Here is a 115,343-nt window from a genome sequence, read left to right as displayed (position 1 = left end):
TCAAGGGTTCCGAAAAGTAGATTTTGAGACGTTCCATATAGAGGGGTTAGACGAGAGAATGGAAGCCATTCAATCCCGTATTCAACCAAAATTCCAAGAGATAGGAGAAGAACTTGTTAACTTCCTTTCTGCAAACCTAGGGAATGAAGTATATTTACATATTGCAAAACATGCAAGGAGAACTGTTAACCCACCAAAAGATACCTGGTTGGCAATTGCCGATAATAAACGCGGTTATAAGAAACACCCTCATTTTCAATTGGGTCTATTTGATGACCACTTATTTATTTGGCTTGCTTTTATATATGAATTACCAAATAAGAAAGAAATGGCAGAAAAATTATTAGATAACTACGATGAATTAAAAGGGCTTCCTGAAGACTTTATGATCTCACTTGATCATACTCAAAAAGAAGCTATTTCCCTTGCTGAGTTGGAACGTAAGCATCTGGAGCGCTTCCGTGACGTTAAGAAAGGTGAATTTTTAATTGGAAGACATCTTTCAAAAGAAGATGAACGAGTTCAAAATGGAGATAAAATTATCGATATTGCGAAGGAAACATACACCGCATTAATACCGTACTACCAAAAAGCACTTACTGTAAGATAGTAAAATGTAATGAATTCTCGTTTTGTGTCTGATTTCCTTTATCAGCCAATGAATCAGAAGAAGCATAGCCAGTTAGCTATGCTTCTTCTCAAATCCATTTTCGGTTAATGTCTTCTGCTTCTTGTATCATAGAATGAAATAATTGCTCCACCGTCGGGATATCATGAATCCGAATGGATGATTGTCCAGCCCACCCAAACCCATTCTCTGTATTCCCTTCATGAATAAACTTTCTATTTGCGTGACCACTTATGTAATCCTTTAATGATTCATAACCCATACCCTTCTTTTCAATCTCTAAAATAGTCTCAGTCCATTGATTTCTTAAAGCTCTTGCCGGAGCACCAATAGAGCGTTTGATAATAACTGTACTATTCTCATCAGCAGCTAATATTGCCTGTTTATAATTCTCATGTGCATCGATACAGTCTTTTGTTGCTATAAATCGAGTTCCCATTTCTATTCCTTCTGCCCCTAGGGAAAGTGCTGCCATTAACCCTCTACCATCCACAATTCCACCAGAGGCAATCACTGGGATAGCTACACTATCAACAACTTCTGGAGTTAAAACAAACGTACCGGTGTCATTCCTCCCTAAATGTCCGCCACCTTCTTGCCCTACAACCATAACTGCATCCGCACCTAATTCTTCCGCTTTTTCCGCTTGTCTTTTTGCAGCTACTAATACCATCGTTTTTATTCCGTGTCCTTGAACCATATCTAAAACACCCTTAGGATTACCTCCAGTAATAGAAACTACTGGTACCTTTTCTTCTACCGCAACTTCTACCATATGTTCAAATTCTCTTCCATGCTGCCCTATTGCATAATTCACACCAAATGGTTTTGAAGTAAGCTCTCTAACACGTCTTATCTCTCTTCTTAACGATTCCGGATCTTTTAAACTCATTGCTGTAATTTGGCCCAATCCCCCAGCATTAGATACCGCTGCTGCAAGGTCTGAATAAGCTAAATAAGCTAAACCACCTTGAATGATGGGATACTCGATTCCAAAAAGTTCTGTTACTCTTGTTTTTAGATTCATTATTCCTCCTCCTCAAAATGTTTTTTTATATTATGTTTATGCTTATACTATAAAAATAAGATAGCATTTAAAGCAGTAATTTGCTATAATTTTTTCATTATTTTTAAAGTAGAGGTGTATTTCATTGTACAAACAGAGCGAGACCCCTTTGTTTACAGGACTGTTAAAGCATATAGAGAAAAACCCCGTCCAGTTTCACATTCCTGGTCATAAAAAAGGAGCAGCGGTAGAATCTTCTTTCCAATCCTTTTTAGGTGATAATTTATTTCAAATAGATTTAATTAATATTGAGCCTCTGGATGATTTACATCATCCTAATGGAATTATTAAAGAAGCACAAGAGCTTGCAGCAGAAGCATTTCATGCAGATTTTACTTATTTTTCTGTGCAAGGAACTAGTGGTGCTATTATGACGATGATCCTAAGTGTATGTCATCCTGGAGATAAAATAATTGTGCCAAGAAACGTTCATAAATCAATTACATCAGCTATCATTTTTTCAGGTGCAGTCCCTATATTTATTCAGCCGGAAATTGATACGGCACTTGGAATTTCACACGGAATTACACCGTCTTCGGTTGAGCATGCCTTATATTCACACCCAGATGCTAAAGGCGTTTTAGTTATTAATCCCACTTATTTTGGAATTGCCACTAATTTAGAAAAAATAGTTTCAATCGCTCATAGCTATGATGTCCCAGTGTTAGTTGATGAAGCACATGGTGTACATATTCATTTTCACGAGCAACTCCCATTATCTGCTATGCAAGCTGGAGCTGATATTGCGGCAACGAGCGTACATAAATTAGGTGGTTCCTTAACACAAAGCTCCATATTAAATCTAAAAGGAAATCGAATACCTCATGAAAGAGTTCAAACAATAATGTCTATGCTAACTACTACCTCAACTTCCTATTTATTACTGGCTTCGTTAGACACGGCAAGGAAACAACTTGCGATAAATGGATATGAGATGATTGACAAAGCCATAAAAATGGCTAATTTTACTAGAAAGGAAATAAATAATCTGGAATATATTTATTGCGCGGGTAAAGAGATTCTCGGGACGGAAGCAACTTATCATTATGATCCAACGAAATTAATCATTTCTGTAAAAGATATCGGCTTAACAGGTTATGATGTGGAAGTTTGGCTACGAGAACAGTATAATATTGAAGTAGAATTGTCAGACTTATATAATATATTGTGTATTATTACACCCGGAGACACAATGGATGATGTAACCCTGTTAGTAGAAGCATTAAAAACGCTGGAAAAAGAAAAGGCTATGATAGTTCAAAAAAGAAAAATTATAGTTACTGTCCCAGAAATCCCTTTATTAGCAATTCCTCCCCGTGATGCATTCTATTCTGATACAGAAATTATCTCTTTTGAAGAAGCAGCTGGCCGAATAAGTGCAGAATCTATCATGATTTATCCACCTGGTATTCCTATATTCATTCCTGGTGAAATTATTACAAAGGATAACATTGCATTTATTCAGAGAAACAAATTGGCTGGTTTACCGGTGCAAGGTTTAGAGGATGAAACATTAAACACCATTCGGGTTATTAAAGCAAGAAAACCAATCTATTAAGAAAAACAAAGCGGTGTTTTCCGAATGTCTAGAAATCGATGCATTTTAAAAAGCTGCACATTTTGTGCAGCTTTTTTATGAATATTAACTGGCAGTAAGATCTAACGAGATTAATTTGAGAGCTTCTAACAATGGTATATGGAGGTAGAAGAAATCCTTATTAATAGAAGTTTTACTTTATTTATCATTTGCAATTAGGACATGTACTATAAAGCGTTGTTACTTTCTCTTCTTCATAAGCTTCAATCACTTTTTCACAATCTTGACATACAATTGTACCCACTTAGTCCATCTCCCTTTATAATTAATTATTTTGATAACTTAAACACATTATAATATGTCACAATATGAAAATCAAGCCTTAATTAGTATAACACTTTAAGTTTTATATTTTAATTAGTGTACATAATTGATTTTTAGTGTATATATTGGTTGGTAAATATGCTGTGTTTAGCTTGAAAGGGCCTACAATAATGAGCCTGATTCATTATTTGGTTTTAAATCAAAGAGAACTCTAAAGGAATAAAACTAAACATCAACAAATTGAATGTTTGACTTTCCTTCCGTTCCCCTTTTACAATTGATTAGTTCATGAAATCTGCTAATTTCATACGGATGTTAATTTATTATAAAACTGCCTGTTTTTAATTAGCCAACGAGCATTACAGCCCTTTATCCATACATAAATCCAGATTTATAACTTAGTAGACTTTGTAGTCTATATATATGAATGATTTTTAATGGAACGGGTAAAGTATTTATTGAGGCAAGAAAGGAGTTCATCTATGAAGAACAAAGTAACAAAAGTATTCTATATCTCAGTTATAATCGTATTACTATTTATTATCTGGGGAATTATTCCCGATGAAACATTACCAAATGGGAATTTAAATGATGTTACGACTGTTATTCAAGGTTTCATTGTTGATCATTTTGGTTGGTTTTATTTAATTTCTGCAACGGGATTTTTGGTTTTCGCCATTTACCTAATTTTCTCTAAGTATGGAAAGATTAAACTAGGTAGACCAAATGATAAGCCTGAATTTTCCTATTTAACATGGTTTGCTATGTTATTCAGTGCTGGAATGGGAATTGGTCTTGTATTTTGGGGGCCAGCTGAGCCTTTGTCGCACTTTTACAATCCGCCATATGGTGAAGCAGAAACTGCAGATGCAGCAAAAACGGCCATGAAATACAGTTACCTCCATTGGGGATTGCATCCATGGGCAATTTATTCAACCGTCGCCTTAGCTCTCGCTTACTTTAAATTCCGTAAAGGGTCTCCTGGATTAGTGAGTAGCGTTCTGATTCCTTTATTTGGCGAGAGAGCTAAAGGTGGAATCGGTACAGTAATCGATACAATTGTTGTATTTGCAACTGTTTTTGGAGTTGCCACCTCTTTAGGTTTTGGAGCTATTCAGATCAGTGGTGGTTTATCATATGTTTTTGGAATCGAACAATCCATCTTCATAGAATTAATTATTATCGCAGTCGTTACAGTACTATTTATCGGCTCCGCACTATCTGGGATAGGAAGAGGTATAAAATACTTAAGTAATATTAATCTAATTTTAGCTCTTTTACTCATGTTATTTGTTTTGTTTGTAGGACCAACTGGTTTCATTATAAACTTCTTTACTACAACTTTAGGAAGCTATATTCAGGATCTTCCGAGTATGAGTTTACGAATGGCTCCTTTTAATGAAGCAAGTACAGTATGGATTAACGACTGGACTATATTCTATTGGGCTTGGTGGATTGCATGGGCACCTTTTGTAGGTACCTTCATCGCCCGAGTATCCCGAGGACGCACAGTAAGAGAATTTGTCTCAGGTGTACTGTTGGTACCCACAATTATAGGAGCACTATGGTTTACAGTATTTGGGGGTACAGCCATCAACTTTGATTTCTTTCAAGGAATGAATATAATGGGAGAAGTCAATAGTGTTGGAGAAGAAGTAGCTTTATTTGCGGTATTAGAACAATTACCTTTAGGCACTTTAGTATCTGTTGTAGCTATTTTGCTCATAAGTATTTTCTTTATTACTTCGGCTGACTCGGCAACATTAGTGCTTGGAATGCAGACTACTGGAGGAGGATTAGATCCAACTAATCGTGTTAAATTCACATGGGGGATTATACAATCTGCAACGGCGGCAGTCTTGTTATGGCAGGGCGGACTCGGAGCATTGCAAACAGCATCCATTATAGCCGCTTTTCCGTTTACCATCATTATGATACTGATCGTGATTTCTTTGGTAAAAGCCTTTAAACAAGAGTCTTTAATCATGGAAAAAGATAAAATGAAAGAAAAAAGAAGGTAACCCTAAGGGTTCCTTCTTTTTTAATAATTATAAAATATGGATTGGAGTACCTAGAGCAACTTCTGCTGCTTCCATTGTAATTTCTCCAAGTGTTGGGTGAGCATGGATTGTTAAAGCAAGATCTTCAGCTGTCATTCCTGCTTCAACTGCCAATCCAATCTCAGAAATCATATCACTTGCATTAGGACCAGCAATTTGTCCACCTAATAGTAGACCATCTTCTTTACGTGTCACTAATTTAACAAATCCATCTGTATCATCTAATGACAATGCACGACCATTAGCTGCGAACGGGAACTTACCGATTTTAACATCGTAACCTTGTTCTTTCGCTTCAGCTTCTGTAAGTCCCACTGTAGCAAGTTCAGGTTCAACGAACGCTACTGCTGGAATTCCGATATAATCAACTTCAGATTTTTCTCCACTGATTGCTTCTGCTGCAATTTTACCTTCATAAGAAGCTTTATGTGCTAATGGAGCACCTGGAACGATATCACCGATAGCATAGATGTTTGGAACATTTGTACGGCATTGTTTATCAACTTTAATTAAGCCTCTGTCAGTCATTTCAATACCAACTTGTTCTAAACCAAGTTCACTTGTATTTGGACGACGACCAACTGTTACTAATACATAATCCGCTTCAATTGTTTCTTCTTTACCCTTCACTTCATATGTTACTTTCACACCGTCTTTAGTTTCTTCTACACCTTTAGCCATAGCTTCGGTAATAATATTTGCGCCCTTCTTCTTCACGCGTTTCTTAAACAATTGAGTCATTTGTTTTTCGAATCCGCCTAATACATCTTTAGCACCTTCTAGGAAAGTAACTTCCGTACCAAAGTTAGCATAAGCAGTACCTAGTTCACTTCCAACATATCCAGCACCAATAACAACTAACTTCTTAGGTACTTCTTTTAAGTTCAATGCGCCTGTTGAATCTAAAACGCGATCGGAAAACTTAAATGTTGGAATTTCAATTGGTGTGGAACCTGTTGCAATAATACAATCTTTAAATTTGTAAGTTTGAGAAGACTTCTCATCCATTACTTTAGCAGTGTTTTGGTCAACGAAATAAGCTTCACCACGAACGATGTCTACCTTATTTCCTTTCAATAGACCTTCCACACCAGATGTAAGCTTGTTCACTACTTGTCCTTTCCATTCTTGAACTTTCGTAAAGTCTACTTTAACATCTTTAGTTGTTAAGCCAATATTTTCATAGCCATGAGCAGCTTCTACTCGATGACCGGCTTCGATAAGTGCTTTAGAAGGAATACATCCAACATTTAAGCAAACTCCACCTACGGCATTTTTTTCTACAATAGTAACTTTTTGTCCTAATTGTGCAGCGCGAATTGCAGCTACATACCCGCCAGGTCCGGCTCCAACAACTAGAGTGTCAACTTCGATTGGAAAATCTCCAACTACCATTACCTACGCCTCCATCATAATTAATTGTGGATCATTCAATAAACGCTTGATTTGGTTCAATGCATTCTGAGCTGTAGCACCATCAATTAAGCGGTGGTCAAAACTTAATGAAACCGCTAAGACTGGAGCAATTACAATCTCTCCATCGCGAACGATAGGTTTTTCAGCAATACGACCAATACCTAAAATGGCTGCTTCTGGATGGTTAATAACTGGAGTAAACCATTGTCCACCAGCTGAACCAATGTTTGAAATCGTGCATGATGCACCTTTCATCTCATCAGGTGCTAGTTTACCATTTCTTGCCTTATCTGCCAATTCATTGATTTCTGCGCTTATTGCAAAGATAGACTTACGGTCAGCATTTTTAACAACTGGTACTAACAAGCCTTTATCTGTATCTGCTGCGATACCAATGTTGTAATAATGTTTTTGTACAATTTCGTTAGTTTTATCATCGATAGAAGCATTCAAGATTGGATATTGTTTCAATGCAGAAACTAGTGCTTTTACTACATATGGCAAGTAAGTTAACTTAATACCTTGATCCAATCCAACTTGTTTGAATTTCTTGCGATGTGCAACTAACGCTGTAACATCTACATCATCCATTAATGTAACATGTGGAGCTGTATGCTTCGAGTTAACCATTGCGTTTGCAATCGCCTTACGAATTGGTGACATTTTCTCGCGAGTTTCAGGGTAATTTCCTTCCGGTACAGAAGTTTTAGCAGCTTCTTTTGTTTCTTCTTTTGCTGGTTCTTCTGCTTTTGCTTCTGCAGCAGCTTGTCCACCATTTAAGAAGCTATCAATATCTTCTTTTGTGATGCGGCCATTATTACCAGAACCTGAAACTTGTTGAATATTAACACCTTGTTCACGTGCATATTTTCTTACAGATGGCATTGCAATTACGCGTTTACCATCCTCTACTGCTTCTTCTTTTTCAGCAGAAGCTTGTTCTGCTTGGTCTGCAGTTTCTTCTTTAGGAGCTTCAGCTGGAGCTTCTTCTTCTCCACCTTCAGACTCGTAGCCTTCTGCATCCAATGAAATGAAGACATTACCTACTGTTGCAACTTCTCCTTCAGCTACGTGAATCTTTTTAACCGTTCCATCTACTGGAGAAGGAATCTCTACAACTGCTTTATCATTCTGAACTTCACAAAGCACGTCATCTTCTTTTACTTCATCGCCTTCATTAAAAAACCATTTGACGATTTCGCCTTCTGCAATACCTTCACCAATATCTGGGAATTTAAATTCAAATGCCATGAATCATATACCTCCTAGTTTTTAGAAATTCAATACAGTGTTTACTTTTTCAACGATGTCTTTATGGCTTGGTAACCAAACTTCCTCTGCATCAGAGAACGCATAAACTGTATCAGGAGCAGTTACACGCAACACTGGTGCTTCTAGATGTAAAATTGCTCTTTCTTGAATTTCTGTAACAACATTGGCAGCAATACCTGCTTGTTTTTGTGCTTCTTGAACAACAACAGCACGATTTGTTTTCTTAACAGATTCCAAGATTGTTTCTATATCGATTGGTGAAACTGTACGTAAATCAATAACTTCTGCTGAAATACCATCTTTTTCAAGTTCTTCAGCCGCTTTTAAGCAAGAGTGAACCATTGCACCATAAGAGACTAGAGTAACGTCTTTTCCTTCACGTTTCACATCTGCTTTACCAATTTCAATAGTGTATTCTTCTTCCGGAACCTCTTCACGGAATGAACGGTATAGTTTCATATGCTCTAGGAAAATAACTGGGTCGTTGTCACGAATAGCAGAAATTAATAACCCTTTTGCTTCATAAGGTGTAGAAGGAATAATTACTTTAAGACCTGGTTGCTGTGCCATTAATCCCTCTAAAGAATCTGCGTGAAGTTCTGGTGTATGAACCCCACCGCCGAATGGAGCACGAACCGTAATCGGCATTGTCCATCTTCCACCAGAGCGGTAACGCATACGCGCCATTTGACCACTAATAGAATCGATTACTTCATATACAAAGCCAAAGAATTGAATTTCTGGTACTGGACGGAATCCTTGTGTTGCTAACCCAATAGCAAGACCACCAATTCCAGATTCTGCTAGTGGTGTATCAAATACGCGATCCTCACCAAATTCTGCTTGGAGTCCTTCAGTAGCACGGAAAACTCCACCGTTTTTACCAACATCTTCACCGAATACAAGCACATTTTCATCATTCTTTAGTTCTGTGCGCATTGCATCAGTGATAGCTTGAATCATTGTCATTTGTGCCATGTTTTATTTCGACTCCTTTGCTTTGTACTCTTCCATTTGCTCTACTAAGTTAGATGGAAGCTCTTCATACATATTTCCAATTAAATCTGTAACTTTTTGTTTTGGATATTTTTCAGCATCTTTAATTGCTTGTTTAATATCTTCTTTTGCTTCTTCAATTACTTTGTTTTCTTCTTCTTCAGACCATAATTTTTTACCTTCTAAGAATTTACGGAAACGAACAAGTGGATCTTTCTTCGCCCACTCATTATCCATTTCTTCAGAACGATAACGTGTTGGATCATCACCAGACATTGTATGTGGACCATAACGGTAAGTTAGTGTTTCGATTAAAGTAGGACCTTCGCCTGCAACTGCACGGTCACGAGCATGTTTTGTAGCAGCATATACTGCTAAAACGTCCATACCATCTACTTGAATACCTTCGATACCAGCAGCAACTGCTTTTTGTGCTAATGTTTTCGCGCTTGTTTGTAATTCTCGAGGAACTGAAATAGCAAATCCATTATTTTGCACCACAAAAATAGCCGGAGCTTTGTACGCACCTGCAAAGTTCATTCCTTCATAGAAGTCACCTTGTGAAGTACCACCATCACCTGTGTAAGTAATAGCAACTGTTTTTGCACCGCGTTTTTTCATGCCTAGAGCCACACCAGCAGTTTGAACATACTGTGCACCAATAATGATTTGTGGGCTTAATGCTTGCAAATCTTCAGGCATTTGGTTCCCATGGAAATGTCCTTTTGAGAATAAGAATGCTTGATATAATGGAAGTCCTTGCCAAATTAGCTGCGGAACATCACGATATCCAGGTAAAATAAAATCGTCTTTCTCTAGCGCAAATTGACTCCCTAGTTGAGAAGCTTCTTGACCTGCAGTAGGGGCATAGAACCCTAAACGTCCTTGACGGTTAAGTGCAATGGAACGCTGATCTAAAATACGCGTATAAACCATACGGCGCATAAGCTCTTTTAATTCATCATCCGATAACTCAGGCATATCATCTTGATTCACTATTTCTCCATTTTCATTAAGAATCTGGAATGTTTCGAACTGACTTTCAACACTTTCTAATACGTGTTTCAAAATAGTTCACCTCTTCCTTTCATTAACCAGTTTATTATTTTCATTTCTAGCCTTTCCAAAAAAAAGGAAAAACTGTACTTTAATTTATAATTCTTGTACCCATTTTCTTCTATAACTAACCGTTTCATTCTATGCTGTATGTAAACTGTTATAAAATTATTTACAAAATGATTGGTACAAATATTAACTGATTCAAATATAACGTATTCAAAACTATAGGTCAATGACTTTGTTTTATAATTTAAATCAATTATCTACATAAAACGCTCCTAATTTTACGTTCAAATGCATATTTTAACATCCCTGTTACATTTCAAATAATAAACTGTATCATATTTACGTATTCACCAAGATGCAGCTAGAATTTATTTTTATTATGATAAAAAATGAATCTCCCCTCAGAGGGGGGGTCATCCCCCACTTACTACCTTGTTTTCTTCTTCAATTCTTCTCGTTAAGGAGCGTACAGCCAGTTAAACTACGGTAAATTGCCATTACTGCAGGACTTAAAAAAAGGATTATTACCAATAAATGGTATATAATCCTTTTCATTTCCTATTATTAAGCATTTGCAGCGTCGTCTTCTTTAAAAGTAACATTTAGGTCTGCAAGCTCATAAAATTCTTTTTTTAATTCATTATATTTAACTGTATATTGATTAAAATTATCATTTGCTTCCAGAACCGATTGATAGCTTTCGTTGGTCTTATGTATATGATTTGTCAATTCTTCTTGTTCTAAATTCTCTGTTTGAAGCATGTTATATAACTCTTTTTCTAATTTCAGTGATTCATTATATGCTTCATGCAATGAAGTATAAGATTGGTAGCGATTTTGCATGGTGTCATACATTGAATGCGCCTTTTTCTTCAATGCTTCATTATCCAGTTTTGAAATTAACTCCTCAATCTTATTAAACTCCTCTTGAGAAGCATCGATGCTTTCTTTTTCGACTTCAATTAATGAGGCACGCTCTTCAATAATCGTTATAGCTTCCTCTGATAGCTCAGTAATTTCCTTGTATTCTTCCATATCCAAATTAATAATTTCACTATAAATTTCTTGCTCACGTACTTCCAATTGAGTAATTTCATTTTGCTTGTCTACAAAATCAGATTCTAGCGATACTGCTTTTTCTAGATGATTATGTATTTCTTCTTCCGTACTCACACCATTACATGCGAACAAAATGGTAATAAAAAACATAAATAATAACAATGGGATTGCTTTTCTTTTCACGAGTCTCCCCTCCTTGGAATTCTATAAATACAATTTTATGTTTTACAGTATAACATATTTCATTCATTGCTTTAGATTTCATTCTAGGTTCTAAGATATGATTTTTTAATAAATGTTATGTTAATATAAAGTTAATATTAGCTTTTCATATTTAAAGAACTAAAGGAGTATAACAGATGATTACTATGAAAGATATTGTACGTGAAGGTCACCCTTCCTTAAGAAAAACAGCCAAAGAAGTTCCTGTACCATTAACTGAAGAGGATAAGACGTTATTACAAGAGATGCTTACCTTTTTAAAAAATAGTCAGGATGAAGAGATCGCTAAGGAATATGGTTTAAGAGCAGGGGTTGGTTTAGCTGCCCCACAACTTGGAATAGAAAAAAGATTGATTGCGATTCACTTTCAAGATGAAGATGGGAAACTTTACAGTTATGGGCTTGTAAATCCTAAGATTATAAGTCACTCAGTTGAAGGAACATACCTTGCTTCTGGAGAGGGCTGTTTATCGGTAGATCGCGTAGTAGAAGGTTACGTGCCTCGACATCGCAGAATAACAATTACGGCAACCGATACGGATGGAAATCCAGTTAAACTCAGATTAAAAGGTTATCCAGCAATCGTTTTCCAGCATGAAATAGATCATTTAAATGGTGTTATGTTTTATGACCATATTAATAAAGAGAATCCATTTGCGGCCCCTGATAATTCACAACCGATTGAATAGTAGTTAAGTGTCAACGCTTATGTTGACACTCTTTTACTTATATAACTACTATAATTTCTGCTAAGGCCAATCATATAAGTACGAACAATGTATAATTAAACTCTTATTGTGAAATATAAAAATACATAGTACGTTAAGGAATTATGACTATTTATTAATAAATCATCGATTTTTATTTCAAAATTTACCAATTCATACTATACTATAAGTAAGAGGGATTGGAACGGTAAATGTTTTTGGCGCTTTTCTTAAATTTTTGAAAGGAGACGTGTATTACACATGTTAAAACGCCTTAAAGAAAAGCTTAAGAAACGTTGGAAAGAATTACTTGGAAAAGAAGGACGTGTACCAACGACTTTTGAAAGAGACTACCATTAATCAACCCATCAGCTAGTATTTTAGGTTTAGCAGGTTTAAAAGTCAGAAATGGACAGAACGGAAAACAATCATCTTATTCAATTTTTATTCGTTGCTGGTGGAATTATAGAACTTATCAGCGGATAATTTACTAAACAGAGAAAACGTTAGGAGAGATATTATGATATACAAAGTATTATATCAAGAACTATCGGATGAGGTTCCTATTAGAGAACATACACAAAGTATGTATATAGAAGCTGAATCTGTGCGTCAAGTACGAGACATATTAGCTGATCGCAAAGCCAATATTAATATAGAATTTATCCAGCCATTAGATGAAACACATTTAGAATACGAGAAACAATCCGAGCATTTTAAAGTGGAGAATGCGTAACATATGAAATTTGTTAAAAACGATCAAACTGCCGTTTATGCACTTGGTGGTCTTGGTGAAATTGGTAAAAATACGTATGCCGTACAATTTCAGGATGAAATTATCCTAATTGATGCAGGAATCAAATTCCCGGAAGACGAATTATTAGGGATTGATTATGTTATTCCTGATTATACTTATTTGGTCCAAAATCAAGATAAAATTAAAGGATTATTCGTAACTCACGGACATGAAGACCATATTGGCGGAATTCCTTATTTGTTACGTGAAATAAATGTGCCAATTTATGCTGGAAAACTTGCGACTGGATTAATAAGAAATAAATTAGAAGAACATGGTTTATTAAGAAATACTAAATTATTGACAATTGAAGAAGATGATGTAATAAAATTCCGTAAAACCTCTGTTTCATTTTTCAGAACGACTCATAGTATTCCAGACGCCTTTGGGATTGTAGTTAAAACTCCCCCTGGAAACATTGTTCACACTGGTGATTTTAAATTTGATTTTACTCCCGTTGGGGAGCCCGCTAACTTAACAAAGATGGCTGAAATCGGCAAAGAAGGTGTTCTCTGCTTACTTTCGGATAGTACCAACAGTGAGGTACCTGGTTTTACAATGTCCGAAAGAATCGTAGGAGATAGCATCAATGATATCTTTAGCCGTGTAGATGGTAGGCTGATTTTCGCGACCTTCGCTTCCAATATTTATCGTTTACAACAAGTTGTTGAGGCTGCCGTTAAACACGATCGCAAAGTTGCAGTATTTGGTCGTAGTATGGAATCAGCAATCAACTTAGGACAGGAATTAGGATATATTCAGGTTCCCAAAGAAACGTTTATTGATGGTAACCAGATAAATAGACTGCCTGCTAACGAGGTAACCATTTTGTGTACTGGCTCTCAAGGCGAATCAATGGCAGCATTGTCACGCATTGCAAATGGTACACACAGACAAATCCAGCTTATTCCTGGAGACACTGTCGTATTTTCTTCATCTCCAATCCCTGGAAATACGGTAAGTGTTTCAAGAATTATCAATAAGCTATATCGTGGTGGAGCAGATGTTATACATGGCAAGTTGAATAACATTCATACCTCTGGCCATGGCAGTCAGGAAGAGCAGAAGCTCATGCTTCGTCTTATGAAGCCAAAATTCTTTATGCCCATACACGGAGAATATCGGATGCTTAAAGAACATACAAAGCTAGCTGTGGCGTGTGATGTAGAGCCGGATAATTGCTTTGTTATGGACAATGGCGATGTACTAGCACTTGGCAAGGATACAGCAACTGTATCTGGTAAGATTCCTTCTGGTTCTATTTATGTAGATGGCAGTGGAGTTGGTGACATTGGTAATATTGTATTACGCGACCGCCGTATTCTATCAGAAGAAGGATTAGTTATAGTCGTAGTTAGTATCAACATGAAAGAATTTAAAATTGCTGCAGGTCCAGACATCATTTCTCGAGGCTTTGTTTATATGAGAGAGTCAGAGGACTTGATTAAAGAAGCCCAGAAATTGGTTTCTTCCCACCTGGACAAAGTTATGGAGAGAAAGACAACACAATGGTCTGAGATTAAAAATGAAATAACAGATACCATTGCACCTTTCCTTTATGAGAAAACAAAACGCAGACCTATGGTATTGCCAATCATTATGGAAGTTTAGAGCAAAGGCGGAAGTACCCGTTTAGCAAAATTGCACTTCTCCCATCGCAATGAGATAAAGGAAACATGCCCTTTACGGGGGTATGCCGACAGTGGGCGTTTGCCCGATTTTAGTTGGCCTTATCGAGTGGGGATGTAGGAAGTTTGGGACTTCGCAATGCTCTTCCCATCAAAAGATCTGCTAGTTGCTGGGCGCTGGAGCCAGAAGCGGCCTATCAAAAAAAGACATCGCAAATTCTCTTGCGATGTCTTTTTTTACTTAATCATTATCAATCACCAAATATCTTTCAAATCTCGAAAGGTCATTATCAGCCCCAATAACGATTAGTATATCATCTTCACGGAGTAACGCATCTGCCTGCGGAGATACATTGATATCTTTTCCTTGTTTAATTGCGACAACATTACATCCAAATTGAGCACGAATATCCAAATCAATTAACGATTTATCTACCATCTTCTTACCCGCTTTTACCTCTACGATACTATGATCATCGGACAGCTCCAAATAATCAAGAATATTACTCGAGATGAAATTATGGGCAAGTCTTTTCCCCATATCCCGTTCAGGGTGGACAACCCGATCAGCACCTATCTTATTTAAGATTTTCTCATGATAGTCATTCTGTGCTTTTACGGTTACTCGTTGTACTCCTAAATCTTTTAGGATTACAGTCGTTAAAATACTCGCTTGTATATTCTCTCCTATAGCTACAATTACATGTTCAAAGTTAGATATACCAATCTCTTTTAAAGCCTCTTCATCCGTAGAATCTAAAATCACGGCATGAGAGGCCACATTCTTAAAGTTGTTCACTCGGTCTTCATTCTTATCTATCGCCAATACTGGCATTCCCTCATTACTCAGTTCTCTGCAAATACTGCCACCAAAACGCCCTAATCCTATTACCGCAAATTCTTTTTTCATTTTCATCCTCCGATAACTCCGATAAATTGAAGCATCAATCAATTTGAGATCCTACCCAAATGATGGCTCAAGTTAAGATTTTCAGTTTTCCCCTATTAAGGATTGAACCATTTTTTAAAGTAAGGGGCATACTGCCAAATTATGACATCATTCTATTTGTTTTCTACTTTGTCATTTTATCATAATTAATAACGAAGGGCAGATTATTAACCACCCTCCCCTTCTAGATAGCATCTAACATATGAAATTGTGATTTTACTAAATGATAATATTTGCCCTCTTTTTCTAATAATGCTTCATGATTTCCTTGTTCTAAAATGCTTCCATTTTCCAAAACAAAAATGACATCTGCGTCTCGAATGGTTGATAGACGGTGAGCAATAATAATTGAAGTTCTACCTTTTAATAATTCTCTCAATGCGTTTTGAATTCTAACTTCAGATTCTGTATCAATGCTAGCCGTAGCTTCATCGAGAATGATAATCCTAGGATTAGCCAGTAATGCACGAGTAAAGGAAAGCAACTGCCGTTCACCAGCAGAAAGTATATTCCCTCTCTCTTCCACCTCGGTATCATACCCATTGTTTAAACGACTTATAAAATCATCTGCCCCAACCACTTTTGCAGCTTCCATTACTTCCTGGTCGGTTGCATTGGGCCTTCCAAACCGAATATTTTCCATTATAGTACCAGAGAAAATAAATGTATCTTGTAAGACAACACTTATTTGGCTCCGTAAGCTATCTAGACTTACATCACGGAGGTTATGCCCATCAATAAGCACATTCCCTTTGGTAGGATCATAAAACCGACTAATTAAGTTCGCAATGGTGGACTTACCACTACCTGTATGACCAACAAGAGCAATTGTCTGACCCGCCTCTATATCTAAAGAAATATCCTTTAAAGCAATTCGGTCAGATTGATAGGAAAATTCGACATTCTCAAATGCAATATTCCCCTCTATCTGTTCCAAGGAATAAGCGTTATCTTTTTCTTTCACATTTGGCTTCTCATCTAGAAATTCAAAAATTCTCTCCGAGGAAGCCATAGCCATAAGTAATTGATTATACATCTGGCCTAGTCGGGAAATAGGTTCCCAGAACATCCCTAAGAAGAAGGCAAAAGATACAAAGGTTCCAATTGCAATGCCACCATTCTCTGGTCCTAACAAAAGCAAATAAGAACCGTAAGCAATTAGAATCACGGTACCAATTGCATCACTCAATTCCACAAGCGGGCGAAACATTGCGCTTTTCTTTGCAGCTATTCGGAAACTATTGAAGTAACCTTTATTGACCCCTGAAAAAAATTCTGCATTCTCCTCTTCCTGTGAAAAAGATTGGGTAATCCGCATTCCTTGCAAGCTTTCATTCAGATGTGAATTCAATCTGGATTGATGCATCCGAACTTCCTGCCAGGATCTGCGAATGTTTTTCCTTAGTTTTGTAGAGATATAGAACATAAGCGGGATAACAATAACTACCGCTAATGCTAACGGTGGACTAAGCACGAATAGGATTATGATAATACCAACAAGCGTGACCATATCCATTAATAAACTTATAATCCCATTAGTGAAAAGTTCCTGTAATGAATTTACATCATTGAGAATCCTAACAAGAATAGAACCCGCAGACCTAGAGTCGAAAAATCGATGGCTTAATCGCTGAACATGTGAGAATAGATGTTGCCGCAAATCATAAATAACATTTTGACCAAGATGATTCACCCATTTAATACGGAAAACGTTTGCTGCATAGTTAAATACATATAAAATACCGATAATAAAGACCAGGTAAGTTAGTAAAGCAGGATTTTCATCCCGAATTGCCATATCGATCGCCACTTTACCAACCAAAATTGGAACGGTCAGTCTTATAATGGTAGAAATTAACATGGCTGTTATGGCGCCAGGTAAGTACGTCTTAGCATACGGCTTAACATATTGCATTAAGCGCCATATCTGCTTCCAATTAAATGGTTTATCTATCACCGTATCAACCGTATAATGAAATCTTTTCAAATGTCTGCTCTCTTCCTTTATCTTTTTGCCAGACAAGCAATTCCCTCCATTTCTAATTCGATGTCTGAACCATTTCTTCTTGGTCCCGATATTGAATATCATAGATACGTCGATATGAACCATTATTATTTAATAATGTTTGATGAGTACCACGCTCAACAACCTCTCCATCCTCTAAAACCAAGATTTCATCAGCATGTTTCAAGGAAGATATTCTATGAGCAATAATAAAAGAGGTCCTGTCCCTCATCACTTCTTTTAGAGCCTTTTGTATCTTAAATTCTGTTTCCATATCTACTGCTGATGTTGCATCATCCAGAACGAGTATACTAGGATTGATGCAAATCGCACGAGCAATAGCTATGCGTTGTTTCTGTCCACCAGATAACCCCATTCCTCTTTCACCCAACATCGTATCGTAAGCTTTTGGCATTGCCATAATGAAATCATGTGCTTCTGCCCGCTTTGCTGCACTTACTATTTGTTCATCAGTCACATCCAGATTTCCATAAGCAATGTTTTCTTTAATGGTGGTAGAAAAAAGAAAAGGCTCCTGCAGGACGAATCCAATATGCTTCCTCAGTGTTTTTAGCTTATAATTCCATACCGGTCTACTATCTATCAGCACTTCACCCTTCTCCGGCTCATAGAACCTTGTAATTAATTGCGTAATGGAAGTTTTCCCTGACCCAGTTGATCCAATTAATCCAATGGTTTTGCCTGGGGGAGCATCAAAGCTAACATTTTTTAAGGCAGAATCATCATCTTTTATATAAGTTAATGTCACTTGATTAAACGTCACATGCCCGTTAATCGGAACTTCAATAGCAGTTTCTTTCTCCTTAATATCCTCGTTGGCATCCAGTATCTCAATTAATCGTTCTCCTGAAGCCTTTGCTTGTGAGAACTGATTAATGATAAAGCCAAGATTCATTAACGGTCCTAGGATATACCAAACCAAGCTAAAGAATGCAACGAGCTCTCCAACTTGTAAGCTTCCCTGAATAACCATATAACCGCCATATGATAATAAAGCTACAACACAAATATTTCCGATCAACTCCATTAAAGGGAAGTATTTAGACCAAATCATCGATGTATCTAAGTACCTCTTTTTATAATCGTGATTACTAGTTGAAAACCGATCAATCTCAAAGTCTTCTCTTGATAATGACTTTACTGTGTTTATTCCACTAACGTTCTCCTGAATACGTGTATTTAATATTCCCATAGATTTTCTGATTTTACGAAAAGAAGGGTGTACACGTTTATCAAATTGGAACACCACAACAATAAGGAAGGGTATTGCAGTCATGGTTACTAATGCTAACGAAACAGAATAATAGAACATGACAGTTAAACTAACCGTAATTAACAGCACTATGCGAATGAGTTCCGCAAATCCTGCAGATAGAAAAAATCGAAATCCTTCTACGTCCGAGGTTAGTCTAGACATAATATCTCCTGTCTTCGCATTGTCATAGTATTTAAATGACAATCGCTGTAGTTTGTTATATAATGCTTTCCTTAAATGATAAACAGAAGTCATTCCAAAATAGTCACCTAAATATTGAAAACCAAAGGTAGTTAACCCTTTTATGACCATGAGTCCCAGAAAGATAGCTGCGATATATGGAATTAGATTATATCTGTTTTGAATTACAACCTCATCAATGGTTATCTGCAGGATAACAGGGTATACAACAGTGATTGCAGTCATAAACAACAAGAGAAAAATAGACCAGAAGAAATAACTCCTAAAAGGCCAATAGAACTCTTTTAATTTTTGAAACGTCCCCAATGTCTCCCTCCCCTTTCTTTACCAGTAATTACTAATATAACGGTTAACGAAATAAATTACCATATATTTTTATAAATTTGCCAATTTATCATTAAATAGGAAAAATGCGAAGAATAGAACAAAAGCGCAAGCGCCCCGTTTAGCAACGTACAAACTGGAGCGCTCCGCAATGAGATAAAGGAAACATGCCCCTTTAGGGGGATGCCGACGTTGGCAAAAGCCGTTTTTAGTCGGCACTTCCTTTAACTTGATTAAGGAAATTCAACTATGTTCGTAGTGGAGGAGTGTGAAGTTTGGGACTGCACAATGCTCGTCCCACCAAAAGATCTGCTAGTTGCTGGGCGCTGGAGCCAGACGTGGCTTTTCTTAATGATAAAATACCCACAGGTCGTTCATTTTATAATTTCCTAGAATGAAATAAAAAGAAGATGACTTTTGTCACCTTCTATCTTCTACAATCCGCTCTATTCTTTTTAAAAGCATATTTAATCGTTTTGTTGCTTGGTAATGACGTAAATTGTTCCTATGGTCGAATAAAAAATAGGATGGAACAAATCGAATGTTAAATTGTTTGGAAAGATTATAGTCATTATCTATAAGGATAGGCTCTGTTAAATTATATTTTCTTGCCATCCTTTCAACCTCTTTTATATCCATATCTTGCTTACTTCGTGGCATGTGAATTGCTATAACATGAAGCTTGCCCTGATATTGCTTCTTTAACTCAGCAATTTTGGGTAATACCCTTTTACAATCACTGCAGCTTACGGACCAGAAATGAATGAGGGTTGCCATATCTTTGCCCTCATTTTCAGAGTAATGATTAATTACATTCGTATAGCCTTTAAGTACAGGCATTTTCTCATTCAGCTTCAACTTAACCCCTCCCATATTGATACTTCCTAATTTTATATGTAATTTTTATAAATATGGTACATTGGGAATTTTAAATAAACTGTGAACTAGTTTAATTTCTTCTTATATAATGATAATTCCGAAATCACAACGTAAATATGCGCTCGTGATTTCCGCTGCGGGCAGTACGCTTTCCGCGGGCAACACCTCAGCCACGGGCCAATAGGATGTTGGTCATAAAGGCGTTGCTACAGGATGGGGCGGTTTTAGCCTTTGAACCTTTCCCACTTCCTGTGGGGTCTTCAGCTGTTGCTTTTCCCGCAGGACAAGGAATGCTTCGGCAGCGACGCATCGCACGAAGAAAAAGTGCTTTTCTTTTTCGAGGAGTCGACTGTCCTCCGCTCCAATCACTTCATGTTAGCGGAGCTTTATCCAATGCTTAATAGGTTTAAAAGCACAAATTAGCGGAGGAAATACACGGAGACTCCTGCTGGATGAAAAGCCTAGTTGAGACCCCGCAGAGACGTAAGTCTCGAGGAGGCTCAACAGCGCCCGCGGAAAGCGTAGTGTATTTCCGGAGCGGTGTTACCCACTATTTTCCTATCAATTTAAATTTAAAAATTAACCAAAAAGGTCCACCCTATTTAAGGATGAACCTTCGTAATTGTATTAACCTAGCCTCTCATTTACCATTTGACAAATATCTTCTGCATTAAGTCCATGCGCGCTTATAACAGATCCTTGTGTGCTGATATCCGCCATACCCATCACGTCTTTATCTTGACCTGAAATAACACAACAATCACAGTTTTGGGCATCAGATTCCGATTTAAGCTCAACTACTTCATGCCCTAATTCCATTAATGCCTCTTTTACATCCGTGAGTGTCCCTTCCACTCCAATTCTAGCCATTATTATATCCTCCTCTATGAGAAATTACATATGTAGTGTTTACCAATTAGGGATATAATATGCAGCACTTCTTTAATAAGCTTATTTGACATGGATGGCATACGCAGCATGGACAACAACCATTCATACTTCTTCTTTATGGTTTAACCTAACCTCATATGCTGCAATTCTCTTCCACTACATTACAAGGAGACACTTTTTTAATGACAGAAAAAAGGTAGAATTTCTACCTTTATATAAATAAGTAAACTATTTTTTAAATAAATTTGTGGTATATATTTCTTTTTTTAATTGCTTTAAAATAGCTCTTCTTGTAAGAATTCCATCAAAAATACCGTCTTCATCTTCCACACAAACGAAAGCATGATTAATCATAGCATTTAACCCGTCTAATAGATTATCCTCTTTGGATAAGGTAGGAATGTCTGTGGTCATAATTTCTTTTACCCGTATTTCTGATAAGAGCTCCATTTCGAATCGCTCAAGACCTAGAATTTGATTCAATATAGCCGATTTTCCAATTATACCCAATAGTTTGTATGAAGAATCTAATACCGGTATGGCTGAATAACCAGATTTAACCAGTACCAGCAGAGCGTGCTCTGAAGGATTATTTACTTGAACGTGTGCGACTTTCTCCGAGGGAATCATTAACTCAGCCACAGTAATATCTGTTAACTGTCTATTTTCTTGTATCATACTCATATCAAACTCCCCTTTGGTTCTTATTTTTGTTATGGTAGCGCTTTCTTTAAAAAACAAGTATTTATATATTTATAATACCGCAACAGCCTCTATTTACTTAAGGTGATGATCCACATTCAGTATGAATGATAGGGATCCATAATATTGTTGAAATAAATAAGATTAGGCAGGAATAAACTACAAAAACATATCTAGAGGGAATGGAAACGCAGAATGTTATTTAATTGTTTCGATTGGCCAAATTCATTAAATTTAAAAATATGACTATACTGCATTTATGCAAGTAGGTGACAAAATACGCTCTATATTATTATATGTATAGAATGAGAATTGTTCTTTTTTAAAAGCTGTCTTTCACTCCCCCAAGGATGTAAGTTATGAACTCGTTGTCTTATTCAACACGAATTCTTCTTGAAGGACCTTAAAGGTATCCCTAAAAATTCTTTTTCCAACAAAGTATACATACTCTAAAGAATGGGACTAACTTGAAGTCCAGTTCTTTACAATTGTCTTCTTCAAAATTGTTAAGTTTTAATGTTAATCATTTAGTACTTTTCTGTTTCCTCTTCTAATATGAAATTTAGATGACATACTTACTAATTTCATATAAAATAAGGTGATTGTGTTTTATTCTGTTTACACATTTAATACTAAATAAACACTATACAGAAGTCAAACAATTAAGCACTGTTCTGAACACTCCTTATTATACTTATTAGAAAGGCTGAAAATAATGAATCGTCGTACCTTTTTAAAAAGGGGACTTGCTAGTTTAATAACAGCATTAGGACTGAGCGGTAGTGGATACGTTTATGCCAGAAACATCGAACCGTTTCTTCTACAAATAAAAAAAGAAAGTATTCGCTCTCATAAAATCCCTTCTTCCTTTAATGGATTCAAGATCGTTCAATTTTCTGACACCCATATTGGTTTCCATTATGGATTAGAACAATTGAATAAGTTAGTTTCTAAGATTAATAATTTAAAACCAGACATTATTGTCTTTACGGGGGATCTGGTTGATGAACCAAATAAATATAATAATCACTTCAATCTCCAGGAAATTCTTAGCAAATTGCAAGCAGGATACGGCAAATACTGGATTTACGGTAATCATGATCATGGTGGTTATGGTACTGATATTATTAATAATGTAATGGAACAATCAGGGTTTAATCTCTTACAAAATAGTCATACCCTTATTGAGAATGGTAACGACCGGTTTATTCTTGCGGGTATTGATGATGTAATGTTAGGTGATCCAGACATTCACGCTGCTTTAAATAATGCAAATGACGAATTGTTTACCATCTTACTCTCTCATGAGCCTGATTTTGCTGACTATGTTAGCTCCTTCCCTGTTGATGTACAATTTTCTGGCCATAGCCATGGAGGTCAAGTTCGCTTACCTTTCATCGGGCATCTATACACCCCCGATTTTGCTCAAAAATATGTTCAAGGAAAATATCAAATTAAAGATTCTGACCTCACTTTATTTGTTAATAGTGGAATTGGCACCACTAGACTCCCATACCGTTTCCTATGTAAACCAGAGGTTCATCTTTATACATTAGAGCGGTCCTAGTATATGTTCACAGCTTTTTCAAACTTTTCATTAAAATGACGATGTGAAAAGTGTTATACTTTTAGTTAATGTATACTTGGGAAAGAAAGGGGTTATAACTTGAAAGTTTTGAAATTATTTATTTTCATAAGTGTACTTTTGATATTAGCTGCCTGTGGTGGATATTCAATTGATACGAACATGTCAGAAGAAGTAGCAGACTTTGAATTTACAACTCAAGATAACGAAACTTTAAGTTTAAGTGATTTAGAGGGTGAATGGTGGATTGCTGACTTTATCTTTACAAACTGTACAACAGTCTGTTTGCCTATGACCGCTAATATGGCTAACCTGCAAGAGAGATTCGAAAAGGAAAATATTGAGGCTAAACTTGTTTCTTTTAGTGTAGATCCAGACTATGATACACCTGAAGTATTAAAATCCTATGGAGAAAGTTATGGAGCAGACTTTTCCAATTGGTCTTTCTTGACTGGTTATGATTTTGAATCCATAAAGGAGCTTTCGATTAAATCCTTTAAAAATTTAGTACAGGAACCACCTGAGGGATCAGATCAAGTAACACACGGGACGAGCTTCTTTTTAGTTAGCCCAGAAGGAGAAGTTATTAAAAATTACAGTGGAACACAAAAAGCAGATTTGGACAATATTATAAACGACTTGAAGCAACTTCAATAACATATAGCGATACTGCCAATCAGCGTAAATTTGGAGCTTGAAATAAGAAGCTAGATTGGTATTATCCCTTCTTACAATAACATGGGGGTTCTGTGCCCCTTTAACCTTTGATAAATCAGTGGAGGGTTCAGCCCTCCACTTTTTTACATTTAAGATTAGTTATTGTTCTTGCACATGTACAAGCTTTGGGTTACGATAGAGTTGTTTAGAATTAATAGAAGAAAGGAGGAAAAAAGATTGGACGAGAGTACCACATTATCTGATCTTGCTATTGCTTTATATACAGTAAATCGGCATGCAAAAACAGCTCCTGAACCTCAACATTTATACTATATTAAGAAGGAAGCTATAAACCAGCTGCTAAAAGAGAGAAAAGCCAAAAAGATAGGACTTCATTTTTCTGATCATCCAAAATTTAGTAATCAACACTCCACGCTATTAGTGAAGGTAGATGATTATTATTTCCATATCCCCCCTTCTAAAGATGATTTCAAAGAATTAGAGCATCTAGGTTCACTCGATCAAAATTATCGAAATCCTCAAACAAAAATGTCCTTATCAAAAGCAAAACGAATTATTTATAATTATATTGGTTATCAGCCCGATAGGAAGCAACCAACGAAGAAGAGATATAAATCTTCCTACTACACTCCATCTTCCCTTGGAAAAATGGAATGGCCGCCTGCCAGAAGGTCACATCGACCATAAAAATTCTTATAAACAGTTAGACAGAGCATGGGTATGTAACGCTCTGTCTATTCGTATTTAATTGCGTCCTTTACGAAGCTCGGAAAAAAATTCTACTACTCTTAATAGAAGTAATCCTGCTCCAAATACAGCCAAAACCTTTAATAACATATTTAATAGACTAAAGGTCAAAGGTTCGATGGCATCAAGAGAAAGCACCATTGTAAAGAACAGTACTAATATGAACAAGCTACTTATCAGATAACTTAATACTTTGGTTGATTGTGAAACGACAAACCACTCAACAATTGGCTTAATCAATAAAAAACTAAGAATGACCCCAACGATGATTAAGAATAGATGGATATCATTCTCCTCAATACCTAAAGCTGACAATTGTGATAGTTTAATAAAATAAAATGCATTCATTTATTATCCCCTAGCTTTTTTATTATCATTCTCTCCGAGAATAGAGAAACTAAACAATGAAACCTACCTAAATTTTCTAATTTTTGTTATAATTTCCAAGGGGGTGGGATATGGTGAAAAAAGCAGCAGTCTTTATAATAATTGGGGCAGCTTTATGGGGAACAATTGGTTGGTATGTTAAGCATTTATATGGGTTTGGTTTCACCCCAATGGAAGTGGTGACATTACGTGTCTTTATATCTGCCATTCTCCTCTCACTTTATGTTCTGATTACTTCTCCTAAAAAGTTCACCTTGCATAGATATAGTGATCTAAAATATTTCATAGGAACTGGCATTTTTAGCATCACCTTCTTTAACTATTGTTTATTTAAAACCATGGAAATCTCAACTATCCCAGTGGCAACTGCATTATTGTATACTGCACCTGCAATGGTAACCATTATTTCTTATTTTGTCTTTAAAGAGGCTATTACAAAAATGAAACTCATCGCTTTAACATTAACTTTAACAGGTACCTGTTTTGTCGTTGGCTTAATTCCATTGAATATGACTAGCATTCAAATGAGCAGTATTCTTATCGGTTTGGGCTCAGGTCTTGGATATGCATTTTATAGTATATTCAGTAAGTTCGCTTTACAAAAATATGATAGTTTGACAATTACAAGCTATACTTTTATCGTTGCCGCTATAGCATTGGTACCTTTTTTTCCATTCCAGGAGAAATTCTATTTATTATTACAACCTTCTGTGCTCTTCTATGCATTTGGATTAGGATTACTTCCCACTGCTTTTGCTTATATTATTTATACATATGGATTAAATAGAACAGAAGCTTCAAGAGCATCTATCTTATCTACTGTAGAACCAGTAATTGCTACACTAATTGGAATATTTATTTTCCAGGAAAGCATTACAAGCATGCAAATGATTGGCATGATCTGCATTATAGGTGGAGTATTGTTTATCCAAGGGAATAAAGATAGTGGAATGTCTGTTACTGATTAAAATCCATTCTAGTGACATGAATAAAGAATATAATCTAAAATCTGCTTGTGAAGATATGTTACCTTAATTTATAGGAAACAAAAAACAGGAATGCATTCTATTCCTGTTTTTTTAGACTTATTATTTATCGCAGGTTAACTGGCTGTAAGATAACTTCTGAGATATTTCCCTTTATTTGTTGCTGCTTTTTCTTTTATTTAACATTAAGTCCCTATGTTTTTTTTCTAGACGCATTTCTATCTGCCTTATACTCGTTTCATCTTCCATTAATTCTTGTTTATTCTGTTTTACTAATTGTTCGTAATTTAATGTTTTTGGCCTCATATGTTACACTCCTTATACTGTACTAGTTATATTATAACCTATTTCGACAATTTTTAATCTAAATTATTTGAACATTTTATTAAAATTTAATAATTCATGAAAAGGTTGTTAACTTTATATTCATTAAATGACAGAATCCGATAACCCAAACCCAAAGTGTGGGTATTCGGTATTCCTTTAGTATGGTGTATCACGAGAAAAAAATTATTTCCTTAACTATTGAAGATTCTGACATACATACGCCAACTAAAGAGTCCTCTATTAAAACAATCTTACTTTAATTCAAAGCAAGACAAATTTACTCTCTAAAAAAACGCTATTAAACGCTGTTATAAAAATCAAAATTCATCGTCCTCCCCTATCCGTCTAAGCCAAATGGAACTTCTTATACACAAAATTAAGGGATATAACGGCAATAATACAGAATAAATATATGTTTATTCCGGCTGAGAAATCTTATAGTAAATGGTAGAGGTTCTACACCTACTTCCATTGCCAGCCTTCCCAGCGATTGTTATAAACAGTCTCTCTCTATCATAGGCTATGTATAGCACATTATGGAATTTGATAAAAGTATATTCATATTCCGCGTCAGTATGTATTACTTGAAGCATCACTACAAAACCAATTACACAATGATGGTGAACGATGAATACACGACAGAGGAAATGATCTATATGAATGTAGAATAAAAATGGGTCTTGAAGTGAACAAACAGAAGGTGCTTTATGTCTATCTAGTATTTCCATTATAAAGATATTCTCTTTTGGAATAGGGTTAGATTTAGCAGGTAAAAGAAAACTCGCATTAGTACAGATAATAGTTTTTCATAAGTCGGGGAAGGATATATGCGATTATCCTATGCCTGTGATACGGCCACCATTTCAGAAGGAATAAATCGCTTAGAAGCTTTTTACAGAAGGGTAATTTAAAGTAACGATTATACTATTCTAATTTGATTCTTTCACTATCCTTCATTTTTTCATACTCATAGAGGTTTAATAGCCGATCTAATTCTTGACTGACAGCGATGGATTCACGGTGTGTTAATCCTTTTTCATTTGCTATCTCAGACATTTTGATTCGTAGATATTCAATTTTCTTTAAAAGATTTTCCATCATTATTAAAATATATAAGCCTCCTTTTTGCAAAAAGTTCTTACTATAATGTAGCACAGTAACGCACTATTAACAACCTTTTCCATTAATTTCGTTTATTCAATAAACATATAATTTTCTATCTATAGTGGTGAACTGATTTTCATTTACGATAAATAAAAGCTTTCAATTTTACCGCAAGATTTTTTGGTCGATTCGCCTTCATTACTGTGCTACTATGAATATATATTGATATGGGAAGGAATGTCTTCTGTGACGGAAACAAAAAAGAAGAACGAATGGTGGGAATGGATAAAAGCCATCGTTATAGCCATCGGGATTGCTCTATTTCTAAGAACATTTATCTTTGCAACCTCTATCGTTGAAGGTGAAAGTATGAATCCAACACTCCAAGATGGAGAACGAGTCATTTTCAATAAATTAGTCTATTTAGTAGATGAGCCTGAACGTGGCGATATTGTTATTATCCAACGACCTCATAAAAACTATGTTAAAAGAGTAATTGGACTACCCGGTGAAACCATAGAAATCAGAGCAGGAGAACTCTACATCAATAATGAACGATATACACAGGAATTCTTATCGAAAGAATCCATGTTAAGAACGGGAAACTATGGTCCGGAAACCATTCCGGAAAACCATTATTTTGTCATGGGAGACAATCGAGCCATTAGTAAAGACAGCAGAAATGGATTAGGGCTTATTTTAGAAAATGAAATAATTGGAAAATCTGAAATTATCATCTATCCTTTTAGTGAGTGGAGTCGAACGAAATAATGAATAGCTCGGGGTTATAAATATTTCATAATCTATCGGGATGCTGTTCCACAATTTTTCTTAATCCCATCTCCAATTCTTTTACGAGATAAGACAGGAAATGAAATGTAAAGAGGACAAGCATTAGCTTGTCCTCTCTTCTTACTTTTCTCCATCCAATACACAATAACCAATATTTAGAGCAAGTATGCCAAAACAGATGATACCGAAAACTACTTCCATCCCTTTCATGCACCCCTTTCTGTAAGCGTATCAAAAGTAAATCTCTAAAATGAAAGTTATTTACTCCTCTATCATATACCAAATTACCAGCCGAAATAAAGAAATAATATGTTAAAATGTTGTATGCAAGCTTTCTAATGGAGGTGATACTTATGCACTGTCCACATTGCGGGACCCTTGTTAAGGAAGAAGAACTTTATTGTGTAAAATGCGGAAATAAATTACCTAGTGATATGGAGCTTCGGGTTGGGAGAAAAGAAAAGAATCGATACTGGTTTATCCCTTTACTTGCTATAATAATAATGACAGTAATTACCAGCATTTTTTATTTGGTTTTACAAACAAACTCCGCTAGATCAATGGACTACTATAACCAAGGTGAACAAGAACTTTTAGATGGCAACTACGAAGCTGCTGCATCGATGTTTAATCAAGCTATGAAATACAACCGCAGCTTTCAACAAGCAGAGATTTCACTAGAATATCTCGAAGCCGTCCAACGAATTGAACAAATGCTAACAGATGCAGAATCGAAAGCAGCAAATGGGGATTTTCAAGAAGCGTTAGGGATTTATTCAGAGATAGATAATGAATTAAAGCTATACAACGGTGAGGCCGTTAATCAATTAGTTCAGTTCATGAATGAAAACAGGGATTCAACGAAGATTGCACAGATTAACAGTGCCCTCAATAATGAACCTACCATAGATGATTTAAAAATCCTTTTATGGGAGGCAGAGTCGGTCGGGGAAAAGGCATCTGATATAACGAGCTCTATTCGAAATCAGATTATTGACTATTCCTTTACGAAAGCAAGTGAGTCATTATCCAATAAATACTTCAGAGAAGCTAGCTTTTTCGTTGAGGATGGTATGAAATACGCCCCTGATTCTGAGAAATTATCCAGTCTTCACACTACTATTGAGAAAGAAAAAGTTGCTTTTGAAACAGCACAGCAACAAAGAATTGAACAAGCAATGAGTATTGCACAAGAGGATTATGAACGAAATGAGAACGATGCAATCGAATTATTGGAAGCCAACATAGAAAAAGATCAGCAAGGCAATCTTGTTGTTAAAGGAAAAGTAAAAAGCGTTGCTACTATTCCAACGAATTCTACTGTCATTGAATACAGTCTTATGAATGAACAAGAGATGGAGATTTTGTCCAATGAAGTGTTCGTATATCCTGATACCCTATATCCAGGAGAAACCGGTGAATTTGAATTTACTCATTATGATATAAAAGATCAATCTCTGACCGTTAAAGTAAATAAAATCACCTGGTATACGGATTAATGTAACCTTACTTTTTACAAACGAGGAGAAGATGATGAATAAGAAAAAATATACGCCTATCATACTTACAATCGTTATTGTTATAGGAAGTATTATTACTATGATTTTTTTGTACCAGCGCTGGACGGCCCAAGAAATGGTCATTCATACTCCAGCTGTGTCAAAAATACAAGTAAAGGAAGAACAGCTAAGTTTAAAATCGATTATCCATGAAGCAGAAAAAAATGTAGTACAAATAGAGGCAATGAACGAGATAAGCACAATGACTGGATCTGGTTTTTTGTATAATGTGAAAGGTGATATTATAACGAATGCCCATGTTATCAAAGATGCTGATGCTATCTACGTTAGAACTGCTAATGCAAGAATCTACCCAGCTGCAGTTGTTGGTATTGGTGAAGATACAGATATAGCGGTTGTCCGAGTTCCACAGCTTTCAAACGTAAATCTATTGCCATTAGAAACCGAGTCGTATGCGGAAATAGGCGATGAAGTAATAGCTTTAGGCAGTCCACATGGCTTTCAAAATACAGTAACACTAGGAATTATTTCAGGGAACGAAAGAAGCTTCTCTGTCGATGGGTATCATTATTCAAACGCTTATCAAATCTCTGCCCAAATAACTCATGGTAATAGCGGTGGTCCTCTGATAAATAGAAGTACTGGAGAGATAATTGGAATCAATTCAGTCGGTACACAGGATGGCGCAATTGGATTTAGCATTCCAATAGCAGATGTTTACGACCAAATTCAACAGTGGTCTAACGAAAAACAAAATGACCAATTAGACTTTGCAAGTACATCTGACATTTCTAATCTCAAACAACCAGCAACCGATGTCTCAGATGCCGAGTATGTTGTTGAGTATTTCCTCGACAGCATTGAAATGAGAGATTATGTAAATGCATATACCTTATTAGGAAGCTCCTTACAAGTCAATCGTTCGTATGCTGATTTCCGCGATCAATACAATGATATTATAGAGTTAGATTATACTAATCTAAACAGCAAAAAAATTAATGAGGAATCAGTAAATATTTCAATTGAGATAGTTATAAAACGGCGGGATTCCAAAAAGGAGCAACACAATCTGGAGTTTACAATTGGGTATGAAAATGACCAATTAAAAGTATTGTCTATTACCCAATAATATTTGAGTGATCCACTACTGATCTTAATAAAATATAAAATTACACTACAAACATTTCTACACCAGTTAGACACCATTTGACTGTGAAAGTCCTTTTTATAGAGAATAAAATCGCTCTGACCTAGTGCAAACGTCCAGACACATTTGTTTAGCCTACATATATTGTAAATGTAATGTAGGAGGTGAAAGAGCATGAGCTATTGTGGTGGTTATGGTTACGGTGGTTACGGTTACGGTTATGGAAGCGGCTTTGCGCTGATTGTTGTGCTTTTCATCCTATTAATAATAGTTGGCGCAGCATTTTACTGCTAATTCAACTAGAAATAGCTTGTGCGATGATTAGAGCACAAGCTATTATCTTTTATCTCACAAGAAGTTTATGGCAGATTGAAGCAATGCGTCGGTAATTTGCCCCTAGTATTGGCTATAAATCATGTAAATATCTTATTGGGTAATCCCCCCAAAGTATGTTCATATTACTTCAGTTATTTTCTTTGGGGGGGCAAAGTTTACTATACAAGAAGCCTTGGACTCATTAAAATAATTGACCGAACAATACACTTCCCATCGAAGCATCACTTAACCAATAAGTATCCTCTCTTTTGGATAATGATAATTCCCATTTTTCTTCTTAGTTTTAAACATAAACAGGAAAGTAAGAATACCAACCCTCCCAATAAACATTAATATCATTAAAATCACCTTGCTCAGAGCACTCAACTCGCTAGTAATTCCTAAAGATAACCCTACCGTTCCAAATGCTGAGGTAACTTCAAAGATAACTTGCATCAAATTATAAGGTTCTAACTTTGATATAATTAAGGAACTGCCAAAAACAAGAAAGCCTGCCATTAAGGTCACCGTAACAGCTTTAGCTAGATCTTCTTCATGAATCTCACGATTTAATATACGTATACTTCTTCTTCCTCGAGCATATGTAATGATATAAATAATAACCAATGCAAATGTCGTTGTCCGTATCCCTCCACCAGCACTGCTAGGTGAAGCTCCGATAAACATTAAAAAAGACATAAATAAATGATTCTCTTCTGTTAATTGGCTTACATCCAGTGTTGAAAGTCCTCCGCTTCTAGTAGTTACAGATTGAAACAAAGAATAGAAAAAGGACTCATGCCACGTTTTATTTGCAAAGAAATAATTAAAATCCAATAGATAAATACCTATTGCCCCTATAACAACTAAAATCAGGAAGGTTAAGGTTGTAATCTTCGTAAATAAGCTGAACCTAAGTGTCTTTCTTTTTTCACTTGAAGCAAAAATATGCTGCTTCACTTCAATTAATACAGGAAAACCAATAGCTCCAAAAATGATAAGAAGTATATTTATGAATTGAACAAAATAATCATGGCTAAATGGCATCAATGAAGTTCCCGTAATATCAAAGCCTCCATTAGAAATAGCACTTATCGTACCAAAAAAGCCATGCAAATAAGCTTCTTTTGCAGTTGGGAAGTATTGTAAAAAGTAAGTTCCCAAGACAATAAATGCAATTAATTCTATGATGAGCAGGACGTAAATTAATTCTTTAATTAAACGTACCATTCCTTGGAAGCTTATTTGATTTTGATCGGTCATTATCATTTGTCTCTCTTTTAGCCCTATTTTTTTTCCTAATAAAAGCCATAATAATGTCCCTATAGCCATCACACCTACTGCCCCAATTTGAAGTATGATGGAAAGTAAAATGATTCCAGGAACACTAAATGTATCTACTATCGAAATAGTGCTTAAACCAGTAACACTTACTGCACTTACTGCTGTAAACATGATATCAATTAAAGCTATCTCTACCCCTTCTTGATGTGCGAAAGGCAAAGAAAGCAGCAGTGTTGAGACAATTACCGCAATAATATAAAAAATGAATAATAATTGTACAGGGCTTAATTTATTTACCCAATTCATTTTAGAATGATAGTATTTCATAGTATGCTCCTATTGTTTTGTGACTGAATTGTAGATTATATTAATTATATCAACAAAAAAACAAAAAGACTTTGGATACAGGCTAATGTTCGTAATTTCATATGATTTTTTTTTTAAATCTACAGCTTTATTAAAGAGAGAAAAATAGAACAATGACTGCAGGAATGTATTTTATTCCATTAGCTTTTTTCCACTATAATACCTTTAAACAAGACATTCATATTTTCACCAATATCATTTATTTCAATGATGTGTGTTGTGAACATTGCAGGTTTATTATTCTCTTTTGATATTTTTACTTCTAATAACAATTCTTCTTCGTTTTCCTTTAATTTCTGAAAAAAATCCTTATAACTTTTCTCAATATAGGCTTCGATTAACCAATAATTATCATTATCTTCTCTATTAATAATAAGCCCATCAATTAACGCGATATCTTTCCCATCATGATTGTCAGTTTTCATTATATGCAGCTTCTTTAACATAAAGGTTTTCATTCCTATCACCTCAATAGATTTCTACCATAAAGTCTATCAAAAAACATAACAAATTAAAATGCACATAACGCCAAAAAAGTACTAGTTCTCACTTCGAAATAGGAAATGTTGTGCTTGGCACGAATCTATATAGGTCTTAATAATAGATGAATTTTGTGATTCCCGTCAATTTTCTAAAATATCATGTATAATAAAGGCAATGATTTCTAATAGCATAGGAGCGAAAAAATTGAAATATTATACAATAGTAATTCTTCTTCTTTTTCTTTTTGGCTGTTCGCCCAGCAATGATTCAGTAATACAAAAAGCCGATAGCGAAGATCCACCAAACACTAAGAATGAATCCACAGAACTCGTAGAAAAAGATAAAACACTCGTTATTCCCGCTTTCAATAAGAATGTCCAAATAAATTTAGATGATATTCCAATATTGGAGCAGTATTTAAATGGGTTTCCTAATCCCAACGATAAAATGGAGGAAATGAATCTCATTCCCCTTCCCATTAATAATGAGTCCTTGTATTTGCTCGAATTTGCTTGCAGTCGTGACCTTTGCTCTTATATGCTAATTAATGAGGAATCCATAAGTTCATCCTTTCTTGTAACTGATTTGGCAAAATATAAACAAACCATTTTATCTCCAAACGAGACAAAAATGATTTTGCAATTTAGCAGAAATTATTCGAAAAATGAAGAACAACATCATATTGCCCTAGTCAATATGGAAACGTTTGAAAGAATTATACCAGAAGAAAATAAAAAAAGAAGCACCTTAAATTATACGAGACCATTTAAAAGTATAGAATGGTTAGACGAACAAACGATTTCCATCACTACATCCAGTATGGAAGAAGTTGAATTAAAAACCATAAATGAAGCAGATGATGTTATTACTTATACATTTCATATACCATAAACATTTTCAGGGGGGACTAGAGATGACTATAAATAGTACCATAGAGACCATTCTAAATCATCGATCTATTCGTAAATTTAAAAAGGAGAAGCTATCCACCGAACAAATTCAACTATTAGTAAAATCAGCTCAACAAGCATCTACATCAAGTCATGTTATGGCCTATACGATTATAGGAATAACTGATGAGAAGATCAAAAAAGCATTATATGAAGTTTCAGGTCACAGACATGTAGTTGACAATGGACATTTGTTTATTTTTTGCGGTGATTTGCATCGTGTACAACTTCGGGCAACTGAATCAGAAAAAAATAGCATGGCAGAAACGATTGAGAGCACAGAGCAATTCATCGTAACTATTATAGATGCTGCTCTTGCTTCACAGAATCTTGCAATAGCCGCAGAATCATTGGGACTGGGAATTTGTTATTTAGGCAGCTTGAGAAATAATATAAACGCGTTCAGTTCCATCTTAAACCTCCCAGACCATGCAATTCCTTTATTCGGGATTGCTGTAGGCTATCCAGATCAACAACCAGAATTAAAGCCACGTTTACCAATGGAAGCCGTTTATCATGAAAATACCTATAAAGCAGATGAATTACAAATACCTTTATTACAGACATTTGATGAGGAAATGAAAGCATATTACAAAAATCGCTCCACAAATAAAAGAGAGGATACCTGGAAGCAGCAGATGATTAAAAAATACAATAATTCGACACGTATGGATGTTTCTGCATTTGTACAAAGCAAAAATTTAAATAAGCGTTGAAAGAGAGGGTATCCCCCTTTTTTTTTTTTGCTTTTTATACCTTATTCATAATATGAGCATCATTAAATGCTTTGACGAATTAATTCGTTTTATCTCTCCCTGAACACTTTTCTAATAAATTACCGGATTTTTCAATATTTTTTTAATAATAAAACACTTAACTCACAACGCCTTTATATCCATAAGGAAAATTATAGAAAGTATATTTAGCTAAAGAAAACAAAAACTTTATAGTGACCTGAATTTTGATTAGGAGGGAAAAAAATGACTGTTGCCTCACAAGTAAAGCAAACCATTGCAGGGTTAAAGAGTGCTCAAGCAAGTTTTGAACAATTTGCATTGCAAACGGATAATAAACAAGCACAGCAGCTATATCAAAGTGCTGCACAACAAACTCAATCAATTCTGGACACGATTGAGCCAAGAATGCAGCAAATTGAGCAAGAAGAACCTCAATATAAACAATAGTACAACCTATGAGGTTAGATTTTTATCTAACCTCATACATACCAACTATCTTTAGAAAGCAGTGAAAATGATGTTAAAGAGATACTTTATTCTTTATATTTTAATCCTTTCCTTATTAGCGGCATGCAGCAATGAGCTTTCCAGGGAGCAATCCCCTTCTCAAGATATTGAGGTAAAACATATCTCATCAAATCAGGGTTCGAGCCAAGAACCATCGAACCAAGCTAAGGATATTCTTAGCAAAAATGAGGATGTAACAGCTGTAAAGGCAATAAACAACAAAGATAGAATGATTATTGGCGTTAAAGTAAAACATCACAAACGATTTAACCTGGAGAAAATGAAGAAAAAACTGACGAAAAAAGTCGAGGAATCTTTTCCCGACTATAAAATTGAGCTTTCTACCGATAAAAAAATCTATCTCGAAATAGAAAAAATAGAAGAGAAGTTACAATCAAATGATTTGAAGAGCAAGGAATTAGAAAAGGAAATAGACCGTATATCTAAATTATCAAAAGAACAAACCTAATAAATATAGAAAAGAGTGAGTCAGAGTGGCTAATAATAAAAAGAAAAATTTACCACCCCAAGCTCAAGAATATCAGGCGTTTCAATCTAAGCGAGAAGTAAAAAGACCAATATTTAAAAATTGCTTAAAGGCTTTCCTCATTGGAGGAACCATCTGTTTAATTGGACAATGTATTTCTACTTTTTATATTTACTATTTCAATTTCACAGAGCAGACAGCTGGTAATCCAACGACAGCTACGTTAATTTTCCTTACCATGCTCTTAACAGGGTTTGGTATATATGACAGACTTGGACAGTTTGCCGGAGCTGGTTCTGCAGTGCCTGTAACAGGATTCGGAAATGCCGTAATATCTGCAGCTATTGAACACCGTACAGAAGGGTTTATTTTAGGCGTTGGTGGGAATATGCTAAAGCTCGCAGGTCCTGTCATCGTATACGGAGTTTTCTCCGCTTTTATTGTTGCCTTAATTAAAACCATCTTATTGAAATGGGGAGGTTTCTAATGTTACAAGGTCACCAAACTTGGCTTTTTAAGAATAAGCCAACTATTATATCAACTGGTACTGTCGGTGGTCCATTTGAAGCGAAAGGGAATATTTCTGATGCCTTTGATATTCTTCATGAAGATATTTGGCTAAATCAAGATTCTTTTGAAAAAGCTCAACAGCTTATGATGGAAGAAGCATGTCAAGCAGCCATTAAGAAAAGTCCGATAGAAAAGGAACAAATCCAATTTTTTATAAGCGGAGATTTAATTAACCAAATTACTCCAACTACGTTTGCTGCAAAAACAATCGGAATTCCTTATTTAGGGTTATTTAGTGCATGTGCAACTTCGATGGAGAGTCTTGCTTTGTCTGCCTCCATCATTAACGCTAAAGGAGCAAATTATATACTTAGTGGTACTTCTAGTCATAATGCGGCAACAGAGAAGCAGTTTCGTTACCCTACTGAATATGGGGGGCAAAAACCACCTACCGCACAGTGGACAGTTACTGGCGCAAGTTGTGCCATTGTTGCAAGTGAGGGTAATGGGCCAATTATTACATCAGCAACCCTTGGCAAAATTATGGACATGGGGATGAACGACCCTTTTAATATGGGAGGAGCAATGGCTCCTGCCGCTGTAGATACGATTGTAACGCATTTTAAAGAAAGACAAATTGATCATTCTTATTACGATTTGATCATTACAGGTGATCTTGCACACATTGGTAGAGAAGTTTCTTTAGATTTGCTCCATAAACAAGGAATTGACATACCTGAAGAAAAATATGTTGATTGTGGATTGACGATTTACCGAGAAGGTCAACCGGTCTTAGCTGGCGCAAGTGGTCCAGCATGCTCTGCAATTGTCACGTACGGACACTTTCTTAAACAGATGAAAGAAGGTAAATTGAAACGGATCCTAGTGGTGGCAACGGGATCTTTACAGTCCCCATTAAGTGTAAATCAAGGAGATACGATTCCTACCATTGCCCACGCAGTTTCTATAGAGTCAGGAAGTGATATGATATGATATTTTTCTGGGCTTTTGTCATCGGTGGACTTATTTGTGTAATTGGACAAATTATGTTTGATGTCTTTAAGCTCTCCCCCGCCCATACATTAACATCTTTAGTGGTTTTAGGTTCACTATTGGATGGTTTGGGATTATACGAGCCTCTTATTGACTTTGCTGGAGCTGGAGCAACCGTGCCGATAACGAGTTTTGGAAATTCACTCGTACACGGTGCCATGCTAGAAGCAGAGAAGCATGGCATTATCGGTGTAGTAACCGGTATGTTTGAAGTAACAAGTGCGGGTATCTCTGCTGCAATTGTATTTGGTGTTATAGGGGCAATTCTTTTTAAACCAAAAGGATAATAGAAGGAGAAATCTATATGACAGTAGGTTCACAAGTAAAAGGCACCTTTGCTTCCGTGAAAAATATTGAAGCAAACTTAGATTTATTAGCTAATAAGGTACAAGAAGCAGAAGCACAACAGGCATTTAGCGAAGTACAGCAAATCATTACAGAAATAAAGCAGGATTTAGAAAAGCAAATCATTTACCTTTCAAGACAAGAACCACAATATTGATTATAAGGAGTGGTTATATGCCAGATTGGATTATTGTTATAATCAAATCGGTCGCCTTATTGGTAATATTGTTTACATTTACCAAAATACTAGGCTCTAAACACATCTCACAGATAAATGTATTCGAGTATATTTCTGGAATTGTTTTAGGTGGAATTGTTGCAATCCATACTATTGAACCTGACCTAAACATTACTTATGCGATTATTGCGATGTTCATCTGGTTCCTTATCCCCTATTCAGTTGAACGAATATCTTTAAAAAGTAAAGCCTTTCGCAACTTTACAGAAGGAAAAAGTACGGTTTTCATTCAGGATGGCAAGATCATGGAGGATAACTTAAAGAAAGAAGGATATTCGTCAGATGATTTACTTGAAAAATTAAGGAATAAAGATATCTTCCTCGCATCTGATGTAGAGTTTGCAGTATTGGAACCAGACGGCTCTTTAAATGTACTGCCAAAGCGGGAAAACAAACCACTTACAGCTAAAGACTTGGGAATTACTTTGGCACCTCAAAAAGAACCACAAACCGTTGTGATGGATGGTAATGTATTGTATGAATCTTTAGCAAATCTTAATTTAAACAAATCATGGTTAGAAGCAGAATTAGCAAAGCTGAACGTCAGTATTGAAAATGTCTTCCTGGGACAGGCAGACACAGATGGACAGTTCTATGTAGATTTATATGACGATAAAATCGCTGTTCCGTCTCCAAGCGAGAAACCCTTACTTCTTGCCACAATGAAAAAGTGTCAAGCAGATCTTGAGCTTTATGCTTTGTCGACAGAAAATGTAACTGCTAAGAAAATGTATCAGCAAAACAGTAAAAAAATGCAGCAAGCAATTAATAAAATAGAAACCTATTTAACTTAGTAAGGTTAAATAGGTTTTGCTCATTTATGGAATAGAGATTGCAATTTTACCGAATTGTTTGCTGTCTTTTAAGAAATCCAATGCCTCTTGAGTTTGTTCGATGGGAAATGTACGATCTAAAACGGGATGCATTTGATAATGTTCCATATGCTTTAGCATCTCACGAAGTTCTTCCCTGCTTCCCATCGTCGTACCTAACAGCTGATATTGGCCGTAGAAAAAGTTTCGGAGATTAAGCTCAATCGTATCCTCGGTTGTTGCACCAAACGTAACAATCTTTCCACCTTTTTTTAGTACCGATAACGAGCGATTAAACGTCGCCCTCCCTACACTTTCAATAACAAGGTCAATTTGTTCATTTTCTAATTGCTTATTCCAATCACTATTTGTATCAAGGACGATATCCGCTCCAAGCTCTTTAACTTTCTCTCGTTTTGCTTCACTTCTGGATGTTACAATCACTTTGGCTCCGATATTTTTAGCGAATTGAATCATATAAGTAGATACTCCACTACCTGCGCCTGGAATAAATACCGTCTCGCCTTCTCTAATACTTCCCTTTGTAAATAATGCTCGATAACCCGTTAGCGCTGATAACGCAAGGACTCCCGCTTCTTCCCACGATAAGTATGAAGGCTTTTTCTCTACTTGTTCTTCTGAGAGTACAATCTTCTCAGCAAATGTACCATGGTCAGGCATGCCTAATAAATCAAACTCTTTTGATGGTGCATCTGTATTTTCAAACCATCTAAGTGAGGGATTTATGATGACTTCATCACCAATAGCAACATTAGTTACTCCTTCACCAATCGAATCTATTATACCGGCTCCATCCGATCCTAAGATTAATGCTTCCTTCTTATCCCCTACTCGATTTGGTATGTATAGGTCACGACGATTTAACCCAGCAGCTTTCAAACGTACAACTACTTCATTTTTCCCTGCGACTGGATCTTCCATCTCTTTTACATACTGCTTACCATTCTCTAACACAAATGCCTTCAACCTTTATCATCCTTTCACTTCAATTGCATTTAGGTTGTCTGGGACTCCTAACCTTATTTGGAAATGCAGTTACTCAAATTACTTTTTCATTAAGAATTAAGAATTTCATTTTATTTATACCACTCATTATAATTGTAAATATACTAATTATCAAAATATTAATCTGCATATTATATAATAGTATGAGACTGAGACATAATCAGTTGCCGAACAATATACCAAATTAGCAAAGGAAATATTACGTAGTCCTCGAAAAATAAAAACACTTTTGTTTCGTACGATGTGCTACCGAAGCTTTCCTTGTCCTACGGGAGAATGGGTCTAGGTGAGAGCCTACAAGATACGCTGCGACTTCTATTACTGTTCCCGGAGCGGTATTCCTCCGCTAACCAAAGTTCAGACTATTATTTTGATAAATCCCTTTTGTCCCAGCTCTGACATATGATTTAATAAATAATAATAGCTACTACAGTTGCGACTATTAAGCCAAGAATAACTGGAATGAAATTTTTCCTTACTAGATCCATGACTGGCACGCCACAAAATCCTGCAATAGCAATGAGGGAAGACCAAGCAACTATAGTACCTCCTCCCGTCCAAACCGCTCCAAGCTGGCCAATTGCTGCCAATGTAGAAGCATCCATAGAAGCAGTCTCTAAAGTGGCTGCTAAGGCTCCTGTTAAAGGTAAACCAGAAAAACCAGATCCATCCAAACCCGTTATAATTCCTATTAGTAAAATACCAAAGCCTGAAAGAACTGCACTTTCTGGCAAGTACCCTTGTATCAATTCTACTATGCCAAATAGCAACGCTGGACCTTTCTCAACCCCTAATATTTCCCCTGAGAAATCTGGGCTTCCCAAAAAGAAAAACCCTGCTATAGGAATCACTGGTCCCATTGCTTTAAACGCAAAGACAAATCCATCCGTTATATGGTTACTTATATAATTTAAAGCGTGGTGTTTACCAAAAGCAATCGTTGATAACATTAGTAAAATAGCTGCAACACCCCCAATAAATGCTGCACCATCTCCTCCAACTAAGCCACTATTCCCTCCATACAATTTGCTATACATCATCACGATAACTACTATTAAAAGCGAAAGCGGAACAACGATTGCAAAAATCTTACTCCATTTTGAGAGGTTTTTTGTTTGAGGCTGATTTGTATTCCTTTTCTCTTGCTCGAAGGTGGTTAGTTCCTTCTCATTTAAAGGATGATTTGGTGTTCGTATCGATTTGCGATGTGTAAAGTATACTAGAAGAATAGCAACTCCACCGGCAATAAGTGAGAGAGCGAGTGCTTTATCCGCGATAGCTGAAACGCTAACCCCTGCGGCTGCACTTGATAAACTAGGAGCAACCTGTACAACATAATCCGAAGACAATGCCATACCTTGACCTGCAATAGCAATAGCAACAGCTGCTGTCATCGCCGGCAAGCCTGCTCGAATTGCAGCTGGTACCAATAATGCACAAATTAATGGTACAGCCGGTGTTGGCCAGAAAAATAGTGAAATAACATAGGTAATAATAAACAGCACAAAAAAAGAAACATGACCATTAATCATTATTTTTTGAATGGGTTGTATCATACGTTTATCAGCACCTAATTCACGTAAAGAGTTTAGCAATGCAAGCATAAACATAATAATTAGGAAAATACTGAATAGTTCTTGAGCAGCAACCAAGTTTGCATTGAATATAGCAATAAACCCATCGATAAGGTTGCCAGTATACACCCATGCAATAACAAAGGTTCCCAGAATTGTCGGTAAAACGACTCCTTTACGAAAGATCATTGTTACAAGAATGAGTAAAGTAAAGAAGCCATAAAGGAAGTGTGCTAGACCCAATTCCATCTATTCCCCTTCTTTCATCGTTAGTAGCTATATAGCCTATGCAAGGTAGGGAAATTCCGCTACTTCTTCACTTAATCGCTTTTTACCTTCTCACCACATATGGAACAATATAATCTCCCATCTTGTTGAATACCTTCAAAAAAACCGTTCTCACAATCTTTTGCATTCATAACAAGAACCAATTAATTCCTTCAACCCATCCATCTCCTACCTATATTGCATATTCCTCCTTCTGATAAGATATGAAAAAAGGTAACCTCTATATGAAGAGATTACCTCGATGTGAGTAGAGCCTGCAATTTTTACGCTGCATTAAGTAGAGTCTTTGGTTGTTTATAAAACAAGAAATATACTAAGATAGCACTAATTATAAACCCTGGAACCATATATGATCCGTTGTATAATAAGGAGTATAACCATACAGGTTGTCCAGCAGGCGCGTATTCTCCAAAGAATACTATCCCTCCAGTAAAATGTGCTAAGAAGCGTATTCCTGCCCCGATTAACACTCCTAGTGTTAAATATACAAATCCCTGTACAGCTTTTCCGTTATTTAAGGCTTTTTTAACGGGTTTACTAAATAGGCCTGCTAACCCTAAACCAGTAAAAGCGACGATGTAGTCAAGAAATGCTTGCAAAGGGGTAAAAATAGTAGGGCCAAATACTAATTGTAAAGCTCCTAATAGAAAGCCCGCAAGCAAGCCTCCTTTAAGTCCCCATCTAAATGCGACTATAAAAATCGGAATCATTGCAAATGAAACAGAGCCTCCTTGAGGCCAGATAGCAAATTTTAAAAATGGAATAATATCAAGCAATAATGCTAATGCCGACATGATAGCGACCTCAATTAAAAACAATGTGCGTTTTGAGTTCATCGAAATACTCTCCCCTATTTATTACTTATTTAAACAACAAAAAAAGCAATGCCGAGGGGACGTTTTTCCTGATGGGGTCTGTATGAACACAGACCAACTCCACTCACATTGCTCTTCTTCCATCAAAAAAACCACCGATCCCTACACTAGTATTAACTAACAGGTTCAAAGGGTCTGAACATACTAATTTATAAAAGGATAAGAAGATTACAGCATAGCTGCAAGTCATTTCTATACCTCTAAAACTTATATAAATTAGCGGGTTCACTCTCAGCCTATTGGCTCCCCCTGTTGGCTTTAATATATTTGCTTTTTTTGTTACCATCATTGTACTTGAATGCATCAAAAGTTACAATAATAAAGCTTACGTCACGATAACATCACTTCCTCTTCCTTCCAGTTAATCCATGCTTTTCCAATATTTCTCTTTGTTTCCGCCCTTTACTTGTCAAGTAATTATTCTTAAACCAAGCATGGAGGGACATAATTAAGGTAAATAAAGTTGACACAAGTTGCTCTACTAATGCACTATCTATCGGTAATGGTGATTTTCCAAATATCACAAGAAATTGATTAATCAAGGCGATCATAAGCACGATTGTACGAATAATTGTTCCTCTATCCATTAACCACACCTCCTTATATAACTAATATATTTTTAATCTACAAATCTAATAACGTTATTCTCCTAAATATAAATTTGTTTGTAATCAAAAATTTACTTTTAATTAAAAATTTTTTAATTAAATTTACTTGACTTTTAGTTTTCATAAAACTATACTAGGTTGCAGAAAGTAACTAACGAATCTAATATATTTTGGAGGGATTTAAAATGGCAAAATCAACTTGGACAGTAGACACAGCTCACAGTGAAATTGGATTTGTAGTAAAACACATGATGATTTCTAAAGCAAAAGGCACTTTTGATCAGTTTGAGGCAGTGATTGAAGCGGATGTAGAAGATTTATCTAATTCTAAAATTGAAGTAACAATTGATACTGCTAGTGTAAATACACGTAATGATGCCCGTGATGAACATTTGCGTTCCGCTGACTTTTTTGATGCAGAAAATCATCCAAAAATGACATTCGTAGCTACAGATATTAAGAAAAAATCAGATAAGAATTATGATGTAATAGGTGATTTATCTATCAAAGATACAACTAAACCTGTAACTGTTGATGTAACATTCGAAGGAATCAGCAAAGACCCTATGAGTGGTGACACAGTTGCTGGTTTTAGCGGAGAAACAGTGATCAACCGTAAAGATTTTGGTTTAACTTGGAATGCTGCAGTAGAAACTGGTGGTGTACTTGTAGCAGAAGATGTAAAAATTCAAGTCGAATTAGAAGTTCACAAACAAGGTTAATGAAATAAAAATAGTGGCCGAGATATTAAGCTTGTCTCGGCCTCTTTTTTGTCTCTATTTGGATTTCCCGGTAAAGTATTCAGCCGTTTCAGATGTATAGATTGCAACAATCATCCTCCCATTAACAGCTTTTGCCCGGATCAATATAGGCTCATTATATAAGTTTTTAAAAACAAAATCTGGTCCCCACCAACTTACTGTTGCATCCCTGCCAGATGGCACATACGGAACTCTTCGGCTATGTGCATAACGTTCTATAATCTGAATTCCCTTAAGATCGACTGCATTAAATAATGTAGAAGATACTTGGCAAATACCGCCTCCGATATCCTCTGAAAGCTCTCCTCTAACGATTACGGGCGCCTTTTTATAGCCCCTTTCCGGAGTTCTTTGTCCAACCGTATCATTAAAAGAGAATGTTCCACCTGGAAATACCACCGTATTATTTATCGCCTCTGCAGCCAAAGCTATATTATAAGACCGTTCCTTGTTTGTTTCGCGATAAAACGTCGCATAACTTCCTAATTCCCGAACACTTATTTCCTGTAATAAACCACTGTCTACCTTTGCATGAACAGGCGCTACAGGAATCTTTATATCATTATCCTTATTACTATAATATAATTGTTTAAACAATGACTCAAATTCAGATCTGTCTAACGTAATTCCTGGTTTTTCCGGAATGATCGCCCCATTATCTGCATACTTGGCATTAACAGGTTGTTTGTAAATCTTTTTATTCAAATCATTCATTAAATATTCCAGCTTTTTTTGATCAATAAAAAGAGAATCTAAATAATTCATTCCATACTGACTTATCTCTCCTCGTTGTAACTGTATATGTAAATCTTCTTCTACTTCAAGTGCATTAGAATGTAATGGTTGAGAAAAAATGAGCATTGTCATCATTATTTTCCACATATAGTTATCCTCACCTCCACTTATAGTATGAGAAAAAGTATAAAAAATAATGTAAAAAAGCCATCCAGCATTCTTCGCTGGATGGCTTTTTTACACTTTCGGTTTAGTGGAAGTCTCTTGTATCTTCTAGGTATTCACTAGCAATTCGGTAACCTACTAAGCCAGCTAATACGAGTAACAAACCGTATAAGAAATTTTTCACAAAAATAACCTCCTCAATTTGTAAAAGATCACAAACTACTTTCTCTTACCTTAAACGATTAAAAAGGTCTGAATTTACCTTTTTTAAGTACTAGTTTCGGACCACCGATTAAGAATAAAGTACGATCATCTACTACTTTTTTCATTGCAGCAGCCGCTTTACCTTGTAACTTAGTACCACTTAAGATATTTCCAATCCCATTAGCTACACCTAGTGATGCAACTGTTCCTTTATCATCAAACACAAAATCTTTAAGTGGTTCGTTGTGGATTAGCGCTTTAATGTTTTCCGCAGCTACAACCCCTTCTTGAGTTGCTAATTGTCCTGTTGGAGCATATGGACGGCCTGTTTCTTTATTCATTACCCATGAGCAATCTCCAAGTACGAAGATATTTTCTTCACCAGGCATACGTAGGTCAGCATCTACATTTACTTTACCTTTTACAAGTTCAAATCCAGATTGACCAAGTACTGGGTTACCTGTAACACCGCCAGTCCAAACAACGGTACCACCTTTAATCAGCTCTTTATCTTCTCCTACAATAAATCCTTCTTTAGTACATTCCGAAATTGCAGCACTCATTCTAAATTCTACACCACGTGATTCTAAGTATTGCAATGCATAAGACACTAAGTCTTTATCAAACATAGGCAATACAGTTGGAGCTGCTTCTACGTTGATAATACGTACTTTATTTCTTGGAATATCATATTTCTTGCAAAGCTTCGGTACTATTTCAGCTAATTCACCAACAAATTCGATACCAGTGAATCCGCCACCACCGACTACAATGTTTAATAGTTCATCATCAGTGATTTCTCCTGCACTATACTTAGCAAACTGATATTCAATATGTTCTGCGATTAATCGTGCTGAATCAATATCTTGAATAAAGAATGCGTTTTCTTCCATTCCTTTAATACCAAATGTATTGGTTACAAATCCTAAAGCAACAACTAAATAGTCGTAAGTAACTTCACTATTTTCCAATACAACACGTTTTTCATCTTTGTTCACTTTCACAACTGTATCATAGATTAAGCGTACACGGTTTGGATTAACAACATCACTAATCATAAAACGAGCTTGGTTGGGTGTTTTTGTACCTGCAGCTACTTCATGCAGCCATGTACTTTCATAGTGGTAATTGTGCTTATTGATAAGTACGATTTCTGCTTCTTCAGCTGATAATTTCTTTGTTAAATGTCTTGTTGTAACTAAGCCAGCATATCCTGCACCGAGTACAACGATTTTTGGTTTACTCATTTAAACTCCACCTTTCTTAAGTATGTAAGAATTATTTTTGACGAACAAGTGCAAAGGCAACTTGTACTTTCATAAAATGAATCATGTTAATTACATAACATATCATATCAAATTTTTCTTAAATAGGCTATCATTCACCTCTTGGATAGTGAAAAATATTTGCTTTTTCTACAAAAAAACTCAGATTTCTATTAAACAAACATACTCACTACCTGTTGGCTTTTCTTCTCCACTGAAAACCTCTTGTCGCAACGTCTTTGTGACCTACATCCTGTAGGTCCGAATGTCTTGCGTTTGAAAGTTCTCTAATTCCTTTCGTTAAGGGGCTTAGACCAGTTAACCTGCGATAGAAAAATAGCTATAAAAAGAAGAAGCTCCTTTCTATAGCTACCATAAATTACTTGCCTATTTCTTGTTTTATTTTTCGCATTTCTTCTATCCAGGAATCAACATCCTCACGTATCTCTTCTGCAGCTGAATCTATCTCATCTAACTTTTCAGAGCGAAATCCACTCATCAGGTCAAGCTTAGCACGGTACTCTTCTAATATGATATCCGTTAATTCACTTGCAGCCTCTCTATCAATTTTATCTTCTTCACTTAACATTCGAACAGCTTTATCATAACGGTCTTTCTCAATTTGTATGACAGACCTTATTTGATTAAGGTCAGTATCAAACCTGTCGTATTCATCAAGTATTTCCCATGGACCTGGTGCTTTCGTGTGTGCCCAAGCTAATTCAGTATCAGATGGAAGCCATTTATTGGCAATGGTCGTGTTTAACTCTTCGGGATTATTTGCAGAATAATAATTCCCTGATCCTGCTTCTGCTACTTGACTTAGTTGACTTTCTGCATCTTCATCTACATTAAACCCTATAATATTCACATTTCTATTTTCCGTATCACGAACAAAGGATTCTGCTTCCTTTACAGGATCACCATCACAAGTTTCGACACCATCACTGACAACAAAGACGGTCACTGGATCTGTGAAATCCTTACTGATTTCATTTGCTTTATGAATAGCACCAGCTAGCGGGGTATAACCTTTGCTTTCAAATGAATTTAATGCTTCTTCAAATTCAGTAGGTTCATACGATTCCATTGGGTATACTTCTTCAACGCCTTCGCATGATAAGCTTTTATCCGTTTCTGATTCAGACCCTATATGCCCATAGACAATCAATGCAATTTCATTTTTTTCACCTATGATATCAGCGAACTGTTTTACAGCATTTTTAGCGACATCCATTTTAATTTGATCGTCAACAGGTTGGAGCATGCTAGAACTAGCATCAAGAAGAATAAATGCTTTTCCATTCTGAGCTATTTCAACTTCTCTATCCTCTTGAATGGATGAACTTGGTTCAGGAAGATATGGCTCTTGAAAGCTGGGTTCAAATGCTTCTGCTTTTTGAATTAAATCATTATAATGAGGAGATCCTAATAAATAAACGATTCCATTATATAATTCATTAGGATTTTCTGTCATGTCCGCATATGAATATAACTCTTCTTTTAATACTTCTTCCGATATTGGATACGTACGATTTAATTCTTCTTCCACGGACATTTCCTTTACAAGGGATCCGCCTTTTTGTGCTTTCATATCTTCTCTAGATTGAATAGCAGTATATTCTATTAATTCACTTGCTTTTTCAATAAATTCTTTTCTTTCTTCACTAGCAGCTTCCTCTGATTCCCCATCAGGATTGTTATTTTCCATTTGCTGATTTTCACTACCATTTCCTCTTTCAGAACAAGCTACAAGAAACAATAATACTAGGATAATAGCGAATGCTCTCTTTACCATCTTCTCCCCCCCTATCCTTCTTATTATAAGATTGACCAAATTAATGTCCTCGTCAATAGTATAATATTACTAAAAAGGATACAAATATAAAGTGAAACTTCACTGAGTGGGCTTTTCTTCTCCACTCAGTGCTAGTACCACAAGGGTATGACCTAAAGGCCCTTGAATGAATCAGGCGTTTGACTTTCTGTAAGTTCTCCACTTACTATTCTTGAATTTTTCTCGAATTCTTCTTGTTAAGGGACTTACAGCCAGCCATCCAGCCGATAAACATATATACCTAAGGCAGATTCCAAGATTCGCACTTTTCTATGAGCTGCTGCCTTCCCTATGAAACTCCATCTTCCAACTAAAGTAGTCATTTTCCGGATTTTTTTCATAACTTAAATAAGCATTGAACTTTTTACCATTTTTACTCGTTAACCCTTTTACATATGCTTGTTTCTTTTTTAGTAACTCTTTAACCATTGTCTTGGTAGGCTTCTTCTTCATTGCTTTTAAATATTTATCATTTTTCCAAATGACAAATTTGCAGCCACTTTTCCAATTGCTGCAGCCAAAACCCTTTTTACCTTCTATAATCTTCCCACCACACTGTGGGCATTTTCCTAGCACCTCATTTGCTGAGGCCCGGCGAGAGACGGTTGGAATGACGGTATCGCTATCCTGTTTAATCATTTCCACAGAATCTGCAGTAAATTGAAATACCATTTGCAGAAATTCTCTTTTTAATGCGTTTCCTTTTTGAATATCAGATAGAGCCTTCTCTAACCTGCCTGTAAACTCAAGATTTAATAAATCTTTTACTGGAAAGGTCTCTACTAATTTCCTGCCAAGCTCTGTACAAGTTAGATTCTTACCTTCTGCTTTAATATATCCAACGGTTTTTAATTTCTTAATTGTTTCTGCCCTTGTTGCAGGTGTACCAATGCTAAAGCCTGTTAATATACTTCCTAATATTTCATCATTTTCTTCTTCTTTAAAACTCTTTCCACAAGTCTCCATGACACGAAGAAGTGTTTTTTCTGTATGATGCTTAGGTGGCTTAGTTACATGAGAGGATACTTCTGCATCATGTAATTGTACCTTTTCGTTTAATTGAAGATTAGGTAATAACTGATCCTTTGATTGGATTTTCTCGACTTTTTTCCATCCTTCTACTAATTGAACTCTACCTTTAGAATGGAAGGTGAAATTTCCCTCTCCATCTGTTATCTCCGTGATGACCTTCGTTTCTTCATATTGTGCTATAGGCATAAATTGCATAATAAACCGATTCTTAATTGCTGTATAAACGATTGATTCATCGCTATTTAAACGCTTTGGCATTAAATATGTAGGAATAATAGCACTATGACTCTCTACCTTACTATTGTTAAAGACGCGTTTAGAACGAGTAAACTTAATCTCATCTTTGTATGGCAAGTCTGCAATATGCTTCTCCAATACGTTTCGGGCTTTATTAACTAAACTTTCTTCAAGAGCAGTGCTTGCCGTTCTTGGATACGTGATTAGTTTTTTCTCATAGAGAGATTGAGCAACTTTTAAGACTTTATCAGAGGTCCACCCCTGCCATTTACTAGTAACAAACCCCTGTAAGTTGGATAGATTAAATAAGAATGGTGGATACTCTTTCTTCTTTTTACGATCGACATTGGAAATTGTTCCACTTTTTCCTTGAATTAATTTACTAATTTCTTCCAAGACTTCTTTATCCTTAAATTGATCTGACTGATCTTTTACATAAACACCACTGTATTCTTCATTCTCATTTGTTCTAAAAGCAGCTTGTAATTTAAAGTAATCCTCCGGTACAAACTGTTCAATTTCTTTATCTCGGTCATAGATAATTTTTAGTGTTGGCAATAATACACGCCCGATATTCAAGGCTTTACGTTTTCCTTTTTGATACTTTAATGTTGCGACAGAAGTAAGATTAATACCAATCACCCAATCAACCCATTGTCTGCTGATTCCAGCATCTCTTAAAGGCTTCATTGCTTCATTGGAAACCAAATCACGGAGGCCATTTCTAACTTCCTCTGGTGTCCATTCATTCAGCAATAGTCGATATACGGGCTTCTGCTGCTTTCCGCCACGATAAATAATACTATCTCCTATTAATTGACCTTCTCGATCATAATCACAGGCAGATATAATCGCTTCTACATCTCTCCGCTTAATCAAGGATTGAATGATACCAAGCTGTTTACGTGCACCACTATCCACCTTACTGCGGTCTTTTGGACTGCTTTTCACCTTGTATTTAAATTGCTGTGGAATAAATGGAAAGTTCTCCATTTTCCAACTTGACATTTTTTCATCATAATCCTTGGCATCATATAACTCTACAAGGTGTCCAAAAGCCCATGTAATGATATATTCGCCGCCTTCAAAATAGCCATCCTTCTTGGTTTTAATTTGTAATGCGTCGGCTATATTTCTAGCAACTGACGGTTTTTCTGCTAATATCAATTTCAAGATTAAAAACTCCTATTCTATTACAGCATGAGAAAAATAAGAAAGGGAAAGCGATGTGATAAATAGTAGTTTTGATAGAGGATTAAATTTATTATAAAACATTTTTGTATAATTTGCATCAGGTACTAAATGAAAACACTATCGCACATTTTAATAACAGGTTTAAAATACATTTTTATTTTATTATTAAAGATAACTTGACCATTGAATTGCCAATTATTACATGATTATATATTCAATACTATGTGTGAGACAGTACATGCTTATTTTACTAGGTAAAACAAGAGACTGCTATATAAGGGACGATTATGCCTCCTCAAAGTTGATGCTGAGGTACTTTCTCAAACACTAGAGATTCTCATATTCTTAATGGCTTAGATATTGATAGCAAATTATTCTAATTATCTCTTGCCTGTTTCAATACTTTCATGTAAAGTTATATAATATAATCATAATTTGAAACAAATTGAATTCTTATCTTGAGAGACGGAGGGACTGGCCCTATGAAATCTCAGCAACCTGCCCTAGGGTAAAGGTGCTAATTCCAGCAGGAAATTTCCTGAAAGATAAGAAGAGAGTTGCACTTAATCTAAACCCTCTTCTTTTAGAAGAGGGTTTTTCTATATTTTATAGGAGGGATCTTTATGAGTTCCAAACATATTGAAACGAAACTAGCTCAACTAGGCAATAAAAGTGACGAACGTACAGGAGCAATTAATGCACCAATCTATTTATCTACTGCCTATCAACATAAAGGGCTAGGTAAGTCTACAGGGTATGATTACTCAAGAACCAAGAATCCAACACGCAGTCTTCTGGAAGATGGTATTGCTAATTTAGAAGAAGGTGATGCTGGTTTTGCCTGTAGCTCGGGAATGGCGGCTATCCAATTAGTCTTATCTCTATTCAAATCGGGTGACCATATTATCGCAACAGAAGATATTTATGGTGGAACATATCGATTGCTCAATCAATATGCTGAAAACTATGATATATCAACAACCTATACTGCTTTTGATAGTATTCAGGAAACAAAGAATTTAATTACATCTAGAACCAAAGCAATATTTCTTGAAACACCAACAAATCCATTAATGCAGATCATTGATATTGAAAGCTACGCACAATTAGCCAACGAGCACAACCTGCTATTAATCGTGGATAATACATTTTTAACACCATATTTTCAAAGACCAATTACTCTCGGTGCAGATATTGTCATCCATAGTGCTACGAAATATATCGGGGGACATAACGATGTATTAGCGGGTTTAGTAGTAGCGAAAGGAAAGGAAGTTTCTGAGAAGCTGGCCGTCATCCATAATTCATCGGGCGCAGTCTTATCCCCTTTCGATAGCTGGCTCTTAATTAGGGGGCTGAAAACATTGGCGTTACGGATGGAGAGACATGAAAAAAATGCAAAACAGTTAGCCTCCTATTTAGAAAGCCATCCAAAAGTTACAAAAGTGCTCTACTCTAACACAGGTGGTATGCTCTCGTTCTGTATTAAAGATAGCAAGTGGGTTGATCCATTCCTTTCCAATCTTAAATTAATTGTTTTTGCCGAAAGTCTTGGTGGAGTTGAGAGTTTTATAACCTATCCCGTGACTCAAACACATGCTGAGATACCAAAAGCAGAAAGAGAGAAAAGAGGAATAGATGATACCCTCTTACGCTTTTCAGTTGGTATCGAGAATGCAGAGGATTTACAAGCTGATTTAGAGCAAGCATTTGAGAAACTAAACTAAGGTGAAGGGTAAATGTATTGGATGCATTTACCCTTCACCTTCTTTCTATTTACAAAGGAAAGTATCCATTTCAACATTCTTCATAAATAATTTTTATTAATTCATCTTCTATTTCTTTACCGATTTCTTCGTCCAATAAATGATTAAGCATGATAGAAAAGATGAGGGCTCTATTCCGTTTGGTTTCCATATAACCTGATAATGTACTTACCCCTTCGATAGTACCTGTTTTTGCAAGTACTCTTATTCCGTTCATGCGCTCTCTAAGGGTACCGCCTGCCAATCTATCCTCTTCTCCTGCAATCGGGAGGGCGTTCAAAAACGTTTGAAACCAAGGCTGATTCTGAACTTGAAATAATAAGCGAGATATTTCTGACGGAGGGATTGCATTAGAATGAGATATACCAGAACCATCCTTGATAACAATAGTGTCTAGGTCCATTCCTAGCTCTTTTAATTGCTCTTTCATCACTTCTAACCCTTTTTCCCAGCTTCCTTCATTATTTCTCACCTTCCCCATTTCCTTTACTAATACTTCTGCATGTCCATTATTGCTGAACTTCATAAACGGGACTAGTAAGTCTGAAAGCGGAATGGATTGCCGGGCAAGTAAACGTGTTGTTTTCCTTGGTAATCTTCCCTCTTCTATTTCTCCACTTAGTTCAATACCTTCATTCTTAAGTGCTTTCTTGAATAATTGGAGGGCATATTGTGTCGGGTTCCACACTGACATAAGCTCTTGAACGGGTTCTTCATTAGCAGAGATTACTCCACTAATTACAAATGTATTGCTAGCATGCTTACGCTCTATAATCAATTCATCTTCTACCCATTGAGATACCGTCGTTGCTTTGTTTTGAATCGTAATATAATCTAGTTTGGGATACACAGATATATTAGGTTTCTCACCAGGTGCAGCGGGAGTGACTTCAAACATAATACTGCCTGTATCATAATCCTTATTGGGCGAAGCTGTTAACGCAGATATGGCTGCCCCATAATAATATTGTTCATCTGTCCATGTTAAATCTGGAGAGAACTGTATATCATCGTACCATGAATCATCCCCTACTAAATCGCCTTCTATTATAGCTATTCCTCGTTTTTTTAATTCTATGGCCCATTCTTCAAATACTTCAGGTACTAGTGTAGGATCTCCTTTTCCAATCAAATATAAATTGCCGGTTAATCTTCCTTTCTCCACTTCACCATCTGCACGTACTTCAGTTGAAAAAGTATATGTTTCTCCTAACAGACACAAAGCCGCAGCCGCTGTTAAAAGCTTCATATTTGATGCTGGATGAAAACGGATATCTGCTTGATGTTCCAGGATAACTTCTCCACTATTTACTGAGCGAATACTAATTCCTAGTAATGCCCCCTTTAATTTGCCATCTTCTTTCATGTATTGCATGAGCTTATTCTTCATCTCTTCCCCCCTATATTGTTCCTATCTATTTATTTCTATATAAAAGGTAATAATCCTATTAACAAAGCAGTTACTTGTTCTTTTCAGGTACAAGTAACTGCTTCTTTTATTTCCATCTCACTGCAACGAGCAGACGGCAACATTCTTTATCATTTACATTTGAACGAAACTCCAACCGTATTTCATCCGGATTATAATTAATTTTGACTTTTGATTGGATCCCCAAGGAATAAATTAATCGCTCTACTTCAGTTCGATTCCCTTTCTGTGCAGCAACCATAATCTGCTTATCAAATTCCTTTGATTCAGCGAATTTATTTAACACAATGGTTGCATCGTTTACTAGTTGCTTCATTACATTTGCTGATTGGTAGAAAATCTCCGGGTTAATCGGTGGATATTGCCGATTTTCGTTTACAGGGGAAGTATAATAATATGGACAATAAACTGGAAAGAAATAATACATTCGTTACCACCTTCTCCTTTCCTTCCTAATAGCCTATGCAACATTGCTTATTTCGGATAATTCCAAATTGATTTATTGTAGAAATTTACAGAATTGATCCTTTATACTATTATTATTTTAATAAGAAGAGGAGGGTTTTCCATTACAACCATTGTAGAAGAAGTTGCAGAAAAGATATTAAAAGCGAGTGATTCAAAAACGCCAATTCCATTTATTCGTCATCACTATCAATTAACAGAGGATACTGCATATTCTGTACAAGATGAGCTAATTCGCAAAAAAAGGGAAAAAATCCAAGGTTATAAGATAAGTATGACAAGTAAAGCTACACAAGCAATCGCCAATACGAATGAGCCTGCATATGGAACGCTTTTATCAAGCAATTTAGTAAATAGTGGAGAATCTATTTCATTATCTGAATTATTTTCTCCACTTGTTGAACCAGAGCTTATATTCATCCTAACGAATGACTTATCCTCTGATGCAACTGCAGAAGATATCTTAAATAATAGTACCATAGCTGCCGGAATTGAAATTCCAGACTCCAGATATATTGACTGGTTCCCTCATTTTTCTTTAGCTGATTTACTATGTGACGATACTGCAACTGGTCTTGTCGTAATATCTGAAGCAATTCTTTCTCCCCTCACGTTTGACCAATTAGCAAATATTAAAATGGAATTATTCCATAATGGAGAGAAAATAAGCGAAGGATACTCATCAGCTGTGCTAGGTAATCCCGCTACTTCTGTGGAGTGGTTAGTTAAAAAATTGTCGAATCATCAAAAATCCTTGAAAAAAGGAATGGTAATCTCATCCGGCACTTTTATTTCACCTATTCGAGCAGAAGAAGGTACATATGAGGTCAAATATGCGGGAATTGGAAATGCTAAAGTGACCTTTACTAAATAAGCTAATTTTATCCTTAAAAACGAAGCCTTAAGAGCGAACTCCTAAGGCTTCGTTTTACTGCTGTGGTGCAGATGGTGTAGAAATGCTTGCTAACGCTTGTTCTGCTTCATTCGCATATTGATTCTGTACTGCTAAATCACCTAAAGCAACCATCCCAACTAATTGCCCGTTTTCCACAACTGGCAACCTTCGTATTTGCTGCTGTGACATAATTTGGGCTGCTTCATGCACATCCATATTTGGGTTTCCCTGAACGATTTGTTGCGCAGTCATTACCTCTCGAACGGGAGTTTCTGATCCTTGTCCTTGTGCAGTAGTGCGTAATGTAATGTCTCGATCTGTTACAATCCCTACCATTTGTCCACCCGTGTTTACTACAGGAAGTGCCCCAATGTTATATTGACTCATTAATGCTGCTGCCTCTTGTACGGATTGCCTATCTGTTACTGTTACTACATTCTTCGTCATAATCTCATTTAAGTTCTGTGCCATTACACGGCCTCCTTATTTTGACTTTCTAAATTAATTTTGTATCTCTTTCATTTGATAGTTTTGATAATTTCTTTCACTCTATTCACGAATTACTTATAAGAGAATTTAGGTTCAAACATCAACACGGATTATTTTTCCATTGCTAATTTATCTTGAAGTTCATATAATAAGAACAAACGTTCTTGTTAGGTGGGTGAATAAAATGGATTACTCTCTTTATCCTCGAAATGATGTACTTTGCATTGACATGCGCTCCTTCTATGCAAGTGTAGAAGCGATAAAACTTGGGCTTGATCCGATGGAAGATTTATTAGCAGTAGTTGGAGATCCAAGCCGTTCAGGAAGTATAGTGCTTGCCGCATCTCCTGCATTGAAGAAAAAGTATGGAATTAGCAATGTCAGCCGTTTCTTTGAGCTGCCAGATGATCCTAATATTCATATTGTTCCCGCTCACATGGCCGATTATCTTCAGGTTTCCATGGAAATTACCAAACTCATTAATCAATATGCACCTAAAGAGGCCATTCACCAATACTCGGTAGACGAAGTATGGGTAACTGTAAATGGCTTAGAAAAATTATTTGGTAATCGCTTTGAAGTTGCTCAAAAAATAAAGGAGGATATTCTATATCATTTTGGAATGACAGCATCGATTGGAATTGGTGATAATAAATTTCTTGCAAAAGTAGTCATGGATCTGCATGCAAAAAAGATTGGCATTGCAGAATGCAGATATGAGGATGTGAAAGAAAAGCTATGGCCATTCCCTATAGAGAAAATTTGGGGAATTGGAAGCAGAATGAAGCGAAATCTCAATCGTATGGGAATTGTCACACTCGGTCAGATAGCAAACTATGACGTGAAGCAGCTCAAAAAGCGATTTGGGATTATGGGTGAACAAATATACTTTCATGCTTGGGGAATTGATTTAAGCCCCGTATATGGAAATTTCACTAAAACCGAACAAAAAGGATTTGGACATGGGATTGCCCTGCTGCGTGATTATACAAAGGATGAAGTTGAGGTTTGTATTTTAGATCTCTGTGAAGAAGCATGTCGTCGCGCACGAAGAGCTAACAAAGTCGGAAAAACGATTCATCTCGGAATCGCTTACTCAAAGCATACTGGCGATGGCTTTTCAAGGTCCAAATCGATTGAGCTTCCTACTAATGTAACCATGGATGTATATCGAGTGTGTGTTCAATTATTTCATGAGTTCTATGATGGATACAGCAAAATTAGGCATGTTTATGTCACGTTAACTAATCTTTTCGACAAAGGAGAAACACAATTAGAACTATTTGAGGATCGAGCTAAGCGTACAGATATTGGTTACGTAATGGATACGATTCGTGATAAATACGGTTCAACTGCTATCCTCAGGGCCTCTAGCTATACAGAAGCAGGAGTAACCATCGATCGCAGTAAAAAAATTGGCGGTCATTATGCATAAGGCATCCTATAACTTGACCTCTTTCCCTTTTAAGCCGGATTTCCTACTTTTAGATTTACGGTACTTGCCACAAATTGTATAATAAAAATAGGACCATGGTAGTAATAGGAAAGAGGTTATGTTTGTGACATATACATCACAGTTGGAGATACCACCTAAGAAACTTCAGAATATAGCACTAGCATTAAACAAATCAGCCACCGTATCCATTACTGATCAAGAAGGAACGATTCACTTTGTTAATGAAATATTTTGCCATCTAGCTAAGTATAATCAGGATGAGTTAATTGGAAAAAATGTAAAAATGCTAAATGCTGACTGCCATCTCCCTGCTTTTTATAATGTAATAAGGGAAACAGTAGAAAGCGGAAAGATTTGGCGCGGGGAAATGAAAAACAAGGCGAAAGATGGTACATACTACTGGACAGACACATCCATTATTCCATTTATTAGCGATGAGAAATTATATCAATACATAGCAATCAGTTACGAAATAACCGAACAAAAAACATACGAACAAAGTCTAGAAAAAATGGCGTACATGGATCCAAATACTGAATTACCGAACCGAAATTATTTGATAAAATGGATGGAGAACCACTCCTTTTTGATTGATGACTCGGTGACCATTTTATTCCTTAACTTAGATCAATTTAAGAAAATCAATGATAATTTTGGCCATGACGTTGGAGATGCCCTTATACAACAAATCTCGAAGCGCATCAAACATAGCATAAGAGAATCAGACTTATTAATTAGATTAAACGGGGACAACTTTGGAATCATCTTAGAAAAAAATACAAATAAAAAAGAAATCGAACAGATAGCAAGGAATATCTTAAAACAAAGTCGAGCACCGCTGCAGGTAGATCATCATGAAATGACAATCAAATTAAGTATTGGAATTAGCAGCAAAATTTATGATCCAAAAGTAAATGATGCTAAGGAATTTATACGATCAGCTCTGCAGGAAGCCAACATCGCCATGTACCATGTGAAGAAGAATGGTGGCGATGACTATTCCTTTAGCATGGACAACCAAAAAATTCATATGGACCGAAGCTTGCTGATTGAACTGGAGTTAAAAAATGCTCTAATAAATAATGAGTTTCATATTGTATACCAGCCACTTATTAATTTAAAGAAAAATAATATTGTTGGTGTGGAGGCCTTATTGCGCTGGAAGAACAAACAATTAGGAACTGTTTCCCCAGGTGAATTTATCCCTATTTTAGAAAAAACAGGAAAGATTATAGAAGTAGGAAAGTGGATATTGAGGACAGTATGCAATCAGATGAAACGTTGGCAAGAAAATGGAATTTTCCTTGAAAGAATATCGGTGAACGTCTCCCCTATTCAATTCAAAGAACAAAGCTTTATCGATGATTTAAAGCAAATTATTGATGAAACTCAATTAGATGCATCTTATTTGGAAATTGAAATTACAGAGGGTACCATTTTAGAAATTGCCAATGTATCCAAGACATTACAGAAGCTTCAAGGACTAGGTATAAAAGTATCTATTGATGATTTTGGTACAGGATATTCGTCCTTAAGCTACTTAAAACAACTCCCTATCGATACTTTAAAAATTGATAAGTCGTTTATTGATGATTTGGATACAGATGGGGAAATCATTGTTAATACCATCATTAACATGGGGAAAAATTTACGATTCCGAATTATTGCAGAGGGAATTGAAACTCCTCATCAATTAAAGTACTTAAAGCAACAACAATGTCATGAAGGTCAGGGATATTTCTTTAGTAAGCCTGTCGGTCATGAACAGATTCCTATTTTATATCAAGAATTGCAAGTGACAAAGTAAAAATTACAATCTAGAGGGGCATATGTCTCCCCATTGATTGTAATTACTGAAAAAGCCAGTAGATAAATTCTTGATAACCAAATTAATCTTAGTGGGGGAGTATAAAAATGTACGAACTTAAAACAAAAGAAAATGATCGTAGTGTTATCGAATTTATTGAAAGTGTAGAGAATCCAAAAAAACGCGAAGATGCATACCGACTACTTGATATTTTCACAGAAACAACAGGCTTTCAGGCAAAAATGTGGGGTACAAGCATTATTGGTTTTGGTTCTTATCATTATAAATATGCCACTGGCCATGAAGGAGATGCACCGTTAGTAGGGTTTTCTCCGCGTAAAGCAAAAGTCAGCTTGTATTTTGCTACAGGTGATGAAAGGCGCGAGGAATTATTAAAGGCTTTCGGCAAACATACTACAGGCAAAGCTTGTGTCTATATAAATAAAGTAGCGGATATTGACACCGAGGTTTTAAAAAAATTAATCCTTCAATCTATTGAATTCTTAAGAAAAACATATCCAAATCCATAAAGTGAAACATCGCTCAGTAGGGGTCTTACAGCCAGCCAGTTAACCTGCCATAAATTCAACTATTTGTATTCCAAATGGCCTTCATGTAAGCTATATGGATAGAATACTATTAGAAAGCGTGTTTATTATGGGAATTGTCATTGTTGAAATATGCGATTATAATGGATTATCCATCGAGGAATTAGAAGAATTATTTAAAGACCAGCCTGAGGTTGCTGTAATGAGTTACGAGTGCATGAATTACTGTGGTATGTGCGCGATGAGACCGTACGCTATGGTAAATGGCAAGCGTATATTTGGAAAAACAACCGAAGAGTGTATTGAAAAAATAAAAATAGCCGTAGCCGAGGAGTTAAATATATAAAAGCCTGTACCCTACTTTTAAATTCTTAAATTTTTAGAGTCAGGAACTTAAACACATGGATATCGTGCAGTATGTCCAGTAGTAGCAAGTCAAAAAAAAATGAAAACAGAGAAAGCTCTAAGAGGCTTTCTCTGTTTTCATTTTTATCGCAGGTTAAAAAGCTTCACTTTATTCTGTTAGCAATGGATAATATCCTTCTTCATTATGTGTTTCTTTTCCGACTAATGGTGGATTAAATACACAAACCATACGCATCTCTGTCTTTGCTCGCAATTTGTGCTTATCGTGATCATTTAATAAATACATGCTTCCTGGTTTTAATTGCCATACCTCGCCAGTTTCTATCTTTTCAACCTCTCCTTCACCCTCGATACAATAGACTGCTTCAATATGATTTTTATACCAAAAGAAGCTCTCCGTACCAGCTTTAATAATCGTATCGTTTAAGCTAAAACCAACGCCATCCTTTTTCAGGATAAATCGACGACTTTCCCAAGTTTCTCCCTTTGTGTGATCTTCTGTTCCGATAATTTCATCAAGAGATTTTACAATCATTTTCTTAGCCCCTTTTTCATTTATTGTTCTTATATATATGCTTTTAATTGGATAAAACATGTTTAATGCTTTGATTTAATATCTCAAATCCTTTTTCTAATCCAACTTGATCGATAATCAGTGGTGGTAAGAATTTAACAACTTCATCGTTAGGTCCTGATGTCTCAATGATTAAGCCTCGATTAAAGCTTTCAGCACATATTTCATTAGCAAGTCCCTCTACATTTACAGCGATTCCTTGCATTAATCCTCTGCCCCGTGCTTCTCCCTTTAACTCTGGAAATCTATCGATAATAGAGTCAACCTGCCTCCGAATAAAGGCAGCACTAGCCTTAATTTCATTAGAAAAGTCGTCTGTCTCCCAGTAGCGTAATGCTTCCGTTGCACCGATAAATGCTAGATTGTTCCCTCTGAAGGTTCCATTATGCTCACCAGGCCCCCATTTATCATACTCCGGCTTAATAAGTGTAATTGCCATTGGCAATCCAATTCCACCAATAGATTTAGACAAGCAAACAATATCAGGATTTATGCCGGCAGGCTCAAAACTAAAGAATGTACCAGTTCTTCCACATCCAGCTTGCACATCATCTACGATTAATAGAATATCCCAGCGTTTACATAGCGTTTCTATTTTTCTTAACCATTCCATTCGAGCTGCATTAATGCCGCCTTCTCCTTGAACTGTTTCTAAAATAATTGCTGCAGGTAGCGCCACGCCACTGCCATTATCTTCTAAAAATCGTTCTAGATATACGAGGGAATCTTGGTCTTCTGCATATTCATCAAAAGGCATAAACACAGAATGGTGCAGTGGCACGCCAGCTCCATGGCGTTTAAAGGAATTACCAGTTACAGATAACGAACCAATTGTCATTCCATGGAAGGCATTAGTAAAACTAATTACCGTATCCCGGCCGGTAACTTTTCTAGCAATTTTCAATGCACTTTCAACAGAATTGGTACCGGTTGGCCCAGGGAACATTATTTGATAACGAAGGTTACGAGGGGTGAGTATGGTTTCTTGAAATGCTTCAAGAAACATTTTTCTAGGGGTTGTACCCATGTCTAGGCTATGCAGAATCCCATCGTTACGAATATATTCAATTAGTTTCTCTTGCATCACATCATCATTATGGCCATAATTTAACGCACCAGCTCCAGCAAAAAAGTCAATAAATTCCTTACCATCTACATCCCAGATTTTATAGCCTTTTGCTTTTTCAAAAACCGTTGGCCAGCCTCGGCTGTAACTTCTTACTACAGATTCGTATTTCTCAAATGTTTCCATTTTATCGTTGCTAATTATAGCGGTTGACATCCACTCATCCTTTATAATTTATTTATGATTACATATTTATTTTTCAATTGGTCCAATTTTAAACAATAGTTCATCTTCATGGCCTTTACTCGGAAAATCATCAGCCTTAAAATAGTCACTAATCTTCCAATTGGTTTGAAATTTTCTGGCCAGTCCTAAAAACAATCTCTTGGATGGGGTATTGGAAGGTCCCACAGTTGCTTCCACATAATGAACATCTACACAGTAGTCACGTTCCAGTAATTGCAGCAGCATTTTTGTCGCAAGACCTCTCCCTCTTTCCGATGCATGAACAGCTACTTGCCAAATAAATATCGTGTCTTGTTGTTCTGGATGAATAAAACCAGAAATAAATCCAACTACCTTTTGTGTTTCTTTTCTCACAACGACAATCGACGTATCTGAAAAAATTTCACACCACATGAGGTAACTATAGGACGAATTTAGGTCAAGGTTGCCAGTATGCTTCACTAGTTCCCATACTTCCGCTCCATCTTCTTTCTTTGGCTTACGGAAATGGTACTCTTTTGAAGTTATTTTTAATTTAGATATAGCTTCGGATATAGTGATGCTTTCACCTCCTGAATCTTTTGTCAATTTAGTTTACGCTATTTAGCTTACCGAGAATGCTTTCGTTCGTCAAAGTGATTTAACTTGGTTTTGACGTGTTTAATCATCTTTAAAATGGATGAAAGTCAAATAATTTAGAATCACTAAAAATTGCTACCAAATCATGCCAAATAGTAAGAATTTTAAATACTGTTAAAAAAACTGCATCTCCACTTTCGTTAGCGAATGCATTAATTTCCCCTGTACTTGCTGTATTAAATTTATGTTTGCTAAGAATCCTCACTAAAGTAAAAAATCAAAATAGCTATCATCCCTTCTCATCCGGAATGATAGCTATTTTGATTTTTTGTTAATCAGACTTCCTATTGATTAACATCTTAATTAGTTCTGCTAATAAAACAGGTGTTTGCTCAAACGCACTCTTAATATGCAAACGTTCAGATCGCTTATGTGGATCTTTGCCAAATGGACCGACATTCAGCACTGGAGCCTGTAATTGCTGCATTTCTTTAAAAGGTATTGTATAAGTGTCATTCCAAACTGGTGTATTTTCTTCAAAGGCTGACCAGCCATCTTTCGTCCCTTCGTAATTTACATAGCTTAAATCACAAATCCCATTAAAATAATGGACCTGACGGATGGATAGTTTACATTTTTCTTGTGCTGTTTTACTAACAAATGCCGTACATTCTTTTACCAAATCATTGTCTGACGAATTAACAGCAGGATAATAAGGTGGTGCGAATAAAATGATAATTGCTGGCGCTAATTCCTGACAATGAATCATTAATCGATCAGCTATTCTTAGCGCCTTCTCTCGATCGTCCCACTGTTCTTGGTAATATATATCCGCTTTCATTTCCTGTATAGCATCATTACCTAGTTTATTTGTTGCATATTCTAGTAAATCCTTATATTTCAAAACCTTCACATTTCCAATTGGTGTTACCTCGTAAGCTTTACATTTCAGCTGGTAATCCTCATTACATTTACGAGCGGCTTCATTAGCAACTTTCTCAAAAATATCAAACACCTCTGATGCACTGCGCTTCATCATAAAAATGTTATATAAAGCAGATGAGCGATAGGGTGTCTGTGTGGAGTAAGTCAGGCTTAAATCTCTTTGTTGTAATGTTATTGGAAGTGGTGTTTTTTCCCCTAACACCTCCTCAATAAAAGCTTCATTCCATTCCATTTCTTTGGTTAAATAAGAAGCCATATACGAAGATGTCAATCCTCTAAGAGGTTCTCCAGCATGTGTTTCCTTTCCATAAAATAAAGCTGCACCTAGTATTTTCCCAATGGAACCAGTATAAATAAAGTAATGATGGTTACTAGGATTATTTGAGAATACAGGTTCACTGTTAAGGAAGAGTGTAACCCTAAGCTTGTGTTCTTCCTGCATTGCTAGTATTTTCGGAATAGCCGCACGCATTCCGGCTGAGTTTACTTCTTCGTCAGGAACAGTAACTAATAATAGGTTAATAGGCCAATCTTCCATACTAGCTCTTTCAATTAAACTCATATGATAGACTAGACCCATCTTCATATCCATGACTCCACGGCCAAATAAATACTCTCCAGATATTAAATCCTCTAATACTTCGGGAGGTAGCTTAGCCTGGGCTTCCATCCATGTTTTTGTTAAATCCTCTGGCAATGTTGCTAATGCTTCGAAGTCTCCGTACTCCTCTGTGCCTACCGTGTCAAAATGACTAATCATACAAATGGTATCGGTCGCATTAGGGTGTTTATATAAAGCAGTCAAGAACTTTCTTCTTTTATCCGCATCATACAAGCGAATATAATCCGGATTTGCTTGGTAGTATTCCAAATCTTGCAGTTTGGCTTGTAATTTCACTGGAAATTGACGCTCTCCTTCCGTTAATGAAACACTTTTCCATCCTACAAGTTCCGTCAGCAAAGACCTTAACTGATTAGGAGTTTGCCATAATGTTGCCATATCAAAATCCCCCTATTTAAAGCAATCTCTTTCTCTATCCTTCATAAAGCATGAAGCAGTAAGTTATAGATATTATACCACTAGCATACATATCTTGACAGTTTACTATATTAACTTTTCTAAAAATTTGCTAATATAGGAAGTAGTCATATCGAATATAATCAATCTATATAATGAAGAGAAACGTCAATCAGTGTTGGGTTTTCTTTCTTCCTCCCTGATTGCAGTTATCCGAAAGAAGCTCTTACCGACTGCTGGTCCCTGCTTAAGATCTGTAAGATCGCTCGAATGCATAAAGCCGAAGTATGACATCAGTTAACTCGTAATACCTAACCAAAAAGGGATTATATAAGTTTAGTTAATGCGAAAGGTGGAATAATAATGGTAAAGATGCTTATTCTAGGTGGCGATTATCGTTACGTGGAATTAATGAAGGCGATTGCCTGTCAAGAGATTAGAGTCTATGCAGTTGGTTATGAGGAAATTAACGATCATCTTGATAAACATGATATCATCCTATGTCAGCTAGACGATGTACCATTAAAAGAAATAGATGCCATTTTACTTCCGGTTTCAGGAACAGGTCATAACGGGAATATAGAAGCTACCTATTCTACACATACAATAAACCTGACAAAGGATCTTGTTCTAAAAACCCCAGCCCGATGTGTGATTTATACTGGTATTTCTAACCCATACTTACAAGATTTATGCATGGATGCCGATCGTTCGTTGGTTCCACTGTTTAACAGGGACGATATTGCTATCTATAATTCTATTCCGACTGCTGAAGGAACATTAAAAATAGCCATTGAAGAAACAGACACTACGATTCATGGATCCAAAGTTCTAATACTCGGTTTTGGAAGAGTTGGTTTGACGATTGCTCGTACCTTCTCCTCTATAGGAGCAATTGTAACAGTTGCTGCTAGGAAAACTGAGCATATAGCTCGCATCGAAGAGATGGGTCTTAAAGCTATTGTGCTGTCTGATATAGAAAACACTATCTCTTCTGCCCAAATTTGCATCAACACAATCCCTTCCCACATCCTAAACAAACGCGTTTTACAAAAAGTACACCCCTCTGCCCTTATTATTGATATAGCTTCAAAACCAGGCGGTACAGATTTTTCATTCGCAAAAGAAAAAGGCATCAATGCGATCCACGCATTAGGCATACCTGGAAAAACAGCTCCCAAAACAGCAGGAAAAATTATCGCAAAAGTATTATTACAGTTATTAAATCAACAGTTCCCCCATCTTAATTGAATGCGCACACCAAAAGGAGAGACCCACAGGACGTTGAATAAATCAGGCTATTACCAGCTGCCTCAGCTGTTTAGTCTCTTAAAGGCAGGCTTTACACCAGTTCATACGTGATAAAGTAAGGAGGGAAAAGATGTTACTTTTACTAAAAATCACTCTATTAATCTTATTTTATTGGCTTAAATGGCTATCAAGTATGCATGAAGACTGTATTACAATCCATATAAATGCTTATTATCCCGATGAAAAGACATATACTAAGGCAGTATCAGTAGAATTAATTGAGCAAGGAAAAAAAGTTAGTTATAAAGGAAATCGAATTTTCCATATAGATGGTGCAGAGTATTTTATGCACGAATTAACAATCCCTAATCTAATTTCACCCACTAAACAAATTATTTTAAAAAGACGGAAATACCCTGTTACACATAAATACACTTCTAAATAAAAGAAACTCTAGCGAACATTAGCCACTAATAAATCAGAAATTCCAACTGTACGCCTCATCCGACTTTATGTCTAGAAACTTGTAGAGCAGGTGTCAGCGCAAAAAAGGAAATCCTCTCGATTTTGTTTCATTAACCCCGGAGCGTCACGACAACCTGAATATCCTTTACAGTAAGCTTCCCTCGAATTCAGTTAAAATAAAAAAGCAGAACACAATTATCAGTGTTCTGCTTTTTTATTGAATTCATTAGATATGGGCCTGAGTGGACTCGAACCACCGACCTCACGCTTATCAGGCGTGCGCTCTAACCAGCTGAGCTACAGGCCCATTAAAAATAATGGAGCGGGTGATGGGAATCGAACCCACGACATCAGCTTGGAAGGCTGAGGTTATACCATTTAACTACACCCGCATATATAAAGTATTTTAAATATATCATATCCATGAGCATCTGTTCATCAGTTTCCCAAGCCCCGGCGAATAATTTGAAGCGTGGGCCGCCCCTCTACCCTAACCTCGACTAAGTGGTATTTTATGATTGTGCTACTTCACTTGTTTATGCAGAAGTTTCTTATTACAATGATGCGGGTGAAGGGAGTCGAACCCCCACATCCGAAGATACTAGATCCTAAGTCTAGCGCGTCTGCCAATTCCGCCACACCCGCAAATGATGAGCCATGAAGGATTCGAACCTTCGACCCACTGATTAAAAGTCAGTTGCTCTACCGACTGAGCTAATGGCTCCTATATTAGTATTCTATTAAATCCATAAGGAATTTCTAACACCAAAAAACTAGTTGCAGTTATAGCATCCAAAAACAACTTAATTAATTTATCACATCAGAAAGTTCTTGTCAACTTTTATTATTAATAAATGAGTTCAATTTATAGAACGGATATTTATAGATTAAATTTCTATACTATAATTTCGTTATTTAAATACCAGAAACTGATTCACCCCATTTTAGGTGCCTTTATTTTAGGGAAATGATACAATCATCTTTTCGTCGGTAATAACTAGGGTGTTATCTTAGAGATTAATTGGTTCTAAGCTTCCTATCCTTCAATTGGCAACAAGGGTAAAATTGCTCTCCTTCTGAAATTAATTAAATTCTGTAGTAACTTGCTTTAGTTTTGCCAGCCGAAAAAAGTTCAAAGCTTCTTGAACATTTTATGAAACTTTTCACAAACTCATTGTTTTTACGTTCCAGTAGTAATAGTATGAGTTAATAAAAGCTTTTTATCTAACAAATAAGTTAGAAAAACAGAAAGGGGTAACTCAATGAAACAAAAATGGGCCTTACTAGCATTTATTTTTACTATGATCACAGTGCTAATAGGTTGTGAGCCTTTGCTTGTTTTGGATCCTAAAGGTCCTCAAGCTGAGACGCTTTCAAATACAATCTGGATATCCATATTCACAATGGCAGTTGTAGTAATAGTTGTATTGACACTGTTAATAAATATGCTAGTTAAATACCGTGCCTCAAAACAACCAGACGATTATGAGCCACCTCATATCGAAGCAAGTCCAATAGTGGAAAGCATTATTATTGGAATACCAGTATTAATTGTTGCTTTCTTATCCGTAGTCTCTGTTGTCTCCACTTATCAAGTTGAAGACGTACCAGAAGGATATGAAGATCAGGAGCCATTAGTAATATATGCTTCCTCATCTAACTGGAAATGGCATTTCAGTTATCCGGAACAGGATATTGAAACAGTCAATTATGTTTTCCTTCCAACAGACAGGCCAGTTGAATTCAGATTGTATTCACATGGACCAATTACTAGTTTCTGGATTCCACAGCTTGCTGGGCAAAAATATGCCATGGCAGATATGATAACTAAAATAAATCTAGTTGCAGATAGTCCTGGTGAATATATGGGTAGAAATTCAAACTTTAGTGGGGAAGGTTTTGCAAAACATGTATTTAATGTAACTGCTCTTTCTCCTGACGAATTTGACACTTGGGTTGATGAAATTCACGCAACAGCTGAACCAATCACAGAGGAAAAATTTGATGAATTACTAGAACCTGGACACCTTGGACAACTAACCTTTACAGGTACACATTTAGAGTTTGCACCAGCTCCAGAGGGAGAACATGGTGGACATAATCATGGTTCAGATGACTCGCATTCTGAGGATAACGAGGATACATCAGAGCACACTAATCACTAGTTTTCGAGTTTTATAGCAACAGGAATTACCGATTATTATCTCTCGAAAGGAGTAAGAACATGGAATTTTTTGAAAGATTTGCTGTTCCGCATCCCAGTCCATTAATATACGCGTCCATGGTTGCTATAGGTTTAGTAATCATAGCCATTATTGCTGGCGTAAGTTACTTTAAAAAATGGGGCTACTTATGGAACGAATGGTTAACTACTACTGACCATAAACGAATTGGAATTATGTATATTATTTCCGCTTTACTAATGCTTTTCCGTGGTGGTGCGGACGCAGTTATGATGCGACTTCAAACCTCAGTGCCTGACAATACTTTTCTAGATGCACAACATTATAATGAGGTTTTCACAACACACGGGGTAGTTATGATCTTCTTCATGGCTATGGCATTTGTAATTGGTTTAATGAACTTTGTTGTACCACTACAAATTGGAGCTAGAGACGTAGCTTTCCCAAGACTAAATGCAATTAGTTTTTGGTTATACTTTGCAGGTGCAATGCTATTTAATATCTCCTTTGTTATTGGCGGATCACCTGATGCCGGATGGACGAACTATTATCCACTTGCAAGCAATGACTTTAGTACATCTGTCGGTGTTAACTATTACAATTGGGCACTACAGATATCAGGTATCGGTACCCTAATGACAGGGATTAACTTTATCGCTACCATTATTAAAATGAGAGCACCTGGCATGACACTGATGAAAATGCCAATGTTTACTTGGTCTGCTCTGATCACAAATGCGATTATTGTCTTTGCCTTCCCAGTATTGACGATTGCAATCATAATGGGAACATTAGATCGTCAGTTTGGAACCCATTTCTTCGCTTCCACAAATGGCGGTATGGACATGATGTGGGCGAACCTATTCTGGGTTTGGGGACATCCTGAGGTTTATATTTTAATCTTACCTGCTTTTGGTATTTATAGTGAAATCATTGCAACATTCTCACAAAGAAATCTATATGGTTATAAATCAATGGTAGGATCAATGGTTATTATATCCCTATTATCCTTCCTTGTATGGGTTCACCATTTCTTTACGATGGGTCAAGATGCATTAACAAACAGTATCTTCTCTATTACAACAATGGCTATTGCAGTTCCAACTGGAATTAAGATATTTAACTGGCTGCTTACTATGTGGAAAGGGAAAATACACTTTACTGTACCAATGCTATATTCTGTAGCGTTTATTCCACTCTTTACGATTGGTGGGGTTACAGGTGTAATGCTTGGAGTTGCAAGTGCAGACTACCAATACCATAATACAATGTTCTTGGTTGCTCACTTCCATAATACGATTATTCCAGGTGTTGTATTTGCAATGCTTGCAGGCTTAACTTATTGGTGGCCAAAAATGTTCGGCTTTATGTTGAACGAAAAAATTGGGAAATGGGCATTCTGGTTCCTTACTATCGGATTCTGCTTCTCCTTCTTCCCAATGTATATTACTGGATTAGACGGGCAAGCACGCCGTATGTTCACGTACTCAGAGGCAACTGGCTTCGGTCCATTAAACATGCTTTCCTTCTTCGGTGCAGGATTAATGGCAATTGGTTTTGTTATAATCGTATATAACATTTATTACAGTTTCCGTTATTCTCCAAGGAATGTTGGAGATGATCCTTGGAATGCACGTTCACTAGAATGGGCTACGCATAACCCTGTTCCTGAATATAACTTTGCCGTTCTACCTCAGGTAGAATCTAGTGAAGCATTTTGGGATTATAAGAAAAAAGGACATAAATTATTCCCAGATAGCATTAAGAAGATTCATATGCCAAATAATAGCGGTCTTCCAATTATTATGTCTGGTCTATTCTTTATCTTCGGATTCTCATTTGTATTCTACATTTGGGCTGGAGTAATAATCTCTGCTATCGGTATCTTCGCATGTATGGCATACCGTTCATTTGAGAAAGATGATGGTCGCTATATTTCAGCCGAAGAAATTAAAGAAACAGAAGATAAATTTGGAGGTGCTGGACAATGAAAATAGATCACACACAGCCTCTAGAATATAGCACCGAACAGAATCAACTTAATATCCTTGGTTTCTGGATATTTCTCGGTGCGGAAATTATGCTTTTCGCAACACTTTTTGCTTCCTACTTTATATACGAAAATCGTGTAGGAAATGGACCTTCTGGTGGCGAAATTTTTGAAATAACACCAGTATTGATTGAAACATTTGTACTTTTAACAAGTAGCTTTACGATTGGCTTAGCTATTAATGCCATGAGACTAAAACGAACTAAAGCAATGCTAGTATTCTTAGGAATCACCCTTCTACTAGGTTTAGGATTCCTAAGTGTTGAGATTTATGAGTTTATGCATTATTACCATGTTGGTGCAACATTGCAAACTAGTGCATTTACCGCTATTCTTTTAACAACGCTTGGTACGCATGGTGCCCACGTTACTCTTGGGTTGTTCTGGGGATTATTTATTATGATTCAAATTAAGCGAAGAGGTTTAACACCAGCTACTGCTAATAAATCCTTTATTTTCTCGTTATATTGGCATTTCCTAGATGTAGTTTGGATCTTCATCTTTAGTTTCATCTACTTGAAAGGAATGATGTAAAATGAAAGAACTATTTCCTATTAAACAAGTAAATGGATTCGTGTTTTCTTTACTATTAACTATAGTGGCACTTAGTGTATACTTTTTCGATATGTCGTTTCAGCTGGGAATGACAATTCTATTGGTAACAGCTTTCATCCAAGCAGGCGTTCAATTAATTATCTTTATGCACGCCGGTGAAAGTGAAGATAAAGGTACGATTTATACATCTACCATTTACGGTGTTGTAATTGCCCTATTTACAGTCTTCGGTTCCCTTCTTGCTATGGTATGGGGTTATATGTAAAAAAAAGAGCATCGATGCTATCGTCGATGCTCTTTTATTTTGCTCCCTTCCCTTCCTTCGTGTACATCTCTTCCGTAATTGCTAAAAATATCCCCATTATAAAGATGAATACTGCTCCCATCACAATCCCAATTCCTATACCAATGACTTCCGATAAACCGCTTACAATATATCCGTAGAAAAATAGTAACGTACCAATTACGGATAATGTTCCACAAATAAAGCTAATAGCTGTGACGATATTACTTCCGAATGATTGCATGTTACAACCCCTCCTTTATACTTATATTATTCAACATGTTCACAAGTTTGTCAAATATATTTGAACATTTTCCGAAAAAATAATTATTATCTTGACAAGCAATAAGCCCAGCAATATTAATTGCTGGGCTTATTGCTATTTGTTTCTAATGTTATTATTCATCTTATGTTTAACTTCATTATCACGGATAACACGATCAATATCCAGATACGGCTTCCCTTTTAGTGCATCATTCGAAAACAATTGCATGGATCTCTCCTTACTTTCCTCACTCATTCAAATTAACCTCCTCCTATTTCTGTTATGTGTCAGTTTGTACATTAATCTGACAATCATTCATTACCTTAAACAAATTAATACCAAATCGAGCGAAACCTCTAAATCATTTTTTAAAATTCTTCCTTTCCCCTCTTAAGAAAAAAAAGTTCTTAGGTCTAGTTAATCCCTCTATCAAGTCTGAAGTGCCACCACTCTTGACCTGTAAGTATAACTTAGTATGGCATGGAAGTTACATTTTGTATTTGTTTTATGTTTATTATGAAATTTTTACATTTTTTGAAACCTATTACTCCTCTTCCCCGTATATAAATTAAGAAACCTCATTTATACTTAAAAAAGGATGGATGCCTATGTATTTATTTGGAACATCTATTGAGAATATCTATCTAATTATATTGTTTGCAGCTGGCACCTTAACACTTTTTCAAATTCTATTTGGAGAAATGGCAGGAGGATTTTTTGAAACCATCCACCTCAATCCAGTTCTTATACTTGCATACTGCATCTTTTTCTCTGCCTCGGGTTATATTTTGGAGCAAATTACCACAATATCGAGCGTATGGATTATAATCATTTCCGGAATCTCTGCACTGGCCCTATCCATTTTTCTAAATATCTTTGTTCTAATACCAATGGCCTCTGCAGAAGGTTCACTTGGATATACAGAGGAATCCTTAAAAGGCAGGGTTGGTAGAATAATCATTCCGATACCAAAAGATGGTTTTGGAGAAATAATGATCGATAGCAAGAGCGGTATGATATCCAAACCTGCCTGCAGTTATGAAAATGATGAAATCGAAGCAGGCATAAAAGTACTCGTCATTAATTTTGAAAATGGAAATCTTTATGTAGTGCCTTATGAAGAAAGTATGTATGATGACTACTTATAGCTAATAATTATCCATATAGGATAATTTATTATAAAAATTAAAATGAGGGGGAATGATGATGCCAAGCATTTGGATCGTTATTGGTATTGCAGCAGTATTAGTATTAGCACTTATCGGAGTCTTTGTAACTAAATACCGCACTGCTGGACCTGATGAAGCACTTATAGTAACAGGAAGTTATTTAGGTGGTAAAAATGTACATGTGGATGAATCAGGAAATAAGATTAAAATTATTCGTGGTGGAGGCGCCTTTATCCTCCCCGTATTCCAACAAGCAGAGCCACTAAGTCTGTTATCCAGTAAACTAGAAGTTACTACGCCTGAAGTATACACAGAGCAAGGTGTCCCCGTAATGGCGGATGGGACAGCTATTATTAAAATTGGCGGATCTATTGGTGAAATTGCTACTGCAGCTGAACAATTTTTAGGAAAAACAAGAGAAGATCGCGAAAATGAAGCGAAGGAAGTTCTTGAAGGTCACCTTCGTTCCATTCTAGGGTCAATGACAGTAGAAGAAATTTATAAAAATAGAGATAAATTTTCCCAAGAAGTGCAGCGTGTGGCCTCTCAAGATCTAGCAAAAATGGGATTAGTTATCGTCTCTTTTACCATTAAAGATGTGAAGGATAAGAATGGTTACCTCGACTCTTTAGGTAAACCACGTATAGCCCAAGTGAAACGAGATGCGGATATTGCAACAGCTGAAGCAGATAAGGAAACAAGGATAAAACGTGCTGAGGCTGCTAAAGAAGCACAGAAAGCTGAGCTTGAACGAGCAACGGAAATAGCCGAAGCAGAGAAAGAAAATCAATTAAAAACCGCAGAATATCGTCGGGAACAAGATATAGCAAGGGCACGTGCTGACCAAGCCTATGATTTCGAAACTGCTCGAGCGAAACAACAAGTTACCGAACAAGAAATGCAAATAAAGATTATTGAGCGTCAAAAACAAATTGAATTAGAAGAAAAGGAAATACTGCGTCGGGAAAGGCAATACGATTCTGAAGTTAAGAAAAAGGCAGACGCAGATCGTTATGCGGTTGAACAATCAGCCATTGCAGATAAAGCGAAGCAAATTGCAGAAGCAGATGCAAACCAATATCGAATTGAATCCCAAGCTAAAGCAGAGGCTGAGAAAGTCCGTGTAGATGGTCTTGCAAAAGCAGATTCCCAAAGAGCACAGGGTGAATCGGAAGCGGAAGTTATTCGCCTAAAAGGACTGGCTGAAGCTGAAGCAAAACGTAAAATTGCGGAAGCCTTTGAACAATACGGTCAAGCGGCCGTTCTTGATATGGTTATTAAAATGCTGCCTGAATATGCTAAGGAAGTTGCCAGTCCACTATCTAATATTGATAAGATTACTGTAGTAGATACAGGCAGTAATAGTGAAAATGGCGGAGCAAATAAAGTATCCGGTTATGCGACTAATTTAATGGCAACCCTGCAAGAATCATTAAAAGCGTCTTCTGGTATAGATGTCAAAGATCTACTGGAAAATATCACCGGCAGTTCCAATTTCTCCAGTAGCCCTGGACATGAAGCGATAGAATATGAAGAGAAAACTAAAGTTTAAAGCCTCACAAAACCTTAAGCGGGAGTATATCCTTCTTAAGGTTTTTTTATTGGAAATGTACAGATTTAATATGTTGTATGTTTGTTAGTAATGAATCTCCACGAGCAGTTGCAAGTTCAATAAGGTTTCCAGAAATCCCTTTTAATAATCCTATTTTGTCTGTTGATAGCCCTAAATCAAGCACAATAATTTGTCCTTTTAACTTTTCTAGTTGAATATCTAATGTACGGGCTAATGTAAGATTCGATGGGAATATCGAAAACATTCCTCTTTCTAAAGTATAAGGAGATTGATGATTTTTATATGGAATAAACCATTTTAATTGATGAAGAGGAATATAAAGTGTCTTGTATACCGGAGAGTAAAATACGCAGTAATCATTTAAAATGTTTGTTACATATCCGTGGACCGTTTCATTTTCATTTCCATTTACATTAATTTCAGCAAAGACTCCCCTGGATTTCATTAGAATTTTTCGTAGTGAAAGATGTTCTAAAGCAAGATACTTATCATTATCTACTGTTTTTCCTCGCTCATCCTTTTTTATTTTTTTAATATGCTTAATAGGTATATAGAGGTAGTCGTCTCCGTTATAGAGCACGATTACATCTGTACCAATATCCACTAATATTCCATGATGACGTGAATTTCCGGTTATATTCACTTCTAATGGTTGTTGAATTAATGGGTCAATTAGCTCCATTCTACACCCCCCTTATTAGCCATTATCTCTATTTAGTCTCTTCACATAGTGAAGAGATACTGAAATTCCCTTCCCCCTACCTAATTTTAAATCTTCGTTACTGTTTTCTTTCTCTTCTCTATATTTTTCTAAACGTTTTCCCTTTAAGTATATGTGTCCTAGCATAGCAGCGCACTGTACAAATGCCCTTTTCCACTACAATAATGACAATGCCTACTAGTGTACTGACCTATTAGGTTAGTTTATAAATATTGTGGGATAACATCCTTCATCGGAATAGCATACTTTAAATGAAGATATATGTGTGGAAGGAGAAATATAATGGGCGTGATAAAAACAGATCAATGGTTGCATGATTTATATGATAAACCCATTCTTATTTGCGCAAAGTTAGAAGAATATTTTCCAGGTGGAACAGCAGATGATATCTTCTCTTACTTAGTTAGGAACGGAATGTATAGATCACCTTCAAAGGATAAAAAGAAGTTTATTGAGTACTTACAAAAAAAGAATTTTTGGGAAGTTACAAGTAGAGAATTTGATCTACTTCGTGCAAAATGGCAAGGTCCAGATATTCCTATCTTTATCTTCCCGTCCGATTCGAATAATCGAAAATTATCCAAAGATTTTAATGGGAAATCAGGCGTCGCATTCACTGATAAATTGTTCTTATTTATTTCTGAAAAAACAACAGAGAATGAACTAAAGGCTCTATTTACTCACGAATACAATCATGTCTGTCGATTAAAACATCATGCTAAGGATTCTAGCAAATATAACTTACTAGATGCTATTATTCTAGAAGGCTTAGCAGAGTATATGGTTGGGGAGCAGCTGGGGGAAGCCCTTCAAGCAAACTGGACTACCTATTATCCAGCCGCTCAAATTAAAAAATGGATCGATCATATCATCATCCCCAATAGCAAGCTAACACCAAACAACAGAAAATATGAAGCAATCCTATATGGAAGAAACCTCTATCCCAAAATGCTCGGCTATTGCGCTGGATATCAACTTGTGGAAGCTTTCACAAAAAAGTCTAAAGTAAAGGGCAAGGATTTATTAAAGCTTGATTCAGAAACATTTCTGTAAAACACTTGATAGCCTAAATCGTTCTAATTGGGATTATACCTATACAATATATAAAACCATTCATATATTATTTGTGTAAATCACTTTGGAGGTGATATGAATGAGTGGTGGTTATGCAGGAGGCTTTGGTAGTGGCTTTGCTTTAATTGTTGTATTGTTTATTTTGCTAATCATTGTAGGGTCAGCTTACGTATATTAAGATCTGAAGAAAGTTAAATTATTTAAGGAGGTTTTTAAATATGGGTTTTGGTAGATGCGGATGTGGATTCGGTGGTTATGGTGGTTACGGCTATGGCGGTGGTTATGGCTACGGTGGTGGCTTCGCGTTAATCGTAGTATTGTTTATCCTTCTAATCATTGTTGGAGCTGCTTGGTTCTAATTTAAAGTAAAACTTCCACCAGTGGGGATTACCTTTTCTCGCCCACTGAGTGCTAACACCACTAAGGTATAAGTAAGAGCCATTAAACCAATTGGGTGTTTGATCTGCTGTTAGTCCCCACTTACAATTCTTATACTCTAGGAATCTTCTCGTTAATGGGCTTACAGTCAGTTAACCTGTGACACAAGAAGCAGGCGGTCGACTAGGACCGCCCGCTTCATAAAACTGTTCCATAAGCAATATCTTCTCTCAATCTGGTATAAATTGAATTCACCTTATACCCAGTACATAAGCAGGAATTTTTTGGACTAAGGAAACATTAACCTAAAACATTTGAAAATCGCTCATTTTGACCGTCTTTAAACATGAAACGAATTCCTCTGTTTACCATCTTTTCATCCTTGTATCTGGGTAGTACATGGAAGTGAGCATGAAATAGATGCTGACCGGCAATCTCGCCACAATTCCAACCAAGATTGTATCCTTGTGGCTGGTATATCTTATCAATATATTTCTTTACTTCTCTTAACAAAGCAAAGGTCGCATTGCATTCCTCCTCCGTTAACTCAAATACTGTTTCACGATGCGCTTTAGGTACGATAACCCCAGCTCCTTCCAAGATAACTCCTTTCTTCATAGCATCTTCTAGCTGTAGAAATCTGCAATATTCATTTTCTAGAATAACGTTTTGCTTTTTTTCCAGTTTTGGGTGGCAAAATACACAAGCTGGCTCCAACATTTAATTCATCCCCCTCTTCTATGTTTACCTGCAAAAAAACACAACCAACAATAGTTGATTGCATTTTAAAAATCTTGGTTAATAAAGCAAGTTAATACTTGCGCTTCTTCGTCATTTACAGGAACAAATAAATGTGGTTTTGATCCTTGAAAATAGGCGCTGTCTCCCTTTTCCATATAATAGTTTTCATTATCATAAAGCAAATAAATAGAGCCCTCCAAAATATAAATAAATTCATCTTGGGAATGAGTATATGTTTCATTTCTCTGATTTATATTTTTAGGGGTTACATGTACGATTGTTGGCTCGATTCCACTTGAAAGAGAACGATTAGCAAGCATCTCATAAGAATAACCCATATGTACATCTCCAACCTTAGATTTCCGATTTGATCTTTTTTGGAGTACTAGATCGTCATTTGTTTTATCATCAAGTACCCAAGATAGAGAGACACCTAACGCTTCACTAATTTTTGATAACGTTGCAATAGCTGAAGCTGTCTGTCCATTTTCAATTTTCGAAAGCATACTCTTGGAGATACCGCATTCATCTGCAATTTGCTGCTGCGTTTTCTTCTGTCTTAAACGTAATTGTTTTATTTTATTTCCTATTTTATTAAGATCTATTGAAGCTCATTCCTTTCTTCATCGTTCGATTCTAGTGCTTTAATCATAGAACAGTACATCAAAGGTAGTCAAGATAGTAAGTAAAACTGCATTATATTCTATATAAATTACTATTTAAAAGAAAGAGGCTGGACAAAAGTGTTTTTCAAAAGAAAAAGCCGAACTTCGGCTAGTGGAGAAATATCGCTCCGGAAATATACTTCGCTTATTTATTGGTTCGTTCGTCTTTTGAATTAAAATATTTAGTTATATGTCCCAACCTCTTCTAGGATAGAAGCTCTAAAAGTTAAATCGGCTCCTACCTTATTATCCACTTGCTAACAAAGATCTGCTCGGCAGCACTTTGCCCAATTTACTCTGGATAAACAGCGAAGCTTCTTGTATCTTTTTATCATTTATTCCTGTTTCTATTCCTAATCCATGCAACAGATATAGAACATCATTTGTAGCAACATTCCCTGCAGCTCCCGGTGCATAAGGGCACCCCCCCAGCCCACCAATCGAGCTATCAAAATGAGTAATTCCATATTGCATGGATGTCATAATATTTGCAATCGCCATCCCTCTTGTGTCATGAAAATGCATGATGATTTTTTCTTTTGGGAGTTGGACCATTACCTTTTCCAATAAATTCTCTACTTGAGATGGAACTGACGAACCGATTGTATCTCCGAGAGATATATCATCTGCCCCATATTCTAGTAATCTTTCACATATTTCAACAACAGATTCAGGTTCTATTCTTCCTTCGTATGGGCAATCAAATACAGTGGAAACATAACCTGTTACATATTTACCTGCTTGCTTTGCTTCCTCTATTACGGCTTTTAGTACAGGAAAAGTATCATTAATCGATTTATTTATATTCTTACGGTTATGTGTTTCACTTGCTGACATAAATACAGAGGCACCATCAATCCCTGCTTCTAAAGCGAATTCAAGCCCCTTCTGATTTGGCACAAGGGCAGAATACCTAACATCAGGGTTACGCTTCATCTGTTTCCCAACCTCTCTTGCGTCAGCTAAAGCTGGAATCCATTTCGGGTTTACAAATGAAGAAAATTCAATTTCTTTTATACCACTATTAGAAAGCATATCAATCCACGTTACTTTGTCTTCTGTAGGTAAATCCTTCTTCTCATTTTGCAAGCCGTCCCTTGGTCCAACTTCTTTAATTTGAACAAAACTTGGCAATTTATTCATTAGTACCCTCTCCTGTTCAAAAATTTATCCACTCAAAATGATAGCGTTTACTTTATTAATAGTCCTTAACAGAATATGTCAGTCTCTTGCATTACGTGTTGCACTCCCACCATTGTTTATAAAGGACAGGAGCTGATTTATTTATATATATTCAATTATGTTTCCTTTTATTCAACAATGTTGAATAAAGTATAGAATATTGTATTCTCTATTGTCAACTTGTATCTCCAGTCTCTTTCTAATCATTCAAATAAGCTAAACCCCTAGGTTTCATTATATTAATCTATTTCATCATTTCTAAATTTTATAAAATTGGGTTGAATTATTTACAACCATTTGATAGTATTAAAACTAATTTCATAGACACCTTACTGATCGGTGAGGTAGAGGCGCAAAGAATATAAGTAATCAGTCGGAGTATGACATCGTTGAGGATTGACGAAAGGATTGTTTGCCGAAGTGTAATAAGGGTCAAACTTATTATTGCTGGGATGCTTCCTAAACAAGGAGCAGACTGTCATGCAATGCTATTCGCATGGAGGACTACTGATCGAATTGGAGGATAACATTATTGTGCGGCAACAATGGTAGGTTATTTTCTATCATTGTTTTTTTGTGCATTAAAATTATTTTCCCAGTTGCGCAAAAAATAACAATCATTCACCTTCCCCTTCCTTCAGACTATCCACCCTTTATTTATGGGACCACAATTTTCCATTTGTAGAGCATTCCATACATATATTCCTATATTAAATACCTCTAAAGGAGAGCAAACTATGAAAAAACTATTCTTAAACGGAAAATTTTATACATTCAATCAAATACAACCTGTCACAGAAGCTGTTGTAATTGAAAACAGGCGTTTCATCGCCTTAGGTACAACTAAAGAAATATTATCAAACTATAAAACGACTGATGCTGCTATTGTTGACTTACAAGGTAAAACCGTAACACCAGGATTAGTGGACAGTCATTTACATCTATCTCTATTAGCGGACAAATTTATAAACCTTGACTTAACTGGAACCCATTCGAAACAAACAATGCTTGAGAAGATACAAGCAAAAGCAAATACACTTAAACCAGGAGAATGGCTGCTTGGTGGTGGCTGGGATGAAAATCTGTTTACAGATGGAACGATTCCGACCATTGAAGAATTGGATTTCGCTGCTCCAAATAATCCGTTATTTTTATCCAGAATTTGTGAACATGCATCTATTGTCAACAGTCATGCGTTAACGAGAAGCAATTACCATCCATCCATTTCTGTTCCTGAAGGTGGAATGATTGTTAAGAATCCACAAACGAAAAGACCAACAGGGTTACTGTTAGAGTCAGCTTCTGATTTGATTAAGCCATTTATTCCAGTAAAGTCCTATGAGGTTATGAAGGATTCATTAAGACAAGCGATACAATTTGCATTGAGAAAAGGGTTAACGAGTGTCCATACCAATGATCCTCTTTATATGGGTGGACTGAAGCAAACCTATTCCATTTATGATGAACTTTTAAATACAGAAAAACTTGGGTTGCGAGCAAATTTATTAGTCAACCATGAATTTCTTGACGATTTACATGATGCTGGCATGTATGCTGGATATGGCAATGATACCCTGCAAATCGGGGCAGTAAAGATATTTGCAGATGGTGCTTTTGGACGCAGGACTGCACTTCTATCCGAACCTTATAGTGATGATCCAGATAATTATGGGGATGCCATGATGGATCAATACGCCTTATATGATATTGTAAAGCGTGCACGCGAGTTGGATATGCCAATTGCCGTACATACAATTGGAGATAAAGCATTAGAAAATGTCCTTGATGTATTAGATAAGTTCCCTGCAGTAAATTATCGTGACCGACTTATCCATACACAAGTACTTCGGAAAGAATTAATAGAACGACTAGCAAGACCTAGCAGAATTGCTGATATTCAACCACGTTTCCTGGCAAGCGACTTCCCATGGGTGAAAGAGCGGCTTGGCGAAGAGCGGATTCGACTTTCCTATGCTTGGAAATCCTTATTAAATGCTGGCGTGATTTGTGCAGGCGGATCAGACTCACCAGTCGAACCGGTCGATCCATTGCATGGCATTCATGCTGCTGTAACTAGAAAAACACCTGGTCAAATACATAATGGCTATATTCCAGAAGAAAAACTGTCGATGTATGAAGCATTTCGAATCTTTACTGAACTAGCTGCCTATCCAACTAACGAGGAACAAATCAAAGGAACCATTGCTAGAGGAAAACTTGCAGATATGACCGTGTATTCTAACAATCCTTTTGAGATGGAGAATCCAGACGAGCTTTTAGATACAGAAATAGAAATGACCATCATTGGTGGAGAAATCAAATACAGTAAATAACAGGATAAAACAGATAAAGGAGAATGAAGAGTAAAAAAGGTTTAGAGAGTGTGTCAGGTTTTAATGAGGATTTGCCTTTAATCTTTTTAATGTTTTTAGTAGGTCTATATTTTAACAATCCACAGTGACGGCTTTGATTACTTCGCTCCTTTGAATTGTGCTATATAGATTAACGACGGTCACTGGTTAGTACTCTTATCATGAAATAAATAATCCTAGAACACTTAGTAATAATTATAGTTGCACAGAAACATAAAAATAGGGTTTGACTACATATACCACTTCCAGGAATGCTAATGGTTGTCTATATTGATTCTTTTGCATTACATGGACAAACTATATGGAATTTTGCAGATATCTCCTCTGTCATTCCAAATTTTTATCAAAGTGGTTGTTATTCTCATCTTTTGAGTAAGTAAATTTTCCATTTACTTAAGGACTATAAAGCAAGATATTCAGGTATTGGCCATGTTGACCGAAATTTGTCGCTTTTAAGGGAAAATATCTGCAAAATGAGGTAAAAAAACCGCCTCATCTTGATAAAGTTGAGGCGATTTCTTCTCAAAAATTATGCTCGTTGTTCCTTCGTTGGCCCCATTACACCTGGCACTGGCAATCCAGCTTGTCTTAGGAGTACCGTCATCTGTCCGCGATGATGTGTTTGATGATCCACTAACGTTCTTAACAGCTTGCCCCTTGGAACGAGAGAACCATGGCTATCTACTTCTTCTACAAGCTTTTCATCTGTGAGGGAGTCCTTTATCTTTTCTGTTACTGCTTCGGAAACTTTTTTATAAGTTTGGACAATTTCACTTGCATTATTAGGAACTTCCTTTGAATTTACCTCTACTTCTAATTGAATACCAACTTGTCCTACAAAATACAAAGGTGCAGTAGTAAGGTGCCAGCCTAACCAGCCCAGTGTATTATGGCCTTCCACAATAGCCTGGTCTAACTTCTCATCTGTAAGTGCTTCTAATACTTGCAGTGTACCATTTGCAGAATGAGACCATTCTTGAATAAAATCTTCTACTTTTCGATACATAGATATCCCTCTTTTCTAATAACATCTACATAAAAAGTATCAAAATATTCTATTTCATTCAAGGAAATCGATTTAATGTATTATAATCATTAAACAAAGCTTATACTGTGTACGAAATGAGGTTTTACGATGAAGAAAATAATTCTAAATACGTTAAATAGGATAGAATTAGATTATGGAATAAAGATATTATATTCCTGTGAAGTTGGCAGTAGAGCGTTTGGTCTCGCATCTCAACACAGCGATTATGATGTTCGCTTTATTTATGTTCATAAAACTTTGCATTACCTTGAAATTGACCCAATCGGCATTGGAAAGAAGAAAGATTATATAGATGTACCCGTTCAAGGCAATCTGGATATTCATGGTTGGGAGTTGACAAAGGCATTAAAACTATTTAGAAAATCCAACCCATCTTTATTAGAGTGGCTGCACTCCAGCATCATTTATTTGGAGCCGTTCACAACCATTCAGCAATTAAAAGCTATACAAAATGAAGCAGTAGAACTAAAATCTTGTATGTACCACTACTTAAATATGGCAAAAAATAATCTCAGCAAGCTTAGCTATATGGAGAGTGAGAATGTCAAGGATTACTTAAATGTAGCTAGACCCATATTATTTTGTAAATGGATAGAAAATCACTTATCCTTCCCACCCACTTTGGATATGAATCTATTAGTTAACATACTACCTGAAGGTAATTGGAAAGAACACTGTTTGGAGGTCATCACTCTGAAAAGAAAAGGCATTCCATTACTACAAAAGGTACAAAGTAATTTATTCAAAGAAGAGCTCTACCGATTAGATGACATCGCAAACAGTCTACCCAGTAGAAAAAGTGATCCTACAAAAGCGTTGAATCTATTATTTCAAACAACTTTAGAGGAAGTTTGGAGCAAAGAAAAACCATAAACCCATTATATGGATTTATGGTTTCTTCCATTATTTCTTCATAAACATTTGTGTCCAGTAGTGACCATCCGATACATATCCTACACCAATATGCGTATAGCTGGAGTTTAAAATGTTGGCGCGATGGCCTTGACTGTTCATCCAAGCATCTACAACTTGTTGTGCAGTCTTTTGCCCTTTTGCGATATTTTCACCGGCAGATTTATAGTTAATTCCATAATTTTTCATCATATCAAATGGAGATCCGTATGTTGGACTGTTATGGCTGAAGTAACCTTTATCATGCATATCTTGGGACTTATGCTTCGCTACTCTAGCTAGTTCCCAATCATATTTTAATGCTGGTAAACCATGATTTGCTCTTTCAATATTTACAAGTCTAATAACCTCTTGTTCCACATTATACTCCGCATTGCTAGGAACATTCAGCTTTTGACCTGGATAAATAAGGTTTGGGTTTTTAATTTGTGGATTAGATTGAATCAATTCACTTACGCCTGTTTGTGTTTTTACAGCAATCTTCCACATGGTGTCTCCGCCAACAACCGTATATGAACTAGCTGCTAATGTAGAAATAGGCAAGATGAATGATACAGAAATGACAGATGCAATAGCCACTTTCTTAAACTTATTAAGCATGTAGTTGTTACCTCCTGTTGTATTATATCTAAATGTTAAACTAGATTGAGAGCATCGTCATTGCTAAAAATTTGGCAGGATTTTTACAGATAGATGACAAAAGAGGTGTAATGATTGATGTCTTGCAATGGAGCTAGTAACATATTTGTAACATTAAATTTTTGGGAATATTTTCTAATGAAATTTAAGTTGAAAATTATATGAATCCCTTTAATACCGATAAAAAGAGCCTGGGTCAAAAGTGTTTTATCAAAAGAAAAATCCGAACGATGCTTAGTGGAGAAATACCGTTCCGGAAATATACTTCGCTTTCCGCGGGCAACGTCTCAGCCTCCTCGGAAGAAGAACACTTCCTGCGGGGTCTTCGCTTGTTGCTTTTCCCGCAGGAGTCTACGTATATTTCCTCCACTAACTTGGTGCCTCGTTCGTCTTTTGGATTAAAACATTTAGTTATGTCCCAGCGCCTCTTTTTTACAGATTATTTCAAAACAAACGCTGTCCTACTATGCCCTTCTTTTGTCTTTTTCACTTCTAAAATGGCCGGGAACATATTTTTAAGGTCCTGCACATGAGAAATAACGCCTATCATTCTACCAGACCTCTGAATTTCTATTAAAGCATCTATTGCCTTGTGGAGTGATTCTTCATCCAGGGACCCAAAACCTTCATCAATAAACATTGTATCGATTTTAATATTACCCTGGAAGCTTTGAATAACATCCGACATTCCAAGTGCTAAACATAGTGATGCAGTAAACTTCTCGCCACCAGATAAAGTTTTGACATCACGAGTTTGCCCTGTATAGGTATCGTAGACATCAAGTCCCAGTCCACTTTGTTTACCACGAACTTCTTGGCGATCACTGCGTATAAGATAAAACTGACCATTGGATAAATTTCTTAATCGACTATTAGCCGCCTCAATAATTTGCTCCAGATACTCAATTTGCAAATAACGCTCAAACGATATTTTCTTATCATTTTGGCCTCTTAGAACATTATATAAATCCGTTATCGTTGCTAGACTCTTTTCCTTTTCCTTTGCCGTCTCATCCGATTCTATGATATTATCTTTTATTTTAATAATATCCTCAAAGTAATCCTTTGATCGTTTCCATTGGTTCAATGCTGCTTCATAGGCATTCTTTAGTTCATCTAATTGAACATGAAGTTTCTCTAAGTTGGTTTTCTCTTTCCCATGGAGAACAGCAGTTAAATCCGTTACCTGTTGTTTTACAAGCCTAAGTTCTTCATTAAATCGTTGAATCCTTTCTTTTAATTTCTGTTGATCGGACTCCGAGTACCTTGCCTCCTGATACTCTTCCGCAGAGCTGAAGCCGGCTTCTAGATATTTTAGCTTGAATAGTTCACTAGCACTCCCCCATTTAGCTGTGACTTCATCTAGTTGTTTGTTCGCGAACTCTACATTAGAAGCCGCTTTTGTTTTTGCTTCTTTAGCTTCCTGAAGATGTTTTTGCACATTTTCCCAAGCTTTCTCAAGCATTTCCTTCTCTTCAGCTTTTTGGTTTATCTTTTTCTCTAGTTTAGTAAGGTCTCTCATTTCTTCTGGAATTTTCTCTAAGCGATCATGATATACTGCAATTCTGCTGCGATAATCAAGTTGTTTTTCCTGATATGCTTTCTCTTTTTCCTCTTTATGACTTTGCCACTGTTTTATTTCATTTTCCAACTTTTCAAGTGATACTTTTCCTTCTCTAAGCAAGTTACTTTTCTTCTCAAGCTCTCCTACTTGTTTCTTGTGCTCTTTACCTTCTAAAACAATTCGGTCATAGTCTGAAGCTGCACTGTCCTTAGATAACCCAAACTCAACTAACTCTTCTTCTTTATCCTTCAATTGGCTATAATTTGCTTTCCAATCTACAGTAATATCCTGATAGCTTCTTTCCTTTTTGTCACGTTCGTTTCTTAAGGCCTCCAGCTCTTCTTTTTTCACCTCACCATCATCATGAGTAGCTCGAGCCGGATGCTCTAAACTTCCACAGACAGGGCATGCCTCTCCGTCATGAAGGTGGGCTGCTAATTGAACTGCTTGATTGTTCAGCCACTTCGATTCTATTTCCTGATAGCGATTTTGAGTGTCTTTGAATTCTATTTCGATTGTTTGTTTTTGCTTCATTAATTCATTATGCTTTGCCGATAATTCAAGGTACCTCTTGAGAACCTTAGCCTGCTCTCTTAATTTAGTTAGTGTCTTTTCTCTTGCAGGAAGTTCACTAATCTCTCTGTCCATTATTAAAAGCTCTTGGTTAAGTGTCTCTTGTTCTTTCACTATCTTCGCTAATTTCTCTGCAGCTTGGTCTAATTCTTTCCTTACATACTTGCCTTCGATTGTTAACTTGTTAATCTGTTCTTTCCGTCGTTCCATATCCTTTACTTCTGGCAGGAAACGATTGAGCTCATCTAATGTTTTTGCTGTTTCTTCTCGGAGTGCCCGCTTGTTTTCTTCGTGTTTATAATTTGCCTCCGCTTGAAGAAGGGATTCGTTAGCTTTTAAGGAATGATCTTTTGCCTTAGTAAGATAATCAGCCTTTTCCTTCTCTTCCCTTCTGAGTTCAAGGACACGCTTCTCATATACCTCTATTGCACTGGCTTTCATCGCTTTATCCAGCTGTTCTTCCAGCTGCTTCATTTTAGGAACATTTTCTTCAAGCTCATGAAGCTTTCCAGACTTCTCTTCCAGCTCTTTAAACTTATCATTTAAGCCTTTTGCTTGGTGATATTCCTCCTGCTTCTGGTTATGCATCTGAAATGCTTTCTCATAATGCTGTTTATCCTGGATGATTTGTTCTCTATAATACGCTTCTTCTCGCGATATACCCTCCAGAATTTGATTTACATTATAATGCTCTTGTGAAAGCACCTGAAATAGCAGCGAATCCTCACGGTAAGGAAGCAGAGAGGATATGCTTGATATATACTGTTCTCTTGCATGTTCAGCTTGTTTAAAGTCTTGTTCTTCGGTCTGTTTCTTTTCCCTTAATATTTCATTAATTTCCTGATAAGATCCCGTACGAAAAATCCGCCTCAAAATTGCTTCCTTATTTTCCGTCTCAGAGGTTAATAATTTACGAAACTCCCCTTGTGGAAGCATGACAATTTGTTTAAACTGATCCTTTGTCAGGCCAATAATTTCCTCTACTTTTCTATCGATCTCCGAAACAATCTGCCTATCTACACAAGGGATCTCTTTATCTTGTATCTTCTCATAGAATTCATAGCGCTCTCCGGTTTTGGACTTATTGCCTTGCTTCACATGCCCTAACTGTCGTAAGATCCGATAAATCCGCCCATTTATCTCAAACTCCAGCTCTACGGATGTATGGGTGTCATCAGCAGCAAAGTCACTGCGTAACATCGTATTATTCTCTCGATCAGCACCGCTTGCACTGCCATATAAGGCGAAGCTAATACCATCAAAGATGGTTGTTTTTCCAGAACCAGTATTTCCAGAAATAACGAATAGTTTATTATCTTCCAAGTCCGTAAAATCTATTACCTCTGTATACTTATAAGGACCAAAGGCCGTCATAGTTAGTTTAAGTGGTTTCAATGAATTTCACTCTCCCTTCTTCTGTTAATTCCGAACATATTCTTTCTTTTCTGCATCTGTTGTTTCATTATCTTTTCTCAACAATTCATCTAATACTTCTTTAAAGAGATTCTCCGTTTCGACTGTCACATCTATCCCTTTTATTTCTTTGTAGAAAGCACGGAATAAATCTACATCACTCATTTTAGTCCGATTCGTTCTGGCGTCAGAATCACTGCCCGACACGAGCGATATAACATTTTTCCGTTCCACATGCATAGCATTTGGATAGACAGAACGTACCTTTTCCATCGGAGATAATACAGGAGCTTCATCTAATAAACGCACAAATACATAATCCTCATTAACAGGGTGCTCCAGCAGTTCTTCCATTTTCGCTTCTACTGTACGAATATCTCTTCTTGGTTTAAGTTCCCTTTTTTCTATTGTAACTTCTCCCTCTTGATCCATTTCGACAATGAAGAAACCCTTACGATGGCTTTCTTCTGAAATAGAATACTTCAAGATAGAACCAGAATAACGGATATTCTCTTGGAGAACCTGATGGGCTTGGTGCAGGTGTCCTAATGCAGTATACTGAAATGAGGAAAAATGATGGGCATCTACATACTCAGCTCCACCTATAGACAGTGGACGTTCGGAATCACTCGTATTCTCTTCTTCTTCACCAAATGGAGTTACAAAAGCATGTCCAATATAGACATGTCGCTCATTAGATGATGAGTTTGATTGGATTTGTTCTACTATTTTTCTAGTTGCATCATTATGCGTCTTAATTTCCTCATCCTCAAAAGCCGTTCTTACCACACTTGGATCTGTGTAAGGAACGAGATGAAAATGTACTTTTCCATGCTCATCCTCTAATACGACATGTTCGATTTCTTTAGAGAAATTTCCTACAATATGATAACCGTTCGATTTCATTAAAGAGCTGCCGAAATGTAATCTTCCAGGACTGTCATGATTTCCTGCAACAGCTAATACCGGTGTCTTCAATTCTATTACGATTCGTTCTAGCACCTCATCGAGCAAATGTACAGCCTCTGTCGGTGGCACAGCCCGGTCATATAAGTCACCTGCAATAATTACAGCATCTGGCTTCTCTTCCTCAACAGCTTGTACGAATTGATTTAACACATATGCTTGGTCCTCGGTCATATAAACTCCTTGGACAAGCTTTCCTAAATGCCAATCCGCAGTATGAAAGAATTTCATTATCAAATCCCCTTTCAAATGATTGATATATATGATTCATGATAGATAGAATGATAGATTAATTAGTGGTTCAATTATACCATTAACCAATGAAAAAAATGGGTAGATTGTTAATCAAAACTTCTTCCATTTGAAAAAAACCTTCATTTTAAGAAGGTCGCTGTATATCCTTTTGGATCGATTTTAAGTGGAATTTATTGTGGTTTTTCAGGATATAACTAACAGACTCTCCAGTCCAATTATCGGGACTAGAGAACAAGATGACTTCAGTTATATATCTCCTTAGTCTTTTTAGTATATAAGTAGTTCTCCTAACTTCTATATCTGTAGAATTAGGGACATAAATGATAACCATATCCACCAAATTTTCTCGATTTATTAGTTCTTTCCATAAGCTTGTTAGGCCAGGTAGATTTAAGTTTTTATCTCCTAAATCACTAAACTTTTTCAGTACGTGAAGTTTATTCGACACACAAAAAAACTCTAACTGTTTTTCAATCTGATACCAATGTTCAGGTTTTTCCGGGTCTCGATACATATAGATAACCACATTTTTTTGGCTTTCGTCCTTATATTCTAGCATAATAACAACTCTCCTAATAATTCTGACGCTGGTAACTTGTTTATTAGAATAAAGCAGGAACTTTCCTTGCTTTATCCCTGCGTTATTATGCAATTATGTACAGAATAGCCACTTTCTATACAGACTGGGATTAGTGTATAATAGAGAGTAATAATGAATAAGGAGTGAAAATCATGGCTCTTTCCAAGGCGAAAAAGCAACGTCTTAAAAGAATCAGAGAAGGAAGACTAGATCCAGAGATAAATCGAAGTCCATATGCTCATTTAGATTTACGTACTAGGAGAACAAAAACGAAAAAGGATAATATTTATCGGCACAAACATAAGAATCGCTTTCCAAAAAATTGGGAAAACGATTCTTTTTATTTTTACCTTTTCCAACTAAAAATGGCAATAAAAAAAATCAGACCATCCTGGATGATCTGATTTGGAAATTAATCCACAATCGTTACTTTAACCGTTCTGACTCCCCAATTTATTGCAGCTTGCGCAGTTGGAACGAATACATCAATTTTATTGCCTCTTATTGCTCCACCAGTATCCCCTGCTACAGCATATCCATAACCTTCTACATGGACAAGCGTTCCTAACGGGATCAAGCTCGGGTCAACTGCAATTACTTTTGCATTTGGATTCTTAATAAGATCGATACCCGTGGCTGTTTTGCCAGATCCACCAGCACTATCTACTGTATAGGCAGTAGCCGTTACTGTGAAGCTCTTCTTATTCTCTTGTTTTTCTTGTTTTTGTTGCTTCTCTTGTTTCTCTTGTTTTTCTGCCTTAACTTCCTTAGCAGGTTCTTTTACGGTTGTCTTTGTTTCCTTTACAGTCTCTTCTTGCTGCTTCGTTTCTTGTTTGTTTTCTGTATTTACACTTGCTACCACTGTTTCAGCTGGCTTAGTAACTTTAACAGTTTGTGCTTTTTCTTCTGCTTTTTTCGCAGCAAGTTCAGCAGCCTTTTTCTTCTCAGTCTCAATATCAGCTTTAATTTTTGTTTCTAAGGAAGCTAGGTTACTGTCTTTTGTTTCCAGTTCAGAAATACGTGCTAATAACTCTCCTTGTTTACTTTCCAGGCCGATGCGTTTTTCTTCAGCGACCGCTTTTTGTTTTTCCAGGAGAGCAACTGCCTCATCTTGTTGTGCTTTTAACGCATTTAAATTATCAAGCTGTACTAGAACTTTATTTTGATTATCAATGACTTGTTGTTTATCCAGTTCTTGTTGTTCCATTAATTTTGCATCCGCATCCGTAATTTTATTCACAGCAGATACACGGCTGATAAAGTCTCCAAAGCTTTCTGCCCCAAATATTACTTCCAGGTATTGAACATGACCACCTGTTTGTTGGTATGATACAACCCTTGTTTTTAATATTTCAAAGCGCTCTTCGATTTTTGCTTCTAACTCTTTAATCTCTTTTTCTAAGCTTTGTACTTCAGCAATGGTATTGTCGATATCTTTATTTGTTTTTTCAATCGTTTCTTGATTTTTAATCAATTCAGTATCTAATTGGTTGAGTTCCTTATTCATTTGTTCTAAGTCGGTTACTAGATTAGCAATTTCTGATTCAGCTTCAGAGAGGTTGGCTTTAATGTCAGAACGGTCATCTTGGATTTTCTTTAATTCACTTTCGTCCTCCGCATTAGTTGGATTTACGACCAAAAGATTCCCCAATACTAGAACAGCAGCCATAAGAACCATAAATAACTTTCTCATTTTTTCCCTTCTTTCCGCTTCACATCCGCTTAATTGGAAGGTTTATGTATAATTGTAGTTTGCAGTTATGTGAATATATTATTAGTAACTATTGCCAATTTAGTATAGCAAGCAAAAATGTCACCAATGTTAGGGTTATATTACAGTTTTATTTCATAGTAAAAAAGAAGCACTCTATTAAGTACTTCTTTTGTCATTCTACTACTTATTTTTTGGGGCTCGTATACAAACTATATTCCTATTTTCCACCATTCTCTACTTCTTATTGAGGATATTTCCAAGTAATTTATCTGCAACAGAAGGAAATAATAAATAAAGTATACTTCCAACATTCATCCAGCGCGGAATATTGAGCTCTCGCCGCGGATTTTCCATTAAGGAGATAATTTGACTTGCAACTCTATCTGAGGAAAGCATATAACGTTTAACATTTTTGACATACGTCCCGGATTTATCTGCTGTTGTAAAAAAGTTAGTCTCAATTGGTCCAGGATTAACAGCGGAGACATATATACCTGTATCTTTAAGCTCCAGACGAATACTATTCGTGAAGCCAAGAACTGCATGTTTTGTAGCGGAATACCCGCTTGATTTAGGGGTAGCAAGCTTGCCAGCCTGTGAAGCAATATTAATAATATGGCCTCCATTTTTCTCCAGCATAGTTGGCAGAACCGCTTTTGTACAAGCAATCAACCCTAATACATTTACTGAAAACATCTGTTTCATATCATCCAGGCTAGCTTCCTCGATGGAATCAAAGATACCAAAACCAGCATTATTTAAAAGAATATCAATGCTTCCAACTTCCTTTATGATCTTTTTAAAGATTAGTTGGACCTGATCCAAATCGCTTACATCAAGCACATAATATATGCACTGGGCAGAGGTTTTCTCCTGGATCCCATCACGGATACGTTTTAATTTCTCCTCTGAACGAGCTACTAAAATGAGATTTGCTCCCTTTTCCGCAGCTTTGATTGCAACTTTTTCTCCAATGCCAGAAGAAGCACCTGTGATGAGAATGTTTTTATTCCTTAAATCTTTCATGTTCCACCTCTCCAATATATAAAAACTATCTATGTAGTTACCTTATTATAATTAACTTGCAGGCATCTGTCTTTCCTTACCCTACTATTATCTAGTATTATTCAAATTATGAGTGATATAATATATAAGAAATCAATATATATATGGAGGATTTATGCTTACCTTTGAAGAAAAGTTAAAGATTGTTGAATCGTTTAATGAACTTGCAAGACACGATATATCCTTGGGGCGTGTGAATTTTCATTATCCCGACAGTATTTACGAAAAGAAAATCGTTGTATATCATCTGCATCCTAATGGAAATGGGTTTGTTTATACAGAAAAAATAGAAGGTTATCAAAAAAATGATACCAAGGGAATGACCAACATTCGTGATTTTTCAGAAGAAGAATTGCGTTCGATAATACAGCAATCTATTGCTTCCCTTGGAGAGAAAGAACCTTTCCAAGAAACATGGGTAAATAAAGAAAAACAAACCCTCACCATTATACATGAATTTGATACGTGGGATATTTATTCTGGTGACCTATTAGATGGAACCTATACCACGTATCGCGCAGCAGCTGACTATCTCCATCAGGAAGGGTTCATCCCACAGTAGGAAGAAAGTAATGAAAGAAGGCTTTGCAAACCACTTGGTGCAGAGCCTTCTTCCATTATACTTCCTATATTATATTCAACGTCTAAACCAGTTTACTAAATAATCTTCTCGATATAAGTCATCGGGATACGTAATAAACGCCGTATCTCCCTCTTCTTCGTATAAAAACTGCATAAATTCATTTAATGCTCCCATATATTGTTCATATAAGAATTCAAAACTGACCGTTTCCTTTGGCATTAAATTATCTGCACAAACATCTGGATTTGTATAGTTTACATATGTTCTGCAAGGGATGGGACGAACTTCATAAGCCATACACTGATTCGTTTTTGTATCTAGCAAGGGGCAAGGCAAGAAGCGTTTTCGATATTCATTTTTAAATTCCCCATCTGTATCTCTTTCTAAGGAGGTCAATTGTTTAATAACTGGCTCCTGCTTCTCATAATAGTCTGCTAGATGGCGTTCAATTGCCGTCCGTCTATCTGCAGGAAATTGCTCTATTGCTTTTTTCATTAGCTTTGCTTCCATCTCATTAACGATGATCGGGAAATAGCAACAGAAGGCACAACCCATCCTACACGTTGCTTCTATATCTACCGCTTTTTCCATCTGCGTTATTTGTTCACTGACAACCTGCAATAATCCTTGAAAACTAGCTAAAATCTTATTTTCTATGGAAATTTCTGCATTAGCCCAGTGCTCGACAATACCATAAAAATGATCTTCATCTATTTCATATTTATCTTGCAGTTCCATCATTCGATCTTGTATTTCTTCGTATGTTAGAAACTTATCCATAGTTACGACTCCTTACCGTTCATCCATTCTATGATAACTTATTCAAGCAGTAACATAAAGAAATAGATTAACATAGGGAAAGAGAATTGCCAACTGGGTTTATTTAGGGGATACGACTATCATTTCCCCTGATTATACGTCCTATGAGTGGCCGAATACGCAACTTTTTCTTTCCTTCGATAACTCATTAGGCTTTGAATCCATTAGCATTAACAAAAAAATAATAGCAGGAGCTAATTCAAGTGTGAATTTTCCTGCTACTGCATGCTGCTATGTTTCATTGAATTTGCACTTTCATTTCTAAAGTAAAAAATAACCTGATACAGATTCAATTTTAGATATATTTTTACTGTCTTTTTTTCGTCTTTTTATTATTATATTTTTCTTCAGCAGTTAGTGGTTCGTTAGCAAATTCATGATCAAACTGGTGAGATAATTCTTTTCTAACTTTCTGTTCGTCACTGAAACCACCATTATTTTTTCGACTCATTAGGACACCTCCACTTATATTTCCTTTTTAGTATCTCTCAATATCTCATTTAGTATGAAACCTTTTCTTCATGTGAACGTATAAGCCAGTAAGTCAAAATCGATAACGGAGGGATCTCTATGCTTTGGTTAGTCATTCTCTCACCTTTACTAATTATAGGTGTCATAGCTGTCTATTTTGAAAAGAAAAGTGGAATGCAGCCGCCCGATGGGTCCAAACAGAAAGATAACTTAGTACAGGTATTAAATCAGAATGATAAGAATACACGTTTTTAATTTTAATGACTATCTTTAAAGGATAGTCTTTTTTCTCGTATTCCTCCTATTTCTGTTTCCACGATAACCCGATTCATGAAATATGTAGGCAAGCAAAGTTTATCCAATTAAGCTATAATGCCAAATTCCACCTTTCTTTTCCTTTCCAACCTCTCCTTTGTCTTCCAAGTAATCAAGATGCCCAATAATTTCTGACATCACTAATGAAAATTGTGTTTCATACAATTTTTTATAATAAGTTTGAGCGATATCAGCAGCTGTTAAATGCCCCTCAGCAATTAAATCCTTTAGTTTCTCCGATTTGTTCACAATCCCACTTAACCGTTTATCAATCAACGGAACTACGTCTTCTATAATCTTTCCATGACCTGAGAAGGCTCTTTTGATTGGTATCTCCCGTATTCGTTGTAAGGAATCATAGTGCTGAAGAAGAGTTGGTAATCTTTCTCCGTTTGGATCTGGTTCGACTAATGCATTACTGGAAATATGCTGGATAAGCAAATCACCAACCAATGCATCCTGACGCTGATTGTAAAGAATTGCAATCTGGTCTGGAGAATGTCCGGGAGTATGAATAATCTCCGCGATGGTATGAAATGCTTCAATTTTCTTAATATCTGTATGGATGCCCATCCCCTCATTTAATCGCATCTTTTCAAGCAACAGATTAATCTGCCTTTCTCCTTCTTTCCCGCAGCCCATTTCTTCATAAAGACGCGTGTAAAATTCGACTCTCATGTTAAAAAAAGCAGGATCCCTTTTTAATCGCGGAATCGCGTGCTCTTGGGCATAAATGGGAACATCATTCAAAGCTATTATCTGATTGATCAGCCCGACGTGATCAATATGATTATGAGTAAGCACAATGGCATCTATATCTTTTATTGTCCAACCATATTGGTCCAATTTATCAAGAAGTGCTTGCCAGTTTGTTTTATGATTCCAACCCGCATCAACTAAAATAATCCGGCTACCTTCTTTAACCAAATAAAAGTTAGTTGTTTTCAGGTTGGACGGAGTATCTACCATAATCGGTATAATCTCGACATTCTCCTGCATTCTGTTTACTCCCTTCCTATCCACCCGTAATAGCGTAACTACTGTATATTCTAAACTAATTCAGAAAAGGATAAAAGAACATTTCCAACAAGTGTCGGAAAAATTAGAACGCTTTTACAAGATATAAATCTTTACAGAAATTGAAAATTGATGTATATTAGCTATTGGCGAACATTAAGATTAAGCAATCAAAATAATATTCGTATTTAGAGGTGGATAACATGGATAACGTGTTTGATTATGAAGATATACAATTAATTCCTGCAAAATGTATTGTAGATAGTCGTTCAGAATGTGATACTACAATTTCTTTTGGCGGATATAATTTCAAGTTGCCAGTAGTTCCTGCTAATATGCAGACAATTATTGATGAAAATATTGCATTGAAGTTAGCTGAAAATGGATACTTCTATATTATGCATCGTTTTGAACCAGAAAAACGTGCAGATTTCGTGAAAAAAATGCAAGAACGTGACCTAATTGCTTCTATTAGTGTTGGTGTAAAGGCTGAAGAATATGATTTCATTCAAGAATTAGCAAATGAAAACCTTATTCCAGAATTCATCACTATTGATATAGCTCATGGGCATTCAAATGCAGTTATTAATATGATTAAGCATATTAAAAAACATCTTCCTAATAGCTTTGTAATTGCTGGAAATGTTGGTACACCTGAAGCAGTTCGAGAATTAGAGAACGCTGGTGCAGATGCTACCAAGGTTGGAATTGGACCTGGTAAGGTTTGTATTACAAAGATTAAAACTGGATTTGGAACAGGTGGCTGGCAGTTAGCTGCTCTTAGATGGTGTGCAAAAGCTGCAAGTAAACCAATTATTGCGGACGGCGGAATCCGTACACATGGAGATATTGCTAAGTCGGTTCGTTTTGGTGCATCAATGGTTATGATTGGCTCACTATTTGCTGGTCATGAAGAATCACCTGGTGAAACAGTAGAACGTGATGGTAAAAAATTCAAAGAGTATTTCGGTTCTGCTTCCGAATACCAAAAAGGTGAAAAGAAGAACGTCGAAGGCAAGAAGATGTTTGTGGAATACAAAGGTAAATTAAAAGACACGTTAATTGAAATGGAGCAAGACCTTCAATCCTCTATCTCATATGCTGGTGGAAATAAACTAGATGCCATCCGCAACGTGGACTATGTCATTGTAAAAAACTCTATATTTAACGGTGATAAAGTATATTAAAAGCAAAAAGAGCGAGTATTTTTACTCGCTCTAATTCATATCTCAATATAAATGATAGAACGTTAACTGCACTAATATAGACAAGGCTAAGTTCCTCTTTCCCCTCATCCTTCCTGCCAAAAAACTCCAATTGTACCCTGACCTGCATGAACAATTAAGGACGAACTTATCTCACCAATAATGATTTCAAGTTCAGGTATTTCTTCCACCAGTTTAGCTTTAAGCGCTAACGCTCCAGCTAAATCATTACCGTGCATAATACCAACCCGCTGAACCTGATTTTCTTTAACAGATTGAAGGAATATTTCTAGCATTCGGTTTTTGGCTTTCTTTTCTGTCCGAATACGTTGATACACATCGAGCTCTCCATCTGTTTTAATTGTTAAAACAGGTTTTATTTGTAGTAGGTTTCCCAATAATAATTGAGTACCAGACATTCTTCCACCCTTGTAAAGCTGTTCCAGATTGCCTAATAGGATGAGATTTCTGGATTTTTTTACTTCATTACTTAAAATATCGACTACTTTATCTGTGTCCATACCTTGCTCTAAACACGATAACCCCTTATATATCAACTCAGTTATTGCAAAAGATAGCGAGTAAGAGTCAATTATCTTTACTTCAAAGTTCGTTTGTTCCTTTGCAACATTTGAACTGGAAATCGTTCCACTTAATTTAGAGGAGACATGAATAGCGATTGCTTCATCATACTCTTCACTAAGCTTCTCATACAATTCTTTAAAAACTCCTACGGATGGCTGTGAAGTTTTTGGAACATCCTTATTACTTTCTATTATTTCATATAATTTCTCTGAGGTAAGGTCTTTCCCATCCTCATATATTTCCCCTTCAGAAATAACAACAATCGGCACAACATAAACATCCGGATGCGCTTTCAATTCCTCTGGCACATATGCTGTACTATCTGTAACAAACGCTACTTTCTTATTTATCAACGCAACTTATCTCCTTCTTTACTTTATAATTTAATTATACAGGTAAATGAATCTCATACCAACAAAAATCTATTACACATTAGTGTATTGAAGTAAGTTAAAGTTATCTGTATATTTAGGTTATTTTTGATACAACCTTTATATAAAAAATCTTTGTTTACTTTGACATTCCTTAATCTCCGGCATACAATAACCATATATGCAAATATATTCATATAAGAATATAGGTACTATATAGGAGGTGAAATATTGTATATGGATCCATTAGAACATACCACTGACCTGGATGAAGAGATTCTTTTCGTCGTCTCACAAACATTTAAAGCCTTAAGTGATCCAACAAGGATTCGAATATTAAATTTACTCTTCGAAAGAGAATACTCTGTCAATGAGATAGCAGATACCTTGCAGTTAAGGCAATCGACTGTCTCCCATCAATTGCGTTTATTAAAAAATCTCCGACTTGTTAAATATCGCCGTGAAGGAACTACACTATATTATTCACACGATGATGAACATGTCATGCATACACTAAAGCAAACGATTGAACATGCAAGCCATGCATAAAACCTATATACATACTTAAGAAATGGGGGTCTTATTATGGGGCACGATCATGGGCATAATCATACGCATGGTGCAAATAAAAAAACGCTTCTTATAAGTTTTATAATCATTACATCCTATATGGTAATTGAAGCGATAGGTGGAATATTAACTAATAGTCTGGCACTTCTTAGTGATGCAGGCCATATGTTAAGTGATTCTATCTCACTCGGGGTTGGATTATTGGCATTTAAGCTTGGTGAACGTGTAGCAGACTATAGTAAAACTTATGGATACAAGCGATTTGAGATTCTAGCAGCCGTTTTTAATGGGGTTACGTTAATTATTATTGCTCTGTTTATTTTTTATGAAGCATTCAGACGCTTCTCTAATCCTCCTGAGGTTGCTTCTAGTGGCATGCTGATTATCGGAATCATCGGTTTACTTGTAAATATCCTTGTTGCATGGATTTTAATGCGAGGCGGCGACACAAAGGAGAATTTAAACTTACGGGCAGCTTTTCTCCACGTACTTAGCGATATGCTGGGGTCAGTCGGCGCTGTTTCAGCAGCTTTATTAATCATGTTCTTTGGCTGGGGATGGGCTGATCCACTTGCGAGTGCCCTCGTTGCTATCTTGGTATTGATTAGCGGTTGGCGTGTTACACTGGACTCCTTCCAGGTACTTATGGAAGGTGCACCAAAGAATATTGATATGAAGGAAGTTATTAAAACAATAGAGAATAACGAAGAAGTTATAAGCATTCATGACTTACATGTTTGGAGCATTACAAGTGGACATAATGCACTCTCCTGCCATGCTGTCGTTCGCCACGATCTCACGATTAGTGAATGTCAATCTCTACTGCGGACGATTGAACATCATTTGCAGCATAACGGCATTGGCCATGTAACCATTCAATTAGAAAATCCCGAACATGGGCACCAGGATTCTATCCTTTGTAAAAATGAACACAACCATCTTAATCATGAACATTAACACAGAGGACAAACGGGAAATCACCAGATACAAATTATGATTAACTAATCGCCATAATCAGTTGAGTTTTTTAAAGATAAGGTTGAACGTTAGTCTTCTCTTTTCGATGAATAGATTATTTATATATCGAAACTTCATTCAGTGGGAATTCCATCCCCACTGAGTGTAAGCATCTCTAGGGTATAAGTATGAGGTCCTTGAAAGAATAGGGTGTTTGACAAAATTACTCCCCCACTTACTATGCCTTGTATTCTACTCGAATTCTTCACATTAACGGGTTACAACCAGTTAGCCTGCAATAAACATTGACACGTTATAGCAAATTCATTATACTTACATATATTATTCACTACGATTCCGTAGCTCAGCTGGGAGAGCATTACCTTGACAGGGTAGGGGTCGCTGGTTCGAGTCCAGTCGGAATCACTAACTTAGAGAAGCGTCAATCCTTTGTTTTATCAAGGGGTTGGCGCTTTTTCATTGTTTAATAAAAAAGTGATGATATTCATCCTGTATATTTATGCATTGCACATACCTTATTTTCAAGGCTGGCTTATCCATTAATTCAATAAGGTCTTATGTGTCCATTAATTCCGGAAACTATTGTCAAATCTGTCCATCCATAGTCTTTGCATTTCTTGATTCTTGTGTGAGTAAATGTCCAATGTAATACTAACTAGTCCATGTCCCAACCGTTCACTTACAAATTTTGGATTTTTACCCATTCGCATAAGTATGGTTGCATGTGTATGACGCAAATTGTAAATGGAATATAAGGGGCGTTCGCTTCTTCTACCAATCGTTTATATTTTCGAAGCAAGTTTCTTAGGTCTAGATATTTCCCATTTCTAGAAGTAAAGATTAAATCTATCCACCATCATGGATAGAGGGTGTTGAAACAAACCATTATATATGAAAAAAAGACCTTACAAAAAATGCAAGATCTTTATTCTCATATAGGAGTAACCGGGCGCAGCAGGCGCCCAGGCCTTTAAAGTTATTTAATCACGCGTTTTGCCCCGACATAACGCTCTTTCCAATACTTATCACTCATTTTAACAACTTTTACACCTTTTGATGTAGCTCCGGTAAATGTACCATTTCCATTGTATATACCAACAAACGATACTTTCCATTTTTTACCTGTACTATAGAAGACTAAATCACCTTGCTTTAAGTCTTTTTTCTTGACTGCCTTTCCTACTTTATATTGTTCAGCACTTGTTCTAGGGATGGTCATTTTAGTTGCTGCTTTTTTATACACATACTGCGTAAAGCCACTTGCATCAAACCCTTTTGGTGTAGTTCCGCCCCATTTATAAGGAGATCCTACATGTTTTTTTGCTACCTCTGAGACTTCTTCTCCATAATTAATAGATGCTGAGGCGCTAGATGCATTACCGAGGATAAATGTTGCTAATAAAGCTAAAGTCGCTAACACCGCTATTCCCCATTTTGAAAACCGTAAAGTCATGTTCATTTGCTTTCCTCCCAATAAAAAATTAAATACGAATCAATATATGGTCATTATTCGAAAATGATTCCTAAAATATTTGAGAAAAAAATATTTTTTTCCGCATCGTACACCGCTTCTTCTACACACATATACGCAGCTCAAATTCATCAATTTAGGCTATATAAAAAACCTTTAATTATTGAATCATCTCATCATACACGTTTCCATAATAAAGCGTTGAATTATGTTGTTTTGAAGTTTAAGAGAGCAGGATACTAATCTTGTTAGCTGAATTAGTAGAGAATTAGGAACCAAATAAAAGATAAAATCAAAATACCACACTTCTAAAGGCATGATAAAACAACCTTGACTAATTGCGTTTCAAACAGCAGGGTTTTTTACTTATTTTTTAATTAATTGGACGGAGCAGAGTTAATTATTTCATTTTCCAGAGAAAAATAAGTATCTCTAAGATAATTTATTTTACTATTTTACAATTAAGATATGGTATATTATAAAATAGCAACACAGAAATAGAATTTTTAAAGACTTGCAACCGCCTTCTTATGTGCTTTGTATTGTACGCTAGTGCTTAGCTTGTTTTAAAGACAATGGATCCTAATGTAGTGTCATTTACTCTCTTTCAAATTTTTATTAAGTTCCCTAATATTTATAAGCATATAAAAATTATTTAACTGTTTGACATGCTAAAAAAAAGAATCTCTGCTGAATAGCAGAAGTAATATTATTGCTAAAGAGGTAATAAATTGAAAATAAGAGACTTTACTTTAACAACCATTTTTTTATCCATTATATTATTATGTGCTTTTACACCAATTGGTTTTATTCATTTAGGTGTAATTAAAGCAACTATCATTCATATTCCGATCATTATTGCTTCCATTATACTAGGCCCGAAAATTGGTGCTTTCCTAGGATTTGTATTCGGAATTACAAGCATTGTAACAAATACAGTTGCTCCGACGCTGCTTTCTTTTGCATTTTCTCCAGCAATTCCTGTATTAGGAACGGGTCAAGGGAGTTTTTGGGCATTATTTGTTGCAATTGTTCCTAGAGTAATAATCGGCTTTATCCCTTACTATTTATTCAAGGCAATGCATAAGGCTATGACTAAGAAAAAGAACAAACAGAAACAGGTTTTATTTCTTACAGGCCTCCTTTCAACATTTGTACATACTCTGTTAGTAATGGGTTCTATTTCTTTATTATTTAACGATGCCTATGCTCAAGCAATTAATGCCGACAGCACGAGTGCTATTATTATAGCTGTTCTGACTGTCTTTTTAACAAATGGACTTGCCGAGGCAGTTCTCGCTGCATTTGTAACAGCTACAGTTGCTCCTCCACTATTTAAGCTATTAAAAAAATAAACATCAGTATCTTAATAACAAAGGTTGAACCATATAATCATGAAAATATGGTTCAGCCTTTAATTTTTTTATGAATTAGATTGAAAAAAGGTCTATTCCATGGTCGGAAAACTCTGTTATACCTTATCAAATTCAATCCCTCCTTTACCTACTAAATTAGAAATTTGTTTGGCTACTTCTAAATTAATTCTCATAAATAAGATTAATAGATTCGATTATAGGATATAAGAATAGTAAGCCAAACAAAACCAAGGAGTTGTTAACATTGGATAAAATTTTATTCATTCAGACCGGAACGGGAATTGATATGCACGGACAGGATATTACAAATGCAGCGGTAAAAGCGGTGGATAACGCAATCAATTTTAACTCGATGCCAGGAATTGAAGCTGCACTACCAAACCAATCCCTGGATAATATGAAGGTGAAGGTCAAACTTGCAGTTCCTCGTAATTTGGACCAGTTAGATAAAGCCGAAGTAACCAAATCCATTCCCTTTGGCAAAGTAGAGATAGAAGTTATGGAAGGCGGTATGGCGACAACAAGTGGTATTATTCTTGAAGAAGAAGGCGATAGCAACGAAATGATGTATCTGGTAAATGCAGCTGTTGAGGTAGGATATTAATTATTACAAGTACAAGTTTCGTTCAATCTAACTGAAAAAAGAATTTTATTAAAAGGTCACTCATGAGCAGTAAGAATGACCGATTGGAAAAAATAGATAATTTGAAGAAAGGACAGGTGATCCTATTAGTAGGATCACCATTTCTCCTAATGCAGTCTACCTTCCTAATTTTTCTGCACTTGCTCCACCAATTCCCCAATGTGTCTTCGGTATCTCTTGAACAATAACTCGCACATTTTGTCGTGGTGCATCAAGCGTTTCCATAATTGTGTTTGTTACATTTTCCAATAAAGCTTCAATTTTTTCTGGTGAACGTCCTTCCATGATCTGTATATTTACGAGCGGCAACAAAATCGACTCCTTTCTTTTATAAAGTGATACCTCCACTCAGTGAGAATAATATACAGTCCCCACTTACCATTCTTGTAATCTACTCTGATTCCTGAGGACGGCGTCATACAGACAATTATCCTGCGGGAAAATGATTTATGCCTTTACGAAAAAGGACACTTCTCCAAGCCCACCGTATTTTGCCTGAACATAATCTCCAGGTTCAAGGCGAACAGCTGCAGTCAGTCCACCGGTTAAGATTGGCTGTCCAGCTTTTACTTTTTCGCCTTTTTTACTTAACATGTTTGCCAGTCTGGCAACAGAGTTAGCAGGATTTCCTAAAACGGCTGCTCCAGCACCTAATGCTTGAATTTCTCCATTAATAGAAAGTGTTACTCCAACTACATCCAACTCCAATTCGTCTGGTCTTCGCAGATACGTTCCAAACACTGCACCAGCTGCAGAGGTATTATCTGCTATCACATCAGGTAATGTGAAATTGAAATTCTCATAGCGGCTGTCAATAATTTCAAGTGCTGGGAATACGTAATCTGTAGCTCTTAATACATCTAGTGCCGTGACTCCAGGTCCCTCTAAGTCTCTTGCTAAAACAAATCCAATTTCCGGTTCAACCTTAGGATGGATGTAATCCTCTACAGAAACAGCTGCGCCCTCTTCCACGATCATATTATTAAAAACATAACCGTATATAGGATCAGTTACATTCATTTGTTTCATTTTTGCTTCGCTAGTAATTCCCATTTTGGGCCCAACAATTTGTAAGCCCTCAGCTAGTTTACGAGTGACAAGCTCTTCTTGCACTAAATAGGCTTCGTCAATCGTCAGGTTAGGATATAATGTGTCCGTTATTTTTACAATCTCCCGTTTTTCTCTTTCGGCTTGAAGAACGTAGGTTGCTAATTCATCAATTGTATGTTTATCCATGTTTCTCCTCCAATAACAGCTTTAAGCTTTTATTTATTTGCTAGTCCTGCTGCTACATCAATAATCATATCCTCTTGGCCACCGACAATTTTTTGTCTGCCAAGCTCTATTAAAATATCACGCGAGTCGACAGAGAATCTTTTCGCAGCACGATTAGCATGTAATAAAAAGCTTGAGTATACACCAGCATAACCTAATGTTAAGCTATCACGATTGATTTCCTGTGGTTTCGGCAATATAGGTGCGACTATTTCTTCTGCCATATCCATCAACTTATATAGATCGACGCCCGTTGAAATTCCCATTTTATCTAACACGGCGACTAGTACTTCTGTCTGTGTATTTCCCGCACCTGCTCCTAGGCATCGAACACTGCCATCAATACGAGTTGCTCCTTCTTCAATGGCCGCTAACGTGTTTCCCATTGCAACGGATAAATTGTTATGTCCATGGAAGCCGATATCTACTTCCAATGTTTGACGAAGTGCTCTGATTCTTTCTTTTACTTCATGTGGAAGCAATGCACCTGCAGAGTCAACAACATATACTATATCTGCTCCATAATTCTCCATTAGTTTCGCCTGTTCCACTAATGTCTCAACTGGTGCCATGTGACTCATCATTAAAAATCCAACTGCTTCCATTCCTAATTCTTTTGCTGTTTCAATATGCTGCTTAGAGATATCCGCTTCTGTCACATGCGTTGCAACCCGGGCCATCTTCGCACCAAGCTTCTTTGCTTCTTTTAAGTCTTCAATTGTTCCAATCCCAGGAATAAGCAATACTGCAATCTTTGAGAAATTGGACACTGAAACGGCTGCTTCAATTAATTTCATCTCATCTACTTTTGATAAACCGTACTGTAATGAAGAGCCACCAAGCCCATCCCCATGGGACACCTCAATATAGGGAATCATTGCATCATTAAGTGATTGGACAATCGAACGGACTTGTTCTACCGTATATTGATGACTGATTGCATGACTCCCATCACGCAGTGCCACTTCAGTTAGGATAATTTCATTTGACACATTTTCCTCCCCTTTCCTACGAATGATTTGCTACCTGGTGCTTCCGATTTTTAGCAAACTCTTCAGCTACTTTCACCGCGGCAGACGTCATAATGTCTAAGTTACCAGCATATTTTGGCAAGTAATGTCCAGCACCCTCAACTTCTAGGAATACTGTAACCTTATTTCCGTCAAAAATAGGCTCTGTTCGTAATTTGTATCCAGGTACATAGCTTTGAACCTTGCTCACCATTTCTTTAATAGATTTAGTGATGCCCTCTTCATCTATTGTTTCTCCTTCTACCAATGCATGAATCGTATCCCGCATCATGATAGGCGGTTCAGCAGGATTTAAAATAATGATTGCTTTCCCTTTTCGGGCGCCACCAACTGTTTCAATTCCTTTAGCTGTTGTTTCTGTAAATTCGTCTATGTTTGCTCTTGTGCCAGGCCCGGCACTTTTACTAGAAATAGTAGCGACAATTTCACCATATTCTACGGGAGCAATTTGACTAATCGCAGAGATAATTGGGATTGTGGCTTGCCCTCCACAAGTAATTAGATTAACATTCTCTGCATTCACATGTTCTCCCAAATTAACAGTAGGAACGATAAACGGACCAAGAGCAGCTGGAGTTAAATCTAGCATTTGTTTCCCTAGCTTTTTAGCTACTTCCGCATTATGAAGATGGGCTTTTGCACTTGTTGCGTCAAAGAGAATATCGACTAAGTCCGGCTGCTCCAGTAAACCATCAACTCCATTATCAAAAACCTGCAGTCCTAAGTATTCTGCATGCTGCATTCCCTTAGATGTACGGTTAATTCCCATCATGGTTGTTAACTCCAGTACATCTGATTTGGTTAATTTCACCATCAAATCCGAACCAATATTACCAGATCCAATAATGCCTACTTTTATCCTTTCCACCTTCATCCCTCCTTTGATTTTTTATTCTGTAAATGTGATGGATACTTCTCCAAGTTCAGCAAATTTTGCGTAGAAATGATCACCAGGTTTAGCTTCAACAGCTGCTGACAGCGCACCAGATAAAATCACTTCTCCAGCTTTCAACGTGATATCAAATTCTGATAACTTATTTGCAAGCCAAGCCACACATTTTACTGGATCACCCAGTGCAGCTGCGCCAACTCCAGTATTTTGTAAAGAATCATTTTTATATAGAGCCATTCCTAATTGTTTTACGTCTATTTCTGTCAATTTTTTAGGTTTCTCACCGAGAACATAGAGTCCAGATGAGGCATTATCTGCTACCGTGTCTTCTAATGTAATCTTCCAATCTTTGATTCTGCTGTCGACAATTTCGAGTGCGGCAACAACTACATCTGTTGCTTGTATAACATTCATTGAGGTAACATTTGGCCCTTTTAGATCTTCTTTTAGAATAAAAGCAATTTCCCCTTCCACTTTTGGCTGGAGTACTTTATGGAATGGAATACTCCCCCGATTTTCAATTACCATATTAGAGAGCAAATGACCATAATCAGGCTCACCAACTCCAAGCATGTCTTGCATCGCTTTAGAAGTTAATCCAATCTTCTTTCCAGTTATGCGGTGACCTCTGTTTACCTCTTGTTTGATCGTAGCCAATTGAATTTGATAAGCTTCATGAATGGTAAGGTTTGGGTTCAGCTCGGTTACCGGCTGAACCCCTTCCCTTATACTCCATGCACTCGCTAAATGGGACGCTAATTGTTCTGCTTCCATGTAAGAACCTCCTAAAGTTTAACCGTTACATTCGTTAATTCGGAGTAAAAGTCAAAGCTGTGTGCGCCGCCTTCACGGCCAATTCCACTGCTCTTCATGCCACCAAATGGTGTACGCAGATCACGTAAGAACCATGTATTTACCCAAACCATACCTGCCTCAATTTGTGCAGAAAGGCGAGTTGCACGTTTGATATTTGTTGTCCAAAGACTTGCACTTAATCCATAATGCGTATCATTTACTTGATGTAAGACTTCCTCTTCGGTATCAAAAGGCACCACCGTAACAACTGGCCCGAAGATTTCCTCACGGACACATCTGGAATCACTGTTTAAACCAGTAATAATCGTTGGTTCCACAAAGAATCCTTTCTCAAAGCCTTCTGCAGCCTTTCCACCGATAACAAAATGACCGCCTTCTTCTTTTGCTATATCCAAATAGCTTAATACTTTGTTGTAGTGCTCCTCACTAACTAACGCTCCCACTTTCGTATCTTCATGGAAAGGATCTCCTACTCTCAGGTCTTTTGCCTTATCTTGAAATTTCTCGATAAATTCGTCGTAAATGGATCGTTCTACGTAAATTCTAGATCCACATAAGCAAACTTCTCCTTGGTTAATAAAGCTGGATTTAAGTGTTGTTTCGATTACATCATCTAAATCAGCATCTGCAAATATGATATTCGGATTCTTTCCGCCAAGCTCGAAGGACAGTTTCTTTAAAGTCGGGGCAGCAGCTTTCATAATGGCACTTCCAGTAATGGTTTCTCCAGTGAATGCAATGGCATCCACATCATCATGTGACGTAATTGCTGCACCTGTTTCCCCAAATCCATGGACCATATTAACGACACCATCTGGAATTCCTGCATCTTTACAAATTTGTGCCAGAACGGTTGCTGTCATTGGTGTCACTTCTGATGGTTTCATTACTACTGTGTTGCCTGCAGCTAATGCCGGAGCTAATTTCCAAGTCATCAGCAGCAATGGCAAGTTCCAAGGGTTAATTAAACCTACTACTCCAACTGGGTGGCGAACCGCATAATGCATCGCAATGTCGTCCTGTTGGTATGCTTCTGTTCCAACAGTAGTCATGAAGTCTGCAAAAAAGTGAAAATTATACGCTGCCCGCTCAACATCCACACTTCTTGATAACCAGATGGGTTTACCAGTATCTAATGATTCCAATACAGCCAATTCTTCTTTTCTTTCTAAAATAAGATCGCCAACTTTACGAATCAGTGCAGAACGCTGTCTTAATGGCATATTTCCCCATTCTGCGCGAAGTGCTCTTCTTGCCACAGCTACCGCTCTATCTACATCTTCCTTTGTTCCTTCTGCTACCGTTCCTAATACTTCTTCTGTTGCTGGATTAATGTTTTCAAATGTTTTTCCATTTATAGAAGGAACATATTCTCCATCTATAAAGTGGGAACAATCAATTGCCTTTACTTCCGTTCTGTTTTCCGTTGTTTGCATCAGTAAGTCCTCCTTTTTGTATTTAAGGGAACGCTTTCAGCATTTCCGCTTAACCCATGAAAATTAGTAAACAACCTATCCCTTTGATGCACATCCTCTTGAACACCTTCATTATAGAAAACCAATAATGAGAAGAATAGTCTGGTGTTCCTCTATACGCAACAGAAGGGAGATTTTTTATAAAAATTTTTAGATAATAAAATTAAAGAGTTATTTTTTCTATAGATACTATGGGTAAAACATTGATATTATAAATATAAGTCTTGTTCTTTTATGCAGAACAGGCTTTTCTGAGGAGGATACTTATGACTAAAAACAAACCACAAGTATTATCGTCTGTTCGCAATGCATTGCGCATCCTGAAAAGCTTCTCAACTTTTGAACCGACCAAAAAAGTGAGTGAATTGGCCGAATCCTTAGGACTTGCTAAGAGTACGGTAAGCAGACTGCTTTCAACATTAGCCAGTGAAGGGTTTGTAGTAAAAGATGATAAAACAGGAGCCTATCGCCTCGGGTTGTCTGTACTAACGTTAGGCGGAATTGTAACGAATCATTTAGAGATCCATAAGGAAGCAGCTCCTGTACTATATAAATTAGTCAACGACACAGGAGAAACGTCACATCTTGCCATCATGGATGGATTGGATACGATCTATATCCATAAGGAGGAGTGTAATCATCCAGTACGAATCCTCACACATTTAGGTAGAAGAAACCCGTCTTATTGCACAAGCTCAGGAAAGGTTTTGCTCGCATATAATGATTCTTCCCTAACTGAAGAAGTTATTTCCCAAGGGTTAAGGGCACACACACCTGCTAGTATTACCGATCCAGATAAACTCAGATTAGAGTTGAAATCTATACGTGAAAAAGGCTACGCCGTTAGCACAGAAGAATTAACAGAGGGAACCCGTTCTGTCGCAGCACCTATACGGGATTTTACGGGGAAAGTAGTTAGTGCCATTACTGTAGTTGGTCCGATCCAGAGAATGAAAGACTATAAGATTAAAGAAATCGCTAAAAAAGTGATGGATGCGGGAAAAGAAGCTTCGGAACGATTAGGCTATGATAGTCGTTATTATAAAAATTGATACAATCGTTATACCTCCTTCATGAACAATTAGATGGACCAACAATATTTCAAAAAAGAGAAGCAACTAAGTAATTTAATGCTATCACGATTTGGATTGCCACTCATAAATGTGCTGCTTGTTGTCCACACATTACTTATCATATTTATATCTTTCTAAGTCTTGATTTTTTCAGCACTCGTCTAACAAATTCTGATGCTGATCAAGATCTATTATTCCCAAAAGTTGAGCCTAGCCCATCCAATTGGACAAGCTGGGCTCTAATTATTCATTCCCTGCGATTAACTCTTTCGTAAAGAGAATATCATCTGTGAAAAAACCGTCTACATTCAGCTCATGTACACGTTTCTGCTCTTCTCTTTGGCTGCTGGGATTAGTGAAATATACATGAACCTCTTTTCCTGCTCGGTGTAATTGGTTTACGTTTGTAACGGTTACATCTGTTGATTCCATTCCAATGATTGGATAGGACACTGCAATCGCTTCTTCTAATTCAAAGTTTCCTTTTTTATAGAGCAGAGTAAGCGGAATATCATCTTCCAGTTGTTGAATCTTTTCAAGACTAGCTTGTGAAAAGGATTGAATGGTAACAAGGCTCTTTTCAACTAGATCATACATGTTCAGATAATTGATCAACGGCTCTTCCATCTCTGTGGCACCATCTACTAATCTTGTCTCAATATAATAATGCTCGCTAGTCCCAAATGTATCGAGGATTTCAACTAGAGTAGGAATCTCCTCCTCCGATTCTTTCTGATTAAATACTTCTACCGTTTCATACTCTTTCATTTCCTCAATGGTGTAATGCTCTGGTTCCCCTTCGCCATTTGTTGTACGATCAATCGTTTCGTCATGCATCGCGATTAATACATCATCCTTTGTCATGCGTAGATCAATTTCTAATGCATCGACTCCATCATTTGCTGCAATTTTATATGCTGTGAGTGTATGCTCATTAAACCGATCATTAGCACCGCGATGTGCTATTATTTTCGGTGGATCAACAAGTCCTGGTTGGGGTACTTCCGGTGTACAGCCAGTTAATGCAATGATAGATATAATCAGAAAGAAGGCAGTCTTTCTAAACAAACATTTTTCTTTCATTTCTAAAGAACAGCGCTTTTTCTGGGTAGTCTGTAATAATGGCTTGAACCTGAAGATCAAGCAGCTGTTTTATCTCATCTGTACTATTAGCTGTCCACACACGAAGATTTTGCAAGAGATTTTTATAATCATATACATTCTCTAGCACCATGTCTTTAGAGATATGTAGAGATTCCATCGCAAATGTTTCCATATAGTCTACTGGATGAGAAATTCCCTGCATAAGCAGCCAAGCTATTTTTGCAGTCGGATCCATGTTCTTAATCCGCAATAAACTAGGTAAATGAAAGGATGAATACACTACCTTTCTATTATTTCCATATTGCTCCACAAGAGAGAGTACCTTTTCCTCTATTCCGAAGTAAGGAAAAATATAAGTCTTTAACTCGATATTTAATTCAACCTTTGGGAAATCATGCAATAATTCCAGAACCTCTTGAAGGGTGGGCACCCTTTCTTCACCCCAAGTCTCATAGTCATAGCTTTCAAAATGCTGGAATTTGGCACCCGCACTGTATTCTTTAATTTCTGGAAGAGTCAAGTCCTTAATAAATCCATTTCCATCTGTGGTCCGGTCCAATTGTTCATCATGTATAACAACAATTTCACCGTCCTTTGTCATATGGACATCCAATTCAATTCCATCTACCCCTTGCTCGATTGCCTTTTGGAAACTAATTAAGGTGTTCTCTGGATATGCTCCCATACTTCCACGATGACCATAAATCTTTGTTTCTCTCATATAAACTCCTCCCTTATCATACATCCGGTAGTGAAGCTAAAGGAGAATAGAGCATGTTCGCTCTATTCTCAAGCCTTCTTTCATTCATTTACTGTTTATTCGCCACGTGCAGCGTTTGCTTGTTCAATTGCAGCATTGAATTGTTCTACGGCCGTATTGTAGGCAGCATCAACTTCTCCGCCATTATAGACAGTTTCCAAAGCCGTCTCCATTACTTTACGTCCTTGTGGAAGCATATCCATTAAAGCGCCTTGAGTAGCATAGCTTGATTCTGTTGCTTGAAGTTGTTCAACTGTTACTTTTAATTGTGGCATTTCTGTATGAGCATCTACAACAATTTGTTCTTCATAAGCAGCAGGATTGATAGCAAAGTAACCAGTTCCTACATGCCACTGTGCTTGAACTTCTGGAGTTTGCAGGTACTTCATGAAATCCCATGCTGCTTGTTGTTCTGCTTCTGGTTTGCCATCGATCATCCATAGACTAGCTCCGCCAATTACTACCCCTTGGCGCTCTTTATCTTCTGGATGCGGTAAGAAAGCAATACCTACCTCAAACGGTGCGTTATCAATAACATCACGGGAGCTTGCCGATGATTGCAAGAACATCGAAACATCCTCTGCTAAGAAACCAGCAACCATGTTATCTCCATTCGTACCATAATTAGCAAATGTACCGTCATCAACCATGTTTTTCACCCAATTGAAGATGGATTTTCCTTCTTCTTCCGTCCAACCAATTTCTGTAGGGGTATCTGTACGTCCATTATCATTATTTAGTAATAATGCTCCTTGGTTTGCCAATAATTGCTCCCATAGCCATCCATAAGCCTGTAAAGCGAAGCCCTTCATCTCAGGATTAGATTCCACTATAGCTCTGCTCACTTCTTCCACTTCTTCAAATGTTTCTGGTGGTGCCTCTGGATCTAAACCAGCAGCTTCAAATGCATCCTTATTATAGTACATTACTGGAGTGGAAGAGTTAAATGGCATAGAATAGAATGTTCCATCAAGAGAATAATAGTTAGTAATATTTTCTTCTAATCCGCTCATATCGTAGTTATCTGCATCGACAAATTCTTGAATAGGTACGATTTGCCCACTATTAATCATAGACATTGTCCCAATCTCAAAGGTTTGAATCATTGTTGGGGCACTGTCAGAACCTGCAACTGCATTGAATTTCGTCAACGATTCATCGTATGTCCCTTGATATTCTGCATTTACTTGCACCTTATCTTGAGACTCGTTATAGCCTGCAACAATTTCATCAATTGCTTCTTGACCAGCACCGCCCATAGAATGCCAGAAAGTTACCGTTTGTTTTTCTCCACTTTCTTCATTTGCTTCCTCAGCAGAATCAGAAGACGTGGTCTCTGCTTCTTCCGTATTATCGCCCGCTGTTTCTTCTGCTTCACCCTCTGTACCACACGCAGCAATAAATAGTACTAGACCTAGCATTAGAATGGATAATAGCTTTCTCATTCTCTCTACACTCCTCTTTGAAAATATTTATGTAACCCGCACAGCGCGGGGTAACACCATTTTCTTACTTCAAAGCACCTTCTGTTAAACCTCTTTGCAGCTTTTTCTGTCCTAAAAACAGTAGAATCAATGTAGGGATAATTACAATGACCGCACCTGCCATGATGACACCCCAGTCATTAAGCTGCTCTTGGGTTTGCAATTGTTTCAAACCAATTTGAACAGTTCGCACAGAGTCGTTCGTAGTCGCGAGTAATGGCCACAAGTACATATTCCAGGAAGTTAAAAATCCATATACCCCCAACGTTACGAGACTCGTTTTTGCTACCGGAAGGACTACTGTTAAGTAAAAGCGAAAATCTCCCATGCCTGCAATTTGACTTGCTTCTTTCAGTTCCTTTGGAATCATTTTGAAATTCTGTCTTAAAAGGAACGTACCAAAAGCCATAGCAAAAAATGGTATCGTTAAACCTTGATAGGTATCAATCCAATTCAAATCACGAATAATATGGAAGTTAGGAATGATAGATGCTTCGAATGGAATCATCATGGTAGCAATAAAGACATAAAATAATAGATCTCTTCCCTTAAACTCTAAAAATACAAAAGCATATGCCGCCAAACTGCAAAGTACCAATTGGCCTATCATAATTAAAATCGAGACGACAAAGCTGTTAAAGAGATATTGAAATAATGGAAATCTCTCAAATGCATTCTTGTAATTATCCAGCGTTAGAGATGTTGGCAGGCTGCCGGTTAGAATATCCTGGTTAGACATAAAGCTCATTACCAAGGCCATTAAAGTAGGAGCGAACAGGATGATTGCAGAGATTGTTAATAATATGTAGAAGATAAGTTTCTTTCCTGTGCCCATTGTCATTGATAATGAACCTTCCTTTCTCCAAATTTAAACTGTATGGCTGTCATTAATAAAATAAGGATAAATAAGACAACGGCTTGTGCGCTTGCTGAACCAAACTGGTAATTTACAAATGCTTCCCGATATATTGAATATACAATCAGATTGGTCTCGTTCGCTGGACCACCTTGTGTTAAAATATCGATCTGCCCAAAGGTTTGAAATGCATTTATAATTGTTACTGTAATTACAAAGAACAACGTAGGTGAAAGCATTGGAATCGTGATTCTTCTTAATTTGTAAAAGTATCCTGCTCCATCGATATCTGCGCTCTCGTATAAATAGGAGTCTATCGACTGCAGTCCACCTAGCAATATTAAAAATGTAAATCCAATGTTCATCCAAATAGTTGTAATAGAAATCGAGACTAATGCCCACGCAGGGTCTGTTAACCAGCCAATAGCTTCAAAACCTAGTGCTTCCACTATCATATTTAAAAATCCCATCGAAGGATTAAACAAATACAGCCAAAATACAGATGCGGCAGCAACCGAGATTCCCATCGATGAAGAATAAATCGTTCGGAAGAAACCTACACCCTTTAATTTCTCATTGGCAATGACCGCTAAAAATAAGCTGATAATCACTGTAACTGGTACCGTATAAAGAACAAATAAGAAAGTCGACATCATACTTTTTAAAAATACAGGTGAGGTAAACAGGTTAATATAGTTCTGCCAACCGACAAAAACAGTGGTGGAGCCACTTGCGTCTGTAAGAAAAAAACTTAAATAAATCGTTCTAAGCATCGGATAGAATAAAAAGACACTAAATAATAAAATGGATGGCGATAAGAACAATATTCCTTTTATAAAGCTCTTTATTTTTTGTTTCTTTCTTACCTGTTTAAAAACAAGTTCCATAGAATCCTGATTTTGAACAGCTAAATCACTTGCAATACTCATATGGCAACCACCTCTTGGCTCTTGCCTGCAGTAGCAGCTTTCAATAATTCTTCTGAATCGGAATCAAAGTAACATAAATGTTCTACTGATATACGCACAGGTATTTTATCCCCTACATTAATCATCCATTGACCAGGCCACTTTGCCGTCCATAACTCAGTTCCAATATCAAAAGCAAGTGTTGTCTCATTTCCTAAATGTTCTACATTAACTACTTCTAAATAATGGGTTGCATTCTCTTCCATTCCCGAGAAAATATGCTCTGCTCGAATTCCAACAGTAAGATTTACATCTTTTAAACGTTCACTTACTGATAAGGGATCCATCTCAATAGGCAGCACACCTTCAATAATTAACTGCTTATAGTCAGTAGAGAACTTCGCTTTCCCCAAGTTCATTTTGGGAGAACCAATAAAAGAAGCGACAAAAAGATTTGCTGGCTCATTGTATAGTGTGATAGGTTTACCTATCTGCTGAATAATTCCATCATTCAGTACCATAATCCGGTCCCCCATTGTCATGGCCTCTACTTGATCATGCGTAACGTAAATCATAGTTAATCCTAATCTTTTTTGCAGTCTTCTTATTTCTACGCGCATATTTGCACGGAGCTTAGCATCTAAATTTGATAACGGTTCATCCATCAAACATAATGGGGCTTGGCTTACAACGGAACGGGCTAGTGCAACACGTTGACGTTGACCCCCAGATAACTCTCTTGGCTTTCGGCTTAGCAATTCACTTAGCCCCATCATTTCGGCAGTTTCTCTCAATCTCTCTTGCTGTTCCACTTTTG

At 36.5% G+C, this 115,343-nt stretch carries 115 protein-coding genes, 5 tRNA genes, 1 pseudogene and 2 riboswitches (2 of these 123 cut by a window edge); of the genes and pseudogenes, 53 read left to right on the top strand and 68 right to left on the bottom strand.

Translation table 11 applies throughout. The features are described from left to right. On the top strand, positions 1-610 hold the 3' portion of the coding sequence (locus D8M04_RS10060; protein WP_121522783.1) for a YktB family protein. 8 nt of this gene lie to the left of the window's left edge; 610 of the gene's 618 nt are visible here — the last part of the coding sequence; its start codon lies beyond the left edge, outside the window; the stop codon is at positions 608-610. A gap of 88 nt (positions 611-698) precedes the next feature. Here D8M04_RS10060 and D8M04_RS10055 read toward each other — a convergent pair whose 3' ends face one another. Beyond that, on the bottom strand, positions 699-1,655 hold the full coding sequence (locus D8M04_RS10055; protein WP_121522782.1) for an NAD(P)H-dependent flavin oxidoreductase: 957 nt from the start codon (positions 1,653-1,655) through the stop codon (positions 699-701). A gap of 124 nt (positions 1,656-1,779) precedes the next feature. Here D8M04_RS10055 and D8M04_RS10050 point away from each other — a divergent pair, with 124 nt between their 5' ends. Continuing rightward, the gene (locus tag D8M04_RS10050) at positions 1,780-3,252 is read left to right on the top strand and encodes an aminotransferase class I/II-fold pyridoxal phosphate-dependent enzyme (protein WP_121522781.1); all 1,473 of its coding nucleotides are present in this window, start codon (positions 1,780-1,782) and stop codon (positions 3,250-3,252) included. A gap of 184 nt (positions 3,253-3,436) precedes the next feature. Here the strand turns inward: D8M04_RS10050 and D8M04_RS10045 are convergent, their stop codons facing one another. After that, positions 3,437-3,535 carry a GapA-binding peptide SR1P gene (locus D8M04_RS10045; RefSeq protein WP_121522780.1) on the bottom strand — a complete coding sequence of 33 codons (99 nt, stop codon included), beginning with the start codon at positions 3,533-3,535 and terminating at the stop codon, positions 3,437-3,439. A 502-nt stretch (positions 3,536-4,037) separates the two neighbouring features. Here D8M04_RS10045 and D8M04_RS10040 point away from each other — a divergent pair. Then, complete coding sequence (locus D8M04_RS10040) at positions 4,038-5,576, top strand: glycine betaine uptake BCCT transporter (RefSeq protein ID WP_121522779.1); 1,539 nt, start codon at positions 4,038-4,040, stop codon at positions 5,574-5,576. A gap of 27 nt (positions 5,577-5,603) precedes the next feature. Here the strand turns inward: D8M04_RS10040 and lpdA are convergent, their stop codons facing one another. From lpdA to D8M04_RS10015, 5 genes are all read right to left on the bottom strand, one after another. Beyond that, complete coding sequence (lpdA, locus tag D8M04_RS10035; RefSeq protein WP_121522778.1) at positions 5,604-7,010, bottom strand: dihydrolipoyl dehydrogenase; 1,407 nt, start codon at positions 7,008-7,010, stop codon at positions 5,604-5,606. Positions 7,011-7,013: 3 nt separating this feature from the next. Beyond that, positions 7,014-8,282, bottom strand: coding sequence for a dihydrolipoamide acetyltransferase family protein (locus D8M04_RS10030; RefSeq protein ID WP_121522777.1), 1,269 nt, complete (start codon positions 8,280-8,282; stop codon positions 7,014-7,016). Between the two features lie 21 nt (positions 8,283-8,303). After that, positions 8,304-9,281, bottom strand: a complete 978-nt coding sequence (locus D8M04_RS10025) for an alpha-ketoacid dehydrogenase subunit beta (RefSeq protein ID WP_121522776.1) — start codon at positions 9,279-9,281, stop codon at positions 8,304-8,306. Between the two features lie 3 nt (positions 9,282-9,284). Continuing rightward, the gene (pdhA, locus tag D8M04_RS10020) at positions 9,285-10,367 is read right to left on the bottom strand and encodes a pyruvate dehydrogenase (acetyl-transferring) E1 component subunit alpha (RefSeq protein ID WP_121522775.1); all 1,083 of its coding nucleotides are present in this window, start codon (positions 10,365-10,367) and stop codon (positions 9,285-9,287) included. 561 nt (positions 10,368-10,928) lie between these two features. Beyond that, positions 10,929-11,606, bottom strand: a complete 678-nt coding sequence (locus tag D8M04_RS10015; RefSeq protein WP_246001174.1) for a YkyA family protein — start codon at positions 11,604-11,606, stop codon at positions 10,929-10,931. Between the two features lie 176 nt (positions 11,607-11,782). Here D8M04_RS10015 and def point away from each other — a divergent pair, with 176 nt between their 5' ends. From def to rnjA, 3 genes are all read left to right on the top strand, one after another. Further along, positions 11,783-12,334: a peptide deformylase gene (def, locus tag D8M04_RS10010; RefSeq protein ID WP_121522774.1), complete on the top strand. Its 552-nt coding sequence runs from the start codon at positions 11,783-11,785 to the stop codon at positions 12,332-12,334. 538 nt (positions 12,335-12,872) lie between these two features. Then, positions 12,873-13,088, top strand: a complete 216-nt coding sequence (locus D8M04_RS10005) for a DNA-dependent RNA polymerase subunit epsilon (protein WP_121522773.1) — start codon at positions 12,873-12,875, stop codon at positions 13,086-13,088. Positions 13,089-13,091: 3 nt separating this feature from the next. Beyond that, positions 13,092-14,759 carry a ribonuclease J1 gene (gene rnjA, locus D8M04_RS10000; RefSeq protein WP_121522772.1) on the top strand — a complete coding sequence of 556 codons (1,668 nt, stop codon included), beginning with the start codon at positions 13,092-13,094 and terminating at the stop codon, positions 14,757-14,759. A gap of 258 nt (positions 14,760-15,017) precedes the next feature. Here rnjA and D8M04_RS09995 read toward each other — a convergent pair whose 3' ends face one another. From D8M04_RS09995 to cbpB, 6 genes are all read right to left on the bottom strand, one after another. Next, positions 15,018-15,686 (bottom strand): potassium channel family protein, encoded by a 669-nt coding sequence (locus tag D8M04_RS09995; protein WP_121522771.1) that lies wholly within the window; start codon positions 15,684-15,686, stop codon positions 15,018-15,020. A 223-nt stretch (positions 15,687-15,909) separates the two neighbouring features. After that, the gene (locus D8M04_RS09990; protein WP_246001173.1) at positions 15,910-17,748 is read right to left on the bottom strand and encodes an ABC transporter ATP-binding protein; all 1,839 of its coding nucleotides are present in this window, start codon (positions 17,746-17,748) and stop codon (positions 15,910-15,912) included. 16 nt (positions 17,749-17,764) lie between these two features. Beyond that, on the bottom strand, positions 17,765-19,513 hold the full coding sequence (locus D8M04_RS09985) for an ABC transporter ATP-binding protein (RefSeq protein ID WP_121522769.1): 1,749 nt from the start codon (positions 19,511-19,513) through the stop codon (positions 17,765-17,767). A gap of 438 nt (positions 19,514-19,951) precedes the next feature. Continuing rightward, positions 19,952-20,389: a TlpA family protein disulfide reductase gene (locus tag D8M04_RS09980; RefSeq protein ID WP_158595109.1), complete on the bottom strand. Its 438-nt coding sequence runs from the start codon at positions 20,387-20,389 to the stop codon at positions 19,952-19,954. Between the two features lie 648 nt (positions 20,390-21,037). Next, entirely contained in the window at positions 21,038-21,280 is a 243-nt protein-coding gene (locus tag D8M04_RS09975) for a YkuS family protein (protein ID WP_121522767.1), read from the bottom strand. A 249-nt stretch (positions 21,281-21,529) separates the two neighbouring features. Beyond that, positions 21,530-21,985 (bottom strand): cyclic-di-AMP-binding protein CbpB, encoded by a 456-nt coding sequence (gene cbpB / locus D8M04_RS09970; protein WP_121522766.1) that lies wholly within the window; start codon positions 21,983-21,985, stop codon positions 21,530-21,532. A 733-nt stretch (positions 21,986-22,718) separates the two neighbouring features. Between cbpB and D8M04_RS09965 the strand changes: the two genes are divergently transcribed. The 3 genes from D8M04_RS09965 to D8M04_RS09955 all read left to right on the top strand — a co-directional run bounded on the left by D8M04_RS09965 (position 22,719) and on the right by D8M04_RS09955 (position 24,953). After that, positions 22,719-23,570: a metallophosphoesterase gene (locus D8M04_RS09965; RefSeq protein ID WP_121522765.1), complete on the top strand. Its 852-nt coding sequence runs from the start codon at positions 22,719-22,721 to the stop codon at positions 23,568-23,570. Between the two features lie 99 nt (positions 23,571-23,669). Then, positions 23,670-24,245, top strand: coding sequence for an SCO family protein (locus D8M04_RS09960; RefSeq protein ID WP_121522764.1), 576 nt, complete (start codon positions 23,670-23,672; stop codon positions 24,243-24,245). Positions 24,246-24,482: 237 nt separating this feature from the next. After that, positions 24,483-24,953: a YkyB family protein gene (locus D8M04_RS09955; protein WP_246001172.1), complete on the top strand. Its 471-nt coding sequence runs from the start codon at positions 24,483-24,485 to the stop codon at positions 24,951-24,953. Between the two features lie 57 nt (positions 24,954-25,010). Here the strand turns inward: D8M04_RS09955 and D8M04_RS09950 are convergent, their stop codons facing one another. Next, on the bottom strand, positions 25,011-25,361 hold the full coding sequence (locus D8M04_RS09950; protein ID WP_121522763.1) for a hypothetical protein: 351 nt from the start codon (positions 25,359-25,361) through the stop codon (positions 25,011-25,013). A gap of 110 nt (positions 25,362-25,471) precedes the next feature. On the opposite strand from D8M04_RS09950, the gene D8M04_RS09945 reads away from it, so the two are divergent. Next, entirely contained in the window at positions 25,472-26,368 is an 897-nt protein-coding gene (locus D8M04_RS09945) for a DMT family transporter (protein WP_342772639.1), read from the top strand. 171 nt (positions 26,369-26,539) lie between these two features. Here the strand turns inward: D8M04_RS09945 and D8M04_RS09940 are convergent, their stop codons facing one another. Both D8M04_RS09940 and D8M04_RS09930 read right to left on the bottom strand, forming a co-directional pair. After that, the gene (locus D8M04_RS09940; protein ID WP_121522762.1) at positions 26,540-26,692 is read right to left on the bottom strand and encodes an FbpB family small basic protein; all 153 of its coding nucleotides are present in this window, start codon (positions 26,690-26,692) and stop codon (positions 26,540-26,542) included. A 945-nt stretch (positions 26,693-27,637) separates the two neighbouring features. After that, positions 27,638-27,844, bottom strand: coding sequence for an aspartyl-phosphate phosphatase Spo0E family protein (locus D8M04_RS09930; RefSeq protein WP_246001171.1), 207 nt, complete (start codon positions 27,842-27,844; stop codon positions 27,638-27,640). A 219-nt stretch (positions 27,845-28,063) separates the two neighbouring features. Here D8M04_RS09930 and lepB point away from each other — a divergent pair, with 219 nt between their 5' ends. From lepB to D8M04_RS09910, 4 genes are all read left to right on the top strand, one after another. Beyond that, positions 28,064-28,588: a signal peptidase I gene (gene lepB, locus D8M04_RS09925; protein WP_425464016.1), complete on the top strand. Its 525-nt coding sequence runs from the start codon at positions 28,064-28,066 to the stop codon at positions 28,586-28,588. Positions 28,589-28,962: 374 nt separating this feature from the next. Next, positions 28,963-30,108 carry a zinc ribbon domain-containing protein gene (locus D8M04_RS09920; RefSeq protein ID WP_121522758.1) on the top strand — a complete coding sequence of 382 codons (1,146 nt, stop codon included), beginning with the start codon at positions 28,963-28,965 and terminating at the stop codon, positions 30,106-30,108. A gap of 34 nt (positions 30,109-30,142) precedes the next feature. Further along, positions 30,143-31,258, top strand: a complete 1,116-nt coding sequence (locus D8M04_RS09915) for a S1C family serine protease (RefSeq protein ID WP_121522757.1) — start codon at positions 30,143-30,145, stop codon at positions 31,256-31,258. A gap of 192 nt (positions 31,259-31,450) precedes the next feature. Beyond that, positions 31,451-31,570 carry a YjcZ family sporulation protein gene (locus D8M04_RS09910; RefSeq protein ID WP_121522756.1) on the top strand — a complete coding sequence of 40 codons (120 nt, stop codon included), beginning with the start codon at positions 31,451-31,453 and terminating at the stop codon, positions 31,568-31,570. 267 nt (positions 31,571-31,837) lie between these two features. Here D8M04_RS09910 and D8M04_RS09905 read toward each other — a convergent pair whose 3' ends face one another. Together D8M04_RS09905 and D8M04_RS09900 are read right to left on the bottom strand one after the other, a co-directional pair. Next, entirely contained in the window at positions 31,838-33,202 is a 1,365-nt protein-coding gene (locus D8M04_RS09905) for a TrkH family potassium uptake protein (RefSeq protein ID WP_121522755.1), read from the bottom strand. Between the two features lie 179 nt (positions 33,203-33,381). After that, on the bottom strand, positions 33,382-33,699 hold the full coding sequence (locus D8M04_RS09900) for a YwpF family protein (RefSeq protein ID WP_121522754.1): 318 nt from the start codon (positions 33,697-33,699) through the stop codon (positions 33,382-33,384). 229 nt (positions 33,700-33,928) lie between these two features. Between D8M04_RS09900 and D8M04_RS09895 the strand changes: the two genes are divergently transcribed. The 9 genes from D8M04_RS09895 (at position 33,929) to D8M04_RS09855 (ending at position 39,345) form a co-directional block, all read left to right on the top strand. Continuing rightward, entirely contained in the window at positions 33,929-34,615 is a 687-nt protein-coding gene (locus D8M04_RS09895) for a hypothetical protein (protein ID WP_121522753.1), read from the top strand. A 22-nt stretch (positions 34,616-34,637) separates the two neighbouring features. Continuing rightward, positions 34,638-35,390 (top strand): oxygen-insensitive NADPH nitroreductase, encoded by a 753-nt coding sequence (gene nfsA / locus D8M04_RS09890; RefSeq protein ID WP_342772638.1) that lies wholly within the window; start codon positions 34,638-34,640, stop codon positions 35,388-35,390. A 264-nt stretch (positions 35,391-35,654) separates the two neighbouring features. Then, complete coding sequence (locus tag D8M04_RS09885; RefSeq protein WP_121522752.1) at positions 35,655-35,858, top strand: DUF1657 domain-containing protein; 204 nt, start codon at positions 35,655-35,657, stop codon at positions 35,856-35,858. A gap of 70 nt (positions 35,859-35,928) precedes the next feature. Beyond that, a complete protein-coding gene (locus D8M04_RS09880) occupies positions 35,929-36,387 on the top strand; it encodes a YhcN/YlaJ family sporulation lipoprotein (RefSeq protein WP_222928583.1) in 459 nt (152 codons plus the stop codon). A 25-nt stretch (positions 36,388-36,412) separates the two neighbouring features. After that, the gene (spoVAC, locus tag D8M04_RS09875; RefSeq protein ID WP_121522750.1) at positions 36,413-36,892 is read left to right on the top strand and encodes a stage V sporulation protein AC; all 480 of its coding nucleotides are present in this window, start codon (positions 36,413-36,415) and stop codon (positions 36,890-36,892) included. Further along, positions 36,892-37,908 (top strand): stage V sporulation protein AD, encoded by a 1,017-nt coding sequence (gene spoVAD, locus D8M04_RS09870; protein WP_121522749.1) that lies wholly within the window; start codon positions 36,892-36,894, stop codon positions 37,906-37,908. The genes spoVAC and spoVAD overlap by 1 nt, the downstream gene beginning before the upstream one ends. Continuing rightward, a complete protein-coding gene (gene spoVAE / locus D8M04_RS09865) occupies positions 37,905-38,255 on the top strand; it encodes a stage V sporulation protein AE (protein WP_121522748.1) in 351 nt (116 codons plus the stop codon). Before spoVAD ends, spoVAE begins: the two co-directional genes overlap by 4 nt. 17 nt (positions 38,256-38,272) lie before the next feature. Further along, on the top strand, positions 38,273-38,470 hold the full coding sequence (locus tag D8M04_RS09860; RefSeq protein WP_121522747.1) for a DUF1657 domain-containing protein: 198 nt from the start codon (positions 38,273-38,275) through the stop codon (positions 38,468-38,470). A gap of 17 nt (positions 38,471-38,487) precedes the next feature. Continuing rightward, positions 38,488-39,345: a DUF421 domain-containing protein gene (locus tag D8M04_RS09855; RefSeq protein WP_121522746.1), complete on the top strand. Its 858-nt coding sequence runs from the start codon at positions 38,488-38,490 to the stop codon at positions 39,343-39,345. Between the two features lie 24 nt (positions 39,346-39,369). On the opposite strand, the gene D8M04_RS09850 is transcribed toward D8M04_RS09855, so the two are convergent. The 4 genes from D8M04_RS09850 to D8M04_RS09835 form a co-directional block, all read right to left on the bottom strand. Further along, positions 39,370-40,350 carry a zinc-binding dehydrogenase gene (locus tag D8M04_RS09850; RefSeq protein WP_187695435.1) on the bottom strand — a complete coding sequence of 327 codons (981 nt, stop codon included), beginning with the start codon at positions 40,348-40,350 and terminating at the stop codon, positions 39,370-39,372. Positions 40,351-40,796: 446 nt separating this feature from the next. Next, positions 40,797-42,212 carry a hypothetical protein gene (locus D8M04_RS09845; protein ID WP_121522745.1) on the bottom strand — a complete coding sequence of 472 codons (1,416 nt, stop codon included), beginning with the start codon at positions 42,210-42,212 and terminating at the stop codon, positions 40,797-40,799. 302 nt (positions 42,213-42,514) lie between these two features. Continuing rightward, positions 42,515-43,087, bottom strand: a complete 573-nt coding sequence (gene thiT / locus D8M04_RS09840; RefSeq protein WP_121522744.1) for an energy-coupled thiamine transporter ThiT — start codon at positions 43,085-43,087, stop codon at positions 42,515-42,517. Between the two features lie 380 nt (positions 43,088-43,467). Beyond that, positions 43,468-43,713 carry a phage holin gene (locus D8M04_RS09835; RefSeq protein ID WP_121522743.1) on the bottom strand — a complete coding sequence of 82 codons (246 nt, stop codon included), beginning with the start codon at positions 43,711-43,713 and terminating at the stop codon, positions 43,468-43,470. Positions 43,714-43,919: 206 nt separating this feature from the next. Between D8M04_RS09835 and D8M04_RS09830 the strand changes: the two genes are divergently transcribed. Continuing rightward, a complete protein-coding gene (locus D8M04_RS09830; protein WP_121522742.1) occupies positions 43,920-44,456 on the top strand; it encodes a YceI family protein in 537 nt (178 codons plus the stop codon). Positions 44,457-44,510: 54 nt separating this feature from the next. On the opposite strand, the gene D8M04_RS09825 is transcribed toward D8M04_RS09830, so the two are convergent. From D8M04_RS09825 to D8M04_RS09810, 4 genes are all read right to left on the bottom strand, one after another. Further along, entirely contained in the window at positions 44,511-45,377 is an 867-nt protein-coding gene (locus D8M04_RS09825; RefSeq protein ID WP_121522741.1) for a VanW family protein, read from the bottom strand. A gap of 260 nt (positions 45,378-45,637) precedes the next feature. Continuing rightward, positions 45,638-46,846: an NAD(P)/FAD-dependent oxidoreductase gene (locus D8M04_RS09820; RefSeq protein ID WP_121522740.1), complete on the bottom strand. Its 1,209-nt coding sequence runs from the start codon at positions 46,844-46,846 to the stop codon at positions 45,638-45,640. Between the two features lie 397 nt (positions 46,847-47,243). Further along, positions 47,244-48,662: a vWA domain-containing protein gene (locus tag D8M04_RS09815; RefSeq protein WP_121522739.1), complete on the bottom strand. Its 1,419-nt coding sequence runs from the start codon at positions 48,660-48,662 to the stop codon at positions 47,244-47,246. Between the two features lie 309 nt (positions 48,663-48,971). Next, positions 48,972-51,143: a type IA DNA topoisomerase gene (locus D8M04_RS09810; RefSeq protein ID WP_121522738.1), complete on the bottom strand. Its 2,172-nt coding sequence runs from the start codon at positions 51,141-51,143 to the stop codon at positions 48,972-48,974. A 471-nt stretch (positions 51,144-51,614) separates the two neighbouring features. Beyond that, positions 51,615-51,716, top strand: a riboswitch (SAM riboswitch). Between the two features lie 71 nt (positions 51,717-51,787). Here D8M04_RS09810 and D8M04_RS09805 point away from each other — a divergent pair. Next, positions 51,788-52,891 carry a methionine biosynthesis PLP-dependent protein gene (locus D8M04_RS09805; protein WP_121522737.1) on the top strand — a complete coding sequence of 368 codons (1,104 nt, stop codon included), beginning with the start codon at positions 51,788-51,790 and terminating at the stop codon, positions 52,889-52,891. A gap of 70 nt (positions 52,892-52,961) precedes the next feature. On the opposite strand, the gene dacB is transcribed toward D8M04_RS09805, so the two are convergent. Further along, positions 52,962-54,320, bottom strand: coding sequence for a D-alanyl-D-alanine carboxypeptidase/D-alanyl-D-alanine endopeptidase (dacB, locus tag D8M04_RS09800; RefSeq protein ID WP_121522736.1), 1,359 nt, complete (start codon positions 54,318-54,320; stop codon positions 52,962-52,964). 106 nt (positions 54,321-54,426) lie between these two features. Then, entirely contained in the window at positions 54,427-54,786 is a 360-nt protein-coding gene (locus D8M04_RS09795; RefSeq protein WP_121522735.1) for a YuzC family spore coat inner layer protein, read from the bottom strand. 141 nt (positions 54,787-54,927) lie between these two features. Between D8M04_RS09795 and D8M04_RS09790 the strand changes: the two genes are divergently transcribed. After that, positions 54,928-55,698: a 2-keto-4-pentenoate hydratase gene (locus D8M04_RS09790; protein ID WP_121523127.1), complete on the top strand. Its 771-nt coding sequence runs from the start codon at positions 54,928-54,930 to the stop codon at positions 55,696-55,698. A 54-nt stretch (positions 55,699-55,752) separates the two neighbouring features. Here D8M04_RS09790 and D8M04_RS09785 read toward each other — a convergent pair whose 3' ends face one another. Next, on the bottom strand, positions 55,753-56,190 hold the full coding sequence (locus tag D8M04_RS09785; RefSeq protein ID WP_121522734.1) for a CBS domain-containing protein: 438 nt from the start codon (positions 56,188-56,190) through the stop codon (positions 55,753-55,755). 202 nt (positions 56,191-56,392) lie between these two features. Here D8M04_RS09785 and D8M04_RS09780 point away from each other — a divergent pair, with 202 nt between their 5' ends. The 4 genes from D8M04_RS09780 (at position 56,393) to D8M04_RS09765 (ending at position 60,365) form a co-directional block, all read left to right on the top strand. Continuing rightward, positions 56,393-57,643, top strand: a complete 1,251-nt coding sequence (locus D8M04_RS09780) for a DNA polymerase IV (protein ID WP_121522733.1) — start codon at positions 56,393-56,395, stop codon at positions 57,641-57,643. 124 nt (positions 57,644-57,767) lie between these two features. Continuing rightward, on the top strand, positions 57,768-59,471 hold the full coding sequence (locus tag D8M04_RS09775; RefSeq protein ID WP_158595108.1) for a sensor domain-containing protein: 1,704 nt from the start codon (positions 57,768-57,770) through the stop codon (positions 59,469-59,471). A 107-nt stretch (positions 59,472-59,578) separates the two neighbouring features. Then, on the top strand, positions 59,579-60,001 hold the full coding sequence (locus D8M04_RS09770; protein WP_121522731.1) for a DUF1801 domain-containing protein: 423 nt from the start codon (positions 59,579-59,581) through the stop codon (positions 59,999-60,001). 127 nt (positions 60,002-60,128) lie between these two features. After that, entirely contained in the window at positions 60,129-60,365 is a 237-nt protein-coding gene (locus D8M04_RS09765) for a YuzB family protein (protein ID WP_121522730.1), read from the top strand. A 168-nt stretch (positions 60,366-60,533) separates the two neighbouring features. Here D8M04_RS09765 and D8M04_RS09760 read toward each other — a convergent pair whose 3' ends face one another. From D8M04_RS09760 to D8M04_RS09745, 4 genes are all read right to left on the bottom strand, one after another. Continuing rightward, complete coding sequence (locus D8M04_RS09760; RefSeq protein WP_121522729.1) at positions 60,534-60,920, bottom strand: ectoine synthase; 387 nt, start codon at positions 60,918-60,920, stop codon at positions 60,534-60,536. Positions 60,921-60,963: 43 nt separating this feature from the next. Next, the gene (gene ectB, locus D8M04_RS09755; RefSeq protein ID WP_121522728.1) at positions 60,964-62,241 is read right to left on the bottom strand and encodes a diaminobutyrate--2-oxoglutarate transaminase; all 1,278 of its coding nucleotides are present in this window, start codon (positions 62,239-62,241) and stop codon (positions 60,964-60,966) included. Between the two features lie 36 nt (positions 62,242-62,277). Beyond that, complete coding sequence (gene ectA, locus D8M04_RS09750; protein WP_342772637.1) at positions 62,278-62,838, bottom strand: diaminobutyrate acetyltransferase; 561 nt, start codon at positions 62,836-62,838, stop codon at positions 62,278-62,280. Positions 62,839-63,160: 322 nt separating this feature from the next. Then, positions 63,161-64,774: a M20/M25/M40 family metallo-hydrolase gene (locus D8M04_RS09745; protein ID WP_121522727.1), complete on the bottom strand. Its 1,614-nt coding sequence runs from the start codon at positions 64,772-64,774 to the stop codon at positions 63,161-63,163. A gap of 381 nt (positions 64,775-65,155) precedes the next feature. On the opposite strand from D8M04_RS09745, the gene dpsA reads away from it, so the two are divergent. Continuing rightward, complete coding sequence (gene dpsA / locus D8M04_RS09740) at positions 65,156-66,043, top strand: dipicolinate synthase subunit DpsA (RefSeq protein WP_121522726.1); 888 nt, start codon at positions 65,156-65,158, stop codon at positions 66,041-66,043. Between the two features lie 130 nt (positions 66,044-66,173). Beyond that, entirely contained in the window at positions 66,174-66,488 is a 315-nt protein-coding gene (locus D8M04_RS09735) for a hypothetical protein (protein ID WP_121522725.1), read from the top strand. 253 nt (positions 66,489-66,741) lie between these two features. Here the strand turns inward: D8M04_RS09735 and D8M04_RS09730 are convergent. The 4 genes from D8M04_RS09730 to D8M04_RS09715 form a co-directional block, all read right to left on the bottom strand. After that, positions 66,742-66,815: transfer RNA gene (locus tag D8M04_RS09730), tRNA-Ile, on the bottom strand. An 11-nt stretch (positions 66,816-66,826) separates the two neighbouring features. Beyond that, positions 66,827-66,900, bottom strand: a tRNA-Gly gene (locus tag D8M04_RS09725). Between the two features lie 171 nt (positions 66,901-67,071). Beyond that, positions 67,072-67,153, bottom strand: a tRNA-Leu gene (locus tag D8M04_RS09720). Positions 67,154-67,159: 6 nt separating this feature from the next. Then, a tRNA-Lys gene (locus tag D8M04_RS09715) sits at positions 67,160-67,232 on the bottom strand. Positions 67,233-67,770: 538 nt separating this feature from the next. On the opposite strand from D8M04_RS09715, the gene qoxA reads away from it, so the two are divergent. From qoxA to qoxD, 4 genes are read left to right on the top strand one after another with little or no spacing between them, the layout of a single operon-like run. Continuing rightward, entirely contained in the window at positions 67,771-68,673 is a 903-nt protein-coding gene (qoxA, locus tag D8M04_RS09710) for a cytochrome aa3 quinol oxidase subunit II (RefSeq protein WP_121522724.1), read from the top strand. 59 nt (positions 68,674-68,732) lie between these two features. Continuing rightward, positions 68,733-70,682, top strand: coding sequence for a cytochrome aa3 quinol oxidase subunit I (gene qoxB / locus D8M04_RS09705; RefSeq protein ID WP_121522723.1), 1,950 nt, complete (start codon positions 68,733-68,735; stop codon positions 70,680-70,682). After that, the gene (gene qoxC / locus D8M04_RS09700) at positions 70,679-71,275 is read left to right on the top strand and encodes a cytochrome aa3 quinol oxidase subunit III (protein ID WP_121522722.1); all 597 of its coding nucleotides are present in this window, start codon (positions 70,679-70,681) and stop codon (positions 71,273-71,275) included. The genes qoxB and qoxC overlap by 4 nt, the downstream gene beginning before the upstream one ends. A gap of 1 nt (position 71,276) precedes the next feature. Next, complete coding sequence (qoxD, locus tag D8M04_RS09695) at positions 71,277-71,561, top strand: cytochrome aa3 quinol oxidase subunit IV (protein WP_121522721.1); 285 nt, start codon at positions 71,277-71,279, stop codon at positions 71,559-71,561. A 34-nt stretch (positions 71,562-71,595) separates the two neighbouring features. Here the strand turns inward: qoxD and D8M04_RS09690 are convergent, their stop codons facing one another. Both D8M04_RS09690 and D8M04_RS20005 read right to left on the bottom strand, forming a co-directional pair. Beyond that, positions 71,596-71,823 (bottom strand): hypothetical protein, encoded by a 228-nt coding sequence (locus tag D8M04_RS09690; RefSeq protein ID WP_121522720.1) that lies wholly within the window; start codon positions 71,821-71,823, stop codon positions 71,596-71,598. 135 nt (positions 71,824-71,958) lie between these two features. Further along, complete coding sequence (locus D8M04_RS20005) at positions 71,959-72,099, bottom strand: hypothetical protein (RefSeq protein WP_158595107.1); 141 nt, start codon at positions 72,097-72,099, stop codon at positions 71,959-71,961. Positions 72,100-72,452: 353 nt separating this feature from the next. On the opposite strand from D8M04_RS20005, the gene D8M04_RS09685 reads away from it, so the two are divergent. Next, complete coding sequence (locus D8M04_RS09685) at positions 72,453-72,992, top strand: NfeD family protein (RefSeq protein ID WP_121522719.1); 540 nt, start codon at positions 72,453-72,455, stop codon at positions 72,990-72,992. Between the two features lie 58 nt (positions 72,993-73,050). Beyond that, on the top strand, positions 73,051-74,565 hold the full coding sequence (locus tag D8M04_RS09680) for a flotillin lipid rafts scaffold protein FloT (RefSeq protein WP_121522718.1): 1,515 nt from the start codon (positions 73,051-73,053) through the stop codon (positions 74,563-74,565). A 46-nt stretch (positions 74,566-74,611) separates the two neighbouring features. Here the strand turns inward: D8M04_RS09680 and D8M04_RS09675 are convergent, their stop codons facing one another. After that, a complete protein-coding gene (locus D8M04_RS09675) occupies positions 74,612-75,268 on the bottom strand; it encodes a DUF2642 domain-containing protein (RefSeq protein WP_121522717.1) in 657 nt (218 codons plus the stop codon). A gap of 321 nt (positions 75,269-75,589) precedes the next feature. Here D8M04_RS09675 and D8M04_RS09670 point away from each other — a divergent pair, with 321 nt between their 5' ends. The 3 genes and pseudogenes from D8M04_RS09670 to D8M04_RS20420 all read left to right on the top strand — a co-directional run. Next, entirely contained in the window at positions 75,590-76,360 is a 771-nt protein-coding gene (locus D8M04_RS09670) for a DUF2268 domain-containing putative Zn-dependent protease (RefSeq protein WP_121522716.1), read from the top strand. A gap of 100 nt (positions 76,361-76,460) precedes the next feature. Then, entirely contained in the window at positions 76,461-76,559 is a 99-nt protein-coding gene (locus D8M04_RS09665) for a YjcZ family sporulation protein (RefSeq protein WP_121522715.1), read from the top strand. Between the two features lie 106 nt (positions 76,560-76,665). Next, a pseudogene (locus D8M04_RS20420) lies at positions 76,666-76,740 on the top strand (YjcZ family sporulation protein); the annotation flags it as partial. Positions 76,741-77,059: 319 nt separating this feature from the next. Here the strand turns inward: D8M04_RS20420 and D8M04_RS09655 are convergent. From D8M04_RS09655 to D8M04_RS09645, 3 genes are all read right to left on the bottom strand, one after another. Beyond that, positions 77,060-77,479 (bottom strand): HIT family protein, encoded by a 420-nt coding sequence (locus D8M04_RS09655; protein ID WP_121522713.1) that lies wholly within the window; start codon positions 77,477-77,479, stop codon positions 77,060-77,062. Between the two features lie 65 nt (positions 77,480-77,544). After that, on the bottom strand, positions 77,545-78,078 hold the full coding sequence (locus D8M04_RS09650) for a helix-turn-helix domain-containing protein (RefSeq protein WP_281277123.1): 534 nt from the start codon (positions 78,076-78,078) through the stop codon (positions 77,545-77,547). Positions 78,079-78,411: 333 nt separating this feature from the next. Beyond that, complete coding sequence (locus D8M04_RS09645) at positions 78,412-79,308, bottom strand: hydroxymethylglutaryl-CoA lyase (protein ID WP_121522711.1); 897 nt, start codon at positions 79,306-79,308, stop codon at positions 78,412-78,414. Positions 79,309-79,684: 376 nt separating this feature from the next. After that, positions 79,685-79,862: riboswitch (Lysine riboswitch) on the top strand. Between the two features lie 222 nt (positions 79,863-80,084). Between D8M04_RS09645 and D8M04_RS09640 the strand changes: the two genes are divergently transcribed. Beyond that, positions 80,085-81,680: an amidohydrolase gene (locus tag D8M04_RS09640; RefSeq protein ID WP_121522710.1), complete on the top strand. Its 1,596-nt coding sequence runs from the start codon at positions 80,085-80,087 to the stop codon at positions 81,678-81,680. A gap of 568 nt (positions 81,681-82,248) precedes the next feature. Here D8M04_RS09640 and D8M04_RS09635 read toward each other — a convergent pair. Then, a complete protein-coding gene (locus D8M04_RS09635; RefSeq protein WP_121522709.1) occupies positions 82,249-82,725 on the bottom strand; it encodes a DinB family protein in 477 nt (158 codons plus the stop codon). Positions 82,726-82,854: 129 nt separating this feature from the next. On the opposite strand from D8M04_RS09635, the gene D8M04_RS09630 reads away from it, so the two are divergent. Further along, positions 82,855-83,640: a nucleotidyltransferase domain-containing protein gene (locus D8M04_RS09630; protein WP_121522708.1), complete on the top strand. Its 786-nt coding sequence runs from the start codon at positions 82,855-82,857 to the stop codon at positions 83,638-83,640. Between the two features lie 30 nt (positions 83,641-83,670). Here D8M04_RS09630 and safA read toward each other — a convergent pair whose 3' ends face one another. The 4 genes from safA to D8M04_RS09610 form a co-directional block, all read right to left on the bottom strand. Next, on the bottom strand, positions 83,671-84,279 hold the full coding sequence (gene safA, locus D8M04_RS09625) for a SafA/ExsA family spore coat assembly protein (RefSeq protein ID WP_121522707.1): 609 nt from the start codon (positions 84,277-84,279) through the stop codon (positions 83,671-83,673). A gap of 478 nt (positions 84,280-84,757) precedes the next feature. Then, positions 84,758-87,850 (bottom strand): AAA family ATPase, encoded by a 3,093-nt coding sequence (locus D8M04_RS09620; protein WP_121522706.1) that lies wholly within the window; start codon positions 87,848-87,850, stop codon positions 84,758-84,760. A 24-nt stretch (positions 87,851-87,874) separates the two neighbouring features. Further along, a complete protein-coding gene (locus D8M04_RS09615) occupies positions 87,875-89,065 on the bottom strand; it encodes an exonuclease SbcCD subunit D (RefSeq protein ID WP_121522705.1) in 1,191 nt (396 codons plus the stop codon). Positions 89,066-89,213: 148 nt separating this feature from the next. Then, positions 89,214-89,648, bottom strand: a complete 435-nt coding sequence (locus D8M04_RS09610) for a hypothetical protein (RefSeq protein ID WP_121522704.1) — start codon at positions 89,646-89,648, stop codon at positions 89,214-89,216. Positions 89,649-89,821: 173 nt separating this feature from the next. Here D8M04_RS09610 and D8M04_RS09605 point away from each other — a divergent pair, with 173 nt between their 5' ends. Further along, positions 89,822-90,073 (top strand): hypothetical protein, encoded by a 252-nt coding sequence (locus D8M04_RS09605; RefSeq protein WP_121522703.1) that lies wholly within the window; start codon positions 89,822-89,824, stop codon positions 90,071-90,073. An 8-nt stretch (positions 90,074-90,081) separates the two neighbouring features. Here D8M04_RS09605 and D8M04_RS20560 read toward each other — a convergent pair whose 3' ends face one another. Continuing rightward, positions 90,082-91,362, bottom strand: a complete 1,281-nt coding sequence (locus D8M04_RS20560) for a PcsB-like coiled-coil domain-containing protein (RefSeq protein ID WP_121522702.1) — start codon at positions 91,360-91,362, stop codon at positions 90,082-90,084. A 255-nt stretch (positions 91,363-91,617) separates the two neighbouring features. Then, a complete protein-coding gene (locus tag D8M04_RS09595) occupies positions 91,618-92,409 on the bottom strand; it encodes an SDR family NAD(P)-dependent oxidoreductase (protein WP_121522701.1) in 792 nt (263 codons plus the stop codon). Between the two features lie 154 nt (positions 92,410-92,563). Between D8M04_RS09595 and D8M04_RS09590 the strand changes: the two genes are divergently transcribed. Further along, positions 92,564-93,010: a hypothetical protein gene (locus D8M04_RS09590; RefSeq protein ID WP_121522700.1), complete on the top strand. Its 447-nt coding sequence runs from the start codon at positions 92,564-92,566 to the stop codon at positions 93,008-93,010. Between the two features lie 75 nt (positions 93,011-93,085). Here D8M04_RS09590 and D8M04_RS09585 read toward each other — a convergent pair whose 3' ends face one another. Together D8M04_RS09585 and sspO are read right to left on the bottom strand one after the other, a co-directional pair. After that, a complete protein-coding gene (locus tag D8M04_RS09585) occupies positions 93,086-93,811 on the bottom strand; it encodes a YkgJ family cysteine cluster protein (RefSeq protein ID WP_121522699.1) in 726 nt (241 codons plus the stop codon). 346 nt (positions 93,812-94,157) lie between these two features. Further along, a complete protein-coding gene (gene sspO, locus D8M04_RS09580) occupies positions 94,158-94,301 on the bottom strand; it encodes a small acid-soluble spore protein O (RefSeq protein WP_121522698.1) in 144 nt (47 codons plus the stop codon). Between the two features lie 119 nt (positions 94,302-94,420). Between sspO and D8M04_RS20000 the strand changes: the two genes are divergently transcribed. After that, positions 94,421-94,576 carry a hypothetical protein gene (locus D8M04_RS20000; RefSeq protein WP_158595106.1) on the top strand — a complete coding sequence of 52 codons (156 nt, stop codon included), beginning with the start codon at positions 94,421-94,423 and terminating at the stop codon, positions 94,574-94,576. 99 nt (positions 94,577-94,675) lie between these two features. On the opposite strand, the gene D8M04_RS09575 is transcribed toward D8M04_RS20000, so the two are convergent. After that, entirely contained in the window at positions 94,676-95,635 is a 960-nt protein-coding gene (locus D8M04_RS09575) for an MBL fold metallo-hydrolase (RefSeq protein ID WP_121522697.1), read from the bottom strand. 221 nt (positions 95,636-95,856) lie between these two features. On the opposite strand from D8M04_RS09575, the gene guaC reads away from it, so the two are divergent. Then, entirely contained in the window at positions 95,857-96,840 is a 984-nt protein-coding gene (gene guaC, locus D8M04_RS09570; RefSeq protein ID WP_121522696.1) for a GMP reductase, read from the top strand. A 104-nt stretch (positions 96,841-96,944) separates the two neighbouring features. Here guaC and D8M04_RS09565 read toward each other — a convergent pair whose 3' ends face one another. Beyond that, positions 96,945-97,796 (bottom strand): DegV family protein, encoded by an 852-nt coding sequence (locus D8M04_RS09565; protein ID WP_121522695.1) that lies wholly within the window; start codon positions 97,794-97,796, stop codon positions 96,945-96,947. Between the two features lie 255 nt (positions 97,797-98,051). Between D8M04_RS09565 and D8M04_RS09560 the strand changes: the two genes are divergently transcribed. From D8M04_RS09560 to D8M04_RS09550, 3 genes are all read left to right on the top strand, one after another. Beyond that, positions 98,052-98,363: an ArsR/SmtB family transcription factor gene (locus tag D8M04_RS09560; RefSeq protein WP_121523124.1), complete on the top strand. Its 312-nt coding sequence runs from the start codon at positions 98,052-98,054 to the stop codon at positions 98,361-98,363. Between the two features lie 36 nt (positions 98,364-98,399). Continuing rightward, positions 98,400-99,341 carry a cation diffusion facilitator family transporter gene (locus tag D8M04_RS09555; protein WP_121522694.1) on the top strand — a complete coding sequence of 314 codons (942 nt, stop codon included), beginning with the start codon at positions 98,400-98,402 and terminating at the stop codon, positions 99,339-99,341. 353 nt (positions 99,342-99,694) lie between these two features. Then, a tRNA-Val gene (locus tag D8M04_RS09550) sits at positions 99,695-99,767 on the top strand. A 161-nt stretch (positions 99,768-99,928) separates the two neighbouring features. On the opposite strand, the gene D8M04_RS20720 is transcribed toward D8M04_RS09550, so the two are convergent. Beyond that, entirely contained in the window at positions 99,929-100,099 is a 171-nt protein-coding gene (locus D8M04_RS20720) for a tyrosine-type recombinase/integrase (protein ID WP_121522693.1), read from the bottom strand. 239 nt (positions 100,100-100,338) lie between these two features. Beyond that, positions 100,339-100,821, bottom strand: coding sequence for a C40 family peptidase (locus D8M04_RS09540; protein ID WP_121522692.1), 483 nt, complete (start codon positions 100,819-100,821; stop codon positions 100,339-100,341). 743 nt (positions 100,822-101,564) lie between these two features. Here D8M04_RS09540 and D8M04_RS09535 point away from each other — a divergent pair. Both D8M04_RS09535 and D8M04_RS09530 read left to right on the top strand, forming a co-directional pair. Then, positions 101,565-102,188 (top strand): ECF transporter S component, encoded by a 624-nt coding sequence (locus D8M04_RS09535; RefSeq protein WP_121522691.1) that lies wholly within the window; start codon positions 101,565-101,567, stop codon positions 102,186-102,188. Positions 102,189-102,453: 265 nt separating this feature from the next. After that, positions 102,454-102,813: a Lin0512 family protein gene (locus tag D8M04_RS09530; RefSeq protein WP_121522690.1), complete on the top strand. Its 360-nt coding sequence runs from the start codon at positions 102,454-102,456 to the stop codon at positions 102,811-102,813. A gap of 156 nt (positions 102,814-102,969) precedes the next feature. Here the strand turns inward: D8M04_RS09530 and D8M04_RS09525 are convergent, their stop codons facing one another. The 6 genes from D8M04_RS09525 to D8M04_RS09500 form a co-directional block, all read right to left on the bottom strand. Continuing rightward, positions 102,970-103,161, bottom strand: coding sequence for a 4-oxalocrotonate tautomerase (locus D8M04_RS09525; protein ID WP_121522689.1), 192 nt, complete (start codon positions 103,159-103,161; stop codon positions 102,970-102,972). A 138-nt stretch (positions 103,162-103,299) separates the two neighbouring features. After that, complete coding sequence (locus D8M04_RS09520; protein ID WP_121522688.1) at positions 103,300-104,088, bottom strand: 2-keto-4-pentenoate hydratase; 789 nt, start codon at positions 104,086-104,088, stop codon at positions 103,300-103,302. Between the two features lie 29 nt (positions 104,089-104,117). After that, a complete protein-coding gene (gene dmpG, locus D8M04_RS09515; RefSeq protein WP_121522687.1) occupies positions 104,118-105,119 on the bottom strand; it encodes a 4-hydroxy-2-oxovalerate aldolase in 1,002 nt (333 codons plus the stop codon). Positions 105,120-105,135: 16 nt separating this feature from the next. After that, the gene (locus D8M04_RS09510) at positions 105,136-106,026 is read right to left on the bottom strand and encodes an acetaldehyde dehydrogenase (acetylating) (protein WP_121522686.1); all 891 of its coding nucleotides are present in this window, start codon (positions 106,024-106,026) and stop codon (positions 105,136-105,138) included. A 21-nt stretch (positions 106,027-106,047) separates the two neighbouring features. Continuing rightward, entirely contained in the window at positions 106,048-106,824 is a 777-nt protein-coding gene (locus tag D8M04_RS09505) for a 2-keto-4-pentenoate hydratase (RefSeq protein WP_121522685.1), read from the bottom strand. 11 nt (positions 106,825-106,835) lie between these two features. Then, positions 106,836-108,302 carry an aldehyde dehydrogenase gene (locus D8M04_RS09500; protein ID WP_121522684.1) on the bottom strand — a complete coding sequence of 489 codons (1,467 nt, stop codon included), beginning with the start codon at positions 108,300-108,302 and terminating at the stop codon, positions 106,836-106,838. Positions 108,303-108,607: 305 nt separating this feature from the next. On the opposite strand from D8M04_RS09500, the gene D8M04_RS09495 reads away from it, so the two are divergent. Then, positions 108,608-109,393: an IclR family transcriptional regulator gene (locus tag D8M04_RS09495; protein ID WP_121522683.1), complete on the top strand. Its 786-nt coding sequence runs from the start codon at positions 108,608-108,610 to the stop codon at positions 109,391-109,393. Positions 109,394-109,657: 264 nt separating this feature from the next. Here D8M04_RS09495 and D8M04_RS09490 read toward each other — a convergent pair whose 3' ends face one another. The 6 genes from D8M04_RS09490 to D8M04_RS09465 form a co-directional block, all read right to left on the bottom strand. Next, the gene (locus D8M04_RS09490) at positions 109,658-110,482 is read right to left on the bottom strand and encodes a glycerophosphodiester phosphodiesterase family protein (RefSeq protein WP_158595104.1); all 825 of its coding nucleotides are present in this window, start codon (positions 110,480-110,482) and stop codon (positions 109,658-109,660) included. Continuing rightward, complete coding sequence (locus tag D8M04_RS09485; protein WP_121522681.1) at positions 110,475-111,239, bottom strand: glycerophosphodiester phosphodiesterase; 765 nt, start codon at positions 111,237-111,239, stop codon at positions 110,475-110,477. The genes D8M04_RS09490 and D8M04_RS09485 overlap by 8 nt, the downstream gene beginning before the upstream one ends. 95 nt (positions 111,240-111,334) lie before the next feature. Continuing rightward, positions 111,335-112,723, bottom strand: coding sequence for an ABC transporter substrate-binding protein (locus tag D8M04_RS09480; protein ID WP_121522680.1), 1,389 nt, complete (start codon positions 112,721-112,723; stop codon positions 111,335-111,337). 64 nt (positions 112,724-112,787) lie between these two features. Beyond that, positions 112,788-113,597, bottom strand: a complete 810-nt coding sequence (locus D8M04_RS09475) for a carbohydrate ABC transporter permease (RefSeq protein ID WP_425464022.1) — start codon at positions 113,595-113,597, stop codon at positions 112,788-112,790. A gap of 2 nt (positions 113,598-113,599) precedes the next feature. After that, on the bottom strand, positions 113,600-114,505 hold the full coding sequence (locus D8M04_RS09470; RefSeq protein ID WP_187695440.1) for a carbohydrate ABC transporter permease: 906 nt from the start codon (positions 114,503-114,505) through the stop codon (positions 113,600-113,602). Between the two features lie 38 nt (positions 114,506-114,543). Next, positions 114,544-115,343 carry the 3' portion of an ABC transporter ATP-binding protein gene (locus tag D8M04_RS09465; RefSeq protein ID WP_121522677.1) on the bottom strand. Its footprint extends 319 nt past the window's final position, so the window shows 800 of its 1,119 coding nt (coding positions 320-1,119); its start codon lies beyond the right edge, outside the window; the stop codon is at positions 114,544-114,546.

Source organism: Oceanobacillus piezotolerans, from assembly GCF_003665065.1.
Classification (GTDB): Bacteria; Bacillota; Bacilli; order Bacillales; family Amphibacillaceae; genus Oceanobacillus; species Oceanobacillus piezotolerans.
The sequence above is the reverse complement of the archived record's forward strand: the minus strand, read 5'-3'. Positions and strand labels throughout refer to the sequence as shown.

Excerpts from the sequence above, each read along its gene's own strand:
- D8M04_RS10055 (WP_121522782.1), bottom strand. The coding sequence starts at position 1,655 with ATGAATCTAAAAACAAGAGTAACAGAACTTTTTGGAATCGAGTATCCC.
- D8M04_RS10040 (WP_121522779.1), top strand. The coding sequence starts at position 4,038 with ATGAAGAACAAAGTAACAAAAGTATTCTATATCTCAGTTATAATCGTA.
- lpdA (WP_121522778.1), bottom strand. The coding sequence starts at position 7,010 with ATGGTAGTTGGAGATTTTCCAATCGAAGTTGACACTCTAGTTGTTGGA.
- D8M04_RS10030 (WP_121522777.1), bottom strand. The coding sequence starts at position 8,282 with ATGGCATTTGAATTTAAATTCCCAGATATTGGTGAAGGTATTGCAGAA.
- D8M04_RS10025 (WP_121522776.1), bottom strand. The coding sequence starts at position 9,281 with ATGGCACAAATGACAATGATTCAAGCTATCACTGATGCAATGCGCACA.
- def (WP_121522774.1), top strand. The coding sequence starts at position 11,783 with ATGATTACTATGAAAGATATTGTACGTGAAGGTCACCCTTCCTTAAGA.
- D8M04_RS10005 (WP_121522773.1), top strand. The coding sequence starts at position 12,873 with ATGATATACAAAGTATTATATCAAGAACTATCGGATGAGGTTCCTATT.
- rnjA (WP_121522772.1), top strand. The coding sequence starts at position 13,092 with ATGAAATTTGTTAAAAACGATCAAACTGCCGTTTATGCACTTGGTGGT.
- D8M04_RS09995 (WP_121522771.1), bottom strand. The coding sequence starts at position 15,686 with ATGAAAAAAGAATTTGCGGTAATAGGATTAGGGCGTTTTGGTGGCAGT.
- D8M04_RS09975 (WP_121522767.1), bottom strand. The coding sequence starts at position 21,280 with ATGGCTAGAATTGGAGTGGAAGGGACACTCACGGATGTAAAAGAGGCA.
- cbpB (WP_121522766.1), bottom strand. The coding sequence starts at position 21,985 with ATGAGTATGATACAAGAAAATAGACAGTTAACAGATATTACTGTGGCT.
- D8M04_RS09965 (WP_121522765.1), top strand. The coding sequence starts at position 22,719 with ATGAATCGTCGTACCTTTTTAAAAAGGGGACTTGCTAGTTTAATAACA.
- D8M04_RS09950 (WP_121522763.1), bottom strand. The coding sequence starts at position 25,361 with ATGAATGCATTTTATTTTATTAAACTATCACAATTGTCAGCTTTAGGT.
- D8M04_RS09945 (WP_342772639.1), top strand. The coding sequence starts at position 25,472 with ATGGTGAAAAAAGCAGCAGTCTTTATAATAATTGGGGCAGCTTTATGG.
- D8M04_RS09940 (WP_121522762.1), bottom strand. The coding sequence starts at position 26,692 with ATGAGGCCAAAAACATTAAATTACGAACAATTAGTAAAACAGAATAAA.
- D8M04_RS09920 (WP_121522758.1), top strand. The coding sequence starts at position 28,963 with ATGCACTGTCCACATTGCGGGACCCTTGTTAAGGAAGAAGAACTTTAT.
- D8M04_RS09915 (WP_121522757.1), top strand. The coding sequence starts at position 30,143 with ATGAATAAGAAAAAATATACGCCTATCATACTTACAATCGTTATTGTT.
- D8M04_RS09910 (WP_121522756.1), top strand. The coding sequence starts at position 31,451 with ATGAGCTATTGTGGTGGTTATGGTTACGGTGGTTACGGTTACGGTTAT.
- D8M04_RS09905 (WP_121522755.1), bottom strand. The coding sequence starts at position 33,202 with ATGAAATACTATCATTCTAAAATGAATTGGGTAAATAAATTAAGCCCT.
- D8M04_RS09900 (WP_121522754.1), bottom strand. The coding sequence starts at position 33,699 with ATGAAAACCTTTATGTTAAAGAAGCTGCATATAATGAAAACTGACAAT.
- nfsA (WP_342772638.1), top strand. The coding sequence starts at position 34,638 with ATGACTATAAATAGTACCATAGAGACCATTCTAAATCATCGATCTATT.
- D8M04_RS09885 (WP_121522752.1), top strand. The coding sequence starts at position 35,655 with ATGACTGTTGCCTCACAAGTAAAGCAAACCATTGCAGGGTTAAAGAGT.
- D8M04_RS09880 (WP_222928583.1), top strand. The coding sequence starts at position 35,929 with ATGTTAAAGAGATACTTTATTCTTTATATTTTAATCCTTTCCTTATTA.
- spoVAD (WP_121522749.1), top strand. The coding sequence starts at position 36,892 with ATGTTACAAGGTCACCAAACTTGGCTTTTTAAGAATAAGCCAACTATT.
- spoVAE (WP_121522748.1), top strand. The coding sequence starts at position 37,905 with ATGATATTTTTCTGGGCTTTTGTCATCGGTGGACTTATTTGTGTAATT.
- D8M04_RS09860 (WP_121522747.1), top strand. The coding sequence starts at position 38,273 with ATGACAGTAGGTTCACAAGTAAAAGGCACCTTTGCTTCCGTGAAAAAT.
- D8M04_RS09855 (WP_121522746.1), top strand. The coding sequence starts at position 38,488 with ATGCCAGATTGGATTATTGTTATAATCAAATCGGTCGCCTTATTGGTA.
- D8M04_RS09845 (WP_121522745.1), bottom strand. The coding sequence starts at position 42,212 with ATGGAATTGGGTCTAGCACACTTCCTTTATGGCTTCTTTACTTTACTC.
- thiT (WP_121522744.1), bottom strand. The coding sequence starts at position 43,087 with ATGAACTCAAAACGCACATTGTTTTTAATTGAGGTCGCTATCATGTCG.
- D8M04_RS09835 (WP_121522743.1), bottom strand. The coding sequence starts at position 43,713 with ATGGATAGAGGAACAATTATTCGTACAATCGTGCTTATGATCGCCTTG.
- D8M04_RS09830 (WP_121522742.1), top strand. The coding sequence starts at position 43,920 with ATGGCAAAATCAACTTGGACAGTAGACACAGCTCACAGTGAAATTGGA.
- D8M04_RS09825 (WP_121522741.1), bottom strand. The coding sequence starts at position 45,377 with ATGTGGAAAATAATGATGACAATGCTCATTTTTTCTCAACCATTACAT.
- D8M04_RS09820 (WP_121522740.1), bottom strand. The coding sequence starts at position 46,846 with ATGAGTAAACCAAAAATCGTTGTACTCGGTGCAGGATATGCTGGCTTA.
- D8M04_RS09815 (WP_121522739.1), bottom strand. The coding sequence starts at position 48,662 with ATGGTAAAGAGAGCATTCGCTATTATCCTAGTATTATTGTTTCTTGTA.
- D8M04_RS09805 (WP_121522737.1), top strand. The coding sequence starts at position 51,788 with ATGAGTTCCAAACATATTGAAACGAAACTAGCTCAACTAGGCAATAAA.
- dacB (WP_121522736.1), bottom strand. The coding sequence starts at position 54,320 with ATGAAGAATAAGCTCATGCAATACATGAAAGAAGATGGCAAATTAAAG.
- D8M04_RS09795 (WP_121522735.1), bottom strand. The coding sequence starts at position 54,786 with ATGTATTATTTCTTTCCAGTTTATTGTCCATATTATTATACTTCCCCT.
- D8M04_RS09785 (WP_121522734.1), bottom strand. The coding sequence starts at position 56,190 with ATGGCACAGAACTTAAATGAGATTATGACGAAGAATGTAGTAACAGTA.
- D8M04_RS09780 (WP_121522733.1), top strand. The coding sequence starts at position 56,393 with ATGGATTACTCTCTTTATCCTCGAAATGATGTACTTTGCATTGACATG.
- D8M04_RS09770 (WP_121522731.1), top strand. The coding sequence starts at position 59,579 with ATGTACGAACTTAAAACAAAAGAAAATGATCGTAGTGTTATCGAATTT.
- D8M04_RS09765 (WP_121522730.1), top strand. The coding sequence starts at position 60,129 with ATGGGAATTGTCATTGTTGAAATATGCGATTATAATGGATTATCCATC.
- D8M04_RS09760 (WP_121522729.1), bottom strand. The coding sequence starts at position 60,920 with ATGATTGTAAAATCTCTTGATGAAATTATCGGAACAGAAGATCACACA.
- ectB (WP_121522728.1), bottom strand. The coding sequence starts at position 62,241 with ATGTCAACCGCTATAATTAGCAACGATAAAATGGAAACATTTGAGAAA.
- D8M04_RS09745 (WP_121522727.1), bottom strand. The coding sequence starts at position 64,774 with ATGGCAACATTATGGCAAACTCCTAATCAGTTAAGGTCTTTGCTGACG.
- dpsA (WP_121522726.1), top strand. The coding sequence starts at position 65,156 with ATGGTAAAGATGCTTATTCTAGGTGGCGATTATCGTTACGTGGAATTA.
- D8M04_RS09735 (WP_121522725.1), top strand. The coding sequence starts at position 66,174 with ATGTTACTTTTACTAAAAATCACTCTATTAATCTTATTTTATTGGCTT.
- qoxA (WP_121522724.1), top strand. The coding sequence starts at position 67,771 with ATGAAACAAAAATGGGCCTTACTAGCATTTATTTTTACTATGATCACA.
- qoxB (WP_121522723.1), top strand. The coding sequence starts at position 68,733 with ATGGAATTTTTTGAAAGATTTGCTGTTCCGCATCCCAGTCCATTAATA.
- qoxC (WP_121522722.1), top strand. The coding sequence starts at position 70,679 with ATGAAAATAGATCACACACAGCCTCTAGAATATAGCACCGAACAGAAT.
- qoxD (WP_121522721.1), top strand. The coding sequence starts at position 71,277 with ATGAAAGAACTATTTCCTATTAAACAAGTAAATGGATTCGTGTTTTCT.
- D8M04_RS09690 (WP_121522720.1), bottom strand. The coding sequence starts at position 71,823 with ATGCAATCATTCGGAAGTAATATCGTCACAGCTATTAGCTTTATTTGT.
- D8M04_RS20005 (WP_158595107.1), bottom strand. The coding sequence starts at position 72,099 with ATGAGTGAGGAAAGTAAGGAGAGATCCATGCAATTGTTTTCGAATGAT.
- D8M04_RS09685 (WP_121522719.1), top strand. The coding sequence starts at position 72,453 with ATGTATTTATTTGGAACATCTATTGAGAATATCTATCTAATTATATTG.
- D8M04_RS09680 (WP_121522718.1), top strand. The coding sequence starts at position 73,051 with ATGCCAAGCATTTGGATCGTTATTGGTATTGCAGCAGTATTAGTATTA.
- D8M04_RS09675 (WP_121522717.1), bottom strand. The coding sequence starts at position 75,268 with ATGGAGCTAATTGACCCATTAATTCAACAACCATTAGAAGTGAATATA.
- D8M04_RS09670 (WP_121522716.1), top strand. The coding sequence starts at position 75,590 with ATGGGCGTGATAAAAACAGATCAATGGTTGCATGATTTATATGATAAA.
- D8M04_RS09665 (WP_121522715.1), top strand. The coding sequence starts at position 76,461 with ATGAGTGGTGGTTATGCAGGAGGCTTTGGTAGTGGCTTTGCTTTAATT.
- D8M04_RS09655 (WP_121522713.1), bottom strand. The coding sequence starts at position 77,479 with ATGTTGGAGCCAGCTTGTGTATTTTGCCACCCAAAACTGGAAAAAAAG.
- D8M04_RS09645 (WP_121522711.1), bottom strand. The coding sequence starts at position 79,308 with ATGAATAAATTGCCAAGTTTTGTTCAAATTAAAGAAGTTGGACCAAGG.
- D8M04_RS09640 (WP_121522710.1), top strand. The coding sequence starts at position 80,085 with ATGAAAAAACTATTCTTAAACGGAAAATTTTATACATTCAATCAAATA.
- D8M04_RS09635 (WP_121522709.1), bottom strand. The coding sequence starts at position 82,725 with ATGTATCGAAAAGTAGAAGATTTTATTCAAGAATGGTCTCATTCTGCA.
- D8M04_RS09630 (WP_121522708.1), top strand. The coding sequence starts at position 82,855 with ATGAAGAAAATAATTCTAAATACGTTAAATAGGATAGAATTAGATTAT.
- safA (WP_121522707.1), bottom strand. The coding sequence starts at position 84,279 with ATGCTTAATAAGTTTAAGAAAGTGGCTATTGCATCTGTCATTTCTGTA.
- D8M04_RS09615 (WP_121522705.1), bottom strand. The coding sequence starts at position 89,065 with ATGAAATTCTTTCATACTGCGGATTGGCATTTAGGAAAGCTTGTCCAA.
- D8M04_RS09610 (WP_121522704.1), bottom strand. The coding sequence starts at position 89,648 with ATGCTAGAATATAAGGACGAAAGCCAAAAAAATGTGGTTATCTATATG.
- D8M04_RS09605 (WP_121522703.1), top strand. The coding sequence starts at position 89,822 with ATGGCTCTTTCCAAGGCGAAAAAGCAACGTCTTAAAAGAATCAGAGAA.
- D8M04_RS20560 (WP_121522702.1), bottom strand. The coding sequence starts at position 91,362 with ATGAGAAAGTTATTTATGGTTCTTATGGCTGCTGTTCTAGTATTGGGG.
- D8M04_RS09595 (WP_121522701.1), bottom strand. The coding sequence starts at position 92,409 with ATGAAAGATTTAAGGAATAAAAACATTCTCATCACAGGTGCTTCTTCT.
- D8M04_RS09590 (WP_121522700.1), top strand. The coding sequence starts at position 92,564 with ATGCTTACCTTTGAAGAAAAGTTAAAGATTGTTGAATCGTTTAATGAA.
- D8M04_RS09585 (WP_121522699.1), bottom strand. The coding sequence starts at position 93,811 with ATGGATAAGTTTCTAACATACGAAGAAATACAAGATCGAATGATGGAA.
- sspO (WP_121522698.1), bottom strand. The coding sequence starts at position 94,301 with ATGAGTCGAAAAAATAATGGTGGTTTCAGTGACGAACAGAAAGTTAGA.
- D8M04_RS20000 (WP_158595106.1), top strand. The coding sequence starts at position 94,421 with ATGCTTTGGTTAGTCATTCTCTCACCTTTACTAATTATAGGTGTCATA.
- D8M04_RS09575 (WP_121522697.1), bottom strand. The coding sequence starts at position 95,635 with ATGCAGGAGAATGTCGAGATTATACCGATTATGGTAGATACTCCGTCC.
- guaC (WP_121522696.1), top strand. The coding sequence starts at position 95,857 with ATGGATAACGTGTTTGATTATGAAGATATACAATTAATTCCTGCAAAA.
- D8M04_RS09560 (WP_121523124.1), top strand. The coding sequence starts at position 98,052 with ATGGATCCATTAGAACATACCACTGACCTGGATGAAGAGATTCTTTTC.
- D8M04_RS09555 (WP_121522694.1), top strand. The coding sequence starts at position 98,400 with ATGGGGCACGATCATGGGCATAATCATACGCATGGTGCAAATAAAAAA.
- D8M04_RS09540 (WP_121522692.1), bottom strand. The coding sequence starts at position 100,821 with ATGAACATGACTTTACGGTTTTCAAAATGGGGAATAGCGGTGTTAGCG.
- D8M04_RS09520 (WP_121522688.1), bottom strand. The coding sequence starts at position 104,088 with ATGGATAAACATACAATTGATGAATTAGCAACCTACGTTCTTCAAGCC.
- D8M04_RS09505 (WP_121522685.1), bottom strand. The coding sequence starts at position 106,824 with ATGGAAGCAGAACAATTAGCGTCCCATTTAGCGAGTGCATGGAGTATA.
- D8M04_RS09500 (WP_121522684.1), bottom strand. The coding sequence starts at position 108,302 with ATGCAAACAACGGAAAACAGAACGGAAGTAAAGGCAATTGATTGTTCC.
- D8M04_RS09495 (WP_121522683.1), top strand. The coding sequence starts at position 108,608 with ATGACTAAAAACAAACCACAAGTATTATCGTCTGTTCGCAATGCATTG.
- D8M04_RS09485 (WP_121522681.1), bottom strand. The coding sequence starts at position 111,239 with ATGAGAGAAACAAAGATTTATGGTCATCGTGGAAGTATGGGAGCATAT.
- D8M04_RS09480 (WP_121522680.1), bottom strand. The coding sequence starts at position 112,723 with ATGAGAAAGCTATTATCCATTCTAATGCTAGGTCTAGTACTATTTATT.
- D8M04_RS09475 (WP_425464022.1), bottom strand. The coding sequence starts at position 113,597 with ATGGGCACAGGAAAGAAACTTATCTTCTACATATTATTAACAATCTCT.
- D8M04_RS09470 (WP_187695440.1), bottom strand. The coding sequence starts at position 114,505 with ATGGAACTTGTTTTTAAACAGGTAAGAAAGAAACAAAAAATAAAGAGC.